This is a genomic window from Sporosarcina sp. 179-K 3D1 HS (genome assembly GCF_047228905.1).
Taxonomy (GTDB): Bacteria; Bacillota; Bacilli; order Bacillales_A; family Planococcaceae; genus Sporosarcina.
This window is the reverse complement of the sequence record NZ_JBFEGI010000005.1, coordinates 115,343-211,436: the sequence shown is the minus strand read 5'-3', so window position 1 is coordinate 211,436 and position 96,094 is coordinate 115,343. Positions and strand designations below refer to the sequence as shown.

95 protein-coding genes and 1 rRNA gene (1 of these 96 only partly in view) are annotated in these 96,094 nt (G+C 43.8%); 68 read left to right on the top strand and 28 right to left on the bottom strand.

The features are described 5' to 3' along the window. The 8 genes from AB1K83_RS09425 to dnaA form a co-directional block, all read right to left on the bottom strand. Nucleotides 1-171 (bottom strand): 16S ribosomal RNA (locus AB1K83_RS09425); the annotation flags it as partial. Between the two features lie 389 nt (nucleotides 172-560). Beyond that, nucleotides 561-1,658 carry an HD-GYP domain-containing protein gene (locus AB1K83_RS09420; protein WP_413057931.1) on the bottom strand — a complete coding sequence of 366 codons (1,098 nt, stop codon included), beginning with the start codon at nucleotides 1,656-1,658 and terminating at the stop codon, nucleotides 561-563. A 238-nt stretch (nucleotides 1,659-1,896) separates the two neighbouring features. Continuing rightward, nucleotides 1,897-4,395: a DNA gyrase subunit A gene (gene gyrA, locus AB1K83_RS09415; protein WP_413057930.1), complete on the bottom strand. Its 2,499-nt coding sequence runs from the start codon at nucleotides 4,393-4,395 to the stop codon at nucleotides 1,897-1,899. Between the two features lie 89 nt (nucleotides 4,396-4,484). Further along, entirely contained in the window at nucleotides 4,485-6,407 is a 1,923-nt protein-coding gene (gene gyrB / locus AB1K83_RS09410) for a DNA topoisomerase (ATP-hydrolyzing) subunit B (protein WP_413057938.1), read from the bottom strand. Nucleotides 6,408-6,483: 76 nt separating this feature from the next. Next, nucleotides 6,484-7,602 (bottom strand): DNA replication/repair protein RecF, encoded by a 1,119-nt coding sequence (gene recF, locus AB1K83_RS09405; RefSeq protein ID WP_413057929.1) that lies wholly within the window; start codon nucleotides 7,600-7,602, stop codon nucleotides 6,484-6,486. After that, a complete protein-coding gene (gene yaaA / locus AB1K83_RS09400) occupies nucleotides 7,592-7,831 on the bottom strand; it encodes a S4 domain-containing protein YaaA (RefSeq protein ID WP_413057928.1) in 240 nt (79 codons plus the stop codon). Before yaaA ends, recF begins: the two co-directional genes overlap by 11 nt. Before the next feature lie 99 nt (nucleotides 7,832-7,930). Then, complete coding sequence (gene dnaN, locus AB1K83_RS09395) at nucleotides 7,931-9,067, bottom strand: DNA polymerase III subunit beta (protein ID WP_413057927.1); 1,137 nt, start codon at nucleotides 9,065-9,067, stop codon at nucleotides 7,931-7,933. Nucleotides 9,068-9,234: 167 nt separating this feature from the next. Then, complete coding sequence (gene dnaA / locus AB1K83_RS09390; protein ID WP_413057926.1) at nucleotides 9,235-10,587, bottom strand: chromosomal replication initiator protein DnaA; 1,353 nt, start codon at nucleotides 10,585-10,587, stop codon at nucleotides 9,235-9,237. A gap of 539 nt (nucleotides 10,588-11,126) precedes the next feature. On the opposite strand from dnaA, the gene rpmH reads away from it, so the two are divergent. The 11 genes from rpmH to AB1K83_RS09335 all read left to right on the top strand — a co-directional run bounded on the left by rpmH (nucleotide 11,127) and on the right by AB1K83_RS09335 (nucleotide 21,435). After that, complete coding sequence (gene rpmH, locus AB1K83_RS09385; protein ID WP_084212392.1) at nucleotides 11,127-11,261, top strand: 50S ribosomal protein L34; 135 nt, start codon at nucleotides 11,127-11,129, stop codon at nucleotides 11,259-11,261. 176 nt (nucleotides 11,262-11,437) lie between these two features. Continuing rightward, complete coding sequence (gene rnpA, locus AB1K83_RS09380) at nucleotides 11,438-11,785, top strand: ribonuclease P protein component (protein WP_413057925.1); 348 nt, start codon at nucleotides 11,438-11,440, stop codon at nucleotides 11,783-11,785. A 124-nt stretch (nucleotides 11,786-11,909) separates the two neighbouring features. Then, nucleotides 11,910-12,716, top strand: a complete 807-nt coding sequence (gene yidC, locus AB1K83_RS09375) for a membrane protein insertase YidC (protein ID WP_413057924.1) — start codon at nucleotides 11,910-11,912, stop codon at nucleotides 12,714-12,716. Continuing rightward, nucleotides 12,713-13,474, top strand: a complete 762-nt coding sequence (gene jag, locus AB1K83_RS09370; protein WP_413057923.1) for an RNA-binding cell elongation regulator Jag/EloR — start codon at nucleotides 12,713-12,715, stop codon at nucleotides 13,472-13,474. The genes yidC and jag overlap by 4 nt, the downstream gene beginning before the upstream one ends. Before the next feature lie 310 nt (nucleotides 13,475-13,784). Continuing rightward, nucleotides 13,785-15,170, top strand: a complete 1,386-nt coding sequence (gene mnmE / locus AB1K83_RS09365) for a tRNA uridine-5-carboxymethylaminomethyl(34) synthesis GTPase MnmE (RefSeq protein ID WP_413057937.1) — start codon at nucleotides 13,785-13,787, stop codon at nucleotides 15,168-15,170. 52 nt (nucleotides 15,171-15,222) lie between these two features. Further along, complete coding sequence (mnmG, locus tag AB1K83_RS09360) at nucleotides 15,223-17,112, top strand: tRNA uridine-5-carboxymethylaminomethyl(34) synthesis enzyme MnmG (protein WP_413057922.1); 1,890 nt, start codon at nucleotides 15,223-15,225, stop codon at nucleotides 17,110-17,112. Between the two features lie 77 nt (nucleotides 17,113-17,189). Beyond that, nucleotides 17,190-17,906: a 16S rRNA (guanine(527)-N(7))-methyltransferase RsmG gene (gene rsmG / locus AB1K83_RS09355; protein ID WP_413057921.1), complete on the top strand. Its 717-nt coding sequence runs from the start codon at nucleotides 17,190-17,192 to the stop codon at nucleotides 17,904-17,906. Between the two features lie 89 nt (nucleotides 17,907-17,995). Continuing rightward, nucleotides 17,996-18,859 carry a nucleoid occlusion protein gene (noc, locus tag AB1K83_RS09350; protein ID WP_413057920.1) on the top strand — a complete coding sequence of 288 codons (864 nt, stop codon included), beginning with the start codon at nucleotides 17,996-17,998 and terminating at the stop codon, nucleotides 18,857-18,859. Nucleotides 18,860-19,013: 154 nt separating this feature from the next. Next, nucleotides 19,014-19,775, top strand: coding sequence for a ParA family protein (locus AB1K83_RS09345; protein WP_413057919.1), 762 nt, complete (start codon nucleotides 19,014-19,016; stop codon nucleotides 19,773-19,775). Continuing rightward, nucleotides 19,768-20,607, top strand: coding sequence for a ParB/RepB/Spo0J family partition protein (locus AB1K83_RS09340; RefSeq protein ID WP_413057918.1), 840 nt, complete (start codon nucleotides 19,768-19,770; stop codon nucleotides 20,605-20,607). The genes AB1K83_RS09345 and AB1K83_RS09340 overlap by 8 nt, the downstream gene beginning before the upstream one ends. A gap of 120 nt (nucleotides 20,608-20,727) precedes the next feature. Then, nucleotides 20,728-21,435: a DUF554 domain-containing protein gene (locus tag AB1K83_RS09335; RefSeq protein ID WP_413057917.1), complete on the top strand. Its 708-nt coding sequence runs from the start codon at nucleotides 20,728-20,730 to the stop codon at nucleotides 21,433-21,435. A gap of 24 nt (nucleotides 21,436-21,459) precedes the next feature. On the opposite strand, the gene yyaC is transcribed toward AB1K83_RS09335, so the two are convergent. Further along, nucleotides 21,460-22,014, bottom strand: a complete 555-nt coding sequence (gene yyaC / locus AB1K83_RS09330) for a spore protease YyaC (protein WP_413057916.1) — start codon at nucleotides 22,012-22,014, stop codon at nucleotides 21,460-21,462. Between the two features lie 99 nt (nucleotides 22,015-22,113). Between yyaC and AB1K83_RS09325 the strand changes: the two genes are divergently transcribed. The 3 genes from AB1K83_RS09325 (at nucleotide 22,114) to ychF (ending at nucleotide 24,585) form a co-directional block, all read left to right on the top strand. Continuing rightward, nucleotides 22,114-22,986, top strand: a complete 873-nt coding sequence (locus AB1K83_RS09325; protein ID WP_413057915.1) for a mechanosensitive ion channel family protein — start codon at nucleotides 22,114-22,116, stop codon at nucleotides 22,984-22,986. A gap of 18 nt (nucleotides 22,987-23,004) precedes the next feature. Next, nucleotides 23,005-23,202, top strand: coding sequence for a DUF951 domain-containing protein (locus AB1K83_RS09320; RefSeq protein WP_413057914.1), 198 nt, complete (start codon nucleotides 23,005-23,007; stop codon nucleotides 23,200-23,202). A 282-nt stretch (nucleotides 23,203-23,484) separates the two neighbouring features. Beyond that, nucleotides 23,485-24,585, top strand: coding sequence for a redox-regulated ATPase YchF (gene ychF / locus AB1K83_RS09315; protein ID WP_413057913.1), 1,101 nt, complete (start codon nucleotides 23,485-23,487; stop codon nucleotides 24,583-24,585). Between the two features lie 269 nt (nucleotides 24,586-24,854). Here the strand turns inward: ychF and AB1K83_RS09310 are convergent, their stop codons facing one another. Then, a complete protein-coding gene (locus AB1K83_RS09310) occupies nucleotides 24,855-25,427 on the bottom strand; it encodes a DUF3267 domain-containing protein (protein ID WP_413057912.1) in 573 nt (190 codons plus the stop codon). Nucleotides 25,428-25,613: 186 nt separating this feature from the next. On the opposite strand from AB1K83_RS09310, the gene rpsF reads away from it, so the two are divergent. The 40 genes from rpsF (at nucleotide 25,614) to AB1K83_RS09110 (ending at nucleotide 64,421) form a co-directional block, all read left to right on the top strand. Next, on the top strand, nucleotides 25,614-25,901 hold the full coding sequence (gene rpsF, locus AB1K83_RS09305) for a 30S ribosomal protein S6 (RefSeq protein WP_413057911.1): 288 nt from the start codon (nucleotides 25,614-25,616) through the stop codon (nucleotides 25,899-25,901). A 53-nt stretch (nucleotides 25,902-25,954) separates the two neighbouring features. Beyond that, nucleotides 25,955-26,473 carry a single-stranded DNA-binding protein gene (gene ssb, locus AB1K83_RS09300; protein ID WP_413057910.1) on the top strand — a complete coding sequence of 173 codons (519 nt, stop codon included), beginning with the start codon at nucleotides 25,955-25,957 and terminating at the stop codon, nucleotides 26,471-26,473. Nucleotides 26,474-26,522: 49 nt separating this feature from the next. Next, the gene (gene rpsR / locus AB1K83_RS09295; protein WP_413057909.1) at nucleotides 26,523-26,759 is read left to right on the top strand and encodes a 30S ribosomal protein S18; all 237 of its coding nucleotides are present in this window, start codon (nucleotides 26,523-26,525) and stop codon (nucleotides 26,757-26,759) included. 202 nt (nucleotides 26,760-26,961) lie between these two features. Beyond that, nucleotides 26,962-27,900 carry a YybS family protein gene (locus AB1K83_RS09290; RefSeq protein ID WP_413057908.1) on the top strand — a complete coding sequence of 313 codons (939 nt, stop codon included), beginning with the start codon at nucleotides 26,962-26,964 and terminating at the stop codon, nucleotides 27,898-27,900. A gap of 12 nt (nucleotides 27,901-27,912) precedes the next feature. Then, nucleotides 27,913-29,883 (top strand): DHH family phosphoesterase, encoded by a 1,971-nt coding sequence (locus tag AB1K83_RS09285; protein ID WP_413057907.1) that lies wholly within the window; start codon nucleotides 27,913-27,915, stop codon nucleotides 29,881-29,883. Nucleotide 29,884: 1 nt separating this feature from the next. Next, entirely contained in the window at nucleotides 29,885-30,331 is a 447-nt protein-coding gene (gene rplI / locus AB1K83_RS09280) for a 50S ribosomal protein L9 (protein WP_413057906.1), read from the top strand. Nucleotides 30,332-30,346: 15 nt separating this feature from the next. Then, nucleotides 30,347-31,702, top strand: a complete 1,356-nt coding sequence (dnaB, locus tag AB1K83_RS09275; protein WP_413057905.1) for a replicative DNA helicase — start codon at nucleotides 30,347-30,349, stop codon at nucleotides 31,700-31,702. 326 nt (nucleotides 31,703-32,028) lie between these two features. Continuing rightward, nucleotides 32,029-33,471: a peptidoglycan DD-metalloendopeptidase family protein gene (locus tag AB1K83_RS09270; protein ID WP_413057904.1), complete on the top strand. Its 1,443-nt coding sequence runs from the start codon at nucleotides 32,029-32,031 to the stop codon at nucleotides 33,469-33,471. Between the two features lie 391 nt (nucleotides 33,472-33,862). Continuing rightward, nucleotides 33,863-34,573, top strand: a complete 711-nt coding sequence (gene yycF, locus AB1K83_RS09265) for a response regulator YycF (RefSeq protein WP_413057903.1) — start codon at nucleotides 33,863-33,865, stop codon at nucleotides 34,571-34,573. 4 nt (nucleotides 34,574-34,577) lie between these two features. Then, nucleotides 34,578-36,404 carry a cell wall metabolism sensor histidine kinase WalK gene (walK, locus tag AB1K83_RS09260; RefSeq protein WP_413057902.1) on the top strand — a complete coding sequence of 609 codons (1,827 nt, stop codon included), beginning with the start codon at nucleotides 34,578-34,580 and terminating at the stop codon, nucleotides 36,402-36,404. After that, a complete protein-coding gene (locus AB1K83_RS09255) occupies nucleotides 36,395-37,756 on the top strand; it encodes a YycH family regulatory protein (protein WP_413057901.1) in 1,362 nt (453 codons plus the stop codon). Before walK ends, AB1K83_RS09255 begins: the two co-directional genes overlap by 10 nt. Further along, a complete protein-coding gene (locus tag AB1K83_RS09250; protein ID WP_413057900.1) occupies nucleotides 37,743-38,549 on the top strand; it encodes a two-component system regulatory protein YycI in 807 nt (268 codons plus the stop codon). The genes AB1K83_RS09255 and AB1K83_RS09250 overlap by 14 nt, the downstream gene beginning before the upstream one ends. 11 nt (nucleotides 38,550-38,560) lie before the next feature. Beyond that, the gene (locus AB1K83_RS09245) at nucleotides 38,561-39,349 is read left to right on the top strand and encodes an MBL fold metallo-hydrolase (protein WP_413057899.1); all 789 of its coding nucleotides are present in this window, start codon (nucleotides 38,561-38,563) and stop codon (nucleotides 39,347-39,349) included. A 167-nt stretch (nucleotides 39,350-39,516) separates the two neighbouring features. Beyond that, entirely contained in the window at nucleotides 39,517-40,791 is a 1,275-nt protein-coding gene (locus tag AB1K83_RS09240; protein WP_413057898.1) for a S1C family serine protease, read from the top strand. Nucleotides 40,792-40,950: 159 nt separating this feature from the next. Next, nucleotides 40,951-41,115 (top strand): CxxH/CxxC protein, encoded by a 165-nt coding sequence (locus AB1K83_RS09235; protein ID WP_413057897.1) that lies wholly within the window; start codon nucleotides 40,951-40,953, stop codon nucleotides 41,113-41,115. Nucleotides 41,116-41,194: 79 nt separating this feature from the next. Next, nucleotides 41,195-41,674, top strand: coding sequence for a 23S rRNA (pseudouridine(1915)-N(3))-methyltransferase RlmH (rlmH, locus tag AB1K83_RS09230; RefSeq protein WP_413057896.1), 480 nt, complete (start codon nucleotides 41,195-41,197; stop codon nucleotides 41,672-41,674). A gap of 74 nt (nucleotides 41,675-41,748) precedes the next feature. Continuing rightward, on the top strand, nucleotides 41,749-42,270 hold the full coding sequence (locus AB1K83_RS09225) for a DUF1456 family protein (RefSeq protein ID WP_413057936.1): 522 nt from the start codon (nucleotides 41,749-41,751) through the stop codon (nucleotides 42,268-42,270). Nucleotides 42,271-42,378: 108 nt separating this feature from the next. Next, the gene (locus AB1K83_RS09220) at nucleotides 42,379-42,735 is read left to right on the top strand and encodes a nucleotide excision repair endonuclease (RefSeq protein ID WP_413057895.1); all 357 of its coding nucleotides are present in this window, start codon (nucleotides 42,379-42,381) and stop codon (nucleotides 42,733-42,735) included. Between the two features lie 242 nt (nucleotides 42,736-42,977). Beyond that, entirely contained in the window at nucleotides 42,978-43,709 is a 732-nt protein-coding gene (locus AB1K83_RS09215) for a DUF6977 family protein (protein WP_413057894.1), read from the top strand. 59 nt (nucleotides 43,710-43,768) lie between these two features. Continuing rightward, nucleotides 43,769-44,152, top strand: a complete 384-nt coding sequence (locus AB1K83_RS09210; protein ID WP_413057893.1) for a VOC family protein — start codon at nucleotides 43,769-43,771, stop codon at nucleotides 44,150-44,152. A 569-nt stretch (nucleotides 44,153-44,721) separates the two neighbouring features. After that, nucleotides 44,722-45,726 (top strand): ABC transporter substrate-binding protein, encoded by a 1,005-nt coding sequence (locus tag AB1K83_RS09205; RefSeq protein WP_413057892.1) that lies wholly within the window; start codon nucleotides 44,722-44,724, stop codon nucleotides 45,724-45,726. A 90-nt stretch (nucleotides 45,727-45,816) separates the two neighbouring features. Continuing rightward, complete coding sequence (locus AB1K83_RS09200; protein ID WP_413057891.1) at nucleotides 45,817-46,662, top strand: ABC transporter ATP-binding protein; 846 nt, start codon at nucleotides 45,817-45,819, stop codon at nucleotides 46,660-46,662. Beyond that, the gene (locus AB1K83_RS09195; RefSeq protein ID WP_413057890.1) at nucleotides 46,652-47,434 is read left to right on the top strand and encodes an ABC transporter permease; all 783 of its coding nucleotides are present in this window, start codon (nucleotides 46,652-46,654) and stop codon (nucleotides 47,432-47,434) included. The genes AB1K83_RS09200 and AB1K83_RS09195 overlap by 11 nt, the downstream gene beginning before the upstream one ends. Further along, nucleotides 47,434-48,180 (top strand): ABC transporter permease, encoded by a 747-nt coding sequence (locus tag AB1K83_RS09190; protein WP_413057889.1) that lies wholly within the window; start codon nucleotides 47,434-47,436, stop codon nucleotides 48,178-48,180. The genes AB1K83_RS09195 and AB1K83_RS09190 overlap by 1 nt, the downstream gene beginning before the upstream one ends. 65 nt (nucleotides 48,181-48,245) lie before the next feature. Continuing rightward, complete coding sequence (locus AB1K83_RS09185; RefSeq protein ID WP_413057888.1) at nucleotides 48,246-49,034, top strand: alpha/beta fold hydrolase; 789 nt, start codon at nucleotides 48,246-48,248, stop codon at nucleotides 49,032-49,034. Nucleotides 49,035-49,169: 135 nt separating this feature from the next. After that, the gene (locus AB1K83_RS09180) at nucleotides 49,170-49,928 is read left to right on the top strand and encodes an IclR family transcriptional regulator (protein ID WP_413057887.1); all 759 of its coding nucleotides are present in this window, start codon (nucleotides 49,170-49,172) and stop codon (nucleotides 49,926-49,928) included. Between the two features lie 226 nt (nucleotides 49,929-50,154). Then, complete coding sequence (locus tag AB1K83_RS09175) at nucleotides 50,155-51,429, top strand: MFS transporter (RefSeq protein ID WP_413057886.1); 1,275 nt, start codon at nucleotides 50,155-50,157, stop codon at nucleotides 51,427-51,429. Between the two features lie 222 nt (nucleotides 51,430-51,651). Beyond that, entirely contained in the window at nucleotides 51,652-52,188 is a 537-nt protein-coding gene (locus AB1K83_RS09170) for a cupin domain-containing protein (protein ID WP_413057885.1), read from the top strand. A gap of 73 nt (nucleotides 52,189-52,261) precedes the next feature. Next, nucleotides 52,262-53,179: a VOC family protein gene (locus tag AB1K83_RS09165; RefSeq protein WP_413057884.1), complete on the top strand. Its 918-nt coding sequence runs from the start codon at nucleotides 52,262-52,264 to the stop codon at nucleotides 53,177-53,179. A 116-nt stretch (nucleotides 53,180-53,295) separates the two neighbouring features. After that, entirely contained in the window at nucleotides 53,296-54,087 is a 792-nt protein-coding gene (locus tag AB1K83_RS09160; protein ID WP_413057883.1) for an SDR family oxidoreductase, read from the top strand. A 28-nt stretch (nucleotides 54,088-54,115) separates the two neighbouring features. Next, nucleotides 54,116-55,801, top strand: a complete 1,686-nt coding sequence (locus AB1K83_RS09155; RefSeq protein WP_413057882.1) for a thiamine pyrophosphate-binding protein — start codon at nucleotides 54,116-54,118, stop codon at nucleotides 55,799-55,801. Between the two features lie 14 nt (nucleotides 55,802-55,815). Continuing rightward, on the top strand, nucleotides 55,816-57,261 hold the full coding sequence (locus AB1K83_RS09150) for an aldehyde dehydrogenase family protein (protein ID WP_413057881.1): 1,446 nt from the start codon (nucleotides 55,816-55,818) through the stop codon (nucleotides 57,259-57,261). 15 nt (nucleotides 57,262-57,276) lie between these two features. Further along, the gene (nadX, locus tag AB1K83_RS09145; protein ID WP_413057880.1) at nucleotides 57,277-58,062 is read left to right on the top strand and encodes an aspartate dehydrogenase; all 786 of its coding nucleotides are present in this window, start codon (nucleotides 57,277-57,279) and stop codon (nucleotides 58,060-58,062) included. A 23-nt stretch (nucleotides 58,063-58,085) separates the two neighbouring features. Continuing rightward, on the top strand, nucleotides 58,086-59,393 hold the full coding sequence (locus AB1K83_RS09140) for an aromatic ring-hydroxylating oxygenase subunit alpha (protein ID WP_413057879.1): 1,308 nt from the start codon (nucleotides 58,086-58,088) through the stop codon (nucleotides 59,391-59,393). A gap of 22 nt (nucleotides 59,394-59,415) precedes the next feature. Next, nucleotides 59,416-59,925, top strand: a complete 510-nt coding sequence (locus AB1K83_RS09135) for an aromatic-ring-hydroxylating dioxygenase subunit beta (RefSeq protein ID WP_413057878.1) — start codon at nucleotides 59,416-59,418, stop codon at nucleotides 59,923-59,925. Nucleotides 59,926-60,006: 81 nt separating this feature from the next. Beyond that, entirely contained in the window at nucleotides 60,007-60,795 is a 789-nt protein-coding gene (locus AB1K83_RS09130) for an SDR family NAD(P)-dependent oxidoreductase (protein WP_413057877.1), read from the top strand. A gap of 78 nt (nucleotides 60,796-60,873) precedes the next feature. Continuing rightward, nucleotides 60,874-62,634 (top strand): 2-oxoacid:acceptor oxidoreductase subunit alpha, encoded by a 1,761-nt coding sequence (locus AB1K83_RS09125; RefSeq protein WP_413057876.1) that lies wholly within the window; start codon nucleotides 60,874-60,876, stop codon nucleotides 62,632-62,634. Then, the gene (locus AB1K83_RS09120; RefSeq protein ID WP_413057875.1) at nucleotides 62,615-63,484 is read left to right on the top strand and encodes a 2-oxoacid:ferredoxin oxidoreductase subunit beta; all 870 of its coding nucleotides are present in this window, start codon (nucleotides 62,615-62,617) and stop codon (nucleotides 63,482-63,484) included. Before AB1K83_RS09125 ends, AB1K83_RS09120 begins: the two co-directional genes overlap by 20 nt. Nucleotides 63,485-63,537: 53 nt before the next feature. Continuing rightward, on the top strand, nucleotides 63,538-63,783 hold the full coding sequence (locus tag AB1K83_RS09115; protein WP_413057874.1) for a ferredoxin: 246 nt from the start codon (nucleotides 63,538-63,540) through the stop codon (nucleotides 63,781-63,783). A 101-nt stretch (nucleotides 63,784-63,884) separates the two neighbouring features. After that, complete coding sequence (locus AB1K83_RS09110; protein ID WP_413057873.1) at nucleotides 63,885-64,421, top strand: cupin domain-containing protein; 537 nt, start codon at nucleotides 63,885-63,887, stop codon at nucleotides 64,419-64,421. 239 nt (nucleotides 64,422-64,660) lie between these two features. Here the strand turns inward: AB1K83_RS09110 and AB1K83_RS09105 are convergent, their stop codons facing one another. Next, a complete protein-coding gene (locus AB1K83_RS09105; RefSeq protein ID WP_413057872.1) occupies nucleotides 64,661-65,248 on the bottom strand; it encodes a hypothetical protein in 588 nt (195 codons plus the stop codon). 313 nt (nucleotides 65,249-65,561) lie between these two features. Here AB1K83_RS09105 and AB1K83_RS09100 point away from each other — a divergent pair, with 313 nt between their 5' ends. Next, complete coding sequence (locus AB1K83_RS09100) at nucleotides 65,562-66,599, top strand: acyltransferase family protein (RefSeq protein WP_413057871.1); 1,038 nt, start codon at nucleotides 65,562-65,564, stop codon at nucleotides 66,597-66,599. A 210-nt stretch (nucleotides 66,600-66,809) separates the two neighbouring features. Here AB1K83_RS09100 and AB1K83_RS09095 read toward each other — a convergent pair whose 3' ends face one another. The 3 genes from AB1K83_RS09095 to AB1K83_RS09085 are packed head-to-tail and all read right to left on the bottom strand — an operon-like array spanning nucleotide 66,810 to nucleotide 68,266. After that, nucleotides 66,810-67,547 (bottom strand): DUF4386 domain-containing protein, encoded by a 738-nt coding sequence (locus AB1K83_RS09095; RefSeq protein ID WP_413057870.1) that lies wholly within the window; start codon nucleotides 67,545-67,547, stop codon nucleotides 66,810-66,812. A gap of 45 nt (nucleotides 67,548-67,592) precedes the next feature. Further along, nucleotides 67,593-67,817 (bottom strand): helix-turn-helix transcriptional regulator, encoded by a 225-nt coding sequence (locus AB1K83_RS09090; RefSeq protein WP_413057869.1) that lies wholly within the window; start codon nucleotides 67,815-67,817, stop codon nucleotides 67,593-67,595. Between the two features lie 2 nt (nucleotides 67,818-67,819). After that, nucleotides 67,820-68,266, bottom strand: coding sequence for a hypothetical protein (locus tag AB1K83_RS09085; protein ID WP_413057868.1), 447 nt, complete (start codon nucleotides 68,264-68,266; stop codon nucleotides 67,820-67,822). A 228-nt stretch (nucleotides 68,267-68,494) separates the two neighbouring features. Between AB1K83_RS09085 and AB1K83_RS09080 the strand changes: the two genes are divergently transcribed. Together AB1K83_RS09080 and AB1K83_RS09075 are read left to right on the top strand one after the other, a co-directional pair. Beyond that, on the top strand, nucleotides 68,495-70,108 hold the full coding sequence (locus AB1K83_RS09080) for an S-layer homology domain-containing protein (RefSeq protein ID WP_413057867.1): 1,614 nt from the start codon (nucleotides 68,495-68,497) through the stop codon (nucleotides 70,106-70,108). Further along, nucleotides 70,105-70,353: a DUF3006 family protein gene (locus AB1K83_RS09075; RefSeq protein WP_413057866.1), complete on the top strand. Its 249-nt coding sequence runs from the start codon at nucleotides 70,105-70,107 to the stop codon at nucleotides 70,351-70,353. Before AB1K83_RS09080 ends, AB1K83_RS09075 begins: the two co-directional genes overlap by 4 nt. Nucleotides 70,354-70,426: 73 nt before the next feature. On the opposite strand, the gene AB1K83_RS09070 is transcribed toward AB1K83_RS09075, so the two are convergent. Next, a complete protein-coding gene (locus tag AB1K83_RS09070; RefSeq protein WP_413057865.1) occupies nucleotides 70,427-70,708 on the bottom strand; it encodes a hypothetical protein in 282 nt (93 codons plus the stop codon). A gap of 171 nt (nucleotides 70,709-70,879) precedes the next feature. Further along, a complete protein-coding gene (locus tag AB1K83_RS09065) occupies nucleotides 70,880-71,794 on the bottom strand; it encodes an EamA family transporter (RefSeq protein ID WP_413057864.1) in 915 nt (304 codons plus the stop codon). A gap of 297 nt (nucleotides 71,795-72,091) precedes the next feature. On the opposite strand from AB1K83_RS09065, the gene AB1K83_RS09060 reads away from it, so the two are divergent. After that, nucleotides 72,092-72,499, top strand: a complete 408-nt coding sequence (locus tag AB1K83_RS09060) for a hypothetical protein (RefSeq protein ID WP_413057863.1) — start codon at nucleotides 72,092-72,094, stop codon at nucleotides 72,497-72,499. A 114-nt stretch (nucleotides 72,500-72,613) separates the two neighbouring features. Then, complete coding sequence (locus tag AB1K83_RS09055; protein WP_413057862.1) at nucleotides 72,614-73,339, top strand: 3-ketoacyl-ACP reductase; 726 nt, start codon at nucleotides 72,614-72,616, stop codon at nucleotides 73,337-73,339. Between the two features lie 79 nt (nucleotides 73,340-73,418). Here the strand turns inward: AB1K83_RS09055 and AB1K83_RS09050 are convergent, their stop codons facing one another. Continuing rightward, the gene (locus AB1K83_RS09050) at nucleotides 73,419-73,586 is read right to left on the bottom strand and encodes a hypothetical protein (RefSeq protein ID WP_413057861.1); all 168 of its coding nucleotides are present in this window, start codon (nucleotides 73,584-73,586) and stop codon (nucleotides 73,419-73,421) included. A 227-nt stretch (nucleotides 73,587-73,813) separates the two neighbouring features. On the opposite strand from AB1K83_RS09050, the gene AB1K83_RS09045 reads away from it, so the two are divergent. After that, on the top strand, nucleotides 73,814-75,010 hold the full coding sequence (locus AB1K83_RS09045) for a DUF4317 domain-containing protein (RefSeq protein ID WP_413057860.1): 1,197 nt from the start codon (nucleotides 73,814-73,816) through the stop codon (nucleotides 75,008-75,010). A gap of 59 nt (nucleotides 75,011-75,069) precedes the next feature. On the opposite strand, the gene AB1K83_RS09040 is transcribed toward AB1K83_RS09045, so the two are convergent. The 3 genes from AB1K83_RS09040 to AB1K83_RS09030 form a co-directional block, all read right to left on the bottom strand. Further along, nucleotides 75,070-76,407: a CitMHS family transporter gene (locus AB1K83_RS09040; protein WP_413057859.1), complete on the bottom strand. Its 1,338-nt coding sequence runs from the start codon at nucleotides 76,405-76,407 to the stop codon at nucleotides 75,070-75,072. Nucleotides 76,408-76,613: 206 nt separating this feature from the next. Then, on the bottom strand, nucleotides 76,614-77,321 hold the full coding sequence (locus AB1K83_RS09035; RefSeq protein ID WP_413057858.1) for a response regulator: 708 nt from the start codon (nucleotides 77,319-77,321) through the stop codon (nucleotides 76,614-76,616). Beyond that, a complete protein-coding gene (locus AB1K83_RS09030) occupies nucleotides 77,314-78,969 on the bottom strand; it encodes an ATP-binding protein (RefSeq protein WP_413057857.1) in 1,656 nt (551 codons plus the stop codon). The genes AB1K83_RS09035 and AB1K83_RS09030 overlap by 8 nt, the downstream gene beginning before the upstream one ends. A gap of 201 nt (nucleotides 78,970-79,170) precedes the next feature. On the opposite strand from AB1K83_RS09030, the gene AB1K83_RS09025 reads away from it, so the two are divergent. From AB1K83_RS09025 to AB1K83_RS09010, 4 genes are all read left to right on the top strand, one after another. Continuing rightward, on the top strand, nucleotides 79,171-81,546 hold the full coding sequence (locus AB1K83_RS09025) for a polyprenyl synthetase family protein (protein ID WP_413057856.1): 2,376 nt from the start codon (nucleotides 79,171-79,173) through the stop codon (nucleotides 81,544-81,546). A 224-nt stretch (nucleotides 81,547-81,770) separates the two neighbouring features. Continuing rightward, the gene (locus AB1K83_RS09020; RefSeq protein ID WP_413057855.1) at nucleotides 81,771-82,754 is read left to right on the top strand and encodes an MBL fold metallo-hydrolase; all 984 of its coding nucleotides are present in this window, start codon (nucleotides 81,771-81,773) and stop codon (nucleotides 82,752-82,754) included. Between the two features lie 36 nt (nucleotides 82,755-82,790). Continuing rightward, on the top strand, nucleotides 82,791-83,168 hold the full coding sequence (locus AB1K83_RS09015) for an enoyl-CoA hydratase (protein WP_413057854.1): 378 nt from the start codon (nucleotides 82,791-82,793) through the stop codon (nucleotides 83,166-83,168). 299 nt (nucleotides 83,169-83,467) lie between these two features. Further along, nucleotides 83,468-85,018, top strand: a complete 1,551-nt coding sequence (locus AB1K83_RS09010) for a malate:quinone oxidoreductase (RefSeq protein ID WP_413057935.1) — start codon at nucleotides 83,468-83,470, stop codon at nucleotides 85,016-85,018. 144 nt (nucleotides 85,019-85,162) lie between these two features. On the opposite strand, the gene AB1K83_RS09005 is transcribed toward AB1K83_RS09010, so the two are convergent. Together AB1K83_RS09005 and AB1K83_RS09000 are read right to left on the bottom strand one after the other, a co-directional pair. Next, the gene (locus tag AB1K83_RS09005) at nucleotides 85,163-86,584 is read right to left on the bottom strand and encodes an amidase (RefSeq protein WP_413057853.1); all 1,422 of its coding nucleotides are present in this window, start codon (nucleotides 86,582-86,584) and stop codon (nucleotides 85,163-85,165) included. Further along, complete coding sequence (locus AB1K83_RS09000; protein WP_413057852.1) at nucleotides 86,584-86,760, bottom strand: hypothetical protein; 177 nt, start codon at nucleotides 86,758-86,760, stop codon at nucleotides 86,584-86,586. Before AB1K83_RS09000 ends, AB1K83_RS09005 begins: the two co-directional genes overlap by 1 nt. A gap of 370 nt (nucleotides 86,761-87,130) precedes the next feature. Between AB1K83_RS09000 and AB1K83_RS08995 the strand changes: the two genes are divergently transcribed. The 3 genes from AB1K83_RS08995 to AB1K83_RS08985 all read left to right on the top strand — a co-directional run bounded on the left by AB1K83_RS08995 (nucleotide 87,131) and on the right by AB1K83_RS08985 (nucleotide 90,857). Continuing rightward, complete coding sequence (locus AB1K83_RS08995) at nucleotides 87,131-88,120, top strand: alpha/beta hydrolase (RefSeq protein ID WP_413057851.1); 990 nt, start codon at nucleotides 87,131-87,133, stop codon at nucleotides 88,118-88,120. Between the two features lie 154 nt (nucleotides 88,121-88,274). Continuing rightward, a complete protein-coding gene (gene splB / locus AB1K83_RS08990; RefSeq protein WP_413057850.1) occupies nucleotides 88,275-89,303 on the top strand; it encodes a spore photoproduct lyase in 1,029 nt (342 codons plus the stop codon). Nucleotides 89,304-89,396: 93 nt separating this feature from the next. Beyond that, on the top strand, nucleotides 89,397-90,857 hold the full coding sequence (locus AB1K83_RS08985; RefSeq protein ID WP_413057849.1) for a protein adenylyltransferase SelO: 1,461 nt from the start codon (nucleotides 89,397-89,399) through the stop codon (nucleotides 90,855-90,857). A gap of 24 nt (nucleotides 90,858-90,881) precedes the next feature. Here the strand turns inward: AB1K83_RS08985 and AB1K83_RS08980 are convergent, their stop codons facing one another. Then, a complete protein-coding gene (locus tag AB1K83_RS08980) occupies nucleotides 90,882-91,370 on the bottom strand; it encodes an SRPBCC family protein (protein ID WP_413057848.1) in 489 nt (162 codons plus the stop codon). Nucleotides 91,371-91,384: 14 nt separating this feature from the next. Then, a complete protein-coding gene (gene pgeF, locus AB1K83_RS08975) occupies nucleotides 91,385-92,146 on the bottom strand; it encodes a peptidoglycan editing factor PgeF (RefSeq protein WP_413057847.1) in 762 nt (253 codons plus the stop codon). Between the two features lie 127 nt (nucleotides 92,147-92,273). Between pgeF and AB1K83_RS08970 the strand changes: the two genes are divergently transcribed. Beyond that, nucleotides 92,274-92,654 (top strand): VOC family protein, encoded by a 381-nt coding sequence (locus AB1K83_RS08970; RefSeq protein WP_413057846.1) that lies wholly within the window; start codon nucleotides 92,274-92,276, stop codon nucleotides 92,652-92,654. A gap of 47 nt (nucleotides 92,655-92,701) precedes the next feature. Here the strand turns inward: AB1K83_RS08970 and AB1K83_RS08965 are convergent, their stop codons facing one another. From AB1K83_RS08965 to AB1K83_RS08950, 4 genes are all read right to left on the bottom strand, one after another. Next, nucleotides 92,702-93,589: a PhzF family phenazine biosynthesis protein gene (locus AB1K83_RS08965; protein WP_413057845.1), complete on the bottom strand. Its 888-nt coding sequence runs from the start codon at nucleotides 93,587-93,589 to the stop codon at nucleotides 92,702-92,704. A 91-nt stretch (nucleotides 93,590-93,680) separates the two neighbouring features. Then, complete coding sequence (locus AB1K83_RS08960; RefSeq protein WP_413057844.1) at nucleotides 93,681-94,199, bottom strand: hypothetical protein; 519 nt, start codon at nucleotides 94,197-94,199, stop codon at nucleotides 93,681-93,683. 130 nt (nucleotides 94,200-94,329) lie between these two features. Next, nucleotides 94,330-95,337, bottom strand: a complete 1,008-nt coding sequence (locus tag AB1K83_RS08955) for a FecCD family ABC transporter permease (protein ID WP_413057843.1) — start codon at nucleotides 95,335-95,337, stop codon at nucleotides 94,330-94,332. Further along, nucleotides 95,334-96,094 carry the 3' portion of a FecCD family ABC transporter permease gene (locus tag AB1K83_RS08950; protein ID WP_413057842.1) on the bottom strand. It continues 253 nt past the right edge of the window, so 761 of the gene's 1,014 nt are visible here — the last part of the coding sequence; its start codon lies off the right edge, out of view; its stop codon occupies nucleotides 95,334-95,336. The genes AB1K83_RS08955 and AB1K83_RS08950 overlap by 4 nt, the downstream gene beginning before the upstream one ends.

Genomic DNA, 96,094 nt, shown 5'->3' with positions numbered 1-96,094 from the left:
TATTAGCCCCGGTTTCCCGGAGTTATCCCCATCTGCAGGGCAGGTTGCCCACGTGTTACTCACCCGTCCGCCGCTAAACTTAAGGAGCAAGCTCCTCAAGTTTCGCTCGACTTGCATGTATTAGGCACGCCGCCAGCGTTCGTCCTGAGCCAGGATCAAACTCTCCATAAAAGAGAAATTCGAATAGCTCGAGTTTCTTGCTGGCATCATTTAAGATGTCAATTTCGAATCCGAAGATTCGTTTTGTTCCTTTCACCGACGGGGTCGGCTCCAGAACTTTATTTGTTGACGTTTTGCTGTTCAGTTTTCAAGGTTCATTTTGTTGCCGTTGTGTTTCGCAGCAACTCTTATATCATACCAAGCCGCGTTCTTAATGTCAACAACTTTTTTAATTTCTTTTTTCGTCGTTTTCATTATTTGTGAAGCGCAACGTTTACTACTATACTCCGATGTCTTTTAAATTGCAACCCCTAAATTCAAAAAAGTGACTTTCTCGAAAACAAAATAAAAACAACTCCCAAACTATCTTAATTTGGCTGGGAGCTGTTTTTGATTTTATCTTATTCCAATACTCTTTCTATAGCAAGGTGACGATTGGTTGTTAGGTCGATAATCGATTCATCATCATTTTTCCTTACCATCGGCCGTAATCGGGCATCGCGATGCACAAAGATGACTTCTCCCACATCGCCGTTCGTCAATTTGACTTTCGTCCCAATGGTAATGTTGGCAACCAGGTCATGCAATGCTTGGACGACTTTAATGTCGAACTTGCCGAATTCCTCTTCCTTGATCATTTCAATAACTTTAAATGGCGACTCATGTTTCCGATAGATCCGTTCCGATGTCATCGCATGGAACACATCCGCCACAGCAAGAATCTGAGAGAAAGTGGAGATATCATTCATTTTTATACCTTTTGGATAGCCGCTGCCGTCCAGCCGCTCATGATGTTGAAAAATGGCCATTTTCATTTCCGGACGTAGAAATTGAGTTTCTTGAACCATTTGATAGCTATAGATAGTATGTTTTTTTACTTCGTTAAACTCGTCCTTCGTCAAAAAAGCAGCTTTCTCCGTTATCGACCGGTCGATTTTAGCCATGCCGCAATCCGCCAGGACCCCGGCAAGCCCTAATTGCAGAACTTGACCTTTCGGAAAATCCAATTGCTTCCCGATCATTGCCGCTAATATGCCGACCGCGATAGAATGATGATACAGGTAATCCTTTGAATTGGAGAACTCGTTGAGGACGGTCAGCATTTTTTTCTGCTCCATGAATGTTTCCACAAGTGGAAGGACGAGTGTCCGAACTTTTGCGATGTCCGGTTTTAATCCGGCGCGCCAGCTTAGAAACTCTTTCCGGAAACTTTGTACGATTGAATCATATTGTTCCTGCAAATTCAATTTTTCCATCGGAATGATAGTCAGGACATCATCTGGGCTCAAGGTTTCAGCAGACACTGTCTCTTCTTTATTGATTTGCACTCGTTCTTCTACTTTGACTTTTCGTATGCCAAAAGCTCGTAGGATTTCAAAATGCTCTAATACGAGCATCGTCCCTTTGCGGACAATCGGGTCTTTGGTATTTACAAATACATCCTCACTTAGAATGAAGCCTGGACGCAGGTCACTTACATCTGTATATGTTTCTGCCATTGCCTTCCCCGCTTTCAAACATTTTCTGTCCCTTAATCATACTGCAGATTTTGGAAATTGACGATAGGAAATAATCCATGACATCCTTTGGAGGCTTAACTTGATTAACTCATCCCGCCAATTCCGGAAACTCCCTCTCTATGCCTGCTCCTTACTTTTCGTACAAATAGTTGAGCTGCATCTAGTAAAAAAAAATTGTTGAAACGCCTGTTAGGACGTCTCAACAACTGTACGGAAATCAGTCTTCGCTATTCATTTCATTTTCATCTTCCAGCTCGTCCTGTTCTTCTTCGGAATCATCTTCCAAAACTTCCTTCTCGACTTTGGCGACAGTGGCGACCAGTTCATCTTCGCCTAGACGTATCAGACGTACGCCTTGTGTACTGCGGCCGATAATCGAAATATCGTCAATATCCATGCGGATGAGAATGCCATGGATTGTAATCAACATCAAGTCTTCCGAGCCATCTACAGTCTTCATCGCAACAAGCAAACCGTTTCGCTCAGTGACATTCAATGTTTTCAAACCGTAGCCACCACGGGTTTGGATCCGGTACTCGTCTTCCGGCGTTCGTTTTCCGAATCCTTTCTCAGTGACCACCAGAATTTCATCCCCCTCATGGACCGTATCCATGCCGACTACATGATCACCTTCACGCAACCGGATTCCAATGACCCCGCCTGCTAGGCGACCCATCGAACGGACATCTGCCTCGTTGAATTTGATCAGCATCCCCGCTCTAGTTCCGATCGCGATATTATCGTTACTGTCGGTCATTTTCACGGCAATTAATTCGTCCTCACCACGCAAAGTAAGGGCGATGAGTCCGTTGGAACGGATATTGGCGAATTCGGAAACCGGCGTACGTTTTACAATTCCATTACGAGTCGCAAAGAATAGGTATTTATCAGCCTCAAATTCTGGCACTGCAATCATGGCTGTCACTTTCTCATCTTTATCGACGCCTAGCAGGTTGATAATCGGCAAGCCTTTGGCGGTCCGGCTGAATTCCGGTACTTGGTAGCCCTTCGTTCTAAAGACACGACCCCGGCTTGTAAAGAACAAAATCGTGTCATGTGTCGAGGTATTCAAGAGATGTTCCACAAAGTCGTCATCGTTCGTGCCCATCCCTTGGATACCGCGGCCCCCACGCCGTTGACTGCGATACGTGCTGGCAGGCAACCGTTTAATATATCCGTTATGGGTAAGTGTCAACACGGAATTTTCAACAGGGATCAAATCCTCGTCTTCCAGCATTTCCGCTCCGCCCGATGTGATTTCGGTCCGTCGTTCATCCGCAAAACGCTCTTTCACTTCAAGCAATTCTTCGCGTATGATCTGGACCAACTTCTCCTCGTCCGCTAAAATCGCGCGGAGTTCTGCTATCAGCAGCTGGAGTTCCTGATATTCATCTTCAATTTTGTCCCGTTCCAGTCCTGTCAACCGCTGAAGTCGCATGTCCAGGATGGCTTGGGCCTGCCGTTCGGACAAATGAAACCGTTCCATCAATCCAGTTTTTGCCTCATCCGTCGTTTTAGATGCACGGATCAATGCAATGATTTCATCGATATGGTCAAGCGCAATTCGAAGACCTTCTAGAATGTGTGCTCGATCTTCCGCTTTCCTTAAATCGTACTGCGTCCGTCTCCGGATCACGACTTTTTGGTGTTCTAAGTAATGGTATAAGATTTCTTTAAGCGACAGCACTTTGGGCTGTCCGTCCACGAGGGCTAGCATATTAATACCAAAACTCGATTGAAGAGCGGTTTGTTTATATAAATTGTTCAGTAGCACATTCGCATTGGCATCCCTACGGACTTCGATAACGATACGCATGCCCGTCCGATCAGATTCATCCGCTAAATGCGTGATACCGTCAATCTTCTTTTCACGGACATGCTCCGCAATTTTTTCGATCAAACGGGCTTTATTCACCTGATAGGGCAGTTCGGTGACAATAATCGTCTCCTTGCCGTTCGCCTGTTGCTCAATCTCCACTTTTCCACGAATAATGAGAGAACCCCTGCCTGTTTCATAGGCTCTCCGGATACCGCTTCGTCCCATGATGATCCCGCCTGTCGGGAAATCAGGGCCAGGCATAATTTCCATAAGCTCCTCCGTCGAAATAGCGGAGTTTTCGGCCAACGCCAGAACCGCGTCAATCGTTTCTCCCAAATGATGCGGAGGAATGTTGGTTGCCATTCCGACTGCGATCCCGGACGTTCCGTTTACCAACAAATTCGGAAAACGGCTTGGCAAGACGATCGGTTCTTTTTCCTGACCATCGTAGTTATCTTGATAATCAATCGTGTCTTTATTGATATCACGCAATAGCTCCATTGCAATACGAGACATACGGGACTCCGTATAACGCATTGCCGCTGCCGCATCTCCATCCACGGAACCGAAGTTGCCATGCCCGTCGACTAGCATATAGCGATAATTGAAATCTTGCGCCATCCGTACCATTGTGTCGTAAACGGCGCTGTCGCCATGAGGATGGTATTTCCCGATGACATCACCGACAATACGTGCGGATTTCTTATGTGGTTTGTCTGCAGTGTTCCCTAAGTCCTGCATTGCATAGAGAATACGACGATGCACGGGCTTCAACCCATCCCTGACATCAGGAAGCGCCCGGGAAACGATGACACTCATTGCGTAATCGAGGAATGAGGTTTTCATTTCTGTACTTATGTTGATGCCTTGGACACCACGTTTCGGCATATCTGCCATGTTGTCATGCTCCTTTCAGAAGTCGGTCCAAACGGAAAAAGCAGGCCGCATAGTATGACGGCCTTCCTTCTCTCTTGTTGAACAAGTTATTACGCATCTAGATTTTTCACATATAGCGCATTATCTTCGATAAATCTGCGTCGAGGTTCGACTTCATCACCCATCAGTTGTTCAAATGTGGCATCTGCATCCAAAGCGTCCTCCAGATGGACTTGCAGCAATGTACGTTGCTCCGGGTCCATCGTCGTATCCCACAATTGAACTGCATCCATTTCCCCAAGACCTTTATAGCGGGTGATGACCGGTTTAGGAGAAGCCGGCAACCGATTGACGATTTCTTGCAGCTCTTCTTCATTATAGCAATACTCTTCATGTTTTCCGGCTTTCACACGGTATAGAGGCGGTTGGGCGATGTAGACATATCCTGCTTCAATCAGCGGCCGCATGAAGCGGAAGAAAAACGTCAATAGCAGCGTACGAATATGCGCACCGTCCACATCCGCGTCCGTCATGATGATGATTTTATGGTAACGCGCCTTTTCCAACGCAAACTCTTCGCCGATGCCTGTTCCAAGTGCGGTGATCATCATACGGATTTCAGCATTGCCCAAAATACGATCCAGCCGGGCTTTTTCAACGTTCAATATTTTACCGCGCAGAGGGAGGATCGCTTGGAAATGACGATCCCGTCCACTTTTCGCGGAACCTCCTGCCGAATCTCCCTCAACGATATACAATTCACTGATTGCCGGATCCCGGGAAGAACAATCCGCCAGTTTTCCAGGCAAGCTGGATACTTCAAGCGCAGACTTCCTTCTCGTGAACTCGCGTGCATTTTTCGCTGCAATCCGCGCCCGGGCCGCCATCAAGCTTTTATCGATGATTTTACGTGCAACAGTCGGGTTTTCTAAAAGAAATCGTTGAAATCCTTCCGAGAATAAGGAATTGGTGATGGTGCTTACTTCGGAGTTTCCAAGCTTCGTTTTTGTCTGTCCTTCAAATTGCGGATCCGGGTGTTTGATGGAAATAATGGCAGTCAATCCTTCCCGGACATCATCACCTGACAAATTGGGATCGGCTTCTTTCAACATGCCATTTCGACGCGCATAGTCATTAATGACCCGGGTCAGAGCTGTTTTAAAGCCGGATTCATGCGTTCCACCTTCATACGTATTAATGTTATTGGCGAATGAAAACAGATTTTCCGCATAACCACCGTTGTACTGCATGGCGATTTCAACTGAAATCCCGTCTTTTTCGCCTTCAATGAAAATCGGTTCTTCATGGATAGGCTCTTTGTTTTTATTTAAATGCTCGACATATGATTTGATGCCGCCCTCGTAGTGGAATACATCCGATCGGATTTCCACGCCGCGTTCATCCGTAATCGTAATACGGAGACCACGATTTAAATAGGCGAGTTCTCGTAGACGATTGGCTAATATGTCGTATTCATATACTGTCGTTTCTGTAAAAATCTCGGGATCTGCTTTAAATCGGATACGGGTGCCTGTTTCTTCCGTCTCATCAATGACGGTCAGTTCCTTCTTTAAGGCGCCTCGCTCAAATTCGATGAAATGGACTTTGCCATCCCGACGGACATATACTTCTGTCGTTTCGGACAGCGCATTGACAACAGATGCTCCAACGCCATGAAGACCACCAGAAACCTTGTAGCCGCCACCGCCGAATTTACCGCCGGCATGAAGTACGGTCATGATAACTTCGACTGCCGGTCTTCCCGTCGCTTCTTGAATGCCGACCGGAATCCCCCGTCCGTTGTCATCGACACGGATCCAGTCATCCTTCTCGATTGTCACTTCAATATGATCACAATAGCCGGCAAGCGCTTCATCAATACTGTTATCGACGATTTCCCATACGAGATGATGAAGCCCTCTGGAACTGGTTGTTCCAATATACATGCCCGGACGTTTGCGGACAGCTTCCAATCCTTCCAAGACTTGGATCTGATTCGCATCATAGGCCACCTGCATGTCTTTTTCTTCCATTGCCAAACTGTTCACCTTTCCTTCCCCGAACATTTACCTGGTCATTTCTGGACATAAATCTATTAATAAACGATTGTTACGTTTTTCTGGTCGCCTTGCCTGCCGATACTTCAAAAATTTCAGCTTGCCGAATGGTGTCATGGTCAATCCCTGCTATATTCGTGGTTGTAACGAATGTTTGGACTTGCCCTTGAATAGTATTCAATAAATGGGATTGCCGATAATCGTCCAATTCGGATAACACATCGTCGAGTAAGAGGACTGGCGCTTCTCCGACCTCCTGTTTCACTAGCTCGATTTCCGCAAGTTTAAGGGACAGCGCTGTCGTCCGCTGCTGTCCCTGTGAGCCATACGTCTGGATGTCGTAGCCGTTGACGAAGAAATGAAGATCGTCCCGATGCGGTCCGACTAGTGTCATGCCGCGTTCCAGCTCACGTTTCCTCACTTCATGCAAACGTTTCGTAAGAACTTCTTCCATCTGCTCCACAGTCTGCCCTGATTCAAGCTCTTTTAATGTCCCATAAGACACTTCGAGAGATTCCATCCCACGAGAGATTCCTTGATGAATCGGATCGGCCCATTTTTGCAAGAGATCCATGAAATAGAAACGTTTACGAATGATTTGAACGGCCACTTGAATATACTGCTCTGTATAAATATCAAACATGACATCGGTAAAGTCTAGCTTACCCCGATTGTCTTTCAGAATTGCATTCCGTTGCTTTAAGACTTTTTGAAATGTCAGAAGGTCGTGCAAGTAGACCGGAGAAATTTGACCAATTTCCATATCCAAGAATCTCCTTCTAACTTGCGGACTTCCTTTTACAAGATTCAAGTCTTCCGGCGCAAACATGACAACATTCAATTGACCGATATATAGGCTGAGGCGATTCTGTTCCAGATGGTTCACACGCGCCTTCTTCCCTTTTTTTGAAATGGCCAACTCCAACGGTATCTTGCCATATTTCCGTTGGATGTCCCCTTTTATTTTACCATGTTCTTGATCCCAACGTATCAATTCACGATCATTTGATGTGCGATGGGACTTCGCCATCGACAAAACATAGATTGACTCCATGATATTTGTCTTGCCTTGCGCGTTTTCACCGATCAACACATTAATTTGAGGAGAAAATGATAAATCGAGAGAAGCGTAGTTCCGGTAGTTAGTCAGTTCCAGTCGTTCAATGTACATCCGTTTGTCCAGCGGGGAATCCGTCTATTTTATATTTGCCTACGCCTGGCACATTGATGATGTCGCCATGGCGAAGTTTTTTTCCGCGTCGGCGCTCTTCCTCGCCGTTCACGTAGACAATATTTTCTTCCAGGAACCATTTTGCCATGCCACCTGAACTGATTGCATTGGTCATTTTCAGCAATTGGCCAAGCGTGACAAATTCAGCATCGATTTTCAATAATTCCATCGATTATCAACCCTTCGCAATTAATGTATATCTTTATTTTACAGGAGTTTTCATGGTAAGTAAAAAGGATAGTCATTTTTAGTGACTATCCTTCCTAAGTTAGTAGGTCCTGACAGGTAAGATCAGTTGAAGTATCGAATCGTCATCAACTGACTTCAAGATGAAGGGACGCATCGCTCCTGTGAAGTGGAGAAAGACATCCTGTCCGTCAATGGCCTTCAACGCGTCCATCATATATTTGGCACTAAATGAAATTTTCAAGTCTTCGCCAGAGACATCCAACGCTTCAATCAACTCTTCGACTTTTCCCACTTCCGGAGAGTTGGAGGAGATTTCAATCGCTTTTCCTTCATCTGCTACGAAACGGACGATATTATTCCGTTCTTCACGTGCCAACAAGGACGCTCGATCGATCGCTTGCAAAAGTAGCTTTCCATTCACTTTCACTGAAGTCTGATACTCGGATGGGATCAAGCGGGAAGTATCCGGATAATTTCCTTCCAACAGCCGTGAATAAAATAATACATTTCGCGTTTTAAACAACACTTGGTGATCCGCAATGACGATATCCACAAGTTCCGCATTATCAGGCAAGATTTTGCTTAACTCTTGGAGACTCTTCCCTGGAATGACGACACTGAATGGCACGTCGGACAGTCCTTCCGGAGAAGTGATCCTACGAGCTAATCGGTGACTATCTGTTGCTACACATTCCAGATTTCCCTCTTTCGATAACCAGTGAACTCCTGTCAATATGGGTCTAGTTTCATGTTGGGAAACAGCAAATACGGTTTCCCGAATGATGGATTTCATCAAATCTGCCGGAAATGTAAAACGATATTCATCCCGCATTTCAGGCAAAATCGGGTAATCTTCCGCGTCAGAGCCAATCAAATGGAACTCCGATTTGCCAGAACGAATATGTACTTGAAGCCCGTTGACGACTTCAATCGTGACATCATTGGTTGGCAATTTACGGACGATCTCGCTAAACATTTTGGCTTGCAACACAATTAATCCTTTTTCAACAACCTTGATAATCTGCTCCCCATTTTCCTCTGCTGGAATGAAAGTGCAAATGGTAATATCGGAATCACTTCCAGTCATCGTAATGCCTTTTTCATCCACTTCGATTTTTATCCCCGTCAAAATCGGATTAGCAACTTTTGAACTGATTGCTTTCATTACATCTCCGATTCCATCTAGCAATCGATTTCGCACGATTTCAAATTTCATGTTCTACCTCGCTTATATAATTATTAATTAAAGAAATAATAGTAGTAATAGTAGTAGGCCTTGTGGACATGTGGATAAGTGGGTTTATGAAAGAGATTGAAAGGTTTTCCACATGTGCATAAACTGTTTACAAAGCAGTATCAGTTATTCTAAGTTATACACAGGCTTCAGCCACGTCCAAGTGCATTTTTAATTTCTTGCACATCTTGTTGAAGCGCTTCGTCATCTTTCAACATTTTGGAGATCTTTTCATGTGCATGAATGACAGTTGAGTGGTCACGGCCTCCGAATTCAGAGCCAATCTTAGGTAATGACGCGTCTGTCAGTTCTCTCGATAAAAACATCGCAATTTGTCGAGGGAAGGCGATCGAACGGGTCCTCTTCTTAGCAGAGAAGTCTTCCAGCCGTATATTGAAGTGTTCCCCAACAGATTTCTGAATATCCAAGATCGTCACAGTACGCGGTCTGGAATTCGGAATGATATCTTTCAACGCTTCAGCAGCCAGGTCAATATTAATATCTGTGTTCACAAGCGACGAATACGCTACGACACGGATAAGGGCGCCTTCGAGCTCCCGGATATTTGAATCGATCTGGTTGGCAATGTATAACATCACTTCATTCGGGATATCAATAAGTCCATCTGCCTTCGCTTTTTTTCGTAAGATGGCAATTCGGGTCTCGAGATCCGGCGGGGCGATATCTGTAATCAAACCCCATTCAAAACGTGATCGAAGCCGGTCTTCCAGCGTAGGAATCTCTTTGGGCGGCCGGTCGCTGGAGATGACGATTTGTTTGGATTCTTCGTGCAGTGTATTAAATGTATGGAAGAATTCTTCTTGTGTTTGTTCTTTTCCAGCCAGGAATTGAATATCGTCTATCAAAAGGACATCCACATTCCTGTATTGATTGCGGAATTCGACAGCTTTATTGTCCCGTATGGAATTGATGAATTCATTCGTAAACTTCTCAGATGATAGATAGACCACTTTGGCCGCTGGATTCTGTTCCAAAACATAATGGCCGATTGCATGCATCAAATGGGTCTTACCAAGACCGACTCCTCCATAGATGAAGAGAGGATTGTAGGCTTTGGCGGGTGCCTCGGCGACAGCGAGTGATGCGGCATGGGCAAAACGGTTTCCAGAACCGATAACGAACGTGTCAAAAGTATACTTCATATTCAACATAGCAGGGGATGACATTGACGGCCCTTTTTCTACCGGCGGTTTCACGGATGGTTTGGGCAACGCAAATTCATTCGACTCCATGTCTTCAGGTACATAAAATTGGATAATCCGGTCTTCCCCGGTCAACTCAGAAAGGATTCCTGTAATCAGGTGCACATAATTGTTCTCAAGCCAATCTTGCGCAAAAGCATTTGGGGCCGCAATTGTGACAATCTCATCGCCATATGACATCAATTTCGTCGATTTTAACCATGTTTCAAAGCTAGGTCTCGAAATTTTCTTCTCGACTCTTGCCAAAACCTCGTTCCATAGTTCCTCAAAATGTTCCAAGCCTGCGCCTCCTTTTGCAAGTAATAAAAAAAGCCGAAGATATGTATTATACACAATTTCTTCGTTTGTGGATAACAATTATCAAAACATGTTGAAAAAATTATCCACAACCTATCAACAATTGTGGATAACTGAAACATGTATAAAAATGTGTGAACAACAAAATCCATTACATTGTAACAGGAAACGACAAGCAATACAAGGAGTCAAACGACTTATCCACAGCATCCATTCCTGTGGATGAAAGCTTTATCCACAGGGCTTAGTATGTGAAAAACTTGTAGACAAGCCTTGTGAATAAAAAATATAGTCCAGGGAACTACTCACAGGAAAATCCTCCGAATGGATCTGAAGGTTGTGGATAACCAATCAAGGTGAAAAAAGGAGAATCCATGCGATAGATTCATGAAGAATTCGGAAGTTGATCTATAATAGGAGAACGAATTCGCAAAAATAAGTTGACTATCGCCTGGATGACGGATATACTATTCAAGACTGTCACGTAGGAAAAAGGCAATCACGCAGGAGGTGTCTTATAGATGAAACGTACATTTCAACCAAATAAACGTAAACGTAGTAAAGTTCACGGCTTCCGTGCGAGAATGAGCACGAAAAGCGGACGTAGAGTTATCGCAGCACGTCGCCGCAAAGGAAGAAAAGTGCTTTCAGCATAAGGCCACTGACACATCAGTGGTCTTTTTTCTTGTCATTTAGGAGAATAAAAGGATATAAATCTTCGTAAAAACGACTTTCAGACTGTTACTTTTCATTAGGAATAGCCATTCGGAGAACGGACGACATTGAATTGAAAAGATTAGTCATTTTTAAGGAATCAAGGCAGGTGCATAGGATGAACAAACGCCAGCGGATTAAAAAGAACGAGGAATTCCAACAAGTGTTCAAAAAGGGGAAATCCTTTGCGAACCGGCAATTTGTTGTCTATTCCTATAGGAAAGAAGAGCAGAAGGAGTTCCGGATCGGTCTATCTGTCGGCAAAAAGATTGGAAATGCCGTGACACGTAATCGCATTAAACGTTATATTCGGCAGACTTTCCTGGAACTGCGGGATGAAGTGCGAAATGACATGGACTATATCATCATCGCCAGACATCAGGCGGCCAGTCTTGATTTTCATGAGACGAAAAAAAGTTTACAGCATGTTTTACGAATCGCACGGGTACTAAGGAATAATAAGTAGAATGACGCATATGAAAATGATAGACTGAGGATAAGATCTTTCTTTCCGATCAAATGGACAAGTCAGTCTTTATGATGGTTTAGGAAGCAAATGAGCTAGAGAAGATATGATTTGGGGGATTAATTTGAAAAAGAAACTGACATTGCTCTTTTTGCTGACCGTCGTGTCAGTGTTCCTCGCCGGTTGTTCGGAGTTCAACCAGCCAATTTATGCAGAGAGCGAAGGGTTTTGGAACCGTTTTATTGTATGGCCTCTCGTTTCTCTGATTGTCACATTTAAGGATCTACTTGGGACATACGGTCTGGGAATTATTGCAGTAACCATCATCATCCGCTTAGTCCTCTTGCCTTTGATGATCAAACAGACGCAAAGTTCCAAAGGGATGCAAGAATTACAGCCTGAATTAAAGGCATTAAAAGAGAAATACCAGTCCAAAGACGCGGTCACTCAGCAAAAGTACCGGGAAGAAATGCAGAAACTGATGACAGAGCGGAAGATCAATCCGGCTGCGGGTTGCTTGCCAATCCTCATTCAAATGCCAATATTAATTGGTTTTTATCATGCCATCAGCCGGATGAACGCCACACCGGAAATCAATCTCGGTAATTTTTTCTGGTTCGAGTTGGCGGCACCGAGCATTTCATTAGCCGTCCTCGCAGGACTCATGCAGTTTGTCGTCCTCCGAACGGGACCGGCTGTCGATAATCCGCAGATGAAAACGATGATGTACATCATGCCGTTCATGATCATGATTTTCGGTACATTCCTGCCTGCAGCATTGGCACTCTATTGGGTAATCGGGAATATCATTTCCATTATCCAAAACTTCTTCATTTATAAACCATTCAAGAAAAAAGAAGTGGAGCCTGTAACGGAACCTGTGAAAAAGCCAGGCAAAAAACCTGTAAAAGCGGGAGGGAAACGGAAATGACAAGTTTGACGCGAAGGGGAGCCACTGTAGAATTGGCGATCTCGGCAGCATTACAAGCACTTAATGTAACTCGTGATGAAGTGGAAATCGAAGTCATCGATGAAGGGAAAAAAGGTTTTCTCGGTTTCGGTGCCAAAGAGGCTGTAGTGACCGTTACCGTGAATAAAGTGAATGAACCTTCCGTAGAACAACCCGTCATCGAAGAATCACAACCGTTACAAGAAGAAGCGATAGCAGTGGAGCCTGTCGTCCTCGTAGAAGAAAAACCTATGGACGAGGAAACGATAGTGGAGTCCATCCAAGACGACCAACCGATCGAAGCAACGGAAACCTATTTGCAATCGGTGGCGAAAGAGATGAAAATTGAGGATCTGCAAGTATCCCATGAAGTCAACGGCAAATATGTCACCTTCCAGTTAGATAGTAAAAAGGCGGCCATGCTAATCGGAAAACGTGGCCAAACGTTGAATGCGTTACAACAGTTGGCGCAACTGGTCGCCAATAAAACGTCCAATCAGTTCCATGTTGTCCGTATTGATGTCGGAGACTACCGGGAGCGTCGGGAACAGTCTTTGCAACAACTGGCCGAGCGGATGGCCGACAAAGCCGTTCGGAACGGACGTAAAGTGCAACTGGAACCGATGCCTTCGCATGAACGCAAAGTGATTCACCACGCCCTATCGAATCGGCTTGATATTGAGACGTATTCAGAAGGAACCGATCCATATCGCTATCTTGTCATTGAACCAATCAAATAATGAGGAAACAGCCCATCAAGTCCTGGTTTGGACTTAATGGGCTGTTTTTTTGCGTGATTCCAGGTCGTTTCAGGTAGCTTGAATATAGGACCGTTTTTTGAGAAAGGCTAGGACAGAATTCAATTGGAATTACAATCCGAGATATAGATAAATTCAAAACAAGGAGAGAGGTAGTTGTTAAAACTTATCCACATTTTTTTGCTCCCGGACACTATGAGAAATGGTTGATTTGTGATACTATATTATGTTAGATAGTTGAATCTAACCATGTTATCCACATGTGAGTAACTGGCCAGGAAGGATGAAGAGTGTGCATTTTGATACAATAGCTGCCATTTCGACTCCGATGGGAGAAGGGGCAATTGCCATCGTTCGGCTAAGTGGGGACGAAGCTATCCAAATAGCAGATAAAATATTCCGTTCGCCATCAGGGAAACGACTGATGAACGAACCATCACATACGATTCACTACGGTCATTTGACGGAGCCAGCAACGGAGGAAATTGTGGAAGAGGTCATGGTGTCGATGATGAAAGCACCCAAGACGTTCACCCGCGAAGACGTTGTCGAGATCAATTGCCATGGAGGCCTTGTCGCCGTTGACCGAGTGTTAAAACTGGTATTGAAAGAAGGAGCTCGTCTGGCAGAGCCTGGGGAATTTACGAAACGTGCCTTTTTGAATGGCCGGGTCGATCTTTCCCAAGCGGAAGCAGTCATGGACTTGATTCGTGCCAAAACAGACCGGGCTATGAATGTTGCCTTGAATCAGATGGAAGGAAAGCTATCCAGACTGATCGGGGATTTGCGTCAAGCACTGCTCGAGACATTGGCGCAAGTCGAAGTTAATATCGATTACCCGGAATACGACGATGTCGAGGAAATGACCGTCCCGCTGATGATCGAAAAAAGCACTTGGGTGCGGGATGAAATCGATAAGTTGCTGCGAACCTCATCCCAAGGAAAAATCCTTCGGGAAGGGCTCTCCACCGTCATCATCGGACGACCGAACGTCGGAAAGTCTTCCTTGTTAAATAGTATCGTTCAGGAAAATAAAGCGATTGTCACCGACATTGCCGGGACAACTCGTGATATTATTGAGGAGTACGTCAATGTACGAGGCGTTCCGCTCCGTTTGGTTGACACAGCCGGTATTCGGGAAACCGAGGATATTGTGGAACGGATAGGTGTAGAACGGTCCAGACAAGTATTAAAAGAAGCGGATTTGATTCTTCTTGTCCTAAATAGTTCCGAGGAACTGACAGAAGAGGATGAACGGCTATTCGAAGCAGTGTCCGGTATGGACACGATTGTCGTCATTAATAAAACTGATTTGCCGCAAAAAATTGATATGGACCGTGTGCAAGAACTCGCAGGCACCGGAAAAATCGTTACGACTTCCCTGTTGAAAGAAGAAGGCGTCGATGAATTGGAAGAAGCGATTGCCGGTTTATTCTTCGAAGGAACCATCGAAACGGGAGATCTGACATACGTTTCCAATGCTCGGCATATCGCCTTGCTGCATCAGGCTCGTGCTACGATACAGGATGCATTGGATGCGGCGGAGGCTGGTGTTCCAGTCGATATGATTCAGATTGACGTCACACGTACATGGGAAATCCTCGGAGAAATTATTGGGGATACCGTTCAAGATAGTTTGATTAATCAATTGTTCTCGCAATTTTGTCTTGGGAAATAAAAAAGCGTCCATTAAAGGACATTATTCTATATATTAGGAAGGATGAACGAACATGCCAAAATTTGAAGCAGGCACGTTCGATTGTATTGTCATCGGAGCTGGCCATGCCGGCGCAGAAGCGGCATTGGCTGCAGCAAAGATGGGTGCATCGACATTAGTGTTGACTATGAACCTGGATATGATTGCTTTTATGCCATGTAACCCGTCACTCGGTGGTCCAGCAAAAGGGATTGTCGTGCGTGAAATCGATGCGCTCGGCGGTGCCATGGGGAAAGTAATCGACAAAACACATATCCAAATGCGGATGTTGAATACAGGGAAAGGTCCAGCCGTACGGGCTCTCCGTGCACAAGCAGACAAAGTGCTGTACCAACAAGAGATGAAACGCATAATGGAATTGCAGGAAAATCTCACATTGCGGCAAGCTGTTGTAGAAGAATTGATTGTAGAAGAGGGTGAAGTGAAAGGCGTCATCACTCAAATCGGAGCTGTGTTCCGTGCCAATACAGTCATTATCACAACAGGTACATTCCTCCGTGGGGAAATCATTATCGGAGACTTGAAATATTCAAGTGGACCGAACAATCAAATGCCATCCATTAGCCTGGCGGATAATCTCCGTGACCTTGGACTGGAAACGGTCCGTTTTAAAACAGGGACACCACCACGTATTAACAGCAAAACAATCGATTATAGCAAAACGGAAATTCAACCGGGCGATGATGTACCGAGAGCATTCAGCTATGAAACAACTGAATTTATTATGGATCAACTCCCTTGCTGGCTCACTTACACTTCCCCGACCACACATCAGATCATCAATGACAACCTGCATCTATCACCAATGTATTCCGGAATGATTAAAGGGAAAGGGCCAAGCTACTGCCCATCCATTGAAGACAAGATTGTACGATTCGCAGATAAGTCCCGACACCAAATCTTCTTGGAGCCAGAAGGACGTAATACAAACGAAGTTTACGTCCAAGGCCTATCGACAAGTTTGCCCGAACATGTACAACGAAGATTGATCGAGAGTGTACCGGGACTTGAAAAAGCAGAAATGATGCGAGCAGGCTATGCCATCGAATACGATTCGATCATCGCAACCCAATTGTGGCCGACATTGGAAACAAAAAAAATCCGTAATTTGTATACAGCTGGACAAATTAATGGTACATCCGGTTATGAGGAAGCAGCCGCTCAGGGATTAATGGCAGGCATCAATGCTGCTTGTCGGGTACTCGGTAAAGAGGAACGCGTCCTTGGCCGTTCAGATGCTTACATCGGCGTCCTGATCGATGATCTCGTTACCAAAGGGACAAGTGAACCATACCGGTTGCTCACATCACGGGCAGAGTATCGTCTTCTGCTCCGTCACGACAATGCCGACATGCGGTTGACAGAGATTGGCTATGAACTCGGTTTGATCAGCGAAGAACGTCATGAAACTTTCCTTGCAAAAAAACAACAAATTGAAGAGGAAATCGAACGGCTTCGTAAGGTTTCCATTAAACCAGGCGAAGAAGTTCAACAACTCATTCGAGCAGCTGGTGGAACGGAACTTCGGGAATCCATAAAAGCGGCGGATCTCTTGAAACGCCCCGAGATGAAGTACAGCGACATCGTTCAAATCACGCCTCCAGAAGAGCAACTTTCTGAGGAAGTGGCGGAACAGGTGGAGATCTTCATCAAATATGAAGGGTACATCCAAAAATCTATGCAGCAAGTTGAACGATTGAAAAAAATGGAAAACAAGAAAATACCGGAAAATATTGATTATAACGCAATCACAGGGATTGCAAAGGAAGCAAAAGCCAATTTGGATCAAGTGCGTCCTTTGTCCATTGCACAAGCATCTCGTATATCCGGCGTCAATCCGGCTGATATTTCAATTCTTCTTGTGTATATTGAACAAGGGAAAATTGCAAAGATATCAGGCTAAGTTCTAAGCTGGTGCGGATTTGATGTCCGCACCTCTTTTTTTGAGGAAGTCTATGTCGAGTATAGGAGGGAAGATTGGTGAATGAAGAGACATTTCTCCAAGCACTTAAGGAGCATGGAATCGAATTAAATCAAACCCAAATTCATCAATTCAAACGTTATTTTGAGTTACTTGTCGAGTGGAATGAAAAGATGAATTTAACAGCGATTACTGACTTGCCATCTGTGTATCTAAAGCACTTTTACGATTCCATATCCGCTGCTTTTTTCGTTGACTTTTCAGGGGAAAAAACATTATGCGATGTAGGAGCGGGGGCAGGCTTCCCCAGCATTCCATTAAAAATATGTTTTCCTGAATTGAAAGTGACGATTGTTGATTCATTAAATAAGCGAATTGGTTTTTTGAATCACTTGGCGGACGAATTGCAACTGCAAAATGTCCATTTTGTCCATGCAAGGGCGGAGGACTTTGGCCAAAATATAATGTATCGGGAGAAATTTGATATGGTGACAGCACGCGCTGTTGCACGCTTATCCGTTCTTGCCGAATTATGTATTCCCCTTGTAAAATCAGGCGGGATTTTCATTTCCATGAAAGGCGCTGCTGCAGAAGAAGAGTTGGCTGATGCTAAAAAAGCACTCTCGGTATTAGGGGCTTCTCTACAAGAGCAATTCCATTTTACATTGCCCGTTGAAGAGAGTGACCGGAATATCTCCGTATTTGTTAAAGAAGGTAAAACTCCCAAAAAGTATCCGCGTAAACCCGGGGTTCCTAATAAATCCCCAATTCAATAATTTGTTTCACGTGGAACAGTTAAAGGGATATACTATTCTTATGCCGAACTATTGAATTAGAGAGCAGTCAAAAAAAGGTGGTGCCGGGAATGAAAAGTCCTTTTTCACGTTTTTTCGGAAGCGGAGATAAAGAAACCAATATCATCGTAAATGAAGAAAATCATCAAGAGAAAATTGAGCAAGTAAAAATAGATTCTATTAAACCAAATAAATATCAGCCTAGAACAATCTTTTCAGAAGAAAAAATTGAGGAATTGGCAAGAACCATTCATACACATGGGGTTATCCAACCGATTGTCATACGGAAAATCGGAGATGAAGAATACGAAATCATTGCAGGAGAACGTCGTTATCGAGCAATGAAAAAACTGGGCTGGACAGAAGTGCCTGCCATTATCCGAGACTTGGATGATAAGGAAACTGCCTCAATTGCCCTGATTGAGAATTTGCAGCGGGAAGAGTTAACTGCCATCGAAGAAGCATATGCTTATGAAAAGTTATTGGAACTTCATTCGCTAACGCAAGAGGCGTTAGCCCAACGATTAGGAAAAGGGCAATCGACTGTCGCTAATAAACTTCGTTTACTGAAATTGCCGGAAGAGATCAAAACAGCGATAATGACTAAACAATTATCCGAACGGCATGCACGGGCCTTAATCCCGCTGAAAGAAAGTGAATTACAACTGCTCGTCTATAAAGAAATTATAGAGCAGCAACTGAATGTGAAACAGGTAGAAGAAAGAATTAAACAATTATTGAATCCAGATGAGAAAGTTAAAGAAAAGAGCAAAGCGCCGCGCCGAAAATCAGTTAGCAAAGACGTACGCATAGCGGTCAATACGATTCGACAATCATTGGCTCTCGTATCCAAAAGTGGAATTAACGTAAAAACTGAAGAAGAAGACTCGGAAGACTTTTACACGATTACCGTAAAAATACCGAAGAAAAAATAATGGGTTAACTCTTGCTAGGCAAAGCAGGAGTTTTTTTGAAGCTATCGGTATATGCCTTTCTCCCTTCTAAGGTTTTTTCACACATCTGAGAGTATCTTTGATAAACTAAGAATATAGAAAAAACGTTTCAAATCAGGTGGAAAGAGGTGCAAGCGTGGGCAGAATAATAGCGATCGCCAACCAAAAAGGGGGAGTCGGGAAAACGACGACATCCGTAAACTTAAGTGCTTGCCTTGCCCATATTGGCAAAAAGGTTCTTTTGATTGATACCGATCCACAGGGGAATGCCACAAGCGGGGTAGGTGTCAACAAAGGCGATGTGCATCAATGTATTTACGATATTTTAATTGATGACGTTGATGTGAAAGAAGTCATCCGTCCGAGTAAGGTGGAAAATTTGGATGTCATCCCCGCCACAATATCATTGGCAGGGGCAGAAATTGAACTGGTCTCCACCATTTCCAGAGAAGTCCGATTGAAGCATGCGATTCAAGAAGCAAAATCGATGTATGATTATATTATCATTGATTGCCCTCCCTCTTTAGGGTTGCTGACAATCAATGCCTTGACCGCATCGGATTCCATTATTATTCCGGTTCAATGTGAATATTACGCTTTGGAAGGACTTAGTCAACTATTAAGTACAATCCGTCTCGTACAAAAGCATTTAAATGAGCATCTCATGATTGAAGGCGTACTACTCACTATGTTTGATGCAAGAACGAATTTGGGCATCCAAGTCATTGAAGAAGTGAAAAAGTACTTCCAAGACAAAGTATACCGTACAATCATTCCAAGAAATGTACGACTAAGTGAGGCACCGAGTCATGGGGAGCCTATTATTATGTATGATGCACGTTCTCGAGGAGCAGAAGTATATTTAGAGTTGGCAAAGGAAGTGGTACAGAATGGCTAAAGGACTTGGAAGAGGATTGAATGCTTTATTTCCCGGCGAGTCTATGGCAAAAGGGGAAACAATTGAACAGATTCATGTGAAAAGTATCAAAGTAAACCCATACCAACCTAGAAAAAAATTCGATGAGACAGCTATACAAGAATTAAGCGATTCCATAAAAGAACATGGTATTCTTCAACCGATCATTTTGCGTAAAATGGGGACAACTTATGAGATTGTTGTTGGAGAGAGACGTTTCCGGGCGGCAAAGATTGCTGGTTTGAAAGAAGTGCCTGCTATTGTCCGAGATTTGACAGATACTGAAATGATGGAACTAGCTATTCTGGAAAATTTACAACGAGAAGATCTTACTCCTATTGAGGAAGCAGAAGCATACCAAAATTTGATGGATAACTTGAATTTAACTCAAGAACAACTTGCATTCAGACTTGGGAAAAGCAGGCCCCATATAGCGAATCATATTCGACTACTCTCTCTTCCCGATAAAATCAGGAATTATATTACCGATCAAAAGCTTACTATGGGGCACGGCCGGACATTATTGGGTCTCCGTAAAAAGGAACAGATTATCCCAGTGGCCGAGAGAACAATCGAAGAAGGCTTAAATGTCCGGCAACTTGAGAAACTAGTGCAACAATTAAATGAAGATGTTCCACGTGAAACAAAGCAAGAGAAAAAGAAAGATATTTTCTTGATGGAACAAGAAACTAATTTAAGAGAATACTTCGGGACAAACGTAACTATTAAAAAGACAAAAAACAAAGGGAAAATTGAAATTGAATTTTTCTCTGAAGAAGACTTAGAACGAATTCTCGAGTTATTAAATGATTAACGGACATACCTATTTTGCGATATGGGCAGAATAGGTTTTATTTTTACGAGAAAAAGCATCATTTGAAATTAAAGTTCAATTTTGCAGAATTGTAATTGTTTAAAAGGTGGATGTGAGAGTATGGTTTTGTTTGGAACGCTAGTAAACTTCTTTTTAATTCTTATCGGAGCCTTGATCGGAAGATTTTTACATAACATCCCGGAAAAGATGAAAGAAACGGTTATGTATGGAATCGGACTAGCTGTTGTGGCCATTGGGTTGCAAATGACATTTGAGAGTACACAAATTCTCATCGTCATTGTTTCAATTGTAGTAGGGGCGGTTTTGGGGGAATGGATAGATTTGGATATGAAAGTGAATGACCTTGGAAAGTGGATTGAATCCAAAATGCCCTCGTCGGACACGAAAGGACTAGGAATTGCCCAAGGATTTGTCACTGCAACGCTCATTTTTGTTGTTGGATCGATGGCTATCATCGGGGCAATTGATAGTGGACTTCGAAATGATCATGATGTGCTCATTATGAAAGGAATTATCGACGGATTCACCGCAATTATACTAAGTTCAACGCTAGGCATCGGTGTTGCCTTTGCAGCTGTTCCTGTATTAGTATACCAAGGAGTCATTACGTTATTTTCTACTCAGATCGGCCGCCTTGTCCCTGACGATCTGTTGCAATTTTTCATTTCTGAAATGACAGCGACCGGGGGCCTGATGATTGCAGCAATCGGTTTAAATTTAATCGGCTTGACGAAAATTCGAGTCGCCAATCTAATCCCGGGAATCTTCGTGGTCGGGATAGTGGTGACAGTTGTTTTTTTATTGTAATGAAAATCAAAGGTTTATCTTCCATCAGCATTGCCGGTTATAAGCAAGCTGAAGTGCCCGGGCTATGACACGGCTCATTTCATAAGGCAAATGAAGACGGGTGCTTTGCAAGACGGCATGCTCCATAAAGCCACCGATATTGACGATACCTTTGATGGAGACATCGCCGACTGGCGGCAGATCCTTCCCTACCGCTTTGCCAGGCTGGATCGGTCCGCTATGGAAGAGTAACTCTCCGATGGAACTACCTTTGCCAAGACACGCGTCGATAGCGACGATAAAGGCGTTCGGATTCGTCTCTCTGCAAGTGTCCAAATGCTGTTGTAAATTCAAGGCATGAAGCGGATTTTCCAGAGAACCGATCACTGGAAAAGGAAAAAGCCGGCTTTCCGATAGATGCGATCCCGTCAATGGGCCGAGGGAATCACCCGTGGATCGATCGGTGCCAATGCAGAAAAATACGATTTGCTTTGTGTCGAATGGGATATGCTGGAGGAATAGGGAGCTTAATTTCCAAACGACGCCAGTTTCCTTATAATGGATACGATAATCATAAGGTGAAGCAATCATAGCATGCATACAAAAACTCCATTCACTTTGTTTTATAAAAGCATGAAGATTCCTCCATGCAGTTTACGCTAATTTTCAGATTATTATACGGGAGGAGGAGAAGAATTAGTGGCTTTGCCAAAAGTAGATATACCTGAAGAGGTAGAAAAAGCAAGTAAGTTCATATTCAGTCCAGAGACATGGGAGAAGATCGGGATGACATCCCTGCGGATTTTTTTCATTGTCTTGCTGGCTGTGCTAGTCGTCAGAGTGGGGAAAGCGTTCATCAATCGCATTTTCAAGTTGAAATGGAAAGGTCCGCTCCGTCATTCGGAACGGAGGGAAATTACGCTACTCCGGCTGCTAGAGAACACGCTGTCTTATATCGTTTACTTTTCCGCTATACTGGCAATCCTTTCCTACTTCATGGATATACGTGGGCTTCTGGCCGGAGCCGGAGTGCTTGGGCTCGCTGTTGGATTCGGTGCTCAAAGTCTAGTAAAGGATGTCATCACCGGATTTTTCATCCTGTTTGAAGATCAGTTCTCTGTCGGGGATTACGTGAAAATCGGAACTGCTGAGGGAACGGTAGAGGAAATTGGGTTACGTACGACGAAGGTCAAGTCACCGACAGGGGAAGTGTCCATCATTCCGAACGGTGGCATTACCCAAGTGGTCAATTATTCATTAGAGAACTCCTTGGCCATTGTCGATGTGCGCATTCCTTTTGAGGCAGGCATCGACAGGACGGAAAGCTTGATGGAGAGCTTTTTGGCCAATTTGCCGAGCGGACATGAAGAGTTCATCACGGCACCCAGACTAATTGGTGCCCAGGAGTTCTCCGAGACCGATATGACAGTCCGCATCATCGCGGAAACGAAACCGATGGAGCATTATGACTGTGCCCGCTTGATTGCAGTGGGCTTGAAGAAGTATTTAGATTCGGAAGGGATTCATATCCCTTATCCGACACTCATCACGAAATCATTTACTAGTTCATAGGAAAGGAAAGTGGTAACGATGAAAGAATTTGGCCTGCAGGATATTGTAGAAATGAAAAAACAACATCCGTGCGGAACGAATGCTTGGAAAATCATCCGGATGGGCGCAGATATTCGCATTAAATGTGAAGGCTGCGGACATAGTGTCATGATTCCACGAAACGAATTTTCCAAAAAAATGAAAAAAGTGTTGGTGAAGGCTGATGCAGAGGCTTGAATCAGATAGACATCCCGGTTGGTTGTCCTTATAATGGAAGAGTTGCATACGAAATCAAATGACTATCTTTATTCAGCAGAAAACTTTCACCTAAAAAGGTGTCAGGACGAATACTTGTTTATTTGCCTGATCAGCGGTTTTCAAACGACCGCTGAACAAAGATAAAGCCTCCGGCGGATGTCACGGATTTTTTAGGGGAAGTTTTTCGAGCAAGCTCGAAAAAATCCGGACGCAATTACGCCAAGGCGTAATTGATATATATATTGAAAGGTTGTGGAAAAAATGGCGTTAACAGCTGGGATTGTCGGCCTGCCAAACGTGGGGAAATCGACGTTGTTCAATGCAATTACAAAGGCGGGCGCAGAAGCGGCCAACTACCCATTCTGTACGATCGACCCGAACGTCGGAATCGTTGAGGTGCCGGACGAACGATTGCAAAAGTTGACTGAATTGGTCACCCCAAAAAAGACGGTACCTACCGCTTTTGAATTTACCGATATTGCAGGGATTGTAGAAGGGGCAAGTAAAGGGGAAGGCTTGGGGAATAAATTCCTTTCCCATATCCGGGAAGTGGATGCCATTTGCCAAGTGGTCCGTTGTTTTGCGGATGAAAACATCACGCACGTATCCGGGAAAGTCGATCCGATTGCCGACATTGAAATCATTAATCTCGAGCTGATCTTAGCCGATATGGAAAGTGTGGACAAGCGATTGGTCCGCGTCTCAAAAATGGCAAAACAGAAAGATAAAGAGGCCATGATCGAAGAGCCGGTTTTATTGAAACTAAAAGCGGCGTTCGAAGAAGAAAAGCCGGCACGCTCCGTAGAATTGTCCGAGGATGAGTACAATGTCGTCAGAGGCATGCACTTATTGACAATTAAACCGATGCTGTATGTCGCAAACGTATCGGAAGATGAAATTGCAGATGCTGACAATAATGAATATGTCAAAGTCGTTCGGGAGTTTGCGGAGAAAGACAATGCACAAGTCATCGTCGTCTGCGCGAAAATCGAAGAAGAGATGGCTGAACTCGAGGACGAGGAAAAGGAAATGTTCCTTGAAGAGCTTGGCATTAGAGAATCTGGTTTGGACCAATTGATCAAAGCAGCGTACCATCTTCTTGGGTTGGCTACGTATTTCACCGCGGGGGTGCAAGAAGTGCGGGCTTGGACATTCCGCAAAGGGATGAAAGCACCGCAATGCGCGGGAATCATCCATACTGACTTTGAACGGGGATTCATCCGTGCAGAAACTGTAGCATACGATGACCTCGTGGAAGCCGGCTCCATGGCCGCCGCCAAAGAGGCAGGCAAAGTTCGCCTGGAAGGAAAAGAATACATTGTCAAAGACGGAGACGTCATGCTCTTCCGCTTTAACGTTTGATAGATAGAAAGAGCCCCACCGCAATTTGCGGCAGGGCTTTTTTTAATTATTTCAAATGAGATGCGTAAGGGCTTATAATCCGGGTTGCATGCTTATAATTATGTTTGGGCGCTCATAACTTCACCGGAGTGCTTATATCTTCGGAGAAGCGCTCATATTTTCTGCCGCTCGCTTATAACTCGTGGCAGGCGCTCATAACTTCCGGGAAGCGCTTATAATTCCTGTTGCCCGCTCAAAACTCGTGCCAACCACTCATAAATCCCCGCCTCCTACCCCTCCAATTCCCCTCGCCGCTCGGGTGTGTACAGATACAATTTAGGCATTTGGGGATCATCCTTCACTAACCAATCATCAGGCAATTTTCGTAATTCTTGATACATGACGAAGTCTCCGGCTGCCCCACCGATCAGAAATGCAGCGAGACCTAGCAGAAGTCCATTGCTCATGGCGATTCCGAAGATGGCCGGCAACACCCCAGTCGTCCAGAATGGTAGGAGCAATGCTTTGCGAATCGCCCGGTTCGTCATTAACTGGTCAGTAGTGGCGTAAGCGACGCCCATCTTTAGATTGACGCCGACAATCATGCGTTTCCACGGTACATGGCCAAACAGCCGAAACCCTAGCAGGTGGAAGAGTTCATGCAGCACAATGAGAATGATATAACCGACAATAAAAAACAATGTATTCCAAAGCGTAATCTGAATTGATATCCCTTTATCCAGGATTGCTTTTATTACAAATAAAATAACAAGGGAAAGTCCAGTGAGGATCATACTGAACTTCGCCACTTTGGGAAGGTCCAGTTCCACAATATGGTCTGGGCCTTTACGTTGCTCATCCATCGTCTACTCTCCTCGCTTTGTAAAGGTGCCTGGCACCCAAAAAATACAACTGTCACCATTATACAAGAAAAAAAGTTGTAAGCCTAACAAGGATGTGGTAGAATGTGTTGATGTGAGTAATAAAAATTACTTACTCCTTGCCCGCTGGTAACAGCAGGGCCCAAGTCCATAAGGAGGTGACTGAAGATGAGAACGTACGAAATCATGTACATCATCCGCCCAACGGTAGAAGATGAAGCAAAAAAAGCATTGATCGACCGTTATGATGAAATCCTTACTTCAAATGGAGCGGAAATCATCGAGTCGAAAGAATGGGGCAAGCGCCGTCTTGCATATGAAATCGACGACTTGCATGAAGGTTTCTACCAGCTTGTAAAAGTGAACGCAGGAACTGAAGCAATCGATGAGTTTACACGTCTAGCGAACATCAACGAAGATATCCTTCGTCATATGGCTGTCCGCCTTGACAAATAATTCAAATAGATTTGCATTTGAACTTACAAAATGATGAGGGAGGTTGAATTGTATTGATTAACCGAGTTGTTTTAGTAGGAAGGTTGACTAAAGATCCGGAGCTTCGCTATACGCAAACCGGTATTGCCGTTGTGCGTTTCACGTTGGCCGTGAATCGAGCTTTCCAGAGCCAGTCTGGCGAACGGGAAGCGGACTTCATCAATTGTGTCGCTTGGCGAAAACAGGCGGAAAACATCGCGAACTTTTTAAGAAAAGGCAGTCTTGTCGGCGTAGACGGCCGTATTCAGACGGGAAGTTACGAAGGACAAGACGGCAAGCGTGTGTATACGACTGAAGTCGTCGCAGATAGTACACAGTTCTTGGAACCGCGCAACGCGAGTGCCAATACGGAAAGATCCGGAGCGTACCAAGGGGCACCGTCTTATGGCGGCCAGCCACAGAATGATCAACCTTACTATCAGCCGAATCAACCACAACACCAACCGAGTCAGCAAAATTATACCCGTACCGATGATGATCCGTTCTCGACAGGCGGTCCGATTGAAGTATCGGATGACGATCTGCCGTTCTAAGATTGCAAGGTAGCGGAAGAAACTTAGTGAATAAGGAGGGGAATACGATATGGCACCACGTCGTGGAGGCAAAAGACGCCGTAAAGTTTGTTATTTTACATCTAACAACATCACACACATTGATTATAAAGATACTGACCTACTCAAGAAATTCATTTCTGAGCGTGGAAAAATCTTACCTCGCCGTGTGACAGGAACAAGCGCGAAGTATCAACGTAAATTGACAACTGCTATTAAGCGCTCACGTATCATGGCACTTCTTCCTTTCGTAGCGGAAGATAAATAATCTTTTTCATCATGACCGCCTTGTCAGCCCGGCACATCCGGCTTACAGGCGGTCTTTTGCTCTTTTCATTTCTAAATATGGAAGGCACGTATGTTCCTACTTTGGTCTAAATGAAAAAAGCATGATACAATTAAAAGATTGAAGGAAATAAAAAGTACAGGTGATAGCTGAATCCCCTGCTGCTGACCGGAGGAACAAACGTATGCCAGATAATGCAAGAAAGATCACATATGGAGCCATGATGATTGCACTCTTTGCCATTTTGCTGGCGGTGTCACTCTATGTACCATTCATCGGGAATGTGACAATGCTTTTCATTCCATTGCCGATCCTCTTGTACCGGTTGACCTATGACCGCGCATCGTCATTGCTCGTTACGTTCGCGGGAGTACTGTTGTCGATATTGGTCGGAGGGATCTTCCTTATCCCATTTGCTTTTATTTTCGGTTTGCTCGGTTTTGTAATTGGGGAAACCGTCAAGTTGGGAAAATCCAAATTGTATATATTCATGGCGTCCGCTTTGACGTTACTCATAACTACGATCCTTATGTATGTAGGGGCCATCTATTTATTTAAATTCAACTTCGTGGAGGAAGTGTTCAGGATCCTCCGGGATATGCAGGATCAGATGACGGAAACGATGCGAACGTTCGGCGGGTTGACGGAGAATTATGAACAGTTGATGGAATCGACGTTCACTATGTATGAAAACACAATCCCGTCCATTTTCATATTGGGGGTCTTTTCGATCGCTTTCATCCTAGTCACGTTGAATTTGGCAGTGGCCCGGCGTCTGCGCCATGAGGTCCCGACATTCCCCCCCTTCAGGAACATGAAGCTTCCGTTTGCCACGGCTGTCGTCTATGGAATCCTGGTCTTACTCACCTTATTCGTTGAAATGGAACCAGGTTCGGATTTCTATCTAATGACCATGAATGCGACTGTCATCCTGCGGGTCCTATTCCTATTACAAGGAATTTCGCTGATTCATTACTATATGTATACGATGAAGGTTCCTAAGGCTGTGACAGGCCTCCTGACAGTCTTGGCGTTATTGTTAAGCCCGATGACGACGTTTCTTGGAATTGTGGACACTGGCGTAAATATCCGCGCTTGGATTGGAAGAGACAAGACAAAGTAAGGAGCTGGAACGATGACATCTTTTTTTAGAATTAGAGCAATTCGATATCCATTACTGGCCCTGTCTCTTCTTGGCGTGATGGCGGCTGTGCTGCTGTTCCTGTCTAATTTCTGGTTCGGACTTCTGTTCACCGTGCTATTCTCTATTTTCATTGGGGCTGCATGGAAAGCGGAAGAGCGTACGTATCTCGAAACGGAGAAGCATATCGAAACGCTCTCCTACCGGATGAAGAAGGTCGGTGAAGAAGCGCTTCTTGAAATGCCGATCGGGATTATTTTATTGAATGAAAATCATGTGGTCGAGTGGGCCAATCCTTTTGCTGCGAAGATCTTTGAGTCCGATACCCTCATTGGCCAGGAACTGTTCGGTTTGTCCGATCAGTTCGAGCCGTTGGTGAAGAATGAATCGACCGAGCATTCCCTGCTGAAGATAGGAAACCACTCGTACAATATTTTTTATAAAGTGGAAGAAAAGCTCATTTATTTATTTGACGTGACGGAACAAGTAGAAATAGAGTCGTTGTATGACGCGGATCGGACAGTTCTGGGCATCCTGCTCGTCGACAATTATGATGAACTGGCTCAAACAATGGATGATCAGACACGAAGCAAACTGAACTCCCTCGTCACTTCCCTCATCAATGATTGGGCAACGAAAAATGGAATTTTTGTAAAGCGGATTGCATCCGACCGATTTCTTGCCGTGTTCAATGAAGGGACCTTAGCCGTACTGGAGAAATCGAAGTTTTCCATTTTGGATGAAATCCGGGAGACGACAGCGAAACATAGCACTTCCCTGACGCTCAGCATTGGGGTCGGAACAGGATCCGATTCCCTTATTGAACTAGGTGAACTGGCGCAATCAAGTCTCGATCTCGTATTGGGACGAGGTGGCGATCAAGTCGCAATCAAGCGTACCGATGGCAAATTGAAGTTCTTCGGGGGCAAGACGAATCCGGTTGAAAAGCGGACACGCGTCCGGGCACGGGTCATTTCCCACGCATTGCGCGATCTTATCCAAGGCAGTGATAAAGTGTTTGTCATGGGCCATAAGATGCCGGATATGGATGCGATCGGTGCATCCATCGGGGTCAGGAAGATGGCGCGTATGAACAATGTGGAAGGATATATCGTTGTCAACTTCAATGAGCTGGATGGCAGCGTCACCCGGCTCATGGATGAAATTGAAGGCGATCCGGAACTGTTCCAGCAATTTATCAGCCCGGATGAGGCATTAGCAATGATGACCGCTAGATCGCTCGTCATCGTGGTCGATACCCATAAGCCGAGCATGGTCATTGATGAACGGGTCGTCGACAAGGCCGAAAAAATGGTCGTCATCGATCATCACAGGCGCGGCGAGGAATTCATTAAAAATACAATGCTCGTCTATATGGAACCATACGCATCTTCAACGGCCGAACTCGTTACGGAATTGATCGAATACCAGCCGAAACATGAAAAGCTGACGATGCTGGAGTCCACTGCCTTATTGGCCGGCATCATAGTCGATACGAAAAGTTTTACGCTTCGGACAGGTTCCCGGACATTTGAAGCGGCTTCTTATCTCAGGACAAACGGAGCCGACACGATTCTTGTCCAACGTCTCTTAAAAGAGGACATCGAAACGTATGTGAAGCGGGCAAAATTGATCGAGACCGTTGAATTGGGAAGTGACGGCATTGCCATTGCAACCGGTACGAACGAGGTTGCCTACGGATCTGTCTTAATTGCGCAAACGGCTGATATTTTACTGACGATGCAAGGCGTGACCGCATCGTTTGTCATCGCACCGCGTGCCGATGGGAGAATCGGCATCAGCGCCCGCTCCCTTGGCGAATTCAATGTCCAACTGATTATGGAAGAGCTGGGTGGCGGAGGTCATCTGACAAATGCAGCTTGCCAATTGGATGTCGATTCAGTAGAAGAAGCCAAGGAAATGTTGAAGTTAATCATACAAAATCATACGGAAAGGGGAAATTGAGATGAAAGTAATTTTCTTGAAAGACGTAAAAGGTACAGCGAAAAAAGGGGAAATTAAAGAAGTGTCTCCTGGTTATGCACAGAACTTCCTATTTAAAAACAATGTGGCAGTGGAAGCAACGCCAGCAAACTTAAGCAAACTGGAAGGCCAGAAAAAACGGGCTGCCCAAGATGCCGCTGAAGAGTTGAAGGAAGCACAAGTGTTAAAAGAGAAATTGGATAATATCACTGTTGAGATGAAGGCAAAATCAGGAGAAGGTGGCCGCCTCTTCGGATCGATTACAACAAAGCAAATCGCCGAAGCGCTTAATAAAAGTGAGGGCATTAAAGTGGATCGCCGGAAAATGGAATTGCCAGACGCTATTCGCGCCCTAGGATATACGAATGTTCCGGTGAAACTGCACCCCGAAGTGACAGCGACTTTGAAAGTGCACGTAACGGAAGAATGATAAGGAGATAGAACGATGGACCAGATGATCGATCGCGTCCCCCCACACAATAACGAAGCGGAACAGTCGGTCATCGGAGCAATTTTCCTTGAACCGCAAGCGCTTATCACAGCGGCGGAAATTCTCACTCCAGAGGATTTTTACCGGATGGCGCATCGGAAAATTTTTGACACGATGATCGGCTTGAGTGATAAAGGTCAAGCCATAGACGTCGTTACGGTAACAGAAGAATTATCGGCTAAAAAAGAATTGGAAGATGTCGGTGGTATCTCCTATTTGACGGAGATCTCCAATGCGGTTCCGACCGCTGCCAACATTGTCCACTATGCGAAAATTGTCGAAGAGAAGGCCTTACTTCGCCGACTCATCCGGGTAGCCACATCCATTGTGGAAGACGGCTATACGAGGGAAGACGAAGTTGAAGCTCTTTTATCTGAAGCCGAAAAGAAAATGATGGAAGTCTCCAGCCGTAAAAATGCGGGAGATTTCCGCCATATTAAAGATGTGTTGGTCGAAACGTATGATAACATCGAACTGCTTCATACCCGTAAAGGCGAAGTGACGGGTATACCGACCGGATTCCGGGATCTGGACAAGATTACTGCCGGATTCCAGCGCAATGATTTGATCATTGTCGCTGCCCGTCCATCCGTCGGGAAAACGGCATTCGCCCTGAATGTGGCACAAAACGTTGCTACGAAAACAGATGAAAATGTAGCGATTTTCAGTTTGGAAATGGGTGCGGAGCAACTCGTGATGCGGATGCTCTGTGCAGAAGGCAATATTGATGCCCAAGTACTCCGGACCGGAAACTTGGAGGCGGAAGATTGGCGAAAATTGACGATGGCAATGGGTAGCCTTTCCAATGCCGGGATTTTCATCGACGACTCGCCCGGAATCCGGATCAATGAAATTCGTTCTAAATGTCGTAGACTCCAGCAAGAACATGGACTTGGTATGATTATGATCGACTATTTACAATTGATCCAAGGAAGCGGTAGAACCGGAGAAAACCGTCAGCAGGAAGTTTCGGAGATTTCCCGTTCCTTAAAGGCGCTCGCACGTGAATTGAAAGTGCCCGTTATTGCATTGTCCCAGTTATCGCGGGGGGTTGAGCAACGACAGGATAAACGGCCGATGATGTCGGACTTGCGGGAATCGGGAAGTATTGAGCAAGATGCCGATATCGTTTCATTCCTCTACCGGGAAGACTACTATGATAAAGAAACAGAGAATCAGAATATGATTGAAATTATCATAGCGAAACAACGGAACGGTCCGACCGGCACAGTAACGCTTGCTTTTGCGAAGGAATATAATAAGTTCGTCAATATTGACTGGAGCCAGCACGAAGCGCCAGCAGCCTATTAACGCGAACGTCCGGATAAAAGAATCCGGACGTTCGTGTTTTTTGTACTTAAATAGGCAAAAAAGAGAGGAAACTTAGGTGTTTCCTCTTCTTTATTATCCAATATTATTCCAGTGTTTAATAAAAAATGGATGCAATTATACAATTGCATTACAAATCAGATGAATTGCCCAAGTAACTTGCCAACTATGATAGATTGTAGAAGTGTGAAAAAAGACTTACCGATAGAACTTAATTCATTACAAATAGTTATGATGGAAGTAAGTTTGAGTGAACTAACATCGAACGTTAGTGATCGGTTGAAGAACGGAAGGAGTACGGAGGATCCATGTTTTCCAAGGAAGACCATAGAGGAAAAAGGATAGCAAAGGCATTTCCGAAATTCATACTTATCGCCGTAATGGTGGCGGGAATCGGATTGAACGTAGGGTTTGCCAACGAAATTGAGAAAGAAAACTTAGCAACAGTTTATCATATTTATTCCAATGAACAATACATAGGAAAGATTTCAGATAAAGAGAAAATCGAGCAATTGAAAGAACAGAAATTAGCAAAAGTCGCTGACCAATTTGAAGATTTGCAATTGACGATTACGGAGTTGTCCGTCATTCCGGAAAAGGTGTTTCAGGCTGGAACAGAGGACGAAGTAGTCCTGCATACCCTTCAGGAAAAAATGACTGTTGAAGCGGAAGCTGTTGGTATTTTAGTTGACGGAGAACCTGCACTTTATGTGAAAGACATGGAGACATACCGGAATGTGATCCGGGACTTGAAATTGCAAACTGTCACGGAAAAGGAACTTAACGAGTTTGAACAGCACCAAGCATCCAAAGAACCTTTACCCCCGTTGAAAGAAAATGAAACACGGGTGGCGGATATTGTCATGAGCGGCGAAATTGATGCTAAAGAAGGGCATACGGCTCCCGATGATGTATTGGACGTGAAAGAAGCGGTCCAGTTGTTAAACAAGGGGACATTGGAAAATAAAAAATATGTCGTTCAAACTGGGGATGTCCTTGGCAAGATAGCGGCAGCCCATAATATGACGACCAAACAGCTATTGGATTTAAACCCGGGATATAAGTTGGATAGCGTTCTGCAACTGGGCGATGAATTGAATGTCACGAAACTGGAGCCGTTCGTTGAAGTAGAAGCTCATTTCGAGTCAAAACGGACAGAGTCCATCCCATTCAAAACGATTAAAGAGCAGGATAAGACCCTCTTAAAAGGGGAAAAGAAAGTGACACAAAAAGGGGTCAACGGTGAAAAGGTCGTCACCGAATTGATTCGCAAGCAAAATGGAGAAATTGTCGGCCGATCGCTCCAGGAAGAAACGGTGATCGAGGAACCGACGGATAAAGTGCTCGTCGTCGGGACAAAGGTCATCGCTTCACGCGGGACAGGTTCCTTTGTGTGGCCGGCAGTCGGCGGATATATCTCGAGCCACATGGGAACGCGTTGGGGACGGATGCACCAAGGAATCGACATCGCCCGCCCTTCCAACCGGACGATTAAAGCGTCCGATAATGGCGTTGTCACCGCCGCAGGTCCTAGCGGTGCATACGGAAATCGCATCATCATCAGCCATAAAAACGGCTACGAAACGTTATATGCACACTTGTCGTCCATTGATGTCAGTGTCGGGCAAACGGTTGCGCAGGGCGTCAAAATTGGCGTCATGGGATCCACTGGACGATCCACCGGTATCCATCTCCACTTCGAAGTTCTGAAAAATGGAGAGAACATCAATCCGATGAGTGTATTGAAATAAGAGAATGGGACGGTACGCATCGGGTGCCGTCCTTTTTCATTTCTTAGGAAACTATAAAATCTTAGCCTGTAGATAATCTACTAAGCCAGAGTGGTTCCGTCTAGGCTCCGGGCGCCAGAGGCTCGGGGTCATAAGTCAAAGCTGCTCTGTGGCAAAAGACGCCACGCCGCATCTTCGTCTTATGCCTGTCGCCTCTAGGCAGGCGCCCTGCGCTTTTGTACTATCATCCCCTACCCATTCGACAAATAACGATGAATATTGCCCGGGAAATAGCCCGTGAAAAATATTTGTGGAACGTGCCAAACCGCTCAAACAGTGATAAAGTTAAAGGATAACCAACCATAATCAATGAAGATAAATAGACGCAATACAGAGGGAGAGGGAAGTGAACATGCAGGACAAAACGATATTAGTTGTAGATGATGAAAAACCGATTGCCGATATACTTGAATTTAATCTGAAAAAAGAAGGGTTCAATGTGTATTGTGCGTATGACGGAGAACAGGCATTGGAACAAGTCGAGGAAGTGAAGCCTGATTTGATGCTTTTGGACATCATGCTTCCGAAACGGGACGGGATGGAAGTTTGTCGAGAAGTGCGGAAAAAATATGATTTTCCAATTATCATGCTGACGGCCAAAGATTCCGAAATCGATAAAGTGCTGGGCTTGGAACTCGGTGCGGACGATTATGTTACGAAACCGTTTGGTACGCGGGAACTCATTGCCCGGGTGAAGGCGAATCTACGGCGCCATATGAAAGTGGTGCAGGAAGAGCAAGACGATGCGACCAATGAAATAACGGTCGGTAATCTGGTGATCCAGCCGGATGCATACCTCGTGTTAAAGCGGGACGAGACAATCGAATTGACCCATCGTGAATTCGAACTGCTCCATTATCTGGCGAAACATATTGGACAAGTGATGACGCGCGAACATTTGCTGCAAACGGTATGGGGCTATGATTATTTTGGCGACGTCCGGACAGTCGATGTCACCATCCGCCGTTTACGGGAGAAGATTGAGGATACTCCAAGCCATCCAGCATGGATTGTAACGCGGCGCGGGGTCGGTTACTACCTGCGCGATCCGGAACAGGAGTAAACCTATGCAGAAGGTTGGTTTCTTTCGCTCGATACACGTCAAGCTAGTTTTGATCTATGTACTGCTCATTTTAATTGCGATGCAAATTATCGGACTTTACTTTGTACAGAAACTGGAACAAACGTTGAAAGACAACTTCACAACGTCCATTGTAGATAAGATGAATTTAGTCGAATTCAGCGTACGGGAAGAATTATTAAAAGAACGCGCCCCGGACGATCCGACACTCGAACAGAGTTTGCGGACCGTCCTTTCGGGGTTCAATTCTTCAGATGATATTAAGGAAATCCAGGTCATTAATTCCAGATATCGTATTTTGGCAACATCGGTCTTGGATAATCAAGTACGGGTCGGCCAACGCTCATTGGATGACATCGTCAAAAGGTCGATCACCTCGGAAACACCTAGTAATATTGTCTATTTTGATGAAAGCACCCGGGAGCGGATCATGGTCCGCGCCCAACCGATTCTTGCCAATAATGAAGTGCTCGGTACGTTGTATGTCGTATCCAACATCGAGAACGTCTATCAACAAATGGATGAGATCAACCATATTCTAGCGGGCGGCACCGCAGTTTCCTTGACGATCACAATCATCATCGGCATTTTCATCGCCCAGACGATGACGCGTCCGATTTCCGATATGAGACGCCAGGCGCAAGCGATGGCGAAAGGAAATTTCTCGCATAAGGTGCGGGTGTATGGAAATGATGAAATCGGGCAGCTTGCCATTGCGTTCAACCATTTGACGAATCAGTTGCAGGAATCCCAGTCGACGACGGAAAGTGAGCGGCGGAAACTGGCTTCGGTACTCGAGAACATGACGGACGGCGTAATTGCGACGGACCGGAAAGGACGCGTCAGCCTGATCAATGATTCCGCCCTATCGATGTTCCGACTGACCCGCGACCTCGTGCTGAATCGGCCTATTACGAGCATCCTCGGGGTAGAGCAGGAGTATACATTCGAAGATTTGATTCAGATAAAAGATTCCATTGCGTTGGATTTCAGTACAGATGAAAGGCCTTATATATTGCGGGCGACATTCTCTGTAACGCAAAGGGAGACTGGCTTCGTAAACGGGCTGATTGTCGTTCTTCATGATAATACGGAGCAAGAGAAAATCGATATGGAACGCCGTGAATTCGTCTCCAACGTTTCTCATGAACTACGCACGCCGCTGACGACGATGCGTAGCTATTTGGAGGCATTGGCGGAAGGGGCATGGCGGAATGAGGAGATCGCCCCTTCTTTCCTACATGTGACGCAAACGGAGACAGAGCGCATGATTCGGCTTGTCAATGACTTGCTGAAACTGTCGAGGATGGACAGCCGGGACTATGACTTGAACCGGGAATGGGTGGATTTCAACTATTTCTTCAATGCCATCATAGACCGCTTTGAATTTTCCAAATCGCAACATGTCCACTTTCGTAGACTGTTGCCTACGACCGAATTATTTGTCGATATCGACCCGGATAAAATGACACAAGTTATCGATAATATTATCTCCAATGCGTTAAAATACTCACCGGATGGTGGGGATATCCGCTTCGGACTGAGCGTCCAAGGCGACTATATTAAAGTGATGATTTCCGATGATGGGATGGGCATCCCGAAAGAGAACGTCAATCGTATTTTCGAAAGGTTCTACCGGGCCGACCGGGCCAGATCAAGAGCGATGGGCGGAACAGGGCTTGGTCTGGCTATCGCCAAAGAAATGATTGCTGCCCATGGCGGGGAAATCTGGGCGGAAAGTGAGGAAGGGAAAGGGACTACGATCTTCTTTACCCTCCCATTTGAGCAGCAAGAGGAAGGTGAATGGGATTGAAATATGTTGAACCGATCAAGTCCGTAATATTACTACTCCTTGTCGCGTTGAGTATCACATTCACCTTTTCCATTTGGACCTATACACCTCGTCTGCCACCGATTGAAGAATTGCCGACCGTTGACATTTCGATTGCCGACCGGATGGAAGTCCACCAAATTATCAAGCCCTACAAAATCGTCTTCAACTTTGAAACTGCATTGAAAGGGACTTCAAAGGCACAGGAAATCGACTCTGTCATAGAAGAAATGAAAAAGTGGAGAATTTCCGATCTCACCTTGATGGACGCAAACTCTCAACCGGATGATTGGGCGACTTTAATGAGGGAGCCTTATCGCTTCTCCCTACATTTCCAAGGGAAGGTCCCAATTCCGTTTTATGATAAAGTGCTGAATATTGAGGATGAAATGATTCAGGAAGCTTCTTTCGACCGTCTGGTTGTCGATTGGAAACCGGAAGCGAAAGGGGTCGATTTGAACCTCTTTTTTGTCAATAGCAAGGGTGGCTTGTTTTATAGGGCAAAAGTGAAGGTCGATGACTACCGGACATTCCAAGAGAGCATTGAGACTTGGGCGAAGGAACTTGAGGAATATATGGATGTCGATCCGGAAAATCCAGCGACTTTCATCGCAGTGCCCGCATTGCCGGTTGAGACCGTTCGGACAAAATATTTCCAGGAAGAAATCAGTCTAAACCGGTATCGTGATTCTTTACCGAACCGATTTCGGGATGCTCTCTTTACTGATCCGAATGCAGTCCGCCGAAGCCAGGTGGACTCGGTAACGGAAGAATTCGGGGATGATCATGCCCAGATGACGGTCGATACGGAAAAGAAGATGTTAAGTTTTGTCCTCCCTGCTGCGCAAAGCACGGAGAAGGCAATCCCTTCCGAATTACTGGAGAAAACAATTGATTTTGTAAATGAACATAGTGGATGGACATCCGAATACCGATACACGTTCATGAATCCGGAATCACGTTATGTCAAATTCCAATTGTATGTGCATGGGCTGCCTGTGTATAGCGACACGCCCGGTTCTACGGAAATTATAGGGGTATGGGGAGATAATCGGATCTTCCGTTATGACCGTCCGTACTACACATTGGATTTGACGCTGACATCCGAAACGGAATCCATCTTCCTACCATCGGGCAGCGATGTGGTCGAGACGTTAAAACAGTCGGATACTATAGAATTTAGTCAAATTGAAGAAATCATCCCGGGCTATTATATGGAACGGGACACGGAACGCAGGCTATTCACGATGGAGCCTTCCTGGTTTTATTTAATAGGCGGCAATTGGATCCGCTTTGACGGAGTATCCGGAGGTGAGCCACGTGGATTGGAGTAAGACGAAAACTATCTTTATCGTCGTGTTTTCCATATTGAATGTCTTTCTCTACTCGCTCTACCTCAATCGGCATATGGAGATGCAAAACGTACAGGTGATGGGGAAAACCTCCATCGAGGAAGCACTCAAGCTCGATAATATTACGTATGACCCGCTCCCTCCTTATAAAAACGACGCCTCCTACATTTCAGCCAAAGTGGTCACATTCGATGAAGAGGAAGTTGAGGAGTTGGAAGGTCAATCCGCGGTTATCTTAGGTGATACGGTTCTTCAGTCCGTGTTGGATAAACCCGAAACGGTCCGGAATTCAAAGGGCGACTTCATTTTCACCGAATTTCTAAATAAGTATGTGCTTCATGGAGCGGAGTACGAGCTTTGGGAAGTGGACGAGGAAGAAGGAACCGCCCTTTTCTTTCAAAAGGCGTTCGGTGAACCGATTTATTACAGTCCACACGCGATGCTCATGGTTTATTTGAACAGTGATGGCAAAGTGATCAGCTATGAACAGCGTATGAGCGAGGAGTTTGTCAGCTATAATCGGAAAAAGGACCTTCTCTCCCCTATTGAGGCAATCGGTTCCCTTTCGAATCGGGGCTACATCAAACCCGATTCCAAAGTGAAACGAGTAACACTAGGCTATTCCACGCTGCTGACGGAAACGCTTGTATTTGCCCCGACCTGGAATGTTCGTGTAGAATTGAAAGACGGAACGATTGAAAATCACTTCATCAATGCAATTGAAGGCAAAGTCCTAGAGTTCCAGTTGGACGCTTCCGATGAAGAGAAGGAATGAGGTTTTACAGCATGCGCTTTAGTGTACTTGCAAGCGGTAGTACGGGCAATGCCATTTATATAGAAAACGAGAAACACGCATTTTTAGTGGATGCCGGTTTCAGTGCAAAGAAATTGGAAAGTCTGATGGCAGGCATCGATCGTTCATTGAAACAGATCGACGGGATTTTTGTAACCCATGAACATAGCGATCATATTAAAGGAATTGGCGTTGTAGCGAGGAAGTATGGCACGCCGATATATGCGAATGAAAAAACGTGGCAGGCGATGGACGGACTTGTTGGTACGATCCCACTTGAACAGCGATTCCAGTTCGATATGGATACGGTTCAGTCGTTCGGTTCCCTCGATGTCCAATCCTTTGCCGTCTCGCATGATGCGGCGGATCCGATGTTCTATGTGTTTCACGAAAATGGGCGGAAATTGGCGATCATCACGGATACCGGCTATGTGAGCGATCGGATGAAAGGGATCATCCACGGCGCGGATACGTTTGTGTTTGAAAGCAACCATGATGTCAGCATGTTGCAGATGGGCCGTTATCCATGGTCGGTGAAACGGCGGATTCTTAGTGATGTCGGCCATGTTTCCAACGAAGACGCGGCGGTTGCCATGAGCGAAGTGGTGGAAGAGAAAGAGACGAGAATCTATCTGTCCCACTTGAGCAAAGATAATAATATGAAAGACTTGGCCAGGATGAGCGTCTCGCAGACACTCGAAACATGCGGAATCCTGACAGGTGAGTACGTGCATTTATACGATACGGATGCAGACAAGCCGACCGAGTTAGTGACAGTGTAAAAGACCTTGCCTTCGGGTGAGGCTTTTTTTCTTTAATTAAATTTAGAATCGACTTGGAAAAGTGAAGTATCCTAAAGGCAGAGCATCCCATTTGAAACGCCTCACAATTTTTGAAAAAATGGAATTAGGGAAAGGTAACTATAGTACAGGTGGAAAGGAAGAGGCCCATGGATGAGTTCAAACCGTATAATGAGGGACAGGAAAACCGACCTCAAGTGGACGACAACGAGCCTGAAACGGAAGTAAGAAGAGAATCGAGACCTCCTTCCTCAAGACCTCCTAAACAAAGAGGCGGCTTCCTGCCGAGTTTGCTTGGCGCCATCATCGGCGGTCTCCTTGTATGGTTTTTGATGACCAATGTAGGAGGAACGGATGAGAAAGCGACGGTCAATGATGAGGGGAAAGCGGGGACTTCCCAAAACGTCCAAACAGAACGTCTTTCAGTGGAAGTTTCAAGTGATGTGACCGAGGTCGTCGGAAGAGTGGCAGATGCAGTAGTCGGCGTCACCAATCTTCAGACGGTGCGCGATTTTTGGTCGACGACCGAAACGACAAGGGAGACTGGTACAGGATCCGGTGTTATTTATAAAAAGTCTGGGGACAAAGCATATATTGTCACCAATCACCACGTCGTGGAAGGTGCCCAACAACTGGAGATCACCTTTGACGATGGTTCGAAAACGAATGGAAAATTGGTCGGCAGCGATGTGTGGACCGATTTAGCTGTCATTGAAATCGATGGGAAGCATGCGAAGACCGTCGTGGATTTTGGCAATTCGGATGCGCTCAAACGGGGAGAGACGGTGATGGCCATCGGGAATCCACTCGGTCTTGGATTTTCAGGATCGGTGACGGTCGGTGTCGTTTCAGGGAAAGACCGGACGATACCCATTGATTTTGACAGGGATGGCGTGATCGATTGGCAGGCGGATGTACTGCAGACCGATGCAGCCATCAACCCGGGCAATTCGGGTGGCGCATTGATCAATATGGCGGGTCAACTGATCGGTATCAACTCCATGAAAATTACGGAATCGACAGTCGAAGGGATAGGTCTCGCCATTCCGATCAATCTGGCCATTCCGATCATCGAACAATTGGAATCGACAGGAACGGTTCATCGTCCAACGATGGGGGTCACCTTGCTTGACCTTCGTAGCGTACCATCCCAGCAGCAACGCGAAGTGCTGAAGTTGCCTGAAGATGTGACCGATGGCGTCGTAGTGACCGATGTCATACGAAATTCCCCAGCTCAACTGGCAGGCGTGCAGAAATATGATACAATCGTGGAGATGGATGGCGAGAAGATCGAGGATATGGTCACCTTGCGAAAACATCTCTATAATTCAAAACGAGTGGGTGATTCCATGGTTATGAAAGTATACCGGGATGGTAAGCAGCTCGAAATTGAAATGGAATTAAAGTCGGGAAATTCATTCTGATGAAATGTTGTTACAAATAGTTTTCAACAGATAGTTATCCACAGCGGGTGGAGTAGCCAACAAACAGCTATTCCATCCGCTTTTCTCATGCTTTTTTGCAGATGTGGATAAGTCAAAATATTTGTGCATAACTTTGTGTAAAAGAAAACAGGGGAAGAAATGAAGGTAAATAACTGTGAAACCCATATAGATCAAGCATTGGACGTATGGGTGGAAAAGGAAGAAAGCTTTTCTCAAATTAGCTTTATACCGGAAGACGAAAAGTTATCCACAAAACATACCGATTGTGAAGAACTGGTTTTATATGTTGTGGCGAACGAATAGTCGGACACAAGATGTTGGGAAGGCCTGTGGATATGTGAATAAGTTTTGTGAATAACATTTTGAAAAGGGTGGACAACCTGTGAATATTACAATTGTGACAGTTGGCAAATTAAAAGAAAAATATTTAAAATTGGGAATTGAAGAATACGTGAAACGGCTTAGCGCCTACGCCAAAGTGGACTTGGTAGAAGTCGCGGACGAAAAAGCACCCGAATCTTTAAGCGAGGCCGACATGGAGATCGTGAAAAAGAAAGAAGCCGATCGGATCTTGTCGAAAACCAGCCCGGACGCTTATGTCATTGCGTTAGCCATCGAAGGAAAAATGAAAACTTCCGAGGAGTTGGCGGCAGGATTGGAGTCATTGATGACGTACGGGCGGAGTAAGGTTGTATTTGTTATCGGTGGGTCGCTAGGACTGCATGATAGTGTGTTAAAACGGGCGGATGAATTGTTATCGTTTTCGAAGATGACCTTTCCCCATCAGCTGATGAAATTGGTGTTGTTGGAGCAGGTGTATCGAGGGTTTAAGATTATGCGGGGGGAACCGTATCATAAGTAGGGCGGTTCTTATACACAGAAGCTTGTAAAAAAGGCATTGGTAAGTACTGTGCAAGTAGTAAAAGGTTTAGGAGGATTAAGATGAATAATAACGATATTTTAGTTAGATTGAGATATGCTTTGGATATAAAAGACACGGCTATGGTGGAGATTTTTGGGCTTGGCGGTATAGAAACGACGAAAGAAGAAGTTCAGGAAATGTTAGCAAAGGTGAAAAATGTTCCGGTTGATGAAGCGCAAGAAAATGATTATGTTAAAGAGGTCGACAACACCGTGTTGGAGTCCTTTTTAAATGGATTTGTGATCCTGAAAAGAGGAGTACGGGATGTTAAGCCAGAGAACGCACAAAATCAATTCCTGATGACGAAAGATAACCGAAATGTGAATAATATATTACTCAAGAAAATGAAAATTGCACTTTCACTTAAAAGTGAAGATATACTGGATATCCTACACGAAGCAGGCGTAAATTTATCAAAAAATGAATTGAGTGCCGTTCTAAGAAAAGAAGGACACCGAAATTATAAAGAATGCGGCGATCGATATGCTAGAAACTTCTTAAAAGGTTTGGCAAAAAGATACAGAGAACAGGTTTAAACTATCTCACCTAGATTTAATGCGGTGAACCGTACCATAAATAAGTGAGTTTTTTATTTCCGGTTATGATAACATTTAATGAGATATACAAGGAGGCAGTGAACGTAATTGATAAACATAACGATTCCAGAACCAACAGTTACCATTTCCAAACAGAATAATCCAGAGCTGAGTAATATTTATGGGTTTACTGATTTTCATCTAATCCCTAGAGATAAGGGTGGTATTTTCATGTTCTATAACAAAAATAAAGAGCTATTATTCGTCGGTAAAGCAAGGAAGCTGAGACCGAGGATAAAAAAACATTTTGAGGATACTGTATCTCCAATGAAAAATCACCGAGATGAAATCACTACAATTGAAGTATGCGTCATTGAAGACCCTGTACATCGGGAAATTTACGAAACGTATATTATTAATGAACTCAAGTCAATGTACAATATTGACAAAGTATTTTTTAGATAATAACAATTAAGATCATACCGATTGACTGAGCTCTTCACATAATGTGGGGGCTTTTTTTGACGAAAATTGATTGAAGGTTATTTGGTGAGCTTGAATCGAACTACATTTTTACAGTAGCATTTGAGAGTGAGATAATAAAAGACAGATATAACCACCTAATTCCCGCAATGTTGGTGCGATAGAGGGCAATGTATATTTCAATGGTAGGCAAGATTATGGTTATTGGAGGGAAGATAGTATATATGGCTAAAAGACCTGTTTTTATTTCAGATAACGGTCAAAAAGACTTTGTAAAAACTATGGATATTGAATTTGAATGGTTCCCTGGATTCTCAGTAAAGCAAAAACAAAGATCCATTCAATCCCTGCATGAAAACTTATTGGAAAAACACCCTTCTCTAAAAGTGTTAGAAGTATCCAGTAAAGCCGACAATGAATTAGGCATTTCATTAAGTGCATTTAATCTAATGATTGAGACCAGGAAGGGTACGTCATTTAGTGTGGAAACTGCTTTTCAGGCAAGTAAGGTATTTGAATTTGGTGGACCTTTTATGGACCTTTATGAAAAGACCTCCAAAGAGGCGAAAAAAGATTTAAGATTAAAAAACAGTGGCAACTTACTTCGGTTTCAATTTTTTAATAAAGAATTTGGACTTGAACCGAAAACAATATTTTATGACTGGTTGTACATCAATGCACTGTCCTTAAATAAGGAGCTATGCGATCAAGTGGTGAAATATAATGCTTTTACAGATATTGAATTTAATCCGCAAAAATCAATCAACTGTCAAGCAAGATCTGTTGCCCTCTATGTATCCTTATATAAGTTAGGCTTGCTCAATAAAGCTTTATTATCAGTCGAGGATTATAAAGAAATAGTCATTGGGGAAACTGTTGTGGAAAACTTGGAGGAAAGAGAAGAAAAGGCTCACATTGAGCAATTAAATATTTTCGATAGAATAATGGAAGAGTAAAAGGAGGGGGGATATAACCCCTCACCATTCATAACAAATATCAAAGGAGGTAAAAATATATGAAAATCATTGTCACCAGTATATTCGTACAAGATCAAGACAAAGCACTACAGTTTTATACAGAAACGTTGGGCTTTGTAAAAAAGCACGACGTTCCCGCCGGAGAATTTAGGTGGATCACAGTTGTTTCTCCCAAGGAGCAAGAAGGTACTGAGCTTTTGCTCGAACCCAATAATCATCCAGCTGCTAAAGAGTATCAAGAGAAGCTATTTGAAGAAGGCATACCAGTAACAATGTTTGGTGTTGAGGATATTCGCAAAGAGTACGAAAGGTTATTGAAACAAGGCGTGAAATTTACTATGGAGCCGACAGAAATGGGCGAAGTCACAATAGCTGTCTTCGACGATACATGCGGGAATCTTATTCAGATCGTGCAGAAGTAATCTGAAGTAACGAAAGCCTAATTTCTCAGATTTACCACCGAGAAATTAGGCTTTTTTATATTTTAATTTCTGTACAGTGTAAATCCGCATTATGGCAAGCTTTATCGCAACCCATCCATTCTATTTAGCGTATATTTCGTTGAAAAGCTAATTATCCACTTACGGTGGCTAGTTGGCTTTTTTAATCCGCATATCATATAAATCCTCCAATTCGTAAGTTTCACGGTCTATCCTTTTAGATACGAATTGGATGACTGTCGCCATTGCCAAATCATACTATGGCTGTGGTGAGGACGAAACGTATATTGTTATCAAGAAATAAAGACGAAAGGAAAGTGAGCTTACCCGATCCTTTCCGTTTGTAAAAGGGCTACTACTCCCCATTCAATTTTAACACTATTACAAATACAGTTGACAAATCTGAATTCGCAGACAATAATAATAAGACCATTACTTGTAACAGTGTTTTATATGTAAAACACAAAATGTAAGCGGTTAATAAATTATTGGGAGGGAGAAGCCGGATATAATCTTACGCTTTTTTAATATACAAAAAAGAGGGGGATAAGATGAAAAAGTTAATGTTAGGCATGTTGATGAGTCTATTAGCAGTTGGATTGATAGGTTGTGGAACTGATAAAGAAGCAGGGTCTTCTAGCGACAGTAAAAATGATGGTCCGGTAAAAATTAGAATTGGCATTGGTTATGCAACAGAAGAACCTCTTTGGTTGATGGATGCAGCGCCTGAACTTACAAAATATAACGGAGATAAATATGAGATTGAATTTCAACAGTTCAGAGCAAATTCAGATCGACTTAATGCGTATCGTGCAGGCCAACTTGAAGGCGGAACACTTGGCCAGGGCGCACTTATCATGGCGGCTAGTCAGGGTGTGGAACTGAAAGTTGTAGCAAGTGTGGCAAAAGACACTCCAAATGAGGGATTCAATTTTCCTTTCATGGCGAAAAAAGGATCAGGGATAGATTCCGTGAAGGATTTAAAAGGAAAAACTATAGGAATACCGGATTTCAAGTCTCCAACAGACATGTGGGCACGAACTGCTTTAAGAAGGGCAGGGTTAGATCCGGATAAAGACGTGAAGTTCTCTGTTTTGCCAACTCCGGCTGTAGAGGAATCCGTAAAAAGCGGAAAAATTGATGTTGGTTTAGTACCACAGCCATTTTACGCCGAATTGGAGCCAAAAGGAGAACTCCAAACCGTATTCACTTCCAAAGACGGAGTTCCTGTAGATGAGGACTTTTTATCTCTTTTCTTTGATCCTAAGTTCATTAGTGAAAATGAAGAGGCATTCGAAGCCTTCATTGAAGACTTCCAAACTACAATGAAATATTATTTGGAAAATGAAAAGGAAGCACGCCAAATATTACTAGACAAAGAATTCGTGTTAGCGAGCCAGGATGTCTACCTGAACATGGAAGACAGCAATCGTTCAAAAGATCTTTCTTTAAACCGTGAGAGCTGGGTAGAAGTGCAGAAAATACTGTTAGAAGAGAAATGGATTGAAAAGGAAGTAGACTTAGACAAGCTTTTGGATGATTCGTATTTAAAATGATATCCGTGTAAGCGTTGCAGTCATGGTTTGTAGGCGCCTTGCCGGCATGAAGAGTCCAAGGCGCCTGTATATTTGAGTGGGGGTGCAAACATGAAAAACAGCAAAGTGGTGGCGAGAAGTATTCCAATAGGAGCAAATAAAGAAACTACTATTAAAATTGAAGGTCTCCGTAAAACATTTTCAAGGAAAAATGAAGAAGTTGAAGCTATCAAAGGAATTGACCTAGACATAAAAGAAGGTGACTTTGTCAGCATTGTAGGTCCAAGTGGTTGCGGAAAAAGTACTTTTTTGCATATAGTAGGCGGTTTTATTGATAAAACTTCAGGCAAGGTGACCGTTAGAGATAAAGAGGTCGATAAACCCGGCCCGGACCGAGGAATGATGTTTCAAGAGTCGGCTTTATTCCCCTGGAAGAAAGTATACGGGAATGTTGCGTGGGGATTGGAAGTGCAAGGCTATTCTAAAAAAGATATAAAAGATCGTGTTGAACACTATCTATCCTTGGTCGGATTATGGGATTTCCGTAACCATCTTCCGTCGGAGCTTTCAGGGGGCATGAGACAAAGAGTCTCCTTGGCAAAAGTGCTTGCATTTAATCCGGATGTACTCTTGATGGACGAACCATTTGGAGCTTTGGACGCACAAACAAGGGAAAAGATGCAGTCAGAACTTCAGAGAATCTGGTCGGAATCGAAAAAAAGTGTTCTCTTTGTAACCCATGATATTGATGAGGCTGTTTTTTTAAGTGATTATGTAGTAGTCCTGACAAAGCGACCGTCAACAGTGAAAGAGATTATTAAGATACAACTCCCACGACCACGTGGAATAGAGATAAGAAAATCTTATGAATTTGTAGATTACCGAAATCATATTTGGGACTTACTACATGCTGAAGAAAATGTAAAGAGTATAGAGGGCATCTCATATGCAAAGTAATATGAATGCTGTCAAGTTCACTGTATACGCTATAATTGAGCTGGTGTTATTCATATTGCTTTGGCATTTTCTATCTAAATTGAGCGTGTTTCCGAAGTATCTTTCTAACCCTTCGGTAGTTTTAGGAAACATATGGGAAATGTTCTCTACGAAAGAGATATTTCCCCATATAGAAGTTAGTCTTTATCGTACACTTGTTAGCTTTCTCTTAGTCATTATCATTGGAACCGGGTTAGGAGTATTAGCCGGCTATTTTAAACCGGTGGGCAGGTTTTTTGATCCACTTATTTCATTTTTTAATCCAATTCCAAAAATTGCTCTGCTGCCGGTCTTTTTAGTATGGTTTGGAGTAACTGACACGACAAGGATCCTCATAATTTTTACAACGGCTTTTTTTCCTTGCTTTATCTCAACAATTGATGGGGTGCGGGGTATTAGTAAACTGCATTTTTGGTCGGCTAAAAATATGGGAGCTAGTCAATTACAAATTCTCAGGCGGGTTATTTTGCCGGCTGCCCTGCCGAAAATCTTTGATGGTTGGAGAGTGGCGCTTGCCTTGTGTTTTGTCATGATGTTTTCTTCAGAAATGATCGGGACATCTTCAGGTCTAGGATTAGGATTTATGATTTTGAATGCGGATGCTTATGGACGGACTGACATTGCCCTTGCAGCAATATTCGTCATCGCTGCCTTAGGTTTTCTCTTTGATCGCCTGTTAATTTTGATCCGTTCGCGTGCTCTGTGGTGGAATAGACAGGAGGAGGGTAAGTAGTGAGCAAAGTTTGGCAAGGAATTAGTAAATTTCAGTCACTTATTCTTATAGCGGTGCTTTGGCAAGTCGTTGCCATGACGCATCTATTTCCGGAACAGTTATTCCCCGATTTGAAAATCATTTTTATATCCTTATTCGAGCTGCTCACTTCTGCCGAATTATGGCCAAATATTTCTGTAACGTTATACAGAATTTTTAGCGGTTTTTTCCTGGCAGCTTTAATAGGTATTCCTGTTGGGATTTTCATGAGTCGTTCTGCAGTTTTTGATAATATTATGCAGCCGATTTTCACTGCAGGGTATCCGATACCGCGGGTTGCGATCTATCCGATTATTGTTCTTCTTTTTGGACTAGGTTCAGCTTCCAAAATATTTATTATTTTTTTGGAATGTATATTTCCAATCGTTGTTAACACCTATTATGGTGCTAAAAGGGTGGACCGTTTACATATTTGGAGCGGAACAAATATGGGGGCAAATGACAGGCAATTGTTTTGGAAAGTTTTCATTCCTGGAACAATGCCGGCTATATTTACAGGCTTTAGAATTGCACTCCCTATAGCAGTTGTTATTGCAGTATTAACGGAAATGATAAGTTCAAACAATGGGATCGGCTACTTGCTGACTTACTTATCAGCCTCTTTATCGCAAAGTAAAGTATTAGCTGCTGTGATTATAGTTTCTACTTTGGGATATTTATTGGATCGTTTGTTATTATTAATTAGAAAAAAATTTGTTTACTGGTAAGGTATTTACAAATAAATGACTAATCCACCAAAGTTCAAAAATAAGAAATTAGTGAGGTTTTATGAATGCCAACGGTACAACTGAAAGATTTTACTATTCATTATAAAAAAGAAGGGAATGGACATCCTCTTATTATTTTGCATGGATTGGGAAATAACTCGCAATCCTGGAAAAACCAGCTTGCATCTTTGAATGATACATTCACAGTCATCGCTTGGGATGCACCCGGATATGGCGAGAGTTCAGATCCAAAGGACGAGTTCCAGCATTTTTCCCAATTTGCCGATGTACTTAAGGAATTTGTCGATGCGTTAGGTTACAAATCTGTTTATCTTCTGGGCCATTCGATGGGTTCGGCGATTGCCATTGATTTTACAAGCCGCTTTCCTGAAATGGTCGACAAGCTCATCATTGCGGATCCTACAAGAGGAGCTGCGGCTTTGTCAGAGGAGGAGAATCAAAAAAAGCTGCAAAATCGCCTCGATTCGATAAACAACCTAGACCCGTCGGAACTGGCTAGACAGCGGGCAAGAAACCTCCTTTCATCCAACGCTTCTACAGAAGTGATACAAGAGGCCGAGCGCATTATGTCACAAGTAAGACCTCCGGGATACCGTTCTGTATCTTATTCGCTATCAAACTTGAACAATTTGGACCTGCTGCCTTCCATCTCTGTTCCAACACTAGTTATATGCGGAGAAGAGGACAAAGTGACGCCTGTTAGTGAAGCAGAAGTGTTTCATCGGCTCATTGAGGGATCAAGGCTGGAAATTATCCCAAATGCAGGACATTTATGCTATCAGGAAGATCCAGAGACATTTAATGAAAAAGTCGTAAACTTTTTGAGAGAATAGCAGGTAGCACCTTATAAAAACTGGCGAAGAGTTTTTTATCTCTGCCAGTTTTTTTGAAATTAATTTACAAACATGAGTTTTAATTTTATGATTAAGAAAAGCTTCTTGAAAATGTTATAAGGGGATGCATTATCAATGAACGTAGTAGAGACAGAGAAATATACCGTAAACTCCTTGGTTAGAGGATTGGAAATATTAAAGCTTTTCAATGAAGAAACTCCTACTTTATCGTTGCTGGAAATCTCTAAAAGCCTAGGGGTCAGCAGGACAGTTCCCTATCGTTTTCTGCATACACTGCAAAGTATGGGATATCTTGATCAAGATGAAAGTACAAAACGATATAGCCTGACACCAAAAGTATTAGAATTAGGATTTGCCTATTTGAATAGCTTGAACTTGCCGAAAATTGCCCAACCGTATATGGAAAAGCTGAGAGATGAGCTGGATACATCCTGCCATTTATCCATCTTAGATGGTCAAGAAGTCGTTTACATAGGAACTGCCCCGGTAAGGCATGTTTCAGTTATTAATGTAAATATAGGAACGAGGCTACCGGCACAATCACTGGCAAATGGTAGAGTGTTGCTGGCATTTCAGCCCCAGGAAAGATTAGAAGAAAAGTTTATTGCGAACCAGACAATGAATTTTTCTTCTCTTCAAAAAGAACTAGAAAAAGTTAGAAAACAGGGCTATGCAATATCAGAAGGAGACTTTCTTCCAGGCGTTCGTTCAGCTGCCGCTCCTATTTTTGATCATACAGGAAGTGTCAAGGCTGCGTTAAACGTAGTAGCAACGGAACTTTTGTTGCCTGAAAAACTCCTTATAGAAAAGGCTGTACCGAAAGTAATTGAAGTTGCAGCAAAGTTATCCGAGCATTTAGGGTATAAGAAATAACATGAAAAATCTTACGTGTCTGCCGACATGTAAGATTTTTGTTTTTTATAATAAACATTTTTTCATCGTGAAAAAGTTATTGACAATCTATTTTAAAACTATTAAGATTTTTCATATGTAAAACAACGTTTCGGTTTCAAAGGATTCTACAATCAGATTTCTGAATATTCGTCATAGATTGTAATCCGTGAATAATCGAAGATTGTTTTGGAAAGGGGAGAAACATATGCTTCAAAACAACAAACGCTGGCTGTATGTAGCTTTGCCTATTTTCTTCTTCTGGTTTTTTGGTCAAATCGACAAGATGGGTATTTCTATCATTCAGACAGACCCGGAGTTTTTGAATGCTTTGGGATTAACCGGTGATGATCGTAGCGCAAAAATAGGGTTGATCACTTTTGTTTTCACTATTTCGTATGCGCTTTCAAATCTATTCTGGGGAGTTATTATCGATAAGCTGGGTGCTCGCCAAACGGCTATTCTGGGCTTAGTAGTCTGGACTTTGACAATGATTATGGCGGGACTATCAACTACATATGAAATGTTTTTGATCAGTAGAATTATTCTCGGATTGGGAGAAGGGATGATGATTCCTGTATCAGGAAAATTCATTTCAAACTGGTTTAACCGCCGCGAATTAGGTAAGGCCCAAGCTTCATGGATTACGGGGAATTATTTGGGACCTGCTCTAGGAGCGTTGATGCTTGTTTTTATTATTTCAACTCTGCATTGGCAGGCAGCATTTTTTATCCTTGCAGGTTTTAACTTGCTTCTCGTAATGCCTATGTTCCTGTTCTTAACAAGAAATACTCCTGAAGAGCATCCAAGGGTAGATAAAGATGAGCTGGAATACATTCGAATGACAGACATCCAAGATGAGGCGCCTACTAAAAGCTTTACACAAGATTTCCGTTATTGGGTAGTTTGGTTTGGAATGTTGGTTGCATCCTTTTTATTTTTTGGCATTAGCATATGGTTGCCAACTTATTTGGCTGAGGGACGAGGTTTTGCTCAGGAAGGTATGAAAAACATAACCTCCATATCATGGATGTTTGCTCTTATTTTTGTTTTGATTTCCGGTTATTTATCCGATAAGACGAGAAGACCAAGTTTAATGGCTACTGTTTTGTTTGGAATCACAGCACTATTTCTCGCATATGCGATTATGGCTCCGAATCCGATCATTGCTGGTCTTTGTATGGGGCTGGCTATGGGAGCACAAGGAGGAGTATTCCATCTAAGTAACCTGTTTATCGTGAAGTTTTCAACACCTGCTACTGCTGGACGAGCAGCAGGACTGATGGGGTTCACGAATATTATGGGGGGCTTTTCAAGTTATATTATGGGCTGGCTGCGGGATGCATCTGGAGGAAGTTTCAGTTCTTCCATCATTATGCTGATTATTGCCTCGCTTCTCGGCTTACTCGCTTATCTTTTCACTATCAAAAAAGAAGCTGCAGAAGTCCGGGTTTTCCATCAAACGGCTGAACGGATTAGTTGATCGGCCTATACGTATAGATGCTGAATTTTAAGCATCTATACGTTTTTTTATTGAACAATTCTCCAATATCATACGTCTTCTATAGTTGCTTTATTTTGATATGTAAACATTCTAAAAATTTAATCTTGACAGCGTTATCATAATTTATTAGTATGGAGTTATAAATGAAACATTGTTTTGTATGTAAAACAAGTTTCGGAAGCGAAAGGGAGGAAAATTAAAATGACGAATGAAAAATTTTCAGTTGAAGAGTTTGAGAAAAAGTATGTGGCAAGACTTAAGGATCGGACGCTGGATTGGGGTGTTTTGAAGTTTCAGGAAGAAATTGATCCAAAATACAAACGGGCACAAATGCGTTACATTGGACGCGGAGCAACAGCCAATGCAGATGCAAACGTAATAGCTGCGGAACATTTTACATTGAGTACAATGGTTTTACCTCCGGGATGCGTAGGACCTTTACATTTGCATGATGATGTAGAAGAAGTTTTCTTCATTTTAAAAGGTAACGTCACTGCTTTAATTAAGGAAGTGCATAGTGATGAAGTCCACGAGATTAAGCTAAATGAAAGGGATTGCATTAGCAGCCCGCCTGGAGTCCATCGAGGAATCCGTAATGACGGAGACGAAGAAGCGTTGATGCTAGTCATGTTGGGTGCGAGCAAGCCGAACTTGCCAACATATCCGGAAGGAAGCGCTCTTGAGGAACTTCGCAAGCAGCGTGCAACTGAGAGAGAAGCAATTATTAGTCAAAAGTAAGTTTTGTCCTTTCAGATCATGCTAAAGATATTTAACACAAAGCTCATCTATAAATGATAGGGGGTTAAAACATATGCTTGGTATTACACATTTACGCCACATCAGCCTAATCACTCCAAACTTTGAGGAACAAGTAGCTTTCTACGAAAATACTTGGGGCTTGGATAAGGTGGATACCTTGGAAGAGGACACGGCATACTTTCGAGGTGCTGGTCCAGAGCACCATATTTTAAGTCTTCACAAAGGAGAAAAAGCAGGACTGCACCATATCGCTTTTGGAATGGTTGATAAAAATGCCGTGGATCAAGCAGCTGAGATTCTTCAATCCAAAAACGTGCAAATTGTTGATCAACCAGGCTATTTAGATGAAGCAGGCGGAGGCTATGGTCTCAGATTTCTTGATCCGGAGAACCGGCTGATTGAATTATCCGCCTGGGTTGAAGTCCAAACATCCATCTGGAGCAATAAGAATGTGGATCCCGTTAAATTGAACCACGTTGTAATGAACACAAAAGATTTGGATGGGATTGTGGAATTTTACACGGATGTCCTAGGTTTTAAAGTTACGGACTGGAGTGAGCATCAAATGTCCTTCCTCCGTTGTAACAAGAAACACCACTCCATTGCATTCAACCAGGCATCCCACACTTCTGTGAATCATATAGCATACGAACTAGACTCAGTGAACGAAGTGATGAGAGGGATAGCGAACGTCAGGGAAGCTGGACTCAAAGAATTATGGGGTCCAGGCAGACATGGGCCAGGGGATAATATTTTCTGCTATTTTCAAGATACAGGCGGGTTTGTAATGGAATACACATGCTACCTAGAGACAATAGAAGATGAATCTGAATGGAGAGCCAGAGTGTGGAAACGAGTTCCGCACTTGATGGACCAATGGGGTATTGCCGGTCCCCCAACTCCGGAAGCCCGGAAAGCCATGGCAGGAGAACCTGATCCAGGATGGGTTGTCGCGGATAGTATTCGTTAATCCGTTTAGGCCACGTTAAATTATTCAGTGAAATTTACAAGCAAGAAGCGAATGATTACATTGCTTCTTGCTTGTTCTGCAATAACTACAGGGAATCTTATGAAAGGGGAATAGAAATGAATCTTGGCCTTGAAGGAAAAGTAGCCGTCATTATGGGAGGAACTTCCGGTGTAGGATTAAAAACAGCAGAAACATTCTTACAGGAAGGTGCCAAAGTTGCCATTTGTGGACGCAGCCAGGAACGTATGGAGAAGGCACATCGTCATTTATTGTCTTATGGCGACAGTGAAAATATATTTTCTAGTCAATGTGACGTCACTTCAAAGGAAGACGTTGATCTTTTTATAAATGGAGCGGCCAATAAATTTGGTGGAATTGATATTCTAGTCAATGCCGCTGGTCAAAGTGTAATGGGTTACTTCTTTGATATCACAGACGAACAATGGGAAGAGCAAATTCAATTGAAATATTTTGCCATTATATACGCGGTTCGCGCTGTTCACCCTCATTTGATGAAAAGAGGGGGAGGCAGAATCATCAATATTAACGCAACGCTTGCAAAAGAACCCGAAAGGCATATGGTCGCAACGGCGGCAACCCGGGCGGGACTTTTAAATTTAAGCAAAACACTGTCACAAGAACTTGCTGCAGATAATATACTGGTGAACTCCGTTAGCTTAGGACTTATTAAAACAGACCAATGGGAACGCCGCAGATTAAAAAATGCGCCGGATATGGATCCGGAAGAATATTACGCCGACTTGGCGAAAAAGCGCAATATACCGCTTGGCAGAGTAGGAGAAGCGGAAGAGGTAGCTAATGTGATAGTCTTCCTTGCCTCAGAAAAAGCAAGCTATGTTGCGGGTTCCGTCATTGAAACGGCAGGGGCACTTGGGAAGGCAATTTAAAAATACTGGATTGAGGGTTGAATCTAAAATGGAAACTAAACATAACTTGGATTTTACAGTTGCGGATGCAGTAGTGAAAGAGCTGGTAAATGCCGGAGTTGAAGTTGCATTTGGCATCGTTAGTATACATAATATGCCTATTTATGACGCAATATTAAGAGATGGCACAATCCAGCTTATTTGTTCAAGAGGAGAAAGTGGAGCAGTTAATATGGCTGATGGCTATGCACGTGCTACTGGAAAATTGGGTGTAGTCATAACAAGTACCGGTACAGGGGCAGGAAATGGAGCGGGTTCGCTAGTCGAAGCCTGGGCTGCCGGCGTACCGCTTCTTCACCTGACTGGTGAGGTTGCATCTCCTTATCTTGGGACGGGCAAGGGTTACATTCACGAATGTAAAGATCAATTGTCTATGATGAGCGGAGCCTGTAAAAATGCAGTACGCTTGCGGCAACCGGAACAAGCATCCTCTTTATTGAAGAAATCCATACAGGAAGCGTTGGCAGCACCTGCCGGACCGGTATCTCTTGAAATTCCAATTGACTATCAATCTGCCATTATTGAAGATGTTACGCTGGAAGAAATCAAACCTGAGAGTCTGACAGATATAAAATTGATGATCCCGGAGAAAGTGGCTGAAATGGTTGTCAAAGCAAAAAGGCCAGTGGTTTGGGCGGGAGGCGGAGTGAATTCTGCAAGGGCGTCAAAAGAGTTGCGGAAACTTGCAGAGCAAATCGGGGCGGCTGTCATTACGAGCCAATCCGGAAAAGGGGCCATCCCCGAAAATCATCAGCAATGTATCGGCCATTTTGCAGCCAATGAAGCCACGAGGGAATTTCTGGAAGATGCGGACTTGCTGATCAGCGTGGGGGTTCGCTTTAGAGGAAATGAAACAGCCAACTGGAAAGTGCCTGTTCCTGAGAAACATATTTCAATAGATGCAGACTGGATGGCCATCAACAGGAACTACGAAGCGACGATCGGGTTGGTTGGAGATGCCAAGGATATTTTAAAAGGCATAACCGAAGTATTGGATGAACAGCCAATTACCCCGGATGCCTCTTATTTGGAAGAAGTTCATGCACTTCGGAGCAAAGTACGTTCGGAATTGAGAGAAACCCTTGGGCCTTACGAGAAAATCCTGGATGGGATGACGGAAGTATTGCCCCAAGATTCGATCCTCGTCCGTGATGTAACCGTACAGGCGAATGTCTGGGGTAGCCGTCTATTTGAAATTTATGAACCAGGCACTTCAATCCATGCATCCGGCGGCGGGATCGGTCAAGGACTTCCAACAGCAATCGGTGCCCAAGTAGGTTGTAAAGATAAAACTGTCGTGTTAATGGCAGGCGATGGCGGGTTCATGGTCAACGTAGGAGAAATGGTGACAGCTGCTGAAGAAAAGCTTCCATTAATTATCGTCTTATTCGATGATTCGGGATACGGTGTCCTGCGCAACATTCAAGATGCGGCATACGGTCGCCAAGTGGCTGTGGATCTATTAAGTCCTGATTTTGTGAAACTGGCAGAGGCTATGCATTTTGATGCGGTAAGAATTCAGTCTGCAGATGAGTTTGCTTCGGAATTAAAGAAAGCGGTAGAGAATCGCAATCCTTCGATGATTGTTGTGGATATGGATAAAGTTGGGCCAATGGCAAAACCATTTGGAGGACCTCCAGGAGCAGCCGAGTCATTTAAACCAAAGAGAATTTAGCGGGAGGTAAAAAAATGATTGCAACTTACCCTGAAACATCAGGAAAGTGTCTTATTAATGGAGAATGGCGGACTGTAGACAAAACAGCAGATGTTATCAATCCGGCACATACACATGAAGTAGTTGGAAAAGTCGCCTTATGTTCTAACGAAGTAGTCAATGAGGCGATTGAGTCCGCAAACCAAGCATTTAAAGAATGGTCTTGTTCCGATATCAACGATCGTTCAGACCGTATGAAAAAAGCGGCGGAAGAGCTGGCTCAAATTGTGGAAGAGAATGTAACCCTGTACGTCAGAGAAAATGGGAAAGCATTAGTTGAAGCGAAGAAAGATCTGCTTAGATGTGTAGACGTCATGAAAGGGTCTGCACAGGAACTGCTTGAGTGGTGGAAACCCGAAAAATATATGGATGGGCAAAACGTTCAAATCAGGAGACGACCGAGAGGAGTTACAGCGATTATTACCCCTTGGAACTCACCGATGGTTTTGACTTTTAAAAGAGTAGTACCTGCAGTTCTTGCAGGAAATACAGTTGTTGTGAAACCGGCAACAAACTGTCCTTTAACCATTATGAATTTTCTTAAAGTATTAGCATCCCATTTTCCGGTAGGCGTCATTAATATTGTAACTGGATCGGGAAGGGAAATCGGAGACAAACTCTGTTCTGACTCTCGAGTGAAAACGATTGCATTTGTAGGCGGCACGGAAACTGGTAAAGATATTATGAAGAAGTCTTCAAGCACTCTTCAAAAGATATTTATGGAGTTGGGCGGAAACGATCCAGCAATCATTCTCGAAGATGCCAACTTGGATAAAGATGCAATTGAACGGTTGAAAATGGGCGTTTTACGGGCAGCCGGCCAAGTATGCTCTGCCATTAAAAGAATTTACGTCCATGAATCTCGTTACGATGAATTGGTAGAAAAATTGACGAAATCATTTGAAAGAGTGGTTGTAGGGGACGGCATCCAGCCGGATGTAACGATGGGACCTTTAAATAATGAATCTCAATTTAATTACGTTACGGGGTTGCTTGAAAGAACTTTGCAAACAGGTGCAAATGTTGTAACAGCAGGAATTCAATTGGATCCCGAGACATGGGATCATGGTTACTTTATGCTTCCATCTATTGTAACTGGAGCACAACAAGATAGTGAAATTGTTCAAGCAGAGCAATTTGGCCCGGTTATCCCCATATTGTCGTTCTCTACTAATGACCAAGCTGTAGAAATGGCGAATGACAGTCAGTTTGGTTTACGAGCCTCTATATGGACTGAAAGTGAAGAAAAGGCGATAGAAGTGGCAGACCGTCTGGAAGCGGGAGCTGTATTCCATAACAACCACACGGTCTTTAAAGATTTGAGACTGGATTTCCCAGGACTGAAAGAGAGTGGGTTATCACGTGAAACTAGACACGGAAGCCTGGAGTTATTTGCGGATTCGTACGGATTCGGTGACTAAGAAGGAGGGAGCCGTGTGAAGGTAGGCTTAATCGGCTGCGGCAATATTGGTGAATTCCTTTTACAATCTATCAATATAGAAAACCTTCTTTCGGGCGCTGAAATTATATCTGTGTTTTCGCGCCGGAGTGAAGTGGCAGATCGCATTGCAAAAAAATACAACACAACCGCTTATGGAGATATGGAATCCTTTCTCAATTCAGGCATTGATACAGTCGTTGAAGCAGCAACAGTCGAGGCTGTCCGTGAATACGGCTTGAAAATCCTTGAAAGTGGAGCCGATTTGATCGTAAGCAGTATCGGCGCCATGGCTGACAATTCGTTTTTGGAAGCAGTGCAGGAAGTCTGCGATGAGAAGAATGTAACTGTCCTTCTCCCACCAGGCGCGGTAGGCGGGCTAGATTTACTGAAATCAGCAAAAGCGATGGGGGAACTGGAATCTGTCTCTTTGACAACAAGAAAGCCCCCGACAGCTCTGCCTACTGGAGAGGTTCTGGAAGCAGAGATGACACTTTTTGCAGGGCCTGCTAGTGAAGCAATTAAAAAGTTTCCGAAAAATATTAATGTCGCGATAGCACTTTCCTTAGCAGGATTGGGACCAGATCGCACCGATGTGAAAATTATTGCGGATCCAAATGCCTCCAAAAATAGCCATACAATAGAAGCAAAAGGATCATTTGGCAGTTTCAAGGTTGAAATAGAAAATAACCCGATGCCAAATAATCCGAAAACAAGTTTTCTAGCTGCATTAAGCGTTCTATCGATACTTCAGAATAAAGACCGATCCGTACAGATCGGCTGATTATTAGCGGGGAGGTAAAGAAAATGATCAAAACTCAAACGAGGCAGTTATCAGATGAAATGACAAAAGAGGAACTGACAAACCACTTAAAAGAAACGGTCCATCCAGAGAAAGGGATTATTCCCGCCTATATTTTAGGGGATGAATCTGTTTATGATTTAGAACACGAGAAGGTATTTTTGAAAACATGGGTTTTTGTCGGTCATGAGTCTGAAATTCTGAAAGAAAATGATTTTATGACTCGTGAGCTTTCAGGATACTCCATTATCATTACACGGACTAAAAATAACCAGATCAATGCTTTCTATAATATGTGTACGCATCGGGGCATGAAGCTCTGCCGTGCTGACAAAGGAAATAAGAAGACATTCCAATGTCCATACCATGGATTCAACTTCAAAAATACAGGTGAATGTATCGGAGTCCCCCTGCAAAAAGATATTTATGGCGATGACTTTGACCGTACGCAAATGGGACTGAACGAAGTGCGGATTGAATCGTACAAAGGCCTTTTATTTGCCACATGGAATGATGAAGCGGAACCGTTGAAAGACTTCTTGGGTGATTTCACTTGGTATTTGGACTTGTTGGTCGGTCGCGCAGAAATGGAAGTGATTGGAGAACCCCAGCGCTTTATCGTAAACTCCAACTGGAAAATCGGCTCTGACAACTTTGTTGGAGATTCCTACCACACCATGGTCACTCATGGTTCGATTGCAAAACTTGGCATGGTTCCAAGTGCGACCTATTCCAGGAAGGGTTATCAAATCTATACAGACAATGGCCACGGTTTAAATCTGGGTATGCCTAATCCGGTCTTCGCTTTTCCTGAGGATTTAAAAGAGGAATTCAAGTCGAACTTAACGGAAGATCAATACGATGTGTTGAGTAATATGAAAAATATGATTGGGAACGTATTCCCTAACTTGTCTTTCCTCATTTCACATACAGAGATCAAAGGGCAACCAATTTCCAATACGTCTGTCCGGATGTGGAGACCAATCGGTGTCGGTAAAATGGAAGTGACGGCATGGATGCTAGTTGAAAAGAATGCTCCACAAGAATGGAAAGACCGTTCAAGAGATGCATTTATCCTGACTTTCAGCCCTTCCGGCATTTTTGAACAAGACGACACGGAAGTTTTTACAGATATTACTTTGGCGGCTTTAGGAAAAATGCCATTCCAAAAGAATTTGACCTATAACTACACGATGGGACTTCAAAGAGAGACCGTGAATTTTGTAGGCCCAGGTGTCGCCTACGATGACAAATTCTCTGAAGCGAGTCAGCGAAATTTTTATAAATATTGGCTTGCACTTATGACGGAATAAGAAATTTAAAAGGAGGACAGACATGAATATTGAAAAAATGTTAATCCATGCTGGATTTGAACAATGGCTATATCATGAAGCTGCTCTGCTTGACAATATTGAGTTCGATGATTGGTTTGATCTGATGCATCCAAGTTTGCTCTATCGGATGCCTGTCAGAGTTAACAAAGAAGGTACTGAGCGACCGGACTACTCTACAGACATGTTCGCCTTCCATGATGATATCGAGCTTCTGAAGCTGAGAGTCGACAGACTGAAAACAGACTACGCCTGGGCTGAAATACCACCGTCCAGAACCCGCCGATTTGTTAGCAATGTTCGAGTGGAAAATTATCAAAAAGACAAGATTGCCAAAGTGAAAAGTTACTTGCTCATCTATAGGAGCAGGAGCACGGACATTCACCATGATTTAATATCTGGTGAAAGAATCGATGAGTTTCTATATGAAGAGGGACAATGGAAATTATCGAAGCGTGAATTCATTGTCGATCAATCTACAATTAACACGAGAAATCTTGCAATTTTTGTCTAGTAACATGAATCATTAATCAACCTAAAAAGTTATTTATATCGTTTACTGCTGTGACTCCAAGTTCGAAAAGAGGTAATACTTATGGGAACAGGTTTGCAAAAGAAAGTAGTTATAGTAACAGGTGGTACATCGGGAATTGGAGAAGCCGTCACCAGACGATTCATCCAAGAAGGGGCGCAGGTCAGTATCATGGGCCGCTCCAAGGACCGGCTTGATAGAATGTCAGATGAATTTGGAAAAAACCTACTTACAATTCAAGGCGATGTGAGCAAATATGAAGATAACCAAAAAATAGTGAAAGACACGGTTGAGAAATTCGGGAAGCTGGATGTGTTTATTGCGAATGCAGGAGTGTTCGACGGCTTCGCTAAATTTTTGGATGTCAGTCCGGAAGCAGTCGAAGAAGCATATGATTATTTGTTTGATATCAACGTAAAAGGGTCATTTTTAGGGGCGAAGGCCGCTGCAGAGGAGTTGGTAAAAACAAAAGGCAGCATTATTTTCACCGTTTCAGGAGCAAGTTTCTATCCGGATGGCGGCGGTGTCTGGTATACGGCAAGCAAACATGCCCAAATCGGCTTGCTGCGCCAGCTTGCGTTTGAACTGGCGCCGGATGTCCGGGTCAACGCTGTCGCTCCGGGAGGCACATTAACAGCTTTGTCTGTTATTCCGCCGCTACAGCCATATGTGAAGATAATAGATAATGACACGAAGGCAAAAAATATTAGAAAACGCAATCCGCTTCAGATTGCCATGTCATCCGAAGATCATGTCGGTGCATATGTCCTTCTAGCCTCAGATGAATCCAAAGCGATCACGGGAGAAATCATTTCCAGTGATGGCGGCTTATCAGTCCGCGGTTTGGGCTGATAAGTGCAACATTATGAATCAAATGAGACTTGACTACCCAAATTTCATCATGTCGAAATGTAGGAGTGAAAAATTGCAATGAAGAAGCAGATTACATGGAAAGTCGGTGGGCAACAAGGGGAAGGGATCGAAAGTACGGGTGAAATTTTCTCGATCGCATTAAATCGGCTTGGCTATTATTTATATGGATACCGCCATTTCTCTTCCAGGATCAAAGGCGGACATACGAATAATAAAGTCCGGGTAAGCACCGCGAAAGTCAACGCGATTTCAGAAACAGTGGACATCCTCGTTGCCTTTGATCAGGAGACCATTGATTTGAACCAGCACGAACTGACTAAAGAAGGCATCATCATTGCAGACGCCAAGTTTCAGCCTGAGAAGGCGGAAAGGACGAACGCCGAGCTTTTCTCCGTTCCATTTACAGAAATAGCTTCCGATCATGGCACTTCATTGATGAAGAACATGGTGGCGATCGGTGCCACGTGTGCTGTCATGAACTTGGAAGTCGATGTATTCACGGGTGTCATCCGGGAGATTTTCGGAAGGAAAAGCGAAGAGATGGTCAAGAAAAACATGAATGCGATGCAGGCAGGTTTTCAATATATGAAAGAAAACCTGGGGAACGCTTCCGGCCTGTCCCTTGCCGAGGCGGATGGCACAGGAAGAATGTTCATGATCGGCAATGATGCGATTGCGATGGGGGCAATGGCTGCAGGCGCCCGGTTGATGCCTGCCTACCCGATCACTCCAGCCTCTGACATCATGGAATATTTGATCAAGAAACTACCGAAAGTCGGCGGCACCGTGATCCAGACAGAAGATGAGATTGCCGCTGTGACGATGGCGATCGGCTCCAACTATGCGGGTACAAGGTCATTTACCGCTTCTTCAGGACCTGGAATGTCCCTAATGATGGAAGCAATCGGACTGTCGGGGATGACGGAAACACCTCTTGTAGTCGTGGATACACAACGAGGAGGACCTTCCACAGGACTGCCGACGAAACAGGAACAATCTGACCTCATGCAGATGATTTACGGGACGCATGGCGAGATCCCGAAAGTGGTCATCGCTCCAAGCACTGCGGAGGAAGCTTTCTATGACACGGTGGAAGCATTCAATATTGCGGACGAATACCAGTGTCCGGTAATCCTTTTATCCGACTTGCAGCTGTCGCTTGCGAAACAGACCGTCACGCCTTTTGACTTCGGGAAAGTGGAGATCCGCCGGGGCAAAGTGGTGGAAGAACCGGAAGAGTTGGAGGATAAAAACGCATACTTCAAACGATATGAAATTACGGAAGACGGAATTTCTCCACGGGTCCTTCCAGGAACGAAGAATGGGATCCATCATGTGACGGGATTGGAACATGATGAAGAAGGACGGCCGAACGAATCAGCGGCGAACCGGCAGAAGCAGATGGAAAAGCGGATGCGCAAACTGGATTCCTTAGTGGAACGATTCCCGAATCCGATTGCGGTAGATGCCCCTTATGAAGAAGCGGATCTCATATTAGTCGGGTTCAACTCCACGCGTGGGGCCATAGAGGAAGCGGTGGAGCATCTGCGGAAGGAAAACATCAAAGTCAACCATATGCAGATCCGGTTAATCCATCCTTTCCCAACTGAACAGGTGAAGCCATATATCGAGTCTGCTAAAAAAGTGCTGGTTGTAGAAAATAATGCAACAGGGCAACTCGCTAATATCATTAAGATGAATGTGGGCTATATCGATAATATCAGCAGTAAATTGCGATTCGACGGCGATCCATTCAGTCCGGATAATGTATACACAGCAAGCAAGGAGGTCCTCGAACTTGAGTACATCAACATTTAAAGATTTCAGAAACTCGGTAAAACCGAATTGGTGTCCAGGCTGCGGAGACTTTTCAGTACAAGCGGCTATTCAGCGGGCTGCTGCAAACGTCGGAATCACCCCTGAAGAACTTGCCCTGGTGTCGGGCATCGGTTGCTCGGGCCGTATATCGGGCTATATCAGATCGTATGGATTCCATGGAATTCACGGACGCGCCCTGCCGATTGCGCAAGGAGTGAAAATGGCAAACCGGGATCTCACGGTTATCGCGGCCGGCGGAGATGGGGATGGATTTGCCATCGGCATCGGACATACAATCCATGCTATGCGGCGAAATATGGATATTACGTATATTGTCATGGATAACCAAGTTTACGGTCTGACCAAAGGACAAACGTCTCCACGTTCGGATAATGGCTTTATCACTACGACGACTCCGGAAGGTTCCATAGAAAAAGCAATTTCACCAATGGAAACGGCACTGATCAGTGGAGCGACATTCGTAGCACAAAGCTTCTCCACTGATATTAAAGAGTTGACCTCTATCATAGAAGCGGGCATCAATCATAAAGGTTTCTCCATCATAAATGTATATAGTCCTTGCGTGACTTACAATAAGGTGAACACTTACGACTGGTTCAAACAGAACCTGATCAAGCTGAGTGACGTGGATGGATACGATCCTTCCGACCGAACAATGGCCATGAAGACATTGATGGAAAGCAATAGCTTGGTGACAGGTATCATTTATAAAGAAGAAAGTCCATCTTATCAGGACATGATCAAGGGATATGCAGAAAAACCTTTATCCAAATCCAGTCTGGAGTTGGAACCGGAACTCATTCAAGAACTGATCAATGAATTCATGTAAGCTTTCGAAATGTAGTGCAATGCCTACCTTACTTTTAGGAAGGAGATGCTGAAATGGCTAAATTCACACTGGTAGACAAAGAAACTTGTATAGCTTGCGGCGCCTGTGGCGGGGTGGCCCCGGATATCTTTGATTACGACGAGGAAGGTTTTTCGTACAGCATTTTAGACGATAACCAAGGGATTACCCCGATAGAAGGGGATCTGGTGGAAGACTTGATGGATGCCATCGACGGATGCCCTACCGAATCGATCAAAGTCGAGGAAAGCCCATTTATGAGTGAAGAAAAAGCGGGTTAATCGGCAAGCGGTTGAGCGCAAAGAGGTAAGTATTTTTTTATTGCGTTTTTTAAATGAAACAATGTTTCTAATATAAAACAAACTTATTGGGAGGAGTCACCATGAGCAAAGAAAAGTTTTCAGTCGAAGAATTTGAGAATAAATATGTGGCCCGTCTTTCAGAAAGAACCCTGGATTGGAATGTACTCAAGTTTCAGGAAGAAATCGATCCGCGTTACAAGCGGGCGCAAATGCGTTACATCGGAAGAGGAGCCACGGCCAACAACGATTCAAATGTTATCCAAGCAGAGCACTTCACATTGAGCACGATGGTTTTACCGGCAGGCTGCATTGGTCCGTTACATCTTCATGATGACGTAGAGGAAGTTTTCTTCATCCTAAAAGGAGAGGTCATGGCATTAATTCAAGTTCCTGGTGAGGAAACAGTCCATGAAATCAAATTGAGTGCACGGGACTGCATCTCTTCCCCGCCTGGAGTTTATCGCGGCATCCGCAACGATTCGGACGAAGAAGCGCTGATGCTCGTCATGCTGGGAGCTGTTAAACCGAACTTGCCGACATATCCGACGGGCTCGAAGCTTGAAGAGTTACGGCTGGAACGAGCAGCGGAAAGAGAAGCGATTATCCAGTCGAACTGATCCAATTTATTAAAGCGAGCCTGCATTGAGAAACGCTTCTCCTTATGGAAACCTGAACAAAACTGATTAGAAACTGAAGTATACCCTCCAATACAAAAAGGTCCCTCTCACCAATTCAGTGAATTGGTGAAGGGATCGTGTTTTACTCTATCGACGTGCTTCAATGTTTTCCACAATAACTAGACAGATATAGTTTCTTCTCTTCACCCTATGGAAAAATCAGAATACGATCGGAATGCTTAATCTCTAATTACTTCAACATTGAGTATCGTGTTCGTTGCCTCCAAATAAGTGAAACGATACTTCTGTCCTTCATATATGAGAAAACTCTCCCAATGGAGTTTCATATCGCCTTCACTGGTTTCAATTAGTACACCCGTAGAACGACGAGTTCCTCTATATACATCCGTAACTAATAAGTCCTTAACTTGCCATTCTCCGTTTGAATAATCTTTCATATCCTGAATCGACTTTCTTGCTTCATTAGTAGTGATAAGTAATAGAAGTATGGTAATTAGTAAGGTAACTATCCCACCCAATGCGAATTTGATGACCGATGATTTTTTGATCCTCTGAGGATTAAAAACAACAATCACAAAAATGAGATATAGGAAAAACGAACAGAGTATCAAAGCACCCACACATAAAAAGGACATCCCAATGAAGTCAAGGACGAACGCTGTATAAAGATCCGTCACAGATCGATTCCATGCAATAATACCGGAGCCTATTATAGCAATAATACCGGCAATAATTAAAAAGCGTTTCACGATTCGTAATCGTTTTTCGTTTTGTTCCTTATTTAACTCAATTGATTTCTTCCTCATAAACATTAACCTCTCATTCGCCTATTCACTTAGGTATGGTCTATTGCCAGTAAACGTTATACCTCTTCTCATAGGGAATACGAATGAAAGTGGTCTAAAGTTTCAAAGGTGAAGAATTGCCATCTGCAATATCCCATATTGAGAGGGCATAGGAATGTTGTCAACTTTATCTAACCAACTAGACCTGAAGAGCATACAATGAATAATGTACTTTAGAAAGGATTGGTTGATTAAGAATTAATAGAGGAGTAAAGATCTGTTAAACGGAAGGAGCTTATCTTAATGTGTATAATAAGGGACGGATGTAGCTAACATGCGAAAAAAATTAATACTTATTCAATTCTCTAGAGCCCTAGTCCCGCTTTTAGTAATGCTTTTTCATGTATCGGAGAGTATGAATGGGTATTGGAATTATAGCTTATTGAGTTTAACCCTCCTTCCTCTATCAGGAGGTGTAAACTACTTTTTTGCTTTATCAGGTTTTATGATCTATTATATCTACCATGACAAATTTACGCAGCCTAATGAATTAAAAGGTTATTTGCTTAATCGTGTTATTAGGGTTTATCCGTTATATTGGGTTCTTACTTTAGTGGCTATCCTAGTTTTTCTTTTATTTCCTTATCTAGGAGAGATCACACCTCAAGCAGTTATTTCATCTATTTTTCTTATCCCCGATCCGAGTGAATTAGTGCCAGTGCTTGATGTAGCATGGTCACTCGTCCATACTATCTATTTTTACCTCATATTTTCAGTGTTTTTTTTCTCCAAACGATATGTTTCAAAAGTAATCTTAGTTAGCTTTGCATTCATTTCCGTAGCCTTTGTAGTGGGAATGTTATGGTCTGAATCCGATCTAATCAACTTTTTGTTTAACGAATATAACCTTATCTTCTTAGCTGGTATATGGTCAGCATCCTTTATTTTAAACTATCGAATTAATATGAAATTGTCAGTCTTTCTTGCTGTGATTGGCTTCATTGGCTTTCCGTTAACTTGGTTAAATTATATCTATAATGTTGTTCATTTGAATTTTGATATTGCCACAGGTGTATCTTCCATTCTAATTATTTTGGGATTAGGATCTATTGATATGCAAAAGAGTATAGCCATCCCAAAATTATTAAACTATGTAGGAAATGCCTCATTCGCTATCTTTTTATCTCACAATTTAGTTCTAACTATTTTTTCTGAGTTATTCAGTAGAATTAATGTATTTGAAATGTTAGGTGGGATACTAACAAGTATTATTCTAATGATAGTAGCAACGAGTATAGGGTGTTTTGTTCATTCATTCATTGAACAACCAATTATTAGAGGGTTAAAAAGAATGAAAGTGGTTAATAAGTGATGAAGGATTCTGAAGTGTATCGAACCTATCAATATAGATACTGATATCATGATAGGTATACTAGGGAGTTAGACATAACAATTGGTTGTCGTTTGTGATAGTATTCATTCTAAATAAAACCATAAAAAAAATAGAGTTGACCAATAGATCAGGTCAGCTCTATTTTTTATTGATTTGAGCGGAGAATCTTCGAATAAATCCAACGAATAATTAACATTCAAATTCTGAAAGTGAAAATTCTTTATACCTTCTTTTCGCAGATAGGGAATCTATTGCAGATTCATTGAAACCTTTAACGATGAGCCATATTGCTAAAATCATTTCATTTGCGGCTATAGGTAGCGCCAATAGACCACCGAATATAGAAATTTGTTGAATAACTCCGAACATGACTAGAAAGGCGCAAATTAAAATTAGCGTGGCCCCAATCATACCTAAGATGGGGATAAAACGTGGGACGAGCTTGGATTTATAAAATATAAAACTGTACATCATTGTATTGATGCCCAGCATGAAATTGGGTCCCATCAAAAATGTCCATTCATGTATCGCTTTTAATAAAGTTCCTGAAGCTTCATAAAGGGCGATATCTGGAGCTCCTCCTGCTACATATTCCCGGCTTAAGGTTAATAGGGACAGGATGCTGATGATCCCGATTATAATGACAACCGCTTCAAGAAACCTGAAGCCAACATGCCAAAGAGCTATCGTTTCATTATACAATTTTAAAAATGGAAACATTGTCATCGCGGTACCCACCACTGAAACGATAAGAATTAACTCCATAACTGCGCCCAGTATCACTCGGTTGGCATGTTCGCTACCTTGAATCAGGTAATCCGGTTCGTTTAGGATCGAATCATATAAAAGTAAACCTATTACTGCCGTTACGGCTGCCAGTATAAATAGGATACCCACAAGTTTTCCCGCTTTTTTGTTTGAATTCATTTTATCTCCGCCTTTTAATAAATTCATAAACGGTAAAGCAATTTCCTACACCTTGGTGTTGTCCCCATAAAAGAAAACCTCTTCCAAAGGTAAGTTAAAGGCATGAGCAATTCGAAAAGCCAGTTCTAGAGATGGGGAGTAGTTCCCCTTTTCAAGAGCCACAATCGTTTGTCTTGTTACTCCCACCTTGTCAGCCAACTGCTGCTGGGTCATTTCATCACGGTTGAATCGTAATTTTCGAATATGATTGCCGACAAGACTTTTGGCCACTCTTACACTCCTCTCCGATAGTGATAAAATTTCGTAATGGAGCCGGTTATATCTGAAATGAATCCTGAAACGATCAGGATAATGAACATTACGTGTAAAGGCTGATCCATGATCAGAGTCCCCATTGCAACAAGAAAGCCGAGGATAAACACAAAAAATGAATTTCGGAACGCTTTCAACTCAATCAATTTATCCAGTTCATCCGCAAATCTGGGTTCCTTTTCTCTCGTCGTCATTCTGTAGATAATGTTAAAAATAATGCTGATTATGATATGTGCAACGATGGAAACGAGAGTCAAGATGAGAACGAAGGAACCCCAATAGCGATAGGTTTCAATCGACTCCAGACCCCCTTCAGGGTACTGAGGATACATATATAGGCAATAGAATACGAAAATAAGGATGGCGCTGATCAATGATACGATGCTTTTCTTTTCTTGATAGGTCATCTATTACACCTCCTGTATGGTCAATTTAACTTCTTGTCATGTATTCTATTCACGGTGTAAAGGGAAGTATACATATAGTTCTGTGTATTTTACATTTTATTTTTTTACATGAACCTGAGTGAGGTTTTACATGAGGTGACTGTCACTTTTTGCCGTCTTGTATAAGTTAGGTTATTACTAGATAATGAGCGGGTACATGAATGGTAAACAACTAGGAGGTCATCAACAATGAAAAAACCAATCTATGTATTCCTAGCCCTGTTAATTTTCATAGGATTGATTCCAGTCCAATCGGTGGGCGCCCAAGGTTTCCCGGATGTCACTCAATATCAAGAGGAAATTGAGTACTTGACCGATCAGGGGATCATTAACGGGTTTCCCGATGGACAGTTCAAACCGAAAGAGAACCTGACCCGGTTACAAGCTGTCACTATGATTCTGCGTGAAAAAGGGATCACGGACTTTACGGCGCCGAATCCGGGATTCACGGATATCCAACCTGGTAACCACGGTTATGAACGGGTTGCGAAAGCGGTCGAATTGGGGTTCATCTCAGGTAAGACGAATCGAGACGGCAGCAAATACTTCGATGCTTCTGCCCCACTGACCCGCGGCCAAATGGCGAAAATTCTAGTGGAAGGCTACCAACTTCCGAAAACGCGTGATGTCCGTTTTACGGATGTGTCCGACGACAATGGGTTTAAAGATTATATTAGCGTGTTGGCTACAGAAAATATTACGACGGGCTTTTTAGATGGTTCATTCGGACCGAATCAAAAACTGTCCCGGCAGCATTTTGCCGTGTTTATGGCACGGATGTTGGATGACCGATTTAAACCGGCACCGAATATGCTAGTGCATTTTATCGATGTGGGCCAAGGAGATGCGATTTTAATCCAAGCGCCGAATGGCAAGAATATGCTTATTGATGGTGGACCAGCATCCGCCGGCAATAAAGTAGTCTCTTTCTTGAAATCAAAAGGCGTCACCACATTGGATGTCGTCATTGCGACACACCCTGATGCAGACCATATTGGCGGGTTGAAAGCCGTCCTGAACAGTTTCAAGGTGAATCGATTTATCGATAGCGGAAAAGCTCATACGACACAGACTTATTTCGATATGCTGTCATTAATTGAAGCCAAAAATATCCCATTTACAGTCGCAACCACGGGAGCATCGGTCGATTTTGATCCCAACCTGACAACTACTATTCTCCATGCGGATGAACAGGCGGCAGATAGCAATGACGCATCGATTGTCACGCGTGTCGTCTATGACTCCGTCAGCTTCCTGTTCATGGGAGACGCGGGGGCTTCATTGGAAAAGGACATTATTTCAAACTACAATGTGAAGAGTACGTACTTGAAAGCGGGACATCACGGATCCAATACAAGTAGCTCCGTGGCGTTTCTTAATGCCGTGAAACCGGCCGGGACCATATTGTCCTACGGGAAGGATAATTCATACGGACATCCGCATGCCGATGTTGTACAACGGCTGAAAGCGGTCGGTTCCAAGATGTATTCCACCGCAGCCTCCGGTGAGATTACCGTGACAACCAATGGGACAACTCATTCGGTTTCCACAAAACCGTGGACGGGCGATACTGCGCCGAAGCCGGTGCCAACGCCGACGCCAACACCAAAACCGACCCCAACTCCACAACCGAAGCCTGAGCCAAATCCAGGTTCGGGGTTGTACGTAATTCCAGGGGCCCCTACCTCCTTTGCTAATTGTACAGCAATGAGAAAATACTACCCGAATGGAGTGAAGCAAGGACATCCCGCCTATGCTTCCAAACATGATCGGGATAAAGACGGGTGGGCATGCGAATCATGACAGAACCAATGAAATACACGCTCGATCGGGTGGAAGACGGATTCTATGTATTCCTTTTGCGTTCAGACGAGTCAGAGGAATTACTTATTCCCAAATCTTCGGTCTCCGTTGTCTTATCCGAAGGTGATATCGTCCACATTCGGAAAACAGATAACCGGTATGACATTGAGCCTTTGAAAGATGAGACAATAGAAATGAAAAGCAAAGTGACCGATCTGCTGGAAAAGCTCAGTAATAAACAGTAATGTACCTCAATGGGCGTTAAGGTCGAAATAAAATCCCCCCGAAAGATTTTGCAATCTACGGGGGGATTTTCTGTTATGACTGATCTTCCTCAATCTCTTGCACTTTGTTCAATTCCTGCTTCATCAAGTCCAACTGGTCTTTGTTTTGCTGAACTGAATCCATATGCTCATTAAATTGTTCTGCATTCAAAAGGGCATTTTCTGCACGTGCTATTGAATTGAAAGCATGCTCAACTCCCATTTCTTCTGGATGTGACATCGCTTGCTTCACTGCACGATTTGCCTTTTGAACAGAATTGCTAAAAAAAGTACCGGGATGATCCTTTTTCCAACTTGTCTCCGAGTCCTTAGCCATTTATGCTTTTCCCCTCCTACAAATACATTCAGTCGGCGATTTTAGTATTGTAAAATATCCTGAAAATATGCGCTTTCCATTTGCCGTCAAATGGTTCCAAACAGTTCAGGAGCGGTATACCAAAGCAAGAAGGTAAAAAAACCTAGCTATCCATAGTTGGATGCCAGGTTTTTAGACGGTTGACTGATTATTCCTTACCCTTCTAATTCGGAAAAGATTCGTCCCGAGTTCATTTAATACGATAGCTGCTAGTATAATCGCCGTCCCCAACCATTGAAGCGGCGTCACCGTTTCTGCCAAAATGACGCTGGCTAACAGGATGGCGATAGGTAATTCAATGGATGATAAAATATTTGCAATCCCTCCTGAAACCAAAGGCGCGCCCACCGCGAAAAAAAGTGGTGGAAGGATTGCCCCAAATAACGAAACTCCCATGGCAGCCGTGATCAAGTTCCCCTCCAATGGCAGTACAGTTGGAATGTCACGCATAAAGAGGATAAGTACTAAGATGGTTGATCCTGTTGCCATCAAAGAGCTCCGAGTCCACGCATCCACATTTACAGCGACCTTTCCACTGAAAAAAATAAAACCTGCATACGTGAATGCAGATAAAATACCGAATATAAAACCTTTCGCAGGCAGACCCTGTATGTCTCCATTTACAATATTGGAAGCGAAAAAGACCCCAACTAAAATTATAATGATGGACAATATGGTGACAGGCGCAGGTTTTACTTTACTGAGAACCCATTCTAATAGAATACCTATCCAAATGAATTGAAACAATAAAACGATGGCCAAGGAGGCAGGCAGATATTGTATCGATCCATAATAAAAAATACTCGTTAACCCGACAAAACAACCGGTAATCATAATTTGAAGGATATTCTTTCTATTCAGCCCTTTGAAACTGGAGCGTTTTATTAAAGTAAAAGACCATAATAAAATAAAGGAAATCATCATTTGAACGATATTAATTTGACCTAGTGTGTAGCCGAAGTTAAACCCCAATTTTGCAAAGATCGGTGTAAAACCAAAACATGAAGCACCTAGTAATACAAAGAGAATTCCTTTATTTCTATTCATGATGAGACCTCCTTGATGCCAAACTACTAGACTATTTTATCATAAATAAGCATTAGATTGGACTCCCTATCCGAAATGATTTTTCCTGAAGTGGTCAGCTGGCTGATTAAATTTCGTTAGTTTAAGAGTAGTCCATCAGACCTTACTTTAGGTGATAATCTTAAATTTGTACTCATATACATAAAATAATGCTCTGATGGAGGAGGAAGGTTTATACCAGAAAAAGTATTTATTACACATAAAAATCCGGATAGCAAATACGAAGGACTTATAACCTATGGGAATAGAGAGATCTTGTTGCCTAAAGATGCACTTATTTCTATAACTTTAGGCGAACAATTTCCTGTTTGGAAAACCATAGTAAATGGTATTGTCAGTCAGTTTGTAATGAGGCAAATGAAGAAATCTCCCAAATTGCTTTACGCAGAAATGAAAGGAGATATAAAGGAAGGTTACGGACTGACCATGACTGTATGGGAGTCTAATTCAATGAAACAATTTAGAGATCATGGTGCACATAAATTTGCAATACGATTTTTTAGCTGGATTTTTTATGGTGGAAATGCTCACGCTTACTTTTTATCCTACAAATATAATGGTTCTATACCAACAAGTACCGAAGCCTATGATTTAGTAAAAAACCATGGCAGATTTTACGAAAATGGAAAGTTGATTCGGAATAGTAGTGCTCCATTTACAAAGTAAGAGGTTGAATGGATTCGTCTCGCTCTTTCCGATACAAAATCAAATCCATGCTTGAATTCCCTGTCACGCGTATAATGGGAGCGAATGTACGATAGTATGGAGGGAGACAACAAAATGGCACAATCGTTAACTGGAAAAGTAGCATTTATCACAGGAGCGGCAAGAGGGATTGGCAAGGCTACCGCGATTGCATTGGCAAAAGAGGGTGTGCATGTTGGTTTACTCGCAAGAACTGAATCAGCTTTAAAAGATGTGGCTACAGGTATGGAAGAGTTAGGTGTCAACGTAGCGTATGCTGCGGCTGACGTGTCATCAAAAGAGCAAGTGGAAGCAGCGATCGTCTCATTGACAAATGACTTAGGTGCAGCGGATATTTTAATAAATAATGCGGGCATTGCTTCATTTGCAACTGTTTTAGACATGGATCCAGAGGAATGGAAACGAATCATTGATGTGAACTTAATGGGTACCTATTACGTGACCCGTGCAGTCTTGCCTCAGCTAATCGAAAAAAATGGTGGAGACATCATTAACATCTCCTCAACCAGTGGTTTAAATGGAGCAGCTACATCAAGTGCATATAGTGCATCCAAATTTGGGGTAATCGGGTTTACTGAATCATTGGCACAGGAGGTCCGTCGAAATAATATTCGGGTTTCCGCTTTAACCCCTAGTACTGTAGCAACTGACTTGGCCTTTGATTTAAGTTTAATTAAAGAAAATGATGACTCCAAACTTATTCAACCTGAAGATATTGCTGAAATTATCGTCAACCAATTAAAGCTGCACCCGCGTATTTATACGAAAACAGCAAGCTTCATCGCGACCAATCCATTCTAATTGTCGTATAAAATTAAAAAGCTAATTATCCAGTTATGGGGTAGTTAGCTTTTTCACTGCCAATAAGAAGTATGGCAACTTAAGAATTTCGCTTCTCCTCTTTCACCGACAAGATCTGCACCTCAGCCCCGTATTCTCCTCTGATCACTTTCCTTGCGCCAACGGAGTTTCTCGCAATGACTTGCTTGATTTGCTTTGTTCCGTTGTGTTCCATTTCCACAAGGAAGCATTTTGATCCGCACATCATGGGAATCCCTCATTTCTTCTGTTCATTTCCTTTATTGTAGGATAACTTCGTTTTCATTGGTAATTTACGGCCCTAGCGACTCAAAAGACCAGTATTATTCAAAATAGATTGTGTTCCTGCCTTCATGATAAACATTGTTTATAATAAGGGAGTGATAGAAGCGGAATCATTGCTTTGGACATTCTCTTTTTATCGTAAAGATACTAGCCAGGGAGTTGAAGAAATAAATGAACAAGAAAGACATTGCGGACATCCGCAAACATTTTAAGCTAGATACGGATTTACTGAAAATCACGGATATTTACAACATATACATCAGGCAAGAGAGTAGTGAAATCTATCATGAAGTAAGCCAGCCATTCGCCATGTTAGATCGGGAGCAGCAGGAGCTGTTCCTTGCCAACTTCAAAAAAGTGTTAGGCGGAAAGTTAGATATGAAGCTGTTTGAGGTGAAGTTCCAGCGTCCAGCGGAGGAGCAGACCGATCATGCGCAGCGTCTTCTCTATGCAGGGCTTCACACAGAAGAAGTCGGAGAATGGAAAGCGGATATGCAGCGCCTTGCCCAGAAGATGGTCCAAGACGTCCAATATGAAAAGGACGTGGTCGTCACATTCATTCGAGGAAACTATTTTAAACCGACGAAGCGGCATCGTGATGAAACGGATGAGGATGTTCGGGATGAAGTTTATACCACTCCTTTCATCCTCTGCAGCCTGAATCAGACCGAACAGCCGAAACGGTCCCTCGTGTTTGACTTTGTCGAGAGGGAGTTTAAGTCGAGTATGATGGACGATCCCATCATCAATCTCACTTCTCCTATCGGTGGATTTTTATTCCCATGCTTCACGAACAATGCGGCAGATGTTAATCACATCCTGTATGCTGCCGGTAAAGCGAATAAGCCGGATTTCCATTTTATCGAGAATGTGCTGAACGGTGAGGAAATCATGACGGCCGAGGAGGATAAAGCTGTCTTTGAAGAGATCGTAAAAGAGGTGGTCGGAGACGAGGTGAATACTCGAACGCTAGCCAATGTCTATGATGAAATCAACAGTATGTTGGATGTGGAAGACGAGGATGAAAAAGAAGAGGAAAACCTCCCCACTTTGGATACGAAAGAAGTGGAACGCGTGCTGAAGGCGAGTGGCGTGAAAGACGTGAGCACGGAAAAAGTGGAAAGGGCCTTTCAGAAGGTCATCGAAGACAAATCCTATGAGATGAAAGCAGCTCATATCGTTCCAAGCTACAGTTCGAAGTCTATCAAGATCGAAACGAAGGTCGCGAATATCGCCATCAGCCCGCAAGATTTGCGGTTTGTGAGGCAAGTCACTGTCGACGGCAAGCGCTGTATATTGATTGAAGTGGAAGAAGATACGATGATTGAGGGGTTTACGCTCCTTTCGGAAGAACTGTTGGAGAAATAGGTAGCAAAAAAAAAGGTATCAGCACAACCGCTCAGGAGTGTGTGATACCTTTTCTGCTTTTAAATTACAATAACGCCAAGCAAAACTGCAATAATTAAAAGGACAATGCTGAGTCCCCACATCATCATGAAGGAATAACGGATATGTTTCCCCATTTCCAGGCCAGCGAGTCCGAGCGCTAACCATAGCGCTGGTGATAATGGGCTGACAAATGTACCGATAATGTTTCCGATAATCATCGCGTAGGCAGTAGAAAGTGAGGGGATGCCAAATGAAAGAGCAACCTGATCAATAATTGGCAACAGTGCAAAATAGTAAGCATCCGTACTTAACAGCAAGTCGAAAGGCACTCCAAAAATACCGATAATGATATGCAGATATGGAGCGACGAAGGCCGGTAAAACCGTTACAAGATCTGTTGCAATCGACGTCAACATGTTTGTGCCATTTAAGATTCCCAGGAAAGATCCTGCCGCCAAAATAATCGTCGCCATCATAATTCCGCCTGGAGCATGCACTTTAATGCGTTCCATTTGGTCTTTCACTTTCGGAAAGTTAAGTGGCAATGCAATACTGACCCCGATCATAAAAGCAAAGCCTGCCGGAATAATGCCCCATACGAGGACGCCGATTACTGCAATTGCTAGAAGTGCGTTGATCCAGAGAAGCCTTGGACGCTTTAAATCAATCTCTTCCGCAACTGCTGCCGCCAATTGCGTACCTGCAATTGCATCATCTGAAATTCCTTCTGCCACCGCTCCTTCTCCTAAAGAAGCTTTTTTCGCTATCAAACGTTTTTCACGATAACCTAAGGCAATAGCAATGATAATTAATAAAACAAGACCAATAATTTGAATCTGAATTAGCGGCCTCCAAAGCTCCGTTACATCCACATCCAACACAGAAGCCGTTCTTCCTAGCGGCCCCGCCCACGGAACCATATTCATAATCGCGGCAGCTGTCCCGACAAGCATCAGAAGTAAATAAGGATTCATTTTCAAACGTTTGTACAATGGGAGCAACGCCGGAATAGTAATGAGGAATGTCGAAGCGCCGGAACCATCCAAGTGTGCGATTGCAGCAATGATAACGGTTGCAACGGCAACAGCAATGACATTTCCACGAGAAATAGCAATCATCTTGTTAATAAGCGGGTCGAATAAACCGACGTCTTGCATGATCCCAAAAAACAAAATTGCAAAGATGAACATAATGGCAACGCTTGCAACTTTAGTAGTTCCTTCCGTGAAAAACACACCAATTTCGTCGAAACTGAAGCCTGCAGCAAATGCTCCTACAACTGGCACTAACACGAGCCCGACAATGGGAGAAACTTTCCCGCTAATGAGTAGCGCTACAATGATGACAATTGTTATCAACCCTATAATACTGAGCATATTGTCTCCTTTCCAGTGAACAGAAGTACACTTATGAAAAAGAAAGGCTTCATTTCTGCAAGCGGATACATCCTTGGAAAAAGCATCGCTGTACAAAAAATAACCATCTCTATTTCAAAATATTCTAATTAGAAATTTATCATAGAGAGGTTATGAGTATAAGTTTATATAATTAAAAACCCTAATGTTTAATCTGAACGTTTTGATCATTTTGTCCATGGTACGTATTTTCGCTCGGGACGTCCAATATCCCCGTACTTCAACTGGGCATCAGCTTCTTTTATGGACACTAAATATTCCAGATACCGCCTGGCGGTCGATCGGCTCACCCCTACGTTGCTCCCAGCGTCCAACGCCGTGATGCCGGATTCACCACTATCTTGTAAAATCCGCTTGATCTTGTCCAATGTCAGTTGATCGATTCCTTTCGGTAATCTTTTATCGTCTTTTTTACTTGGCATTGAGGTGATTTGCAAGCCCGTCAGCAGGTCGATTTCTTCTTGCATGAGCTCTGTCCTTGTCGTCAAAAGTTGCCTTTGGTTGCGGAAACTCAATAACGTCCGTTTAAATCGGTCAAAGTCCACGGGTTTTACCATGTAATCGAAAATCCCGCCCCGCAGTGCTTCAGCTATGGTCTCCACTTCATTTGCAGCCGTCATCATAATGACATCAATTTCAGTATACTCATTTCGCAATGTCCAAAATAAATCCAATCCTTGCACGTCGGGAATGTAGACATCCAATAAAAGAAGGTGTGGTAAATTGCTGGCGCCCCGCAAATAAGTGAGCGCCTCTTCGCCTGTTTTTACGATTCCCGCTACGATGAATCCCTCCACACGATTGACAAATTGACGGTTGATTTCCGCAACTCGAAAGTCGTCTTCCACAATTAATACTTGAATCGCTTCAATCATCCGATTCACTCCTTTCTTTTGGCATGGAAAGCACGAAGCTTGCCCCGCCTAGATCCCCTTCTTCTACATAAAGTTCTCCGTTTACTCCTTCAATCAGTTGCTTTGTCAGGAACAACCCAAAACCGCCATGTTCGCCTTTCTTTAATGTAAATCCTTGGTCAAAAATCATCTTTACATATAAATCAGGCACACCCTCACCTGCATCGTCTATTTCGAAAAGGATATCGTTTCCGATATCCGTGAAAAATATCGCGATTTTCCGGTCAGCTGGTGGATTTTGTTTCACTGCATCCATCGCATTATCGATCAAATTCCCAATGGCGGTCAACAGGGCTTCTCTTTGCTTTTCATGTAACGGTGTTGCCAGTCTGCTATCCTCTTGAATTCCAATTTCGATCCCTAACTCACTTGCCTGATTTATTTTGCCAAGTAAAAGACCGCTTACTTGTGGGTCGGACACTTTCTGAATGAGCAAACGAATCCAGTTTTTTTGAAGTGAACTTTCTCGTTGAATATAAGAAAGCGCTTCTTTCTTTTTATCGAGCTGCAATAACCCAAGGATCGTATAGAGCTTGTTAGAAAATTCATGTGTTTGGGCTCGCAACGCATTGGTATATTGTTTAATTGTCGTCAATTCCTTTGTTAACAAATCAATTTCAGTTTTATTCCGGAATGTGAAGACTGTCCCGATCAATGACTCCTCATAAAAAATAGGAGCTTTGTTGGCAAATACAATTGTGTTACCAATCACCAACTCTTGATCGATTCGATCCTTTTCATCTTGAAGAAAATGGAGTAATTGCTTTGCTGGTTCCAATTCCTTGATTGACTTTCCTTCATATAGATTGGAATGAGTCACCTGATTGAACACTAAACGCTGCGCGGCAACATTGATCATCGTAATAATACCGTTTTGATTCACAGCAATAATGCCTTCATGCGTTGATTGGAGAATTGTCTCTTTTTGGACAAATAAATGGGCAATCTCTTCTGGTTCTAAGCCGAACAAGACTTTTTTAACATACGATGCAATAAGAATGGCACCGATTACCGCGGCTATCGCTATATTTAATAAGACAATCCATAAGTGGATATTATAAGATTTTATAATCGATTGGATATCATTCACTAAAAACCCGACCGATACGACGCCCACAATTTTACCGTCCAAATACACAGGGACTTTGGCTCGCACCGAGTCACCCAATGACCCTGCAGCTTTCGAGACATACGACTCACCATCCACCAATGCCTTTTCATTGTCTTCCCCGACCATTTTCTTCCCGATTTTGTTGTTGTCAGGATGCGCATACCGAATTTCCTCTGTATTGCCGACGACAATGAATTCAGCCTTCGTCGCTTCTTGAATGGGTGCAACAAGGGGATTGATAATGGACGCGGGGTCTTCTTGACCGAATGCCTCGGACAGTTCAGGAATATGCGCAACACTTTCTGCTACACTAAGCGCGCGATCCCCGACTTGAGCTTCCATCGTGACGGCTATGAAATGACCGATAAACAGTCCGATTACCGTAATAATCGAAATGATAAGAGCACCTACTAGTAAAATCATTTTCATTTTAAAGCTAATAATGACATTTGGTTGAAGATGCGGGTTTTTCCTCCGTCTTTTATGAATTTGACTCATTTTCGTCGGCTCCTCACAATGCGATTCCATCCAATCATAAGGTAATTCCGGATAATATGTTAGTATTTCTTTAGGTTTGCGGTTGTTAAATAAATTGGCGCCAAGGAATGCACATCATTCAGACAATGCTCCGCAATTGCATATAGTAGAAGTGGTTATTTTCACAGAGAGCCCAAAAATATGAAATAGAGGGAATGTAGTATGAAGGATAAGGTACAAAAAAATGCAGAAGCATGTTATCGGCTTGCTGAGAAGAAGGCTGCCGATTACTTTTCATCACTTTCTGTACAGCTTGGAAACGAGATGTATGCTACTGTCTTAACAAAAGATATACAAACCTGGAAACAGCATCATATTCATCCCTATTCATTGTTTTCACGTGGAAAAGGAAAACCTGATTCGCAGAAATATCACAATTACATCCAATGGCTGGATTACACCGGGAAACTGGATAATTATTTGAATCGCAGCATTTCCTATATATTCTTGCGAGATCTCGGCCAATCTTTGAGTTCGCCTCGCACACAGAACAGGATCCGGCATTTGGTTGATAATATAAAAAAACAGCTGCCCCTTTCCAACTCAAGCGTCAGCGAAGGGAACACAGAGATGTTCAGCATGGCCGGGTTATACCGTTGGGCCCAGAAGGAAGGCGTCGAATCAACGATGATCTGGCTGATGAATAAACTGAAGACGGTGTCCTCCCACATTCCAGAAGGAATGAATGCTGAAGAGGCGAAGCGAAAACTGATCAAGATCATCGCCGGGGTTATCCTGCATCAAATGGAAGAGATGGGTGACGGGACAAAGGCTGAAGAACGTACCCGGAAATTGGATGAAGCAATCCGATTGGGCTATTCCTATGGTTTAACCTATCCCTTCATCGATGATCTATTAGATTCGGATGTCTTATCCGATGAAGAGAAACAACAATATTCCGGGTTGATCCGAACCACCCTCATCACAGAGTCCGTACCCGAAGTAGGAGGGTGGAACGGATCTAATCAAGCGCTGATTCAATTTGTTCATTCGGAACTGCGCGAAGCTTTTTCGTATATTCAAGCCCGTCTGCGACAAGAGACAAAAGAAAATTTCTTCGAGCAATCCTATGTGTTTTTTCATGCCCAGGAAGTGGACCGCGACAAGGATCTATCCAATGCAACTTACACCAATGAAGAGCTATACATTCCGGTCATTTTAAAATCCGCATCCTCCCGTTTGATTGTCCGTTCCGTGCTGAGTACCAAAGAGGATGAGGGGTTTGACAACCGAACATTTTTTTATGGTATTTACAACCAGCTGGCCGATGATTTCGCAGATATGTTTGATGACTTGGAGGCGGGTGCGGTCACCCCCTATACCTACTACATGAAACATCATCATATGCGTCCTGATCTCATCAACCCTTTTGAATTGTACTGGACGGTCATCTCTCATTTGATTCATAATGTGTATCACTCGGATACCAAGACATGTGAAGTGATGTTGAACCGGGCGATTAACGGTTTGAAGCGATATAAAAAGCGCATGGGAGACAAAAAATATGACGAAGTGATGGAGCTATTTGCAACCGGGAATCCCAAATTCGATAGACTCCTCCAAAAGATGGTCCGAAAAGCGAATGATGTGGATTTCTTTGATAAACTGCTACGGGATCATATCATTGCCAACTTCAAAAAGGAACGGAGAGAGCGGGAAGACTTTGCACGCACAGTCGAAACCGTACGAAATCAGATAAACGACATCTTACATATCCCTGAAGACGGGGATGTCCCTTCCTTGAAAGATCCGATCAGAGAAGCTGCCAATTACAGTCTGGAAGGCGATGGGAAGCGGCTTAGGCCCATCTTGACCTGGATTATCGGCGTTGACGAATATGGATTGGAGAAATCCGCCATCATGCCACTTCTACAATCATTGGAATACATGCATACCGCTTCCCTGATCTTCGATGATCTGCCCTCCCAAGACAATTCGTCCATCCGCAGGGGGCGTCCGACTCTACAGCATGTGTACAATACCGCAGTGGCCGAATTAACCGGCCTCTATCTGACCCAAAAGGCCGTGGAGACACAAGCGTCGCTGGAACAGTTTGATGCACAAACGGTGCTTCGCTTGATTCAATATTCGGCCGGAAAGGTAGCGGATATGTGTAAGGGCCAGGCGATGGATTTGAATTCCAAAGGCAAACAGTTGACATTGGAACAATTAAATACGATGTGCTTTTATAAAACCGGCATAGCATTCGAAGCTTCCCTCGTCATGCCTGCCATTCTCGCGGGGAAACAAGAATCCGAACTGCTAGCTTTGAAGCGATTTGCCTATCATGCCGGTATTGCTTTTCAGATTAAGGATGACTTGCTTGATGTCGAAGGTGATCTGGCAGTACTCGGAAAGCCGATTGGAAAAGACGTCGAAAACAAGAGTTCAAATTTTGTATCGGTCCTAGGTATGGAAGGCGCCCGAAAAGCGTTGTGGGACCATTACTGTACCGCTATGGAAACGTTGCAAGAGATGCAGTATAAGACTGCCTACTTGAAACATTTATTGAATTATATTGTGAATCGGGATACCTGAAAGATTGGGTTTTACGCCTTCCCTGTAATGCTATTAATAGGAAGATTTGCGGCAAGTGAAAAAACGTTGGCTTCTATTAGTTCATAAAGAAGCCGACGTTTTTTATTCAGTATTCAGGAAACCGACAGTTATATAATAATAATCTATTTGAACTCTTCTGTAAATTATATATAATATAATTGAGTGAGCGTTCGTTCATTAATGTGCAAGGGGAGGAAAAGTCTTTGAAAAAAACCGATATTATTTTCTTTGAGAGGAAATTTCCGAGTGCCAACATGGTTCTTGTTAAAGACCAGCACCCGATTCTGATTGATACCGGTTTTGGGAGTGATGCGCTAGAAACAGAGAGGTTGATCAGAGAAGCAGGCATTTCACCGGAAGAATTACATATGATTGTGAACACCCACTATCATAGCGACCACGTAGGAGGCAATTTCCATTTCCAACAAAATTTTGGTACTCGGATTGCGGCTCATAAATGGGAAGCTGATTTAATTAACAATCGTGACCGTGAAGCTTGTAGCGCGGAATGGTTAGATCAGCCGTTGGAACCGTATCATGTCGGTTTAAAGCTTTCCGATCGAGATGAGATTCATACAGGAAGCAGAACTTGGCAAGTCTTGCACACACCAGGGCATACGTTAGGGCATATTTCCTTATATGAACCGGAAGCCGAGGTATTAATTTGCGGGGATCTATTCCATAGCAATGATGTCGGCTGGTTAAATATGTTCCGGGAAGGCGTTTCAGCGATCCAACGTTCGCTAGATAGTTTGGACCGGTTATCCAAGCTTCGGATTCAACAGGCTTATTCAGGGCACGGACCTCAAATCGAGAACCCTTCGGCAGCCATTGATGCGGCGCGGGGACGGTTTGAAAAGTGGATCAGCGAACCGGAAAAAATTGCATGGCATGGGTGCAAGCGGATCTTTTCATACACCTTAATTATCAAAGACGGCATGGCAAAGGAAGACATTGACGACTATCTGTTAAGCTGTGGCTGGTTCCAGGATTTTGCGCGCTACTCTTTCGAGCTTCAACCTGAAGAATTTATCCCAATCCTGCTCAATGAACTAATCCGTTCGGGAGCAGCCAGCTGGCAAGATGATCGATTGGTTGCCAACACCCCATATCAAGCTCCGGAAAAGAAGTGGATGGATCGGAACATCAGGCCGAAAGATTGGGAACCTCAAGATATTCTCATTTAATCAGTCGCATTAATACATTCCTGGGGGGAGTTTAGATTGAGTTTAACAGTTGGGGATATCATTCATTTTGAACGGACATTTACAAATGAAGACGTGGAACTGTTTACAAGAGTATCCGGGGATGAGGGGAATCATCACACTACTCCTGATGAAATGGGGAGACTAGTTATTCAAGGGTTGTTGACTGCTACCTTACCGACAAAAGTAGGGGGAGATAACAATGTACTGGCGCGTACGATGAATTTTGAGTTCTTGAGACCTGTTTTTACTGGGGATACAATTCTCTGTGCGGTCACGATTGAGAGGTATGAGAAGCTAGTGAATGATAGAATGTCAATTTTAACCTCATTCGACTGCACTAATCAGAATGAAAAACTGGTACTAAGAGGGAACTTTGAGGGAGTCATATTATAATTATCCGAATGAAGGGTCTTTTTACATGAGGCCTTTCTTTTTTTATAGGCTAGTGTGGTTAATTAAAACGACCAAATATCTAACCTAACTTCAACGCACGATACCATATTTAACTCCAAATTAATTTCCACGTTCTTATGGACAAATTCGATCAGATATGTGATATAATATAGAAAGTTTGTGATACTCTACACAAAGTCATAATGTATACGGAAAAGGTTTTGTGGCCGCTCTTGCTTTGCTTTGCTTTGAAAATCATGCAAGACCCCCATTCTTTTCTGCAAATTTTATATAAGGATATGGTAAAAATGAGCAACAGGGAAACTCAAACAGACGTTATCTTAATTGGTGCCGGAATTATGAGTGCGACTTTAGGGACGCTGTTGAAAGAATTAGTGCCAGACTGGAAAATTACTGTGTTTGAGAAACTTCCGGATGTCGGAGAGGAAAGCTCCAATGAATGGAATAATGCGGGTACTGGACATGCTGCATTGTGTGAGCTGAACTATACTGTCGAAAAACCGGATGGTTCTGTAGATATTAGCAAAGCTGTTAACATCAATGAACAGTTTCAAATCTCCAGACAGTTCTGGTCCTATCTTGTAGAAAGCAAGCGGATCCAAAATCCGGAAGATTTTATTATGCCATTGCCTCATATGAGTTACGTGTATGGGGAGCGCAATGTACAGTTTTTGAAAAAGCGGTTCGAGGCCCTTTCCCAGAACCCTCTGTTTGAAGGGATGGAGTTTTCCGATGACCCGGAAAAATTGAAGGAATGGATTCCGCTTATGATGGAAGACCGAACTGTCACTGAACCGATTGCGGCGACTAAAATAGATTCCGGAACGGATGTCAATTTTGGCGAATTAACGCGTTTGTTATTTAACCATCTAAAGGACAATCAAGTCGAAGTACACTACAACCATAGTGTGAATACTCTTAAACGTACGAACGATGGCTTATGGGAATTGAAAGTGAAAAATCTTGATAGTGGTATTGTGGAACGCCAAACTGCAAAGTTCGTCTTTATAGGCGCCGGTGGAGGAAGCCTACATTTACTGCAAAAGTCCGGAATCCCTGAAGGAAAGAATATTGGAGGATTCCCGGTAAGTGGCCTGTTTTTAGTGTGTAACAATCAGGAAGTTGTCGAGCAGCATCACGCCAAAGTATACGGCCAAGCTTCGGTCGGTGCTCCGCCAATGTCCGTTCCGCATCTTGACACACGATATATCAACAACAAAAAATCACTGCTGTTTGGACCGTTTGCGGGCTTTTCACCTAAGTTTTTAAAAACGGGTTCCATGTTCGATTTGGTCACTTCCGTTAAGCCGGATAATCTTATGACGATGTTGGCAGCAGGCGCGAAAGAAATGTCATTGACCAAATACCTGATCCAGCAAGTGATGCAATCGAAAGAACAGCGCATGGAAGAGTTACGTCAATTTATTCCGAACGCGAAAAGTGAGGATTGGGAATTGGTTGTAGCGGGCCAACGGGTGCAAGTGATTAAAGATACGGTGGAAGGTGGCAAAGGTACGCTTCAATTTGGTACCGAAGTTGTCAGCGCATCGGATGGCTCGATTGCTGCATTGCTAGGTGCTTCTCCAGGTGCTTCTACCGCCGTTCACGTTATGCTACAAGTACTCAAAAAATGCTTCCCGCAGCATATCAATGAGTGGGAATCGAAAATCAAAGAGATGATTCCTTCGTATAAGGTGTCTCTCGTGGAAAACCCGGATCTTTTCCGTGAACTTCATGCTTCCACTTCGAAGACGCTGGGCCTAAGCGAACATTCGCCAAACTCAGATGACTCTTTGGATGAAGAATCAAAGGTGTTCGAGCAAGTATAGTCTGAATGGACAAGCTAAGAGCGTTACAAATAAAAAACAGAACCTTCGATCTCTCTGGATGGAAGGTTCTGTTTTTATTATTTAAAGATTGTTCCACGTGAAAAAATGCTTGCGAGGAGAACATCCATCGCAAGCATTTTAATCTTATAGTACCTGTCCAATGCCTGTCGGAGTTTGGCGGAATTCCGGGTGGATTTGTTCCAAGGCATGCGCAACGTTGAGCAGACGGGCTTCTTGGAAAGGCGGTCCTACGATTTGCATGCCGACCGGGAGATCTCTTGCAAATCCGCATGGGACGCTCAGAGCCGGAAGTCCGGTTAAGTTGAATGGCCCGGTAAAACGGATAATGTGATCCAGGAAACCGACATCCGTCCCGTTCAACGAGACGATATCTTGACCGATTTTCGGCGGGAGAATCGGAAGTGTCGGTGAGATGAAAACATCGACGTGTTTAAACAGTTCGTTGAATTGTCGATTCAACTGGAGTCGGATTTGCTGAGCTTGCAAGTAGTCTACGCCGGATGGTATTTCTCCAAGTTTCAACAAGAAACGTACGTCGTCGCCAAAATCCTCTTCCCTCTCAATCAGGTTATCATGATGGATAGCACTCGCTTCCGTGATGATGGTGATCAATTCGGCGAATTCGGCGTAGGCCAAGGCAGGAATCTTGACGATTTCCACGACTGCGCCTTCTTTTTCTAAAGACGACAAGGCTTGTCGGACGGTCTTCTCTACGTCCGAATCGACATTGTGGAAGAAATAGTCTTCATTAATTCCAATCTTTACTCCTTTAATGGATCCCGTCAGTTCATTCGAATAACAAGTCGAATGAACGCGGACAGAGGTCGGATCTTTCGGATTGTGTCTGGCAATTGCTTCCAACACATATGCAGCATCCTTCGCATTTTTCGTCATCGGTCCGATGTGATCCAAAGACCAAGCGAGCGGAAACGCTCCAAATTTACTGACCAAGCCATGGGTCGGTTTTAATCCGGTGATACCACAGAAGGATGACGGAATGCGGATGGATCCTCCAGTGTCTGTACCTAATGTGGCTATTGTCATATCCGTCGCCGTCGACACGCCGGAGCCCCCGCTCGATCCTCCGGAAATGCGCTCGATATCCCATGGATTCCGGCACGGTCCGAAATGCGGGTTATTATTGGTGGCTCCCCATGCATACTCATGTAAGTTCAGTTTTCCAGTAAATACGACACCGGCTTTCTCCAATTGATCCACGACCGTCGCGTTATCAGTTGGGATGAAATCCTGATGTATTTTGGATCCCATCGTGGTCGGTTCATCCGCAATATAAATATTATCTTTAATGGCCATTGGAATCCCATGCAGTGGTCCTCGATAGCGGCCTTCCTGAATTTCTTTTTCAGCGAGTCGGGCTTGTTGGAGCGCCTTCTCTTTCGTGACCGAAATAAACGCATTCACTTCGTCATTGAGCGCTTCAATTTGATCAAACACATCGCGTGCCACGTCGACCGGTGATACATCCTTGCTTTCAAGCAGGGGAGCTAATTCCGTAATTGTTTTTTCATTCAATCGTTGGCTCATTATGCTTCCTCCTTCAGTGGATGAACAAGTCCGATGTCATACTCTTTTCCTTCCACGTGGCGTAGGCCGTCCCGTAAACTTTGAATTGTTTCCCATTGGTATGTCAGTGCTTCCAGTTCGTTTGCATCCACCGTAACGCCCTTGGCCAACAACAATTTCTCAATAGTACTCTTCAAAGATTTCCCTCCTCTGATTTCTTCTACATAGTTATTATTCTGAATAGTTTTGCAAAGTCCTTCATGAAAAAGCACTTATACAAAACGCCGGTCGTTTTACTCCTGTTTTGCAACAAAGTCCCTCATGTTATTCCGGTTCAAATTAAGAAATTAAACGGGGGTACCTAAAGAACAACTGATGTTGGCCGATGAAAATGGCAAGCACATATCGGGTTCTGTATTTATGCACGGACATGTGGCGAAAAAGGTGTTTATTGGATGGAGCGGCTTTTTTCTTTAATATGTTACTACTTCCAAGAAAAATAAATTCCTATCTTTTCATTTTTCAAGTATAATAATGAAAAGTGTAATAGAGAGAAAGGGAAGATAGATGAAACGATTAGGCTGGGGTCGGTTGATCGGGGCGCTGGTGGGAATTTTGCTTGTGGGAATGATAGCAGCCAGTTTCTTTTTTTATGACTTGGCGATTAAGCGGGGGCCGAAGGAATACTTGCAAGGCAATACTGATTTGGAAGTTTCCGATAAAGCGATGGACGTGTTTTTGAATGGCGACTGGAAACAATGGGTTGCAGCCCAGCCATTTGAGCAGCTTCATATGCAATCGAGGGACGGCTTGGAATTAACCGGTTATTTTTTGCCTGCGCCTGTGCCGACCGATAAGTTGGTTGTCTTGACGCATGGTTATTTAGGCAATGCAAAGCAAATGGGCCTCTTTGGCCAGTTTTATCATGATACATTGAACTTCAACATTTTCATGCCGGATGCGCGGGGGCATGGCAAGAGCGGCGGAGATTATTACGGTTTCGGCTGGCCGGATCGACTTGACTTGATTGACTGGACAAATCTACTGGTGCAGAAGCTGGGATCGGATACCGAAGTGGTGTACCACGGTTTATCGATGGGCGCCGCAACAGTCCTCATGACGAGCGGGGAGGAAGAATTACCGAAGCAGTTGGAGGCTATTATCGCGGATAGCCCGTATGCCTCGGTCTATGACCTCTTTGCCTATCAGATGAAGCGGATGTTTCATCTTCCCGCATTCCCTGTATTGGATAGTACGAGCGTCGTTACTAAAATGCGGGCCGGTTATTCATTGCGAGAAGCGAATGCGTTACGGGAAGTGGCAAAAACAAACGTCCCGATATTGTATATCCACGGAAAAGGCGATACATTCGTGCCGACCGCGATGACGGAAAATTTGTATCGGCATACTCGAAGCAACTCGGAAATGTATCTAGTCGACCGTGCCAATCATGGAGAATCCTATGTATTGGAAAAAGGAATCTATCAGGTAAAGGTCCGTAATTTCTTGTCAGCCCATTTGAACGAGGCTTTGCCGAAAGTGGCAATACAGGAGTAATAAGTAAGGACACTCTCTTCCAACTCAATGGAAGGGAGTGTTTTTGCATTTAGGTGCCAGGCATCAAAGCATAATTTCCCCACCTTTCGACAAGCTAACGAAAAGACATCAGAAAGGTGATTTGCATGAAAATTTTTGTTGGAGAATTGGTGTTATGAAACAGCCATTCATCCCTCAGCTTGTTTATTTTGAGCCAAATGCGTTAGAGTATCCGCTCGGAAAAGAGCTGAAGGATAAGTTTGAGAAGATGGGTATTGAAATCCGCTACACGACTTCCCACAACCAAGTCCGAAATTTGCCGGGCGATACAGATTTTCAGAAGTATCGGATTGCCAAGTCTACACTCGTCGTAGGCATTCGGAAAACGTTGAAGTTTGATACGTCCAAGCCCTCTGCCGAATACGCCATCCCTTTTGCGACGGGGTGTATGGGGCATTGTCATTATTGTTATTTGCAAACGACGATGGGCAGCAAGCCGTATATTCGGACATACGTTAACGTCGAAGAGATTTTGGAGGCAGCTGACCGCTATATTGAGGAGCGCGCTCCGGAAATCACCCGGTTTGAAGCAGCTTGTACATCGGATATTGTCGGAATCGACCATTTGACGCACTCGTTAAAGAGGGCGATTGAACATTTCGGCCAGACTGAATTGGGCCGGCTACGCTTCGTGACCAAATTTCATCATATCGATCATTTACTCGATGCCCGGCATAATGGCCATACCCGATTTCGTTTCAGTGTGAATGCGGATTATGTCATCAAGAACTTTGAGCCTGGCACTTCGCCGCTGGATAAGCGGATAGAAGCGGCTGGGAAAGTGGCACGTGCCGGCTATCCGCTTGGGTTTATCGTGGCCCCCATTTACCTGCACGAAGGTTGGCAGGAAGGGTATTATCATTTGTTTGAACGCCTGGATGCCGAACTGCCCCGTGACGCACGGGACGATATTACATTTGAATTCATCCAGCATCGATTCACGAGGCCTGCGAAAAAAGTGATCGAGAAAAACTATCCCAAAACGAAATTGGAATTAGATGAATCCAAGAGACGCTATAAATGGGGGAAATACGGCATTGGAAAATTCATATATCCAAAGGATGAAGAGGATGAAATCAAAGAACGTTTGCATATGTACATGGAAGAGTTCTTTCCGAATGCTAAGCTGGAATATTTCACCTGATATCCATTCTCCTCAAAGTCGACAAAAAGTGACAACAAGCAAGGTGTTCCAGTAAAGTGTTGAATAGAACAGCTGCAGAGGAAGGGAGAACCGATGACAAATCATACAACCGGATGGAACTTCGATAATAGTTACGCCCGTTTACCTCATTCTTTATTTACGAAACTTGACCCAACGCCTGTGCGATCACCGGAACTCATCATTCTAAATGAACCCGTTGCCGCCTCCCTCGGGTTGAAAGCCGAGGAGCTGAAGAGTGAGGAAGGTGCGGCATTATTCGGGGGAAATCAAATTCCCGACGGTGCTGTGCCTCTTGCCCAAGCTTATGCAGGCCACCAATTCGGCCATTTCAACCGATTAGGGGATGGACGGGCCATTTTGCTGGGGGAACAGATCACTCCTTCTGGCGACCGTTTTGATATCCAGTTGAAAGGATCCGGACGGACGCCGTATTCCCGTGGAGGCGATGGACGGGCGGCACTCGGGCCGATGCTGCGCGAATATATTGTCAGCGAAGCGATGCACGCGCTCGGCATCCCGACCACCCGTAGCCTAGCGGTAGTGACGACAGGGGAGCCTGTCTACCGCGAAACCGAACTGACCGGTGCCATTTTGACCCGGGTGGCGGCTAGCCATCTGCGTGTTGGCACGTTTCAATATGTGGCTGCTTGGGGCACCCCAGAAGAGCTAAAAATTCTGGCGGATTATGCGATCGAGCGGCATTACCCGGAAATCCGTTCAGCTGCGAATCCTTATCTTGCCTTGCTGGAAGAAGTGATGAAACGGCAGGCCAAGCTTATTTCCCAATGGCAACTCGTCGGGTTCATCCATGGGGTCATGAATACCGATAATATGACGATCAGCGGGGAAACAATCGATTATGGCCCTTGCGCCTTTATGGATACGTATGATCCGAAAACGGTATTCAGCTCGATCGACGTACAAGGACGATACGCCTATCGCAATCAACCCCCGATTGCTGCATGGAATCTGTCGCGTTTAGCAGAAGCGTTATTGCCGTTGATCCATGAAGATTCGGACCAGGCGATTGAAATGGCACAGGACGTCATTTCCGGTTTTGCCGCCCTCTATCAGTCCGATTGGATGGCAGGCATGCGAGCGAAGCTGGGACTGTTTAACGAAGAAGAAGACGATCAATCGCTTTTTGAAGCCTTGCTTGATATGATGCAGGACCATCAAGCAGATTTCACCAACACATTCCAAGCGCTTACGTTTGACACGCTTGAAGGGTCGTCCCTCTTCCGGTCGCCGGAGTTCTTAGAGTGGCACGGGAAGTGGCAGGCGAGACTTGGCAGGCAACAGGAAGGAACAGAGGCCTCACATCAGCTGATGAGAACCAACAATCCTGCTGTCATTCCGCGGAATCATCGTGTGGAGGCCGCCCTTGGCGCGGCAGAGCAAGGGGATTTTGATGTGATGAGGCGGTTGCTGGAAGTCCTTTCTACTCCTTATGCGCATTCGCCGGAACAGAAAGAATTTGCAAACCTTCCACCTAAGACAACGATTCCGTATCAAACGTTTTGCGGGACATAAAAAACATCAGGCTACCTAGAATCTTCAGGTGGCCTGATGTTTTATTTCTTCAATTGCTTGGGTGTATTTTTCATACCAAATTTTCCAGTCATCGTTGCGGTGATCGATATTTTCCCCATCGGCCAGCGCACAGATCACATCCAGGCAAACATGCCATCCAGCTAAATCTTTCGGAGTATGATCCGTCAGGCGTGCTATTTCATCTTTCAAAACCAGTCGGCTACCGTCCAATTCTGGGATCAATTCGAAACGAACACGATCCTCCCACCAACTGAATTCTAAAACATGCCCAGTTTCAAAATCCGTAATTTCAAGTTCTTCCAAGTGGCCATCCTGCATGTCAAATACCATTGATCCCCCTTTCCGAAGATCGCCGGCGCGCAGTTCTGAAAACCATTGGGCCAACTTGTCGTTTTCCGTCAACCATGCCCATACTTCTTCGACAGGATGCGGGAGATGACGTTCGAATTGTGCTACATACCCATTCGCATTTTCTCTGATTGTCGCTATCACAGTTACCCTCCTCTTTATTGTTTTCTCATAATAAAGCTCAAATGCCTTCCACACTGTTTGTCTTGCCGATAAGAAAAACCAGAGGGACTGTCGTATGTGCAGGTACGGTCAATAATTATTTGCTCTGATGAGATGCCCGCCAGTTCACATTGCTTTTTCACCGTCAGTTGGTTGTCAATATGGTATTTCCGGGTGGATTCGTTGTAATACATAAATTCATCTGCATAGCCGATGTCCTTGAATTTATCATAGACATCTTGATCGACTTCAAATCGTTCTTGACTGAGCGCTGAACCGATTTGCACATGAAAGTCCATCGGGTCACATTGTTCCGTTTGTTGTAGGTGCGCAAAGACCTTTCGGGTGATCTCTTGGACGGTTCCTTGCCAACCCGAATGGATGACGCCGACGAGCCCCTTTGCCTCGTTATAAAAAATGACGGGGACGCAATCTGCCGTGAAGCTGCATAGTACCAGATTTGGCTCCAACGTATACAGGGAATCCGTGTCAGGGATGGCAGTGTCCAATCGATCCGCTCCCCGCCCTTTGTCTGTAAGCGTCACTTTTTGTACATTCGAGCTATGAGTTTGATTGGCACAGATCAAATCTTCCAACGCACAGCCCAAAGAAACGGCCAGACTTTTTCGGTTCTCGATGACAGCATTCGTATTTTCACAAGCATGCAGCGCCATATTATGCTGTTCGGGTTCCGTTATATCTTTAAGAGTCATCCCCGCTATGAACTTGTCATTGTCAACATATCGCTTCATTTTCATATCATCACCTGCTATTACTATACATTATGGTTGCCCAGAATTTCACTAGGAGCCTTGATAAGTGCAGGAAAATTCAGGTATAACGAGAATACATCTATATAACTACTGCGCAAAGGAGGAAAAGAAAGTGATTCATAAGCTAGGTCAAGTGATGTTGTATGTCACGAATCAAGAGGATGCTTTGAAATTTTGGACGGAGAAAGTGGGGTTTGCCGTCATTTCTGAAGAGGATAACGGCCAAGGAATGAGATGGATTGAAATTGCACCGACTCCGGAAGCAGAAACAAGTATTGTTCTTCATAATAAAGAATTCATAGCTAAAATGGAACCTGGATTGAATCTTGAAACTCCTTCACTGCTATTTTACACGGAAGATCTCGAAACATTCCGGGAAAAACTACTGAAGGAAGGTGTCACAGTAGGGGAAGTAATGACGATGCCTACGGGCAAAGTCTTCAATTTTTCCGATGATGAAGATAACTATTTTGCGGTACTTGAAAAGAAGTGAAATTAGAAAGGCAGTTCTGCAAATGCACAACTGCCTTTTTTATCATGTTAAATAGTTATTTTGATTTCCTCGACAAATACAGCTGTTCCTGAAATCGCAATGCTAAGGTCATCTTGTGCATCGATGTGAACAATCACACGTCCATCTTTCCCCATTTCCTGACCTTGTTCTACGATGATATCGTATTTTTCTTTTTCTTCAGGCTTGATGTAAGTTGCAACATAGGCACCTAACACACCGGATGCTGTACCAGTGACGGGATCTTCGATTGTACCTGAGTACGGCGACGAAAAATGTCTTGCGTGGAGATCCGCTTGTTCGTTTAATGCTTTAAGACTAAACGGATGAATGGATGATTTCGGCAACTCCTTTAAGATGTCAGGGAAGCGATCAGTTTGAGGTTTCATTTGCTTAAATAGCTCGACTTCCTTAATGGGAACGCATAACGTCCACTGACCCGTATTCCCATATACAACTGGATATCTTGAATCAATTGCGGAAGTAGGAATGTTGAGACATTGAGCTAGATCCTCTACGACACCCTCAAAGTTGATGAACTGCGGTTTTGCATGCTGCATACGAATTTGGTAAAAGGCATCCTCCTTTGAGACATTTACCGGGAGGACGCCGGCTAACGTTTCAATTAAATAGTTTTCTTTTTCAGGAAGGATTTTTTGATCAAGGAGAGCGGCAATGGAAGCCATTGTCGCATGCCCGCAAAGTGGCGTTTCATAACCGGGTGTAAAATACCGGATTCGTATATCTGCGAGATCTGACCGTATTGGAAATGCACATTCACTGAAGCCGACCACTTTTGCTATATGCTGCATTTCTTCAGTAGATAGGTCGTCACCGTTCAGGATAATTCCAGCTGGATTCCCTTTCCCAGGCTCTGTAGAAAAAGCGTCATAATGATAAACCTCTATTTCTTTCAATGTCATTCCTCCCGTACTTCATTTTAGCAATTCCTATATTCTATCCTTCTATCCAATTCTACCGTAATATGATTCGTAAATAATTTCCCACTTATTTCATTCGAAGTGCCCGAATGGCAAAAATCAGCAGGATGATATATCCAATAATGATTCCGTATCCACCAAAAAAGATGAGAAGTGGTACGTATTCCGGGGTGTCCCCCGAATCGGTAGACATCCCTGCTAAAAAGATAGGCATGATCGGAAGCATGATGACTCCCGGTCCTGTACTGATAATGACGAAGGCGCCGGGCAGGATGACGAACCAAGGCCAAATCGGTTTTTTCCGCACAGGCATTAATTCTTCCGGCAGGACGGTTAGAGAGCTTGGGTCTATTAATCTATACGCCTTTATGGCTTGCCAAGCACGTTTCATTCCCCATATCACTACAACTAAGATGCAAATGGCCAAAGTCATAAAAAGGATGGAGAAGAAGGAAAGTTCTTGCCATCGGAATAAGGGGACCAACAGCATTACAAATATGCCTGGAAATGCCGTAACAGCAAAAAGTCCGCCGCCAATCAAAACGAGCCAAGCCCAAACCGGTTTTTGCACAGTAGAATCGTGCATTGGAATTTCTCCTCTACATGGGATTTTTTCTTAATTATATAAGAGGAAGGGCCTATGTGGAAGGATTTTTTTGTAGAATAGAAGCGAAATGAATAGAGTCCAACTCCTAATCGAATTGGACTCTTCTGTGCTATTTTTTTATTAACAAGTAGATGAAATAGGGTGCTCCGATCAGCGCAACCATAATGCCTGCCGGAATGCCGTCGGGCTCAATCACATTCCTTCCGATTGTGTCCGCGACCAATAGCAGCCATCCCCCCATTAAGATGGCGATGGGGATGAAAAGCTGATGCCGGGGTCCGACTAAAGCTTTTGCGATATGAGGAGCCATGAGGCCGATAAAGGAGATGCTGCCCGTCACCGAGACTGCCGAAGCCGCAAGAGCCACAGCCGTCAACAGCAAGACGATTCGTTCCTTTTCAATGGATACCCCTACCCCGACGGCGACCGGTTCGCTCAGTCCCAGGAGATTCAGGCGGTTGGCCTTGTATAACGTAAAGGGGATGAGCAGAATGAGCCACGGGAGGAACGCCCAGATAAATGGCCAATCGGCCCCCCAAATATTGCCCGCGAGCCATTTGGCGATGAAGTCCACTTTTTCACGTTCTGCCGATGAGATGAGCACGATCATGAGCCCGGAAAGCGCCATGGAAAAGCCGACCCCGATGAGTACCATCTGTACAGGCTGAACGCCCGCATGCCGTTTATAGGAGAATACATATATCAGTAATGCGGTGATAAAAGCGCCGGCAAAAGCGACAAGCGGCAGCACATACACAAACGAGCCGGCCTCTATCGGCAAAAACAAAAAGAAGATGGTGATGGCAACGCCCGCCCCCGAATTAATGCCGATGATCCCGGGATCCGCCAAATCATTCCGTGTGATTCCCTGTAGAATCGACCCTGACAAGGCAAGGGCCATGCCCGCTAACAGGGTGATGACAATCCTCGGTAATCGGATCGAAAATAAGACAAATTCCTCTTTAAAGGTTCCTTGTCCAAGCATGGTGGGGAGGAGCCGGTCATACGACAGAGCGGAGTATCCCAAACCCATCCCGATAACGCTCGTAATAACGATCAGCGCAAGTAAACTACCTATGAGAATTCGCTGTTTTTTAATTAACCCGGGTTGGATCATGAGAATCCTTTACCCCCTTTCTGGACAATGAAAAGGAAGAAAGGCAAGCCGATAATGGCTACAATGGCAGTTACAGAGGTCTCGTAGGGAGAATGGATGGTACGTCCGACCGTATCTGCAAAAAGCATGAATATGGCACCGACTACAGCAGACATGGGAATGATATAACGGTAGTCAGTCCCGACGAATGCCCGGACGATATGCGGAACGACCAGACCGATGAATACCATGTTCCCGACCAAGGCGACTGAGGCACCGGCAAGAAGGATGACGACAAGAAAAAGAATCGCTTTTACTCTTGCTGTTCTTTGTCCCAGTCCAACGGCGACTTCTTCACTTAAACTCAAAATGGTCAGTTGCCTTGAGAGTAACGCCGATAAGAGCAACCCCACTAGGATAAAAGGGACAATCACTTGCAGCTGGCTCCACGATGTGCCGACCAACCCACCCGCTGTCCACATTGAAACATCTTTGGAGATTTTGAAATAAATTCCGATACCTTGTGCGATCGCATATAGAAAAGCGGAGATTGCGGCTCCGGCCAAGACAATCCGAAAAGGGGAAAAGCCGCCTTTTTTCAGGGAACCGATGCCAAAAACGAGCACAGTTCCGATTGCCGCGCCTATGAAACAAGCGATCGTAATCAAGATATAATTGGCAGAGGGTAGGAGCGCAATGGTTAAAGCCAGTGCCGCATTGGCCCCCGCAGTTAACCCGAGGAGCCCCGGATCAGCGAGCGGATTCCGGGTCATCCCTT

What these genes read in the sequence shown, in the direction of transcription:
- AB1K83_RS09420 (WP_413057931.1), bottom strand. Translation starts at nt 1,658, where the DNA reads ATGGCAGAAACATATACAGATGTAAGTGACCTGCGTCCAGGCTTCATT.
- gyrA (WP_413057930.1), bottom strand. Translation starts at nt 4,395, where the DNA reads ATGGCAGATATGCCGAAACGTGGTGTCCAAGGCATCAACATAAGTACA.
- gyrB (WP_413057938.1), bottom strand. Translation starts at nt 6,407, where the DNA reads ATGGAAGAAAAAGACATGCAGGTGGCCTATGATGCGAATCAGATCCAA.
- recF (WP_413057929.1), bottom strand. Translation starts at nt 7,602, where the DNA reads ATGTACATTGAACGACTGGAACTGACTAACTACCGGAACTACGCTTCT.
- yaaA (WP_413057928.1), bottom strand. Translation starts at nt 7,831, where the DNA reads ATGGAATTATTGAAAATCGATGCTGAATTTGTCACGCTTGGCCAATTG.
- dnaN (WP_413057927.1), bottom strand. Translation starts at nt 9,067, where the DNA reads ATGAAATTTGAAATCGTGCGAAATCGATTGCTAGATGGAATCGGAGAT.
- rpmH (WP_084212392.1), top strand. Translation starts at nt 11,127, where the DNA reads ATGAAACGTACATTTCAACCAAATAAACGTAAACGTAGTAAAGTTCAC.
- rnpA (WP_413057925.1), top strand. Translation starts at nt 11,438, where the DNA reads ATGAACAAACGCCAGCGGATTAAAAAGAACGAGGAATTCCAACAAGTG.
- jag (WP_413057923.1), top strand. Translation starts at nt 12,713, where the DNA reads ATGACAAGTTTGACGCGAAGGGGAGCCACTGTAGAATTGGCGATCTCG.
- mnmG (WP_413057922.1), top strand. Translation starts at nt 15,223, where the DNA reads ATGCCAAAATTTGAAGCAGGCACGTTCGATTGTATTGTCATCGGAGCT.
- noc (WP_413057920.1), top strand. Translation starts at nt 17,996, where the DNA reads ATGAAAAGTCCTTTTTCACGTTTTTTCGGAAGCGGAGATAAAGAAACC.
- AB1K83_RS09340 (WP_413057918.1), top strand. Translation starts at nt 19,768, where the DNA reads ATGGCTAAAGGACTTGGAAGAGGATTGAATGCTTTATTTCCCGGCGAG.
- AB1K83_RS09335 (WP_413057917.1), top strand. Translation starts at nt 20,728, where the DNA reads ATGGTTTTGTTTGGAACGCTAGTAAACTTCTTTTTAATTCTTATCGGA.
- yyaC (WP_413057916.1), bottom strand. Translation starts at nt 22,014, where the DNA reads ATGCATGCTATGATTGCTTCACCTTATGATTATCGTATCCATTATAAG.
- AB1K83_RS09320 (WP_413057914.1), top strand. Translation starts at nt 23,005, where the DNA reads ATGAAAGAATTTGGCCTGCAGGATATTGTAGAAATGAAAAAACAACAT.
- ychF (WP_413057913.1), top strand. Translation starts at nt 23,485, where the DNA reads ATGGCGTTAACAGCTGGGATTGTCGGCCTGCCAAACGTGGGGAAATCG.
- AB1K83_RS09310 (WP_413057912.1), bottom strand. Translation starts at nt 25,427, where the DNA reads ATGGATGAGCAACGTAAAGGCCCAGACCATATTGTGGAACTGGACCTT.
- rpsF (WP_413057911.1), top strand. Translation starts at nt 25,614, where the DNA reads ATGAGAACGTACGAAATCATGTACATCATCCGCCCAACGGTAGAAGAT.
- rpsR (WP_413057909.1), top strand. Translation starts at nt 26,523, where the DNA reads ATGGCACCACGTCGTGGAGGCAAAAGACGCCGTAAAGTTTGTTATTTT.
- AB1K83_RS09290 (WP_413057908.1), top strand. Translation starts at nt 26,962, where the DNA reads ATGCCAGATAATGCAAGAAAGATCACATATGGAGCCATGATGATTGCA.
- AB1K83_RS09285 (WP_413057907.1), top strand. Translation starts at nt 27,913, where the DNA reads ATGACATCTTTTTTTAGAATTAGAGCAATTCGATATCCATTACTGGCC.
- rplI (WP_413057906.1), top strand. Translation starts at nt 29,885, where the DNA reads ATGAAAGTAATTTTCTTGAAAGACGTAAAAGGTACAGCGAAAAAAGGG.
- dnaB (WP_413057905.1), top strand. Translation starts at nt 30,347, where the DNA reads ATGGACCAGATGATCGATCGCGTCCCCCCACACAATAACGAAGCGGAA.
- AB1K83_RS09270 (WP_413057904.1), top strand. Translation starts at nt 32,029, where the DNA reads ATGTTTTCCAAGGAAGACCATAGAGGAAAAAGGATAGCAAAGGCATTT.
- yycF (WP_413057903.1), top strand. Translation starts at nt 33,863, where the DNA reads ATGCAGGACAAAACGATATTAGTTGTAGATGATGAAAAACCGATTGCC.
- walK (WP_413057902.1), top strand. Translation starts at nt 34,578, where the DNA reads ATGCAGAAGGTTGGTTTCTTTCGCTCGATACACGTCAAGCTAGTTTTG.
- AB1K83_RS09255 (WP_413057901.1), top strand. Translation starts at nt 36,395, where the DNA reads ATGGGATTGAAATATGTTGAACCGATCAAGTCCGTAATATTACTACTC.
- AB1K83_RS09245 (WP_413057899.1), top strand. Translation starts at nt 38,561, where the DNA reads ATGCGCTTTAGTGTACTTGCAAGCGGTAGTACGGGCAATGCCATTTAT.
- AB1K83_RS09240 (WP_413057898.1), top strand. Translation starts at nt 39,517, where the DNA reads ATGGATGAGTTCAAACCGTATAATGAGGGACAGGAAAACCGACCTCAA.
- AB1K83_RS09235 (WP_413057897.1), top strand. Translation starts at nt 40,951, where the DNA reads ATGAAGGTAAATAACTGTGAAACCCATATAGATCAAGCATTGGACGTA.
- AB1K83_RS09215 (WP_413057894.1), top strand. Translation starts at nt 42,978, where the DNA reads ATGGCTAAAAGACCTGTTTTTATTTCAGATAACGGTCAAAAAGACTTT.
- AB1K83_RS09210 (WP_413057893.1), top strand. Translation starts at nt 43,769, where the DNA reads ATGAAAATCATTGTCACCAGTATATTCGTACAAGATCAAGACAAAGCA.
- AB1K83_RS09205 (WP_413057892.1), top strand. Translation starts at nt 44,722, where the DNA reads ATGAAAAAGTTAATGTTAGGCATGTTGATGAGTCTATTAGCAGTTGGA.
- AB1K83_RS09200 (WP_413057891.1), top strand. Translation starts at nt 45,817, where the DNA reads ATGAAAAACAGCAAAGTGGTGGCGAGAAGTATTCCAATAGGAGCAAAT.
- AB1K83_RS09195 (WP_413057890.1), top strand. Translation starts at nt 46,652, where the DNA reads ATGCAAAGTAATATGAATGCTGTCAAGTTCACTGTATACGCTATAATT.
- AB1K83_RS09185 (WP_413057888.1), top strand. Translation starts at nt 48,246, where the DNA reads ATGCCAACGGTACAACTGAAAGATTTTACTATTCATTATAAAAAAGAA.
- AB1K83_RS09180 (WP_413057887.1), top strand. Translation starts at nt 49,170, where the DNA reads ATGAACGTAGTAGAGACAGAGAAATATACCGTAAACTCCTTGGTTAGA.
- AB1K83_RS09175 (WP_413057886.1), top strand. Translation starts at nt 50,155, where the DNA reads ATGCTTCAAAACAACAAACGCTGGCTGTATGTAGCTTTGCCTATTTTC.
- AB1K83_RS09170 (WP_413057885.1), top strand. Translation starts at nt 51,652, where the DNA reads ATGACGAATGAAAAATTTTCAGTTGAAGAGTTTGAGAAAAAGTATGTG.
- AB1K83_RS09165 (WP_413057884.1), top strand. Translation starts at nt 52,262, where the DNA reads ATGCTTGGTATTACACATTTACGCCACATCAGCCTAATCACTCCAAAC.
- AB1K83_RS09160 (WP_413057883.1), top strand. Translation starts at nt 53,296, where the DNA reads ATGAATCTTGGCCTTGAAGGAAAAGTAGCCGTCATTATGGGAGGAACT.
- AB1K83_RS09155 (WP_413057882.1), top strand. Translation starts at nt 54,116, where the DNA reads ATGGAAACTAAACATAACTTGGATTTTACAGTTGCGGATGCAGTAGTG.
- AB1K83_RS09150 (WP_413057881.1), top strand. Translation starts at nt 55,816, where the DNA reads ATGATTGCAACTTACCCTGAAACATCAGGAAAGTGTCTTATTAATGGA.
- AB1K83_RS09140 (WP_413057879.1), top strand. Translation starts at nt 58,086, where the DNA reads ATGATCAAAACTCAAACGAGGCAGTTATCAGATGAAATGACAAAAGAG.
- AB1K83_RS09135 (WP_413057878.1), top strand. Translation starts at nt 59,416, where the DNA reads ATGAATATTGAAAAAATGTTAATCCATGCTGGATTTGAACAATGGCTA.
- AB1K83_RS09130 (WP_413057877.1), top strand. Translation starts at nt 60,007, where the DNA reads ATGGGAACAGGTTTGCAAAAGAAAGTAGTTATAGTAACAGGTGGTACA.
- AB1K83_RS09125 (WP_413057876.1), top strand. Translation starts at nt 60,874, where the DNA reads ATGAAGAAGCAGATTACATGGAAAGTCGGTGGGCAACAAGGGGAAGGG.
- AB1K83_RS09115 (WP_413057874.1), top strand. Translation starts at nt 63,538, where the DNA reads ATGGCTAAATTCACACTGGTAGACAAAGAAACTTGTATAGCTTGCGGC.
- AB1K83_RS09110 (WP_413057873.1), top strand. Translation starts at nt 63,885, where the DNA reads ATGAGCAAAGAAAAGTTTTCAGTCGAAGAATTTGAGAATAAATATGTG.
- AB1K83_RS09105 (WP_413057872.1), bottom strand. Translation starts at nt 65,248, where the DNA reads ATGAGGAAGAAATCAATTGAGTTAAATAAGGAACAAAACGAAAAACGA.
- AB1K83_RS09100 (WP_413057871.1), top strand. Translation starts at nt 65,562, where the DNA reads ATGCGAAAAAAATTAATACTTATTCAATTCTCTAGAGCCCTAGTCCCG.
- AB1K83_RS09095 (WP_413057870.1), bottom strand. Translation starts at nt 67,547, where the DNA reads ATGAATTCAAACAAAAAAGCGGGAAAACTTGTGGGTATCCTATTTATA.
- AB1K83_RS09085 (WP_413057868.1), bottom strand. Translation starts at nt 68,266, where the DNA reads ATGACCTATCAAGAAAAGAAAAGCATCGTATCATTGATCAGCGCCATC.
- AB1K83_RS09080 (WP_413057867.1), top strand. Translation starts at nt 68,495, where the DNA reads ATGAAAAAACCAATCTATGTATTCCTAGCCCTGTTAATTTTCATAGGA.
- AB1K83_RS09075 (WP_413057866.1), top strand. Translation starts at nt 70,105, where the DNA reads ATGACAGAACCAATGAAATACACGCTCGATCGGGTGGAAGACGGATTC.
- AB1K83_RS09070 (WP_413057865.1), bottom strand. Translation starts at nt 70,708, where the DNA reads ATGGCTAAGGACTCGGAGACAAGTTGGAAAAAGGATCATCCCGGTACT.
- AB1K83_RS09065 (WP_413057864.1), bottom strand. Translation starts at nt 71,794, where the DNA reads ATGAATAGAAATAAAGGAATTCTCTTTGTATTACTAGGTGCTTCATGT.
- AB1K83_RS09055 (WP_413057862.1), top strand. Translation starts at nt 72,614, where the DNA reads ATGGCACAATCGTTAACTGGAAAAGTAGCATTTATCACAGGAGCGGCA.
- AB1K83_RS09050 (WP_413057861.1), bottom strand. Translation starts at nt 73,586, where the DNA reads ATGATGTGCGGATCAAAATGCTTCCTTGTGGAAATGGAACACAACGGA.
- AB1K83_RS09045 (WP_413057860.1), top strand. Translation starts at nt 73,814, where the DNA reads ATGAACAAGAAAGACATTGCGGACATCCGCAAACATTTTAAGCTAGAT.
- AB1K83_RS09040 (WP_413057859.1), bottom strand. Translation starts at nt 76,407, where the DNA reads ATGCTCAGTATTATAGGGTTGATAACAATTGTCATCATTGTAGCGCTA.
- AB1K83_RS09035 (WP_413057858.1), bottom strand. Translation starts at nt 77,321, where the DNA reads ATGATTGAAGCGATTCAAGTATTAATTGTGGAAGACGACTTTCGAGTT.
- AB1K83_RS09030 (WP_413057857.1), bottom strand. Translation starts at nt 78,969, where the DNA reads ATGAGTCAAATTCATAAAAGACGGAGGAAAAACCCGCATCTTCAACCA.
- AB1K83_RS09025 (WP_413057856.1), top strand. Translation starts at nt 79,171, where the DNA reads ATGAAGGATAAGGTACAAAAAAATGCAGAAGCATGTTATCGGCTTGCT.
- AB1K83_RS09010 (WP_413057935.1), top strand. Translation starts at nt 83,468, where the DNA reads ATGGTAAAAATGAGCAACAGGGAAACTCAAACAGACGTTATCTTAATT.
- AB1K83_RS09005 (WP_413057853.1), bottom strand. Translation starts at nt 86,584, where the DNA reads ATGAGCCAACGATTGAATGAAAAAACAATTACGGAATTAGCTCCCCTG.
- AB1K83_RS08995 (WP_413057851.1), top strand. Translation starts at nt 87,131, where the DNA reads ATGAAACGATTAGGCTGGGGTCGGTTGATCGGGGCGCTGGTGGGAATT.
- splB (WP_413057850.1), top strand. Translation starts at nt 88,275, where the DNA reads ATGAAACAGCCATTCATCCCTCAGCTTGTTTATTTTGAGCCAAATGCG.
- AB1K83_RS08985 (WP_413057849.1), top strand. Translation starts at nt 89,397, where the DNA reads ATGACAAATCATACAACCGGATGGAACTTCGATAATAGTTACGCCCGT.
- pgeF (WP_413057847.1), bottom strand. Translation starts at nt 92,146, where the DNA reads ATGAAAATGAAGCGATATGTTGACAATGACAAGTTCATAGCGGGGATG.
- AB1K83_RS08960 (WP_413057844.1), bottom strand. Translation starts at nt 94,199, where the DNA reads ATGCACGATTCTACTGTGCAAAAACCGGTTTGGGCTTGGCTCGTTTTG.
- AB1K83_RS08955 (WP_413057843.1), bottom strand. Translation starts at nt 95,337, where the DNA reads ATGATCCAACCCGGGTTAATTAAAAAACAGCGAATTCTCATAGGTAGT.